The sequence below is a fragment of the Paludisphaera soli genome, from assembly GCF_011064595.1.
In the GTDB taxonomy this organism is placed as follows: Bacteria; Planctomycetota; Planctomycetia; order Isosphaerales; family Isosphaeraceae; genus Paludisphaera; species Paludisphaera soli.
Map to the genome: position 1 here is coordinate 344661 of NZ_JAALJI010000002.1, position 115343 is coordinate 460003.

The window sequence follows — 115343 nt, forward strand, 5'->3', positions numbered from 1 at the left end:
TCGCTCCTGTCCAAGCTCCGCCCCGAAGGTGACGGCAAGGTCGCGGTCGCCGGCACGATCCAGGTCCCCGAGATCTCGACCCGTCGGATCGAAGGCGATTGGATGATCCCGTCTCAAGGCGGCCTGCTCGTCAGCATGGGCCCGCAGGCCCTCGGTGCCAAGGCCGGCGGCCGGAAGCACTACGAGGAACGCCTGATCGTCGTCACCGCGCACCTCGAAGCCGCCGGGACGACCGCACCCGCCGAACCGACGCCTCAGCAGAAGCCTTGACCTGCGGCCTCGCGGACGGCCGAATGAATCCAGGTTGAGCTCCCGCATCCCTGGTCGGCGAGAAGCCTCCGCCATGCGCCCCTACCTGGACCTGCTGAAGGACGTCCGCGAGAACGGCCTGCGCAAGCCGACGCGGGCCGTCCTGCGCTCGACGGGCGCGAAGATCGACGCCCTCAGCGTGTTCGGCCGGCAGATCCGGTTCGACCTGGAGGCGGGCTTCCCGCTGGTCACGACCAAGAAGACCGCGTTCAACGCCATCGCCCACGAGCTGATCTGGTTCCTGCGCGGGTCGACGAACATCGCCTACCTTCGCGAGCACGACGTCTCCATCTGGGACGAATGGGCCGACGAAGCGGGCGAACTCGGGCCCGTGTACGGCAAGCAGTGGCGATCGTGGCAGGCCCCCGACGGCCGATCGATCGACCAGATCGCCGACCTCGTCGCCGGGATCAGGGCCGTGATCGCCGACCCGACCGCCTCGGTCGGCCGCCGCCTGATCGTCTCGGCCTGGAACCCGGCCGACGTCGCCGAGATGGCCCTCCCCCCCTGCCACACGCTCTTCCAGTTCAGCGTCGCCGACGGCCGGCTCTCGTGCCAGCTCTACCAGCGGTCGGCCGACCTGTTCCTGGGGGTGCCGTTCAACATCGCCAGCTACGCGCTGCTGACCCACCTGACGGCCCACGTCACCGGGCTGCGGCCGGGGGAGTTCATCCACACATTCGGCGACGCTCATATCTATACAAACCACCTCGATCAGGTCGATGAGCAACTGACGCGCGATCCCCTAACCTTGCCAAGGCTGGAGATCGACCCGGCCGTCCACGACCTGGCGACGGTCGAACGCTCCCAGATCCGGCTGGTCGGCTACCAGTCCTGGCCGGCCCTGCGCGGCGAGGTCGCGGTTTGAACGCGGAGGATCGGGACTCCATGGTCGTCTCCTTCGTCGTCGCGATGGCGAACGACCGCGTGATCGGCCGCGACGGCGGCCTCCCCTGGCGGCTGCCGCGCGACCTGAAGCATTTCCGCGCGCTGACCTGGGGGAAGCCGATCGTCATGGGCCGCAAGACCCACGAATCGCTCGGCCGCGCCCTGCCCGGACGGCTCAACATCGTCCTCTCGCGCGGCGAGTTCGCCCACCAGCCGGAAATCCAGGTCGCCCGCTCGGTCGAGGAGGCCCTGGAACAGGCGAGGGCCACGGGGGCCGACGAGGTCATGGTCATCGGCGGCGGCCAGGTCTACGAGGCGTTCCGGCCCCTCTGCGACCGCATCCACCTGACGCTCGTGGAGGGAGAATTCGCGGGGGACACCTTCTTCCCGTTCGATCTCCTCGACTCGCCGGACTGGCGGACGATCCACCAGGAGAGGTGGGAGGCCGACGCGTCGAATCCCTTCGACGCGTCGTACCGGATCCTCGAGCGCGAGCCGGGGAGGCTCGCCATGGACGCTTAGAAGTCGACGTCCTGACGGGCGATGGAGATGACGTCGCCGGCGTTGACGACGTAGACGACCCGCTTCTTGGCCGTCTTACCCTTCGCGTTGGTGAGGGTCAGCGAGACGGGCCACTGCACGCCCGCGCCGAGGGGCTGGCCCTCGCCCTCGATCTGGTAGTCGGAGACCTTGGCCCCCCCCTGCCAGTCGCGGTCGAGGACCTGGACCGGCGGGGTCAGCTTGGCGAGGTCCGCCTGCGCCCCGCCGGACTTCCAGGCGTCGAGCGCGGCGGCGAGGTGCTGCTTCGAGGCGGCCGGGTCGGTGGGCGACGGGGCCGCGTCGCCGCACCCCGCCGCCGACCATGCGGCGAGGACGGCGAGGACGCGGGAGCACCGGACGATTCTTCGGACGAACATATCCCAGCTTCTCCGTGCGTCTCAGAGGGCGTCGCTGCTGATGACCTCGCCCATGTTGCGGGAGCCCATCGCGCGCCAGGTCTGGAGGTTGATCGAGTTCTTGACGAACTTGACCGATCCGTCGCCGAGCAGGACGTTCACGCCGCCGGGGTGCTTGCTGTTGGCGGTGGTGGCGATCCGCAGCGGCGGGAACATGCAGGAGCGGCTCGAAGGCGGGCCGACGTGATAGTACGAGGTCGTCGAGTGGTAGCCGTAGAGCCAGGGGGCGCCCACGTCCGAATAGCCCTGCTTCGAGAGGTCGCGCCAGTTCACCGCGAGGCAGGCCTGGACGGCCTCGTCCTGCGTGGCGGGATAGACGCCGGGGTTGAAGGTGTCGCCGTGCTCGCTGGCGAGGGCCTGGTTGAAGTCGCCGATGATGTGCTCGCTGAACATCGCGGTGTTCGACGTACCGTCGCTCAGCTCGGCCATCCCCTTCGCCTCGTTGGCGAAGAACACGCCGTCGGGGGCGCGCTGGGCGGTGTTCACGCCGGACGGGTCGGACCTGCCGTGGCCGAACAGGAAGTTGGAGCCCTCGCTGGCGCGGTAGTTGTTCCCGGCATAGCCCTGGGGGACGGTCGTCGCGGCGTCCGACGGGCAGAGGAACGCCGAGACGACCGTGGCCCGCGCGGTCCTGTTGCCGTCGTATCCGCCGTTGTTCGGGTCCGGGTTCCAGGTGAGGTTGAAGTTGATCGCCTGGTACAGCGGCGACTGCTCGACGAACGGCAGGATCTGGCTGTGGGGCGAGTAGGCCTTCGAGATGTTCACGGCCGAGCCGACGATCTCGATCGTCCGGCCGAGCGGGAACTTCTGGTGGGTGTCGTGGTAGTTGTGCACCGCCAGGCCGATCTGCTTCAGGTTGTTGACGCACTGGGCGCGGCGGGCGGCCTCGCGGGCGGCCTGGACGGCCGGCAGCAGGAGCGCGATCAGAACGGCGATAATGGCGATCACGACGAGCAGCTCGATCAGGGTGAAGCCGGGGCGGCGAGACGAGGCGAGGGTCGACTTCATGCTTGGGTCTCCGGAAAAAGGATTCGATGATGAGATGGGGATAGATCGATCAGTTCGCCATCAGAACTCAAGCGGCAGGCCGGCGGCCTCGGTGACGCGGTCGAAGAACGAGGCGACGGTGACGAAGTAGACGACCTCCGCGGTCTCGCGGTCGCTGTAGTGCTTGCGGACGGCCTCGACGTCGGCGTCGGTGACCAGGGCCGGGTCGACGGTCAGCTTCCTCGCCAGGTGGAAGGCGGCCTTCTGGCCGGCGCTGAAGCGGTCGTCGGGCGCGTCCAGGGCGAAGATCGCGTCGTCCGACTGGCCGAGGTCCAGAAGCCGCTTCCGGGCGTGGCCGAGAGCGTACCAGGCGCGATCCTGGCGGGCGGCGATCCAGGCGATCTGGGCCCGGAGCGTGGGATCCAGGACCCCCTTGTCGGCCGACGCGCCCGCCGTGACGCTCAGGATGCGGGCCTTGCCGGCCTCGGGAAAGTTGGCGAGGAGGCGGACCCAGTTCGCGACCGGCGCGGCGGACCAATGGTCGGGGAGGATCTTGCGCGTCGCCTCCTCGTCGACCAGCTTCAGCCGGGGATGGCGGTCGCGAGCGGCGGCCAGGCGGGCCTCCACGTCCTGCCGGGATTCGAGGGCCGGCCGATTCGAGGCCGACGGCCGGCAGACGGCCTGGGCCGCGTCGCGCGCCGGGTCGAGAGGGGCGACCAGGCTGGGGAGCTGGCGATAGGCGGCGGCGGTCGGCGTGAGGTAGTCGCGATGGTCTTCCTGGGGGATCGCCAGGCCGCCGGTCCATCGGGTCATCGCGCAGTAGTTGCCGGTCGAGAAGATCATGTCGAGGATCGCCGCGTCGTCGTGATGACCACGCAGGGCGTCGAAATCGGCATCGCCGACCTCCTGGGGCGTCCGCGCCAGCTTCTTCACGAAGGCGAAGGCCGCGGCGTCGGCCGGCGGGAAGGCGGACCAGTCGGTGTCGAGGGCGGCGAGCTGGTCGTCGGTGACGCCGGCGGCCTTGAGCTTCACCTCCTGGTGGCCGAGGCAGTAGTAGCAGTTGTTCGCCCGGGCGACGAGCCAGAAGAACATGATCCGGGTCGTCGGGTCGAGCGGCATCGCCGGGTCGCCGGCGCCCATGCGGAGGATCGACTTCGGGTCGGTCTTGCCGACGTCCGAGGGCCGCACGTAGAACTCGTTGCGGAACTCCGGCGCGAGGTAGTAGTTGCGCATCCGGCCGTTGTTGACGATCCCGGCGAAGATCCCCCCCTTCGGATTGGCCGCGGCCTTCTCGGCGCGGGCGCGGTCCTCCTCGGTCAAAGGCGGAAGCGGCAGCCTCGGCTTGCTCTGCTTGGAACCTTCGAGCACCTGCTTGAGCCCGGGCCGCGTGACCGCCACCGGCGAGGGCGAAGCGGAGTCGTCGCCGGCCTTCGCCGTCGAGCCCAGGAGCGCGGCCAGGACCGACGACGCGGCCATGAGTCGTCTCGTGATCATGAGATAACCTTTCGATCAATAAGACTGGTATGTCGGATCGGATCCGCGCGATCGCGAGAGCGACCTCGGGCGCGAGGGGGTCGTCGTGGGGGGACGGCGTTCGCCAGGCTCACGCCGGGGCCGTGCCCGCGCCGAGGGGCGAGGACGGGGAGTGGCGGCGGAACCGAGGAACGCCGGCCGATCGCGGGGCGCGAACGAGGTGCGCGACGCACGATCCGGGCGCGAGGGGGCCGAGGGGTCGGCGGCGGATCAGCGCGGCGGGTGGAAGATGAAGTCGCGACGGAGGACCGGGCGGAGGTCCTCCGAGACGAAGAGCGGGCGGTCCTGGCCGGCGCCGAGGAGGTGGTCCAGGTCGATCACGCAGGCCCAGAGCTCGACGCGGAGGTCGACGCCGCCGCTGAAATCCGCGCCGGGCGTGCTGAAGGGCTTCGAGCAGAAGGCCCCCGTGCAGCCCGCCGGCTTGAGGGGGGAGCCTTCAGGGGAGCCCGGCCTGGCCGCGTCGAGCATTTCGCCGGAGAGCCCCAGGGGGCCCGTGACGTGTTCGTCGCCCCGATGAGCCGCCCCCGCGCAACCGGCCCGCGCGTTCGTCGGCGAGGCGAGGGCCAGGGCCCACGCCGCCAGGAACGCTCCGAGGCGGAGCGCGAACAGGGATGCTTCGGCGCGTCGGTGCGTCATAAGCTCGGGATGGTCGCTCGCTGGTTGGGGGCCCCGTCAAGGATGGGAGACGGGCGGGGCCAGACCGGATCGGACCGCACGGAACGCCTAATGTATAGCCGAAGAACGCACCGCTTCAAGGGGGGAGGACGGGATTTCGAAGCGTTTTCAAACCGAAAGAATTCAGGATCGTCCGGCGGCCTCGGGACGTCCCCCGGGCTTCGCCGACGGGGCCGGGCCGATCGTGACGATCGGCTCGCCCGCGGCCGACGAGCACTTGCCGCATGCCGAGCCGCAGCCGGCCGATTTCTCGCCGGCCACGCCCCGCCACACCAGGCCGAGCAGGTACAGGGCGGCCCCGATCACCACGCCGATCGCCACCGCGTCTTGCCAGCCCATCTCGAGCCCCCTTCGTCGGCCCGCTCAGGAGCCGATCCACGTCCCCACTTGATACGTCAGGAAGGCCCCGACGTAGGCCAGGATCGTCATGTAGGCGAACGAGAGGGCCGGCCAGGTCCAGCTCCCGGTCTCGCGCCAGATGACGGCCAGCGTCGAGACGCATTGCGCGCAGAGCGCGAAGAAGACCATGATCGAGAGCGCGACCGGGATCGTGAACAGGGGCTTGCCGGTGTCCGGCCAGGTCGCCCCTTGCAGGGCCTGGGTGAGCCGCTGCTCACCCTCGCCTTCCGTCACCTCCTCGCCGACGTCGAAGATCACGCCGAGGGTGGCGACGACCACCTCGCGGGCGGGGAACGAGGCGATCGCGGCGCTGCCGATCCGCCAGTCCCAGCCCAGCGGGCGGACGGCCGGCTCGATGAATCGACCCATCCGGCCGAGAAGGCTCTGCCGCTGCTGGGCCCCGTCGATCCGAGCCTCGGCCGCCGCGACGGCCGCCTCGGCCTCGGCGACCCGGGCCTCGTCGGCCGACTCCCTGGCGGCCTCCAGCGCGCCCTCGGCCTGTTCCTGACGGCCCAGAAGGGGCGCGAGGTCGTCGGCCGAGAGCCGGGGGTAGTACAGGAGCCCCCACATCACGATGGAGACGGCGAAGATGATGGTCCCGGCGTTGTAGAGGAAGTCCCAGCCGCGATCGATCATCCGCCTCGCCACCGTGATCGGCGAAGGCCACTGGTAAGCCGGCATCTCCATCAGGAAGATCGGCGTCGCGCTGCGGAGGAACGTCCGCTTGAGCACCAGGGCCACGGCCGCGGCCACGACCACCCCCACCAGGTACATCCCCACCATGGTCAGGCCCTGGAGTTGGACCCAGCCGCCCAGGTAGGACCGCTTGGGGATGAAGGCCCCGATCATCAGGACGTAGACCGGCAGCCGCGCGCTGCAGCTCATCAGCGGGGCGATGAGGATGGTTGTCAGCCGATCGCGACGGTCCTCGATCACCCGCGTCGCCATCACGCCGGGGATGGCGCAGGCGAACGAGGAGAGGAGCGGGATGAACGACTTGCCGCTCAACCCCACGTGGACCATGATCCGGTCCATCAGGTACGCGGCGCGGGCCAGGTAGCCGCACTCCTCCAGCACCGCCAGGATGCCGATGAGGATCAGGATCTGGGGCAGGAAGATGACCACCGCGCCGATGCCGCCGACGATCCCGTCGACCAGCAGGCTGCGGATCGGACCCTCGGCCATCGCCCCTTCGATCGCCCCGCCGACGGCCCCGATCCCGGCGTCGATCCAATCCATCGGGACGGTCGCCCACGAGAAGACCGCGTTGAAGGTCAGCAGCAGGACCAGGGCCAGGATCAAAGAGCCCCAGGTCGGATGCGTCAGAACCGCGTCGAGCCGGTCGGCGAACCGGGCCTCGGCCTTGCCGTGGGCGACGACGCCGTCGAGCGTGTCGGCCACCCAGGCGTACCGCGAGGTCGTCTCGATCTCCGGCACGCGGCAGCCGGCCTCGGCGAGACGTCCCCGCGCGGCCTGGACGCTCTCGCGAAGCTCCCGCCGCTCGTCTTCTGGGAGACCGAGGGCCTCCTCGACGTACGACCCGGCGTCCAGCACGAGACGCTCCGCCAGGTAGCGCGGCGAATGCGCGCCGGTCAGGTTGACGCCGAGCCGGCCGTCCAGCTCCTCGGCCAGCCGGTCGACCTCGGCGCGGAAGGGATCGGGGAACAGGCCCTCGATCGCCGGAGGCTCGCCCGCTCCCGCCCGCTCGACGGCGTCCTTCAGGGCTTCGAGCCCCTCCCGACGCTGGGCCTGGACGGGGACGACCGGCACGCCGAGGCGTCGCGAGAGGGCCGCCACGTCGACGTGCGTCCCCTCGGCCTCCGCCAGGTCGTTCATCGTCAGGGCCACGACCACCGGCCGGCCCAGCTCCATGACCTGGCTGGCCAGGTAGAGGTTCCGGTCCAGGTTGCCGGCCGCCGCGACGCAGAGGATCACGTCGGGCGGGGGGACGTCGGCCCGGCGGCCGAGCAGCACGTCGACCGTGACCATCTCGTCGGGCGATCGCGGGGCCAGGCTGTAGGTGCCCGGCAGGTCCACCAGCGACCAGCGCCGGCCGTGATGGACGACCTCGCCCGTCTTCTTCTCGACCGTCACGCCCGGGTAGTTCCCGACCTGCTGGGCCAACCCCGAGAGCGCCCCGAAGAGCGTCGACTTGCCGGTGTTGGGATTCCCCACCAGCGCGATGGTCCAGGTTGTCTTGTCCGAGGCGACCGCCATGGCAGGTCCGAGATCCAAGAGGTGGGAGGGCGACCGGACGGTCGTCCCGCCGCCCGAGGGGCGGGCGCGGCTCGGCCTTTCAGGAAGCCATCGCCGGGACGCGGACGAGAATCCGCGCGAGGTCGTCGCCTCGGAACCCCAGCCGCTGGCCGGCCAGCCCGATGATGCAAGGGCTGCCGCGCCGGATCATCTTGACCCGCGCGCCCTGATAGAACCCCATCTCGCGGAGCCGATGAACCAACTCCAGGTTCCCCAGGACCTCGCCGACGCTCGCCGTCTGGCCGACCCGGAGCCCCGACAGCGGGACCATCTCCCCCGTCTCCTCGCCTTGCACCGCCAGCGCCTGCGCCTTCATGCTCAGCCCTCGATCCTCTGGATGCGGAAGACCTGCCCGATGCTCGACCGACTGCGGCCGGGAAGCGACCTGTTCTTGGTCGCCCTCGACGTTGAGACTTAATCTCAACCATGAGTATACCTCCGCCGTCCGAGGTTGACAATCGGTATCAGCCCTCAAGACGGGGAGAAGGCGGCGATTCGAGGACGTGGCGGAGCCGGCGAGCCCTGGCGGAGGACTCGCCACGGAGCCAAACTGAGCGGACGGAGCGTCCCGAGCCGGTCGAGCTCAGGCTTCCCGTCGCCCCGGAGGAACGGCGATCATGTCGAGACCATGCTGGAACCGTCGCGACTTCTCGCGCCTGGCGCTGGGATTCGTCGCATTGGCCGCGGCCGAGGGAAGGTCGCCGGGCTTCGCGATCCGACGCGACCTGGCGTTCGAGCGAACGATCCCCCGCGAGGTCCTGGAGGGCTATCTGTCGCGGGCGATCACGGTTCAGGACCTGTTCCTCGGCCAGGGAGACTTCGCCGACAACCTGCGGATGCTCACGGCTCTCGGCGCGAAGTTCCTGGGGAGGAGCCTTTGCTTCTGGGGGGACGAGTCCCACCTGCTGGAGAAGTTGGGACGCGCCAGGCCCCTGATCGCAAGGGCCCACGAGGCCGACCCCGAGCTGATCGCGCAGGCGTGCCTGTTCGAGATCGTCACGCACGAGGTCGACCGGGTGCCGATCCCGGCCTGGGCCTTCGAGGCGCTCGGGCTCGCCCCCGAATCCCGCAACTTCCGCCTCGCCGACATGGCGTTCCCGGACGGGGCGTTCCGCGACCATTGGGGGAAGGGGACGATCGTCCCGGACGTGAGCCGGGTCGAGACTCAGCTCTGGTTCCACTTCCTGGCCGCCTCGTACATCGACCTCGGCGTCGAGGCCCTCCACTACGGCCAGGTGGAGCTGATGAATCGCAACGACCGCGACCTGGCCCACTACGCGAAGGTCTTCGAGCGGGCCCGGGCCCATGCCGCGAGGAAGGCGCGGCGAGGGATGGTCCTCTGCGACGCCCACGTCCCCGGCGGCGGCTTCGTGCGGGACGGCAGGCTGCTGCTGGACTTCCACTCGTTTCCGCTCCGGGTCAAGGAGGTCCCCGAGACGCCGATGGAGGGGGTTCTGGAGGTCGGCTTCCAGGACAGCTTCTACGGCCGGAGCCGGGGCGGGACGACCTTCAGCGGCTGGGCCTGCGACCACCTCCCCTACCTCGTGGAGCTGGACAACTGGGGCCCGTGCGACAGGCCCGGCGAGCCCGGCCAGGGGGGCGTCTGGTGCTGGGGCTACGACGAGATCGGCTGGTTCGCCCACCTGCCGGCCGAGCGTCGCGCGGCCTGGCTCCGATACGCCTGGGACTGGGTCCGCGTGCACGACCCGAACGGCTTCCTCCAGATGCCCGGCGGCCGCGTCCTGCACACGCCGGTCGGCCGCAAACCCTGGTACTACGCCAACACGCCGAGCCCCGCCGTCCCCGACGGCTTCGGCGACGAGTCCGCCATCCGGGCCATCTGGGAGGCGGACTCGACGGCCTGACCGGAAAGCACGCCGATCATCCCAGGGCGTCCTGCACCTTCTCGTCCGCCCACGCCTCGCGACGAAGCGGGACGCCCGCCTTCACGAGGCTGGTCAGCACGGCCGCGACGAAGAAGGCCAGGCCGACCGCGATGTAGTCGAGCCCCGGGACGAGGGCACGCAGCGAGTCGTACCCGCGCCAGCCCGCCGAGGCCAGCCACGCGCCCCCGATCGCGACGGCGGCCCATCGCGGCAGAGGATCGCGGAGGATCAGGCCGTATGCGAACAGGGCGAGCCCGACGACCGGAGCATAGGCCGCGAGCGTCCACGTCGGGAAGCCGTCGGGCGGTTGGACCATCCCGGACGTCGCCCCCATCGAGGCCAGCACGGCCATCCCCGCGCCGGCCGCCCGGGCCGTCCGACCGGCCGCGTCGTCGAAAGCGGCTCCGACGGCCAAGGCGGCCGCGATCATCAGGTGAAAGCCGACCGGCCCGCGCCACCCTTCCGAGGGAAGTCCCAGCCCGGACGGCGCGACGACCGCGGCGGTCAGGAACGCGGCCCCGACCAGGCATCTCCACGCGCTCCGATCGCGAAGCCCGATCGCCGTCTGGAGGGCGGCGAGGGCCAGGAGCGGCAGCGGTCGGCCCGCGACCAGCCCGTCCAGGTCGCGCGTCTCCGGCCCGACGACCGCCAGCCCGGCCAAGGCGAAGCCCAGCGCCCCGATCGCCAGGGGAACCCGCCGCAGGGCCGCGACGCCGTAGAAAAGGCCCGTCATCGCCAGCGTCAGGTGGAGCGGGCTCGCCCCCAGCCGCCCCTCGAAGCGGCCGAGGAACTCCTGATAGGCGTACTCCGGACGATGCCCGTACGCGGCCAGGACAGTCGCGACGGCGGGGAGCACGAGCGCCGCGAACCTCACGCCCGGCAGCCGCTCGACGATCCCGATCTCCATCAGGACGATCGCGACGGCCAGCAGGAACGGGGCCAGGAAGTAGCCGCCGAAGAGATAGGGCTCGGCCCCATAAACCTTCCCGGCGTGGTGCATCGACCAGCAGAGCATCGCCGACCGCGCGACGACCGCGAAAGCGAGCAGGCCGAAGAGGGTCCAGGGGTACCACCCCCACCGCCAGGGACTTCCGTTGTCGCGGACGTAAGCCCGGCCTCGCCGGACGGCCGGCAGCAAGGCGAGCGCCACCAGCCCCGCCGCCGGCGAGAAGCCGAAGAGCGCCCAGCCCAGGATCTCGCTCTCCGGCTGATGCAGGAGCGGAGCCAGGGCGACCGGATACAGGAAGAACAGGGCCAGCGCGAGATGGTAAGGCCCCCGGAACAGCGCGGGGAGGGCCAGCCGCGAACCCCTCAAGAGCCCCTCGCTGACCGCCACGGCGAAGACCCATCCCGCCAGGTAGCAGGCCGTCCCCCGGGCGGCGTCGCGGGTGAAGACGTCGTCGAACGTCGCCGAGATCGCCAGCAGCAAGAGGACGACCAGGAGCATGATCGTCCGCACGTCGTCCCAGACGCCCACGCGGCGCACGAGCAGGCACGCCGTGACCGCCAGCAGCACCGTGTAGCCGGCCATCCCGCCGAACAAGGCCCACGTCTGCGAGGCGTTCACCTGATCCCCGAACGAGACCCGCAACCCCATGCAGACCAGCCAGGCGCTGAGGATGTAGAACGGGTTGCTGGTGCAGATCCGACGGGCCAACCAGCGAGGGACGGCGACCGTCGCGGGCGCGCGACCGGGCCGGGCATCATGCGTGTTCATCGTGACGACCCTCGACGTGACGGGGAGATCGGTTCGAAGGGGCGCGGAAGACGTGAAGGCCCCCCCCTCAATCCTAACGACCTCGGGGGCCGACTGTGACATCTGTCGTTGGGAAAATCCGGGCCTTCGACCCGTGACCCTTCGCCCGTCGGCCCCGGCTCGCATGGCCCCTTTTCGCTTGACTCTCCCCCGGGCGGCTCTCAGGATGAGCCCGCACGACGAGCCGGTTTCCGCACATTCTGATGAATCGAAACCGGGAATCGTCGTCCAAACACCTGCCGCACGACGCCGAGACGGGGACGGCCTCCTTCGGACCTCCCTCGACGCGAAAGGAATACGGCCCATGAGCGACCGGGAAGCGATCATCGCGCGCGTCTCGGACGACCTGCACTGGTGGACCTCGATCCGGATCGAGACCAGCGAAACGATCGAGCATTCCAAGGAAGCTGCGGAGCGGTTTTCGAAGGACGGTTCGAAGCCGGGCAGCCGGCGCGACTCCCGGTACTTCGAGACGGCCGCCGGCGAGAGACGGCTTTCGACATCCAGCTTTCTCGCGAACGGCAAGGTTCAACGTGGCGAGGACGTCTTCAAGGACGGCAAGGCCACACGCTCTTATTTCGAGCCCGACAAGCCTTCCCGGCCGACATCCGTCAAAGTGAGGCCCGCCTTCGGCGGGGAGACGGCGATGGGGGGCGTGGATCGGCCGGTTCCGTTGAAGTACGCGTACGTCGGGAGGGTCCCGCTGGATCAGGCGCTCGCGAAGGCCCGCGACCTCGGCCCCGGCGAAGCGCTCTCCGCCCCTTGCGACAAGTTCATGTTCGACGACGTCCCAGGCGTGGTCGGCATGCCGCCGCAGCACCACCTGTATTACCTACGCCAGGAAGATTCCCTGCCGGTCCGCGTCGAGTCGTACAACGGCCCGGACCCGGCGACGGCCCGCAAGATCTGGGTCTGGGAAGCCGAGAAGGTCGACGTCGTGCAAGGACGCCCGGTCGTCGTGAAGTCGGTCTCCACAGCCTACGAACCCGACGGCGCGACCGTCCGGTCCACGCGGCGCCACGAGGTCAAGTACATCGCCTTCAACGAGGAAGTGGGCGCGGAATGCTTCCGGCCGGCCGTCGCCCCGGGGACCGAGGCCGCGACGGTTTCCCTGTCCGCCGCACCGACTCCCGTCATGGAGAACGCCTCGCCGGGCCTGGGGGCGATCCTGGTGCTCGTGGGCGTCGCCTCCCGGCTCGGGCGTTGATCCCGGGCCTCGCGACGGTTCGATACGCCGGGAGGTGAACGAGCGTGATCCTCGGCGAGGAGTTCTGGTAGAATCGACCGATCCACCGATCCCTCACCGAGGCGTCGAGACCTCCTCGGCACCGCCCCCGCGGCCAGGACGCCATGCGCAAGATCACGCTGAAGCACACGCCTCCCGCCGGGCTCGCGAAGCAGTTGACGGAGGACCTGAATCCGTCGCAGCGCGAGGCGGCCACGGCGCCGGACGGGTTCAACCTGATCCTGGCGGGGCCGGGGTCGGGCAAGACGCGGGTGATCACCTATCGCGTGGCCTGGCTGATCGGCCGGGGGGTGCCGGCGGAGTCGATCCTGCTCGCCACGTTCACCCGACGCGCGTCGCGCGAGATGGTCGGGCGGCTCGGCGGTCTCGTCGGCAACGACGCCGGGCGGGTCTGGGCCGGGACTTTCCACCACGTCGGCAACCGCCTGCTCCGCCGCTCGGCCCGCGAGTTGGGCTTCGAGCCCAACTTCACGATCCTCGACGGCGAGGACCAGACGGATTTGATCCGCCTGGCGATGGACGACGGCGGGCTGGCGTCGAAGGACAAGATGGCCCCCAAGCCCTCGCAGGTCCAGCACCTCATCAGCTACGCCGTCAACACCCGCAAGCCGCTGGACGAGGTCGTCGCCGAGACCGCCGGCGACCTGATCGAGTGGACCGAGCGGATCCAGGCCGTGGCCCAGGCGTATGCGGCTCGCAAGGTCGTCAGCAACTGCATGGACTACGACGATTTGCTGGTCCTGTGGCTCAAGCTCCTGGACGAGCACCCCGCGCGGCTCGCCGAGCAAGGCAAGATGTTCCGCCACATCCTCGTCGACGAGATGCAGGACACCAACGCCCTCCAGATCGAGGTCGTCGAGAAGATCGCCAGGGCCGGCGCGGGGAACCTGACGGCGGTCGGCGACGACGCCCAGTCGATCTACCGCTTCCGGGGGGCCGACTACGACAACATCCTGAAGTTCCCCGAACGTCACCCCGGCGCGAAGATCTTCCGCCTGGACGTCAATTACCGCTCGACGCCCCAGATCGTCGCGCTCACTCAAGCCTCGATCGCCCGCAACCAGACGGGCTTTCCCAAGGAGCTGGTCTCCGCCCGGCCCGACGGCCTCAAGCCGGTGGTGGTGGCGGTGGCCGACGTCTACGAGGAGGCGGCCCTCGTCTGCCAGCAGATCCTGGAGACGCGCGACCAGGGCATCCCCCTGGCCGAGATGGCGGTGCTCTACCGCAACCACTACGACAGCGTGGTCCTCCAGGGCGAGCTGCTGGCGCGGAACATCCCGTACAACGTGCGGAGCGGCATCCGGTTCTTCGAGCAGGCGCACGTCAAGGACGTGCTGGCGTTCCTGCGAGTCGTGCTCAACCCTCGCGACGAGGCGTCGTGGCGGCGGCTCTTGCTCCTCCTCCCCGGGATCGGCCCGGCGAAGGCGGGGGCCGTGTACCAGAAGCTCGCGGGCTCGGGCGACCCGTTCTCGGCCGTGGCCGCCGCCGGGACGATGGCGACCGTCCCTCCCAAGAGCCGGGGGCTGTTCGCGGCGTTCGTCAACGACCTGAACCTGATCCGCGCGACCGACCCCGAGAACCGCCCGGCCGCCGCGATCCAGGCCGTGCTCGCCGGCGGCTACCCGGCCACGATCCGCCAGCGCTACGACAAGCCCGAGAACCGCCTCAAGGACGTCGAGCAGTTCGCCGTGCTCGCCGCCAAGTACGAGAGCCTGGAACGCCTCGTCGCCGACCTGATGCTCGCAGGCGACCTCTACGGCGTCGAGGCGAGCGGCGGGGAGGACCCGCAGGACCTGCTCGTCCTCAGCTCGGTCCACCAGGCCAAGGGCCTGGAGTGGTCCCACGTCTTCGTCATCCGCCTCGTCGACGACGGCTTCCCAAACCGCCGCGCCGTCGATGAACCGGGCGGCGAGGAGGAAGAACGGCGCATCTACTACGTCGCCGTCAGCCGGGCCAAGAACGAGCTGATGCTCTCCTACCCCTCGACCATCAGCCGCGGCGGCTACGGCCCGACCACCTTCTCCACGCCCAGTCGCTTCATCACCGAGGTCGACCCGGAACTCTACGAACGCGCCGAACTGGAGCACGAGTTCGAGATCCTCGAACTCGACGGCAAGGCCGGCGACGGGGCCGAAGACGCACGCGATTGAGAAAGGACGAAGCGATGACATGCTCCCGAACTCTCCTCGGGGCGGCCTGCTGGGCGATCCTCGGCGGCCTGGCGACGGCGCCGGCCGAGGAGCCGTCGCCGGCCGAACGCCCGTTCCGCATCACGGTCGTCGACGACCAGACCGGCCGCGGCGTGCCGCTGGTGGAGCTGCGGACGGTCAACCAGGTCCTCCACGTCACCGACTCCAACGGCGTCGTCGCGTTCGACGAGCCGGGGCTGATGGGGCGTCGGGTCTTCTTCGCGATCAGGAGCCACGGATATGAATATCCGAAGGACGGCTTCGGGATCGTCGGGGCGGCGGTCGAGGTCACGCCGGGCGGCGAGGCGACGCTCAAGATCAAGCGGGTGAACGTCGCGGAGCGGCTCTATCGCGTGACGGGGGGCGGGATCTATCGGGACAGCCTGCTGACGGGAGTGACGGCCCCGATCCGCGAGCCGGTCCTGAACGGCCAGGTGCTCGGCCAGGACAGCGTCCTGAGCGCCGTCTACGGCGGCAAGATCCACTGGTTCTGGGGCGACACCAACCAGCCCGCCTATCCGCTGGGGAACTTCCACACGCCGGGGGCGGTCTCGGACCTGCCGGCGCGCGGCGGGCTCGATCCTTCGAAGGGGGTCAACCTGACGTACTTCCTCGACGAGAAGGGGTTCGCGAAGCCGACCTGCAAGATGCCCGGCGAAGGGCCGACCTGGATCACCGGCCTCGCCGTCCTGACCGACGCCCAGGGCCGCGAGCGGATGTTCGCCAACTACGCCAAGATCAAGCCGCCGATGACGACCTACGAGCTGGGCGCCGTCGAGTGGGACCCGGCCCGGAACGAGTTCGTCAAGCGCGCGGTGTACTCGGGCCCGCCCGAGACCGGCGCCGGCGAGACTCTCAGCGGCCACACCTTCCAACATCGCGACGACGGCGTCGATTATGTTTATTACTGCAACCCCTTCCCCCTGACCCGCGTCCCGGCCGACCCCGAGAAGCTCGTCGACGAGGACGCCGTCGAGGTCTTCACCTGCCTGGAGCCGGGGACCGGCGTCCAGGACGGCAAGCTCGACCGCGACGGCGGCGGCCGGCTCCGCTACACCTGGAAACACCGGGGGAAGCGGGTCGACCAGCGCGGCCAGGACGCGCTCGTCAAGGGAGGGGAGATCAAGCCCGAAGAGGGCCTGCTGCAACTCCGCGAGGCGGCCACCGGGAAGCGGGTCACGGCCCACGGCGGGTCGGTCACCTGGAACGACTTCCGCAAGCGCTGGGTCATGCTGTTCGTGGAGATCGGCGGCACGTCGCTCCTAGGCGAGATGTGGTTCGCCGAGGCCGACACGCCCCAGGGCCCCTGGACGTTCGCCCGCAAGATCGCCTCCCACGACGACTACTCGTTCTACAACCCCAAGCAACACCCGATGTTCGACCAGGACGGCGGCCGCGTCGTCTACTTCGAGGGGACTTACACGGCGACCTTCTCCGGCGCCAAGGAGCACACCCCGCGCTACGACTACAACCAGGTGATGTACCGCCTCGACCTGTCCGACCCGCGGCTCAGCCTCCCCGTCCCGATCTACGAGGACGCGGACGGCGGCCTGGCGACGGGCCCCTCGATGGCCGACGGCGCGAAGGGGAATCCGGTGGCCTTCTTCGCCCCCGACCGGCCCGGCGGTGACGGGATCGCCGTGTTCGAAGCCCCCGACGGCCAGGGCGGCAGATCGCTTGTTTTGGCCGGCTCCGAGCCTGATCCGGCAACCAAAGGTTCGTCGCCGAAGTTCTTCATCCTGCCGCCGGATTCCCGGCTTGCGGAAACGACCCCGATCTATGAATACTCCGGGAGAGGTTCGCAGCGGACGCTCTCCACCGACCCGGATCGTCGCGAGGGGGGGTGGGAACGATCGCCGCAGCCCGTCGGCCGCGTCTGGAAGAACCCGGGTCCGCAGCTCTGGTGACGAATGGATTCCCCCGCTCGAAGGATCGAGACCGTCGCGGCCGCGCCGCCCCCCGCCCTCGACGCCTCGGGCGGGGGGCCCTCTCCGATCGTCGAGCTGCTGGAAGGGCTCGAACGCGACCCCGAAGACTCCTGGGACGCCTTCCAGGGGCTGGAGTCGCTCGACCCGGAAATCCGCTCGCAGATCGTCGACGAGCTGCTCCGGGCCCCGGCCAGCGAGGGCCTGACCCGGCTCCTCCACCTCCTGGGGGCGAGCCGAGACGACTCCGTCCGCGCGACGGTCCGCGAGGCGCTGGGGACGGGCCGGCGGGTCGACCGGGGCGAGGCCGCCCGGCCCTCGGGGCCGCGGCCGAGCACGCTCCCGGCCGTCCATGGCGAGCCGCCTCGGCTGGTGCGGTCGCTGGCGACGGCCGTCGACGGCGAGGGGGTGGGGGCGGTGGTCGTCTCCAGCGTGCGCGGGGGCCGGGCCGCGACGGCCGCCTTCCTGTGCGACGTCCGCCGGGGGCTCCGCGACGTGCTGGGCGAGGCCGAGGAGGATTTCGACGCGGCGGTCGACCTGTTCGAGCGGTTCCCGGAGATCGCCCGGGGGCCGCTCGTCGAGGACGTGCCCGAACTGGCGATGGGCCTGCTCGCGGGGAGCTTGATGCTCTCGGGACGAGAGACGCCGCCGGCGGTCCGCGAATGGCTGGACGCGATCCTGGGCAGGGGCTTCCACGCCGGGGCGTTCCTGGCCACCAGGCCCGAGTGGTCGTCGGCGGCGACCGATCCGGGCGCGCTGGCCGAACGCTCCTGGCGGATCCTGGAGGCGTGCCCGACCTGGGTCGACCGCTCGCCGCTGACCTTCGACCTCGCCGAGGAGATCAGCGTTCGCGAGCGCCGGGCCGCTGCCGACCCCCTGCGCGACGCCGGAGCCTACCGCTTCTTGTTCGAGCGGCGGATCCTCCACCGATTGGAGCTTTATCGGCGGATGCTCCTCTGGATGGCCTTCTTCTGGGACGCCGGCGACGAGGCCGAGCTGTCGCTCGCGGCGGGCGTGCTAGCCGATCAGTTGGGCGACCCGCAGTACGCCGTCCCCGCCCACCCCTTCACCGTGGCCCTGACGACGCGGAGCCTGCACGAGGCCCAGCGGCTCGTGGGGACCGCCTCCGACCCGCGTCGCGGCTGAGGCCCGCCCACGGGCCGAGCCCGTCGACGATCAAGGGCCGGCGCCGGGCCCGATCGAGGGATCGGCGCGCGGCGGCCGGCCTTTCGTGGAGACGTCGTCGTCGAGGCCGCGAGCGGGCGGCCTTACTTCTTGGGGGCCTTGACGTCGGCCTTGGCGGGCGCGGCGCCCTTGCCCGACTTGGTCTTCTTCTCGTCGGCCTTCTTCTTCTTGGCGATGTCGCGAGCGTCGCCCATGGGTGCGTCACTCCTGCGGAAAGGGGCCGAACGGCCCGGCGGAAAGGATCGGCGTCGCCGTCGAAGGGGCGGCGACGTCCTTGAGGATGCCGTTGCGACCGATGGATTTCAAGGAACTTCGCGGCGAAATCGACGAAAACCGCCGCGAATCGGGATCGTCCCGTCGCCCGGAAGTCGGTCTTCTCGACTTTCGACGATCCTGGTATGCTCCCCCGCCGCACGGAACGGACGCCCTGTTCTCACACGACGCGACCCCATTCGTCACCCAACCAAGGAAGGCGGGCACGACCATGATCAACCCCCGGAACTCCCACTCCCCGCTCCCGGACGATCGCCGACGCCGCTGCCCCGTCTGCCGCCAGTCGGTCTACTCGAAGGCCGGGATCCATCCCCAGTGCGCCATCAAGCAGTCCGACCCGATCCAGGCCGAGGACGACCCGGACGGCGAGGGGATCGACGCCGTTGCGGCCGCCCCGGTCGCGGCCGCCAAGCCCAAGATCAAGGCCGCCCCCAAGTTCAAGCATCTCGTGGAGAAGTGACCGGCCCGGGCCTCACGGCTCGATCGGCAGGTCCAGGCGCTCGCCCCACTCGTTCCACGAGCCGTCGTAGTTGGCGAGGTCCGCGTAGCCGAGCCGGGCGAGGTTGAACAGGACGACCGTCGCCGCCACGCCGCCGTTGCAATAAGCGACGAGCGGCCGGGCGGGGTCGAACCCTTCGCGATCGGCCAGCGCCCGCAGCTCGTCCAGGATCAGGAACCCGCCCCCCTCGGCGAAGAACCGCTCGCGGGGGACGTTGACAGCCCCCGGGATGTGGCCGCCTCGCGGCCCTCGACGACGCGCCGCGGTGTACTGGCCCGAGTCGCGGGCGTCGACGAGCTGGAGGCCGGGCTCGCCCAGCCTGGCGGCGAGTTGCTCGGCCGTGAGCCGCAGCGCCGGGCGTTCGCGCGGGGTGAAGACGGCGCGGGGCGGCGTCGAAACCTCGGCGGTCGTCGGCCGTCCCTCCTCGACCCAGCGGTTCCATCCCCCTTGCAGGACGCTCGCCCGGTCATGGCCATAGTAGGCGAGCGCCCACCAGAGCCGGGTGGCGTACTGGCCCCCCATGTGGTCGACCGCGACGACGTGGGTCTCGTCGCCGATCCCGCGCGAGGCCATCGCCTCGGCGAAGGCCTCGGGGCGGGCGATCTGGGCCTTCACCGGGTCGTCCAGGTCGACGATGTCGCGGGTCCAGTCGACGTAGACGGAGCCCGGGACGTGGCCGGCCTGGTACTCCGCCGGGGCCCCTTTGTAGTCGGCCTCCTCGACCCCCGGCGCGACGGGGCGGGCGACGACGTAGCCCCGCACGTCGACGACGCGGACCCCCGGGTCGTCCAGGTGGGCTTCGAGCCATTCGGGCGTCACGAGCAGGCGGTCTTCGGACATCGGGGCGTCCCCTCGGGGTTTTCTCGGGCTTCGTCCCCTAAGATAATCAGGACTCGACGTTCTCCCAAGGGCCCCGCGCCGGGCCGACCGCCCCGCCCCCAGCCGAAAAAGAAGCGAATCGACATGAAAGCCGCCGTCTTCTCGTCGTTCGGGGACCCCGCCGACGTGCTCCAGGTCCGGGAGGTCCCCACGCCCGAGCCGGGCCCGGGCGAGGTCCGCGTCCGGATGATCGCCAGCCCGATCAACCCGTCGGACACGATGGTCGTGGAGGGCCGCTACGGCGTCCTCCCCCCCCTGCCCGCCACGCCCGGCTTCGAGGGCGTGGGCGTGGTCGACAAGGCCGGGCCGGGCCTGATGGGGCGGTTCGCGGTGGGGAAGCGGGTCGCGGTCATCAACCACAAGGGGGGGAACTGGGCCGAGTACGCCGTGATCCCCTGGAAGCAGGCCCGGCCGATCCCCGACGACATCCCCGACGACCAGGCCGCGACGTTCTTCGTCAACCCGGCCACCGCGCTGGCGATGGTCCGACACGTCCTGGCGGTTCCCAAGGGCGAGTGGCTCCTGGTCTCGGCGGCCGGCTCGACGCTCGGCAAGATGATCGTTCGGCTGGGCCGGCACGACGGCTTCAAGACCCTCTGCGTGGTGCGGCGGTCCGAGGCCAAGCGCGAGCTGATCGACCTGGGGGCCGACGCGGTCGTCAGCTCGTCCGAGGGGCCCGTGCCGGAGCAGGTCCGGCGGATCACCGGCGACGACGGCCCCCGCTACGCGCTCGACCCGATCGGCGGCGAGGCCGGCACGGCGATCTTCCGGGCCATGGGCAAGGGGGGCCGGCTGGTCGTCTACGGATCGCTGACCGACGCGCCGATCGAGGTCGACCCCCGGGCCCTGATCTCGACCCGGAAGACCGTGGAGGGCTTCTGGCTGGGCTACTGGATGGCCGAACGCTCGATCCCCGGCGCCCTGCTGCTGTTCCGCGAGATCGCCGCGCTGATCCGCAAGGGGGTCCTCGCGGCCGACGTCGGGACCTCCTACCCACTCGACCGGATCGGGGACGCCGTCCGCGAGGCCGCGGAGACGGGGCGCGGCGGCAAGGTGCTGCTGAAGGTGCCCGGGGCCGATCGCGCCGCCGGCGCTTGACCGGCGGTCGGCGCAAACCCTGCCCGGATCGTCGGATTCCGACGATCCGGGGTGACGTCGCGGCGGTGAGTTTTTGAGATTTCATTCGCCGGTCGTGGGGGGAGACGCTACAATTTCGGTTGTAGAGTCCATCAGCGAGGGCGGACTCGGGAACGAATCGCGCCGATCTTCACGAACGGCTCGCCGTCCCATTTCGCCGCGTCTCGTTGAACACCCGCCACCTCCGGCCTCGCCCTCGTCATCCATCGTGCCGGCTTCATGGGGATTCGGTCGCAAGCCGCGTCCTCGTGCTTTCCGCTTGGCGCTGGGGGACGGGTGCCGGCCCGACGCGGGCCGACGGCTCTACGGTCCGACGACTTGCAAGCCGCCGCACGACCAAGCTTTCCAACGGGTCGTACAGAACAAGTCCCGACGCGACGTGAAACGTCGACAAACCCGGACGCAGGATGCGGAACGGTTGCGTCGGGCGGGGAATAATCGACGATGAGTAGCGGAACCAGTGGTGCTCAGGACTGGCGAGCGATCGCGTGCCTCGCCCCCAACGGCGAACGTCTCCTCTGCGTGGGCGAGAGCTCCTCGCAGGTCCGCGCCGCCTATGCCGGGGCCTGGGGCGAAGTGATCCGGGACGAGGACCGTCCCACCGTTCGCGCCATCTCCCTGCAGCGCTGGACCGGCCAGTTCTGGTCGGGGCAGTGGGAACACCAGACGTATCTCGCGGTGCCGGCCACCCGCACGGGCAAGGCCCCCGGCGGCGACGCCGACGGCGACATCGACGGCGAGGTCGAAGCCGAGCTCGACGGCGGCGTGGCCGTGGCGGTCGAGGAAGACGAGGACGAACTCCTCGAAGCCGGCGACGGCCAGGCCGAGCAAAACTGAACTGAGCGGAAGGTCCCCCGACCTTTCCCTTCTCCCCCGGGTCTCCCCGGGGGTCTTTCTTTTCGAACCGGACGCGCCCTCCGTCCCGGTCGGCTCAGGGGCGGTTCGGCTCGACCAGCACGGCCAGCGGGTCGGCCTCGTCGCGGCTCGGCCAGACGATCAGTTCGGGGAAGGCCCGCGCGATCCGCTCGGCCAGGTCTTCCACGCCGGGCCGCTCCGTGGCGTAATGCCCGGCCACGATCAGCCCGACGCCCATCGCCCGCGCCTCGATCGCCCGATGGAACCGCGCCTCGCCCGTCAGCAGGACCTGGGCGCCGAGCCTCGCCGCGTCGCCCAGGAAGTCGTCCCCCGCCCCGCAGGAGACGGCCACCCGCTCGACCACGGCCGCCGGGTCGCCGGCCACCTGGAGCGTCGCTCCCCCCAGGGCTCGCGAGGCCGAGCGGGCGAACTCGCCGAACGTCCGGGGGGCTTCCAGCCGGCCGATCCGCCCCGCCCCGAGCGCGGACGGGGGCGGCTCGACGGGGTGCACGTCGATCGCCGGCTCCTCGTAGGAATGCCGCGCCCGGATCGCCGCCAGGACCCCCGGCAGGCGGACGCCGGGGCAGACCATCTCGATCCGAAGCTCCGCGACCGTCTCGCGACGCCCCCTCGCGCCGACCGCCGGGTCGGTCGACTCGCCGCCGAGGAACGTCCCGTGGCCGGGGATCGCGAACGAGCACTCGGAATAGTCGCCGATCCGCCCCGCGCCGGCTTCGAATGCCCCGGCGAGCACGGCGTCGCGATCCGCCTCGGGGGTGAAGACCACCACCTTGAACGACGCCGGCCCGGGGTGCGGCCGGATCGGCGCGGCGTCGACCAGGCCCAACCGTCGGCAGAGCCCCGCGTTGATCCCGTCCTCCGCGCCGTCGAACGCCGTGTGCGGGCTGGCGACGGCCACGCCGGCGCGGGCGAGTTTCCAGAGCGGGGCGGTCGCCGGCAGGTCGGCGCGGATCCGCTTGGTCTCGCGGAAGAGGATCGGGTGGTGGCTCACGATCAGCCCCGCCCCCTCGCGCACCGCCTCCGTCGCCGACTCGTCGGTCACGGTCAGGCAGGTCATCACACGCTCGACGGCCGCGTCGGGGTCGCCCCAAAGGAGCCCCACGTTGTCCCACTTCTCGGCCAGCCGCGACGGGGCGAACCCCTCCAGCCAGCCGGCCACCTCGGCGACGGTCTTCACGACAATCCTCCGGCTTCCAGCCAATTTGAAACGCCTTCCTGGATCCGACGGGTCGTCGGCCCCGGCGCGGGGAATCGGGCCCGCCCCCACCGGCCGACGGGGACGATCCCCCGGACGCCGTTGGTGAGGAAGACCTCCTCGGGGTGGAGCCGCCGGTCGAGCAGCGAGAGAGCCGCCTCCTCGACCCGCGTCCCCAGCGCACGGGCCCGCTCGACGACCAGGCCCCGCATGATCCCCGGCACGATCCGGCCGTCGGCCGGCGGCGTGACGAGGTCGCCCCGGACGACGAAGAAGACGTTGGTCCGGCTCCCCTCGCACACCGCGCCCGTCTTGTCCACGAGCAGCGCCTCGTCGCACCCCTCCGCCCGCGCCTGGTCGTGCAGCAGGCGATACGGCCAGTAGTTCAGCGACTTGTATCCCGCCAGCGGGTCCAGCCGCGCCGGCCCGACCGTCCCCAACACGGCCCCCTCGGGCGGCGGCGGCGCGGGGAGCGGCCCCGACCGCATCCAGAGCGTCGAGCCGGAAGTCGCCGAGAGCCCCCCCGTCAGCGTGATCCGCAGCAGGGCGTCCCCCTCGCGGCCGTCGGCCTCCAGCAGGGCCTGCACGTCCTCGGCGGTCGGCAGGACGACCCCGTCGAGCGGCAGGCCGAGTTCGCCGGCCGATCGACTCAGGCGATCGAGGTGCCGGGGGAGGAGCGTCGGCCGGCCGTCCCAGGTCCGGAGCGTCTCGAACAGGCCCAGGCCGTGTTCGAACGTCCGGTCCAGGACGCTCACCGTCAGCGCCTCGTCGGCGACGACCGCGCCTCGGGTCCAGATCATCGGGCGTCCTCCCCGGTCAGGACGCGACGCAGGCCCTTCCCCTTGTGGAGCGTCTCCTCGTACTCGGCCTCGGGGTCGGAGTCGGCGACGAGGCCGCCGCCGACCTGGTAGCCGACCCGGTCCCCCTCGACGATCGCCGTGCGGATCGCGATGTTGAAGCCGCTGGTCCCGCCGCGACTGAGATAGCCGATCGCCCCCGTGTAGAGGCTCCGCCGCGTCGGCTCCAGCTCGTCGATGATCTCCATCGCCCGGATCTTGGGCGCGCCGGTGATCGAGCCCCCCGGGAAGGTCGCACGGACGACGTCGATCGGCCCGACCCCCTCGCGGAGCGTCCCCTCGACGGTCGCCACCAGGTGATGCACCTGCGCGTAGCTCTCCAGGGCGAGCGGGTCGACCACCTCGACGGAGCCGTAGCGGCAGACGCGCCCCAGGTCGTTGCGCTCCAGGTCGACGATCATGATCAGCTCGGCGCGGTCCTTCTCCGAGGCGGTCAGCTCGGCGGCGAGCGCCGCGTCGGCCTCGGGCGTCTCCCCGCGCGGGCGGGTGCCCTTGATGGGGCGGGTGACGATCCGGCTCCCCCGCGTCTGGTAGAACCACTCGGGGCTCGCCGACACCACCGCCAGGTCGCGCCACCGCAGGAAGGCGGCGAACGGCGCGGGGCTCTCTTCCTGCAGCCGCAGGAAGAGAGCCAGCGGGTCGACGCGGCCGCGCGCCGTGAACCGCTGGGAGAGGTTGATCTGGAAGACGTCCCCGGCGCGGATGTATTCGAGCGATCGGCCGACGGCGGCCAGGTACTCGTCGCGCGTGAAGCCGCCGGTCAGGGGGCCGAGGTTGGTCGCGCCGGGAAGCCGGGGCGAGGCGGCGGCGTCGCGGAGGGCCCGTCGCCAGAACCTCGCCCGGCGTTCGACGGCCTCGCGGCCCTCGCCCAGCAGGTCCCAGGCGTGGATCGCGGCCGTGCCGCGTTCGCGGTCGAGGACGACGGCCGTGTCGTGCAGGGCCATGCGGACGTCGGGCAGTCGGGAGTCGCGCGGAGCCTTGCGGGGGAGTCGCTCCAGCTCCGGGGCGAGGTCGTAGCCGAGGAAGCCGATCAGGCCCCCCTGGAAGGGGCAGGCGTCGGGATTCGGGTCGGGCTCGTCGCCGGGGTCGGCCAGGCGGTGTTCCCGCGTCAGGACTTCCAGCCGGGACAGCGGGCCTTCGCCCGCCTCGACCGAGCCGGCGTCGGTGCGGATTGACCAGCGGCGGTCGATGGCCTCGAAGACCAGCCGGGGATAGGCGGCCAGGATGCTCCAGCGTCCGGCGTCGCCGAAGCCGGGCCCGCTGGCGAGGATCGCCGGCTCGGGCCAGGTGCCGACCGCGGCGACCAGGCGGTCGGCCGGGAGGTCCAGGGGGATCCGCACGGTCGTCGGCGTCTGCGGCACTCCCACGGGGGATTGACCTCTCCAAACCTGTCGGCGTCGCGTAGTCTAAGGGGAAAGTATACGGGAGTCGAGTCTCCTCGACAGCCCCGGCGGCTCCAACTCCAGGCCCGATCGATCGCCACGATGATACGAAACCCCCTCGGCCTCAGGCTCGACCCGACCCGACCGATCCGCGAGCAGATCCTCCAGGCCGCCCGCCTCGGCGCGAAGGGCGTGGTGTTGGAAGCCTCGGGCGATATCGCCCCCCACCGCCTGGGCGAGACCGGCCGTCGCGACCTGAAGCATCAGCTGCGATCGGTCGAGGTCTCGCTGACCGCGATGGTCCTCCCCACCCGCCGGCCGTTCGACTCGCTCGACCAGCTCGATGAGCGCCTCCGACGCGCCGACGCCGTCTTCGCCCTGGCCTTCGACCTCGGCACCCGTCTCGTCCTGGCGCAGGCCGGGCCGATCCCGGCCGCCGACGACGCCCCCAAGCGCGAGACGTTCACCAACGTCGTCGCCACCCTCGGCGCCCGCGCGGAGCATCGCGGCGTCCGCCTGACGCTGGAAACCGGCCCCGACCCGATCGACCACCTGCGGACGTTCCTGGACGCGCTGGCCCACCCGGCGATCGCCGTCAGCATCGACCCGCCCAACCTCCTCCGCGCCGGGATCGACCCGGTGGCCGCGACGCGCGACCTGCACGACTGGGTCGCCCACGCCTACGCCGGCGACCCGACCGGCGGGACGATCACCGCCCGCAACCCCCGAGGGATCGGCTACCCCGCCGGCGCCCTCGACTGGGAGGAGTACGTCGGCGCCCTGGAAGAGATCGCCTACCACGGCCCCTTGACCGTCTGGCCCGAGCCGCCCGTCGACCCCGCTCGCCACTTCAAGGCGGTCGTCGACCGGGTGGCCGAGATCTCCTGAGGGTTGTTCAGCCCTCGCCGGCCCGGCTACGATGGGCCCTTCGGGGGGCCTCTCCCTCCTCGCCTCGACACGACGGGGATCGAACCGATCATGACCGAGAACGAAGCGACGGCCGCCCCGGCGGTCTCCTGGGTGCCGCTCAACGCCCGCGAGCGTCGGGTGCTGGGGGTGCTGGTCGAGAAGGCCAAGACCACGCCCGAGTACTATCCGCTGACGGTCGCCGCCATCGTCACCGGCTGCAACCAGAAGAGCAACCGCGACCCCGTCGTCACCTACGACGCCGACGACGTGGAGGACACGCTCCACGCCCTCCGCAAGAAGGGGGCGACGATCCTCGTCGAAGGCGGCGGGCGCGTCCAGCGCTGGAAGCACACGATGTACGACTGGCTCAAGGTGAGCAAGGTCGAGCTGGCCGTCGTCGCCGAGCTGTTGCTGCGCGGCCCCCAGACCGAGGGCGACCTGCGGGCGCGGGCCAGCCGGATGGAGCCGCTCGCCGACCTCCCGGCCTTGCAGGCCCAGCTCGAAGCGCTGGCCAGCCGCAACCTGGTGGTCTACCTGTCGCCCCCCGGCCAGAAGCGCGGAGTGATCGTGACCCACGGGCTGTACCCGCCCGAGGAGCTGGCGAAGGTCCGGCAGGCCGCCGCCAACGCCGCCGTCCCCGCGGACGACGAGCCCGCCCCACGGTCGTCCACGACCCGGGGCGAATCGGCCCCCGGCTGGCGCGAGGAGATCGCCGCCCTCCGCGCCGAGGTCGAGGAGCTCCGCGGCCGGGTCGACGCCCTGACCGCCGAGCTTCGCGAACTCCGGACCGAACTCGGAGCCTGATTGCATGAGCACGCCCGACGCCGAGCCCCAAGAGCCGAACCCCACACCCGCGACCGAACCGCCGTCCGGCGTCTTCGAACCCTACACCGAGCCCCCCGTCCCCGAGCCCGCCCCGGAAGCGCCCCCCGCGCCCCCTCGGACCGGCCGGACGCTCACGGCGCTGATCCCGGACGCCGGCAAGGAGCCCTCGGCCGGGCTCACCGACGCCGAGGCCCAGGCTGCCTGGTGCGCCGTGACGGCCTTGTGGCACCCCTCGCTGCTGGCGAAGGCCGCCGTCGCGCCCCGGGTCGAGTCGCTCACCGCCCCCACGCCCCCCGGGCCGGGCGAGGTCCGGCTGGTCGTCGACGGCCTGCTCGACCGCCTCCCCTCCGGCTACCGCACCCAGGCCGAGGACGCCGGCGCGATGCTGATGGAGTCCAGCCCCGACCGCGACCGGACGATCCGCGAACTGCAGGATCGGCTCGGCGTGGACGCCCCGGCCGGAGACGCCGCGCTCGACGGCCTCGCCGCCGACTTCCTGGCGCTGGGGATGGTTCGCTGGATGGTCCGCGACCTGGCCTCGGCGATGGGACGGCCGGACGCGATCAACGAGGAAGCCCTGGCCCGCGAGGTCTTCGCCGCGGCCGACGCCTGGTCCGCCGGCGACGCCGAGGCTGTCCCCGGCCGGCTCAAGGCGGCCTTCGAGATCCTGACCCAGGCCCGCGAGCACGTCTACTCGGTCGACGCCTACCTCGTGGACCTCTGCCTGCTCGACCCGGCCCTCCCCGCCGGGTCGATCGCCCGGGCGCTGGAGTCGAACGTCGCGATCACCTTCCTGGCCCAGGCCCAGGCGATCGAGGCTCAGGCGAAGCTCGACCCCGAGGTCGTCCCGGCGCTCGGCCAGGCGATCACGGACGGCTGGGTCGACGTCATCGGCGGGACCTACGCCGAGGCCGAGGATCCCCTCCTGCCGATCGAGTCCACCCTCTGGCAGTTCCGTCGCGGCGGCGAGGTGTACCGCGAGTTCCTGGACGACCGCAACGTGGAGACCTACGCCCGCCGCCGGTTCGGGCTCTGGCCCCAGGTCGCCCAGCTGGGCCGGCGGCACGGCTACCGCTTCGCCGTCCACTTCGCGCTCGACGGCGGCCGGTTCCCGGTGACTCGCGAGCCGAAGAAGCTCTGGGAAAGCCCCGAGGGCTCCAGCCTGGAATCCCTCTTCCGACTGCCGATCGCGGCCGACCGTCCCTCGCAGGGGCTGATGTTCCCCTGGAAGCTGGCCGCGACGATGCGCACCGACACCATCGCCACGCTGCCGCTCGTCCACTGGCCGTCGCCGACGGCCTCGTGGTATCAGGACCTCCGACGGGCGGCCAGGCTCTCGCCGGTCTTCGGCCGCTGGGCCACGGTGAACGACTACTTCCAGCTCACCGACCGCCCCTACGAGTCGTTCCGCCCCGAGCCCGACGCCTACGCCTCCCCCTATCTGGCCCAGGCCGTCGCCGCCCGCGACCCCGAGGCGATCACCCGGTTCCCCCGCCACCACCGCCTCCGCGCCCGGCTGGAGTCCGTCCACTGGCTGCGCTCCCTGGCGAGGGCCGTCGACGCCTCGCACCCCGACGCGGCCGTCATCGACCCGGACGCCGTCCAGGCCGAACTCTCGGCGATCGAGCAGGCCGAGGCCGCCATCGAGACGCGGCGATACGACGAGGCCGCGACGGCCCTTGACGGCCTCGAAGCGGAGTGGTCGGCCGCCCTGGGCAGGAGCATCGGCTTCGGGGCCGAGCCGAAGGCCGAGGCCCGTCGCGGCTACCTCGTCTTCAACCCGCTGGACGTGGCGCGCAAGGTCGCCGTGGTGTTGCCGGGGGCCTCGCCCGACCTGCGGCCCGAGGGCCCGCTGATCGCCGCGCAGCTCATCGACGAGGGGGTGGCGGCGGTCGTCGACCTGCCGGCCTTCGGCTTCGCCTGGATCCCCCGCGACACCGACCCGGAGCGGCCGGCGGCCGAACTGGGGAAGGTGTCGGCGAGCGGGAACGTGCTCAAGAACGAGACGCTGGAGGTCGAATTCGACCCGGAGTCCGGCGGCCTGCGGGGGATCCTGGCGATCGGCGAGCCGACGGCCCGCGTCGCCCAGCAGGTGGTGCTGACCGGCCTCGTCGGCAACGACGGCCAGCCGGCCGCCTCGCGGATGAAGCGGCTGTCGTTCGAGGTCGAGTTCGCCGGGCCGGCCGTCGTGCAGGCGGTGGCCTCCTCGCACCTGCTCGACCCGAAGTCCGGCCAGCCCCTGGCCCGCGTGACCCAGCGCTGCCGACTCTGGACCGGCCGGCCGGTCGTCGAACTGGACGTGACCGTGAGCGACGTCGACCCCTCGTGGGCCGCGACCACCGCCGGGTCCGACCCCTGGACGCGCCACCTCGCCTGCCGCTGGGCCTGGCCCGACGCCACGTCGACGCTCCGCCGCCTGGCCTTCCTCTCCCCCGAGACGACCGACGCCGAGCGGCCCGAGACGCCCGACGCGATCGACGTCTCCATGCGCCGGCAACGCACCGCGATGGTCTTCGGCGGCCTCCCCTACCACAAGCGGAACGGCGGCCGGATGCTCGACACCCTGCTCGTCGCCGGTTCGGAGACCGGCCGCGAGTTCAGCCTGGCCGTGGTGCTGGATTCCGAGCACCCCCACCGGGCCGCCCAGGATTTCGTCACCCCCGCGATCGTCGTCGAGACCGACGCCGGCCCGCCGCCGCTGGGCGATCGCGGCTGGCTGATGCGCACCGACAGCCAGGCCGTCGCCGTCACCCACGTCGGCTTCCTGCACGAGACGTACGACGAGCGCGGATGGGGCCTCGACGTCCACCTCGTCGAGACCGCCGGCTACCACGCCCGCTGCCGACTCCGGTTCTTCCGCAACCCCACCTGGGCCCGCCAGTACGACCTCCAGGGCGAGGCGATCGGCGACCTCTCCGTCGAGGGCGACGGCGTCTGGGTCGACCTCATGGCCGGCGAACTGTTCCGCCTGGTGATCGCCTTCGGCTGACATCGCCGCCCTCCGGCAATTGGCTTCGATTGGGTTCGTTCGCGCGCCGATTTTTCTACCCAAGTCGTTACATCACAATATTTTAACCGCGTAGAAGAATTGGCTTCGTTCGGCGCGTTTTCGATGTCTCCGTCGGCCCGATCCGCCCGCACCGCCAGGCGTTGCGCCAGGCTCCGCGCGCAGTAACCCCTGGGTAGACGATGGTCGACGTTCGCGGATTGGGAAACGGCGTCGCCGGATTTCCGGTCTAATCGCCGTCAGGCTCGCGAGTCCGGCCAGGCTTGGCCCGGCGGCCCGGTCGATCGATGGTCTTCCGCGCCTAGTTCCAGCCAGGGGCCGAAGAACCGCCGCCCGTATCGCGACCCGCATCCCGGGCATCGGTGGACGGCCGAAGGTAGAGGGAAGGAAAGCACCACCTGCGAGCAGGTCAGCCGCCACTTCCCACAGGCCGGGCAGAGGGGCCCTCGGATCGTGAGGTGAGAGTAGGGCACGACCAAGACGAGGACCCAGACGGCCGCCAGCAGGAAGGCGAAGGCGGGGATAAGCAGGGAAGCGAGGGCGATGTTGTCAAACGGCGAAACGACGGCCGCCACCGTCGCGGCGACAATGTAGATGACGACCATCAGGCATCCGATCCGGAATCGTCCCCGTCGCATATCATCGCCCCGCTTGATTTCGCCACTTCAGTCCAGGGGCCGATGGGTCTTCGCCGGCCGCCCGAAAGGATCGGCCAGAGACCGTCGAATCAATCGGCGTCCTCCCGATTCGACCCTAAGAAACGCCGGGCTGGATCGTCTATGATAGAGGTGACCTGTCCGGCAAGGAACGCCGGCCCCGAATCCCGTCCGTCTCGCGCGAGGCCGTCATGAAAATGTTCACCTTCGCTCTGCTCGCCGCCGCGGCGTCCCTGGTCGTGCTCGGAGGCGCGGTCGTCGGTCTCTCCGGCGCGGAGCCGCCGAAGGCCCGGACCAAGGCCGAGGCGGACGCCCTGATGCAGCAGGGCAACTTCAAGGACGCCTACGACGTCTACCGGGCGTTGACGCAGGCCCCCGGGACCGACCCCGCCGAGGTCGAGGAGTCCCTCAAGCGGGGCCTCCTCTGCCTGGCCCGGCTCGGGCGGCCGGACGAGTCGGACGAGTTCCTGGAGTCGGCACTCGCCGCGCGGAAGGACGACGCCCGGACGGCGGTCGCCGTGGCGACGTGCTACCTGGACTCGGTCACCCACCAGGGGTTCGTCGTCGCGGGCGAGTTCTCGCGCGGTCGCCAGCGTGGGCAGGACGGCCGCTACGTCGACGCCACCGAGCGCGATCGCGTGCGGGCCCTCCAGCTCCTGACCGGGTCGATCGAGGCGATGAAGGCCGAACCGGACCGCCCCCGCGCCGGTCGCTTCTTCCAGACCCTGGCCCGCGCCCTGGCCTTCGGCCGATACCCCGGCGCGGCCTGGCGGTTCCAGAGCCTGACGGCGATCGACGACCTGCCCGACTTCGACGAAAGCTTCGGAATGATGATGGGAGGCTGGGGCGGATCGCCGACCGGCGCCCCCGTGGACGCCGAGGGCTCGCCCGTCTATTACCGCGTCCCAGAGAGTTTCGACAAGGCGGCCAACGACGGCGAGCGCTGGCGATGGGCCCTCGCCCAGTCGGTCGAGGCCGATGCGGATCTGCTGAACACGGCCCGCATGACCCTCGGCGATTTCGCGCTGAGCCAGTTCGGCCCCCAGACACTGGGCGGCGGCGTCCAGCCGTTCGTCGACGAGGACGGCGACGGCCAGCCCGACGGCCCGACCACCAGCATCTACGCGCTGGAGACCCTCAAGGACGACGAGACCGTCGCCCGGCTGGCCTCGGGCGTCAAGCGGTTCACGCTCCCCGACGAGTTCAATCCGATCAAGATCTATCAATCGATCCTCGACGACCCGAAGACCGGCAAGGCCCAGGACGCCACCATCGCCCTCGCCGGGCTGTTCCAGAACCGCCGGCAGTTCGTCCGCGCGGCCGAGTACTGGAAGCTCGCCAAGACCAAGTACGGCGACCCCGACGGCGTCTACCAGCGGAACATCGACCAGATCGAGGCCCCCTGGGGCCGGTTCGAGCCCGCCTCGACGCACGTCGCCGGCCGGGGCGCGACGGTCGACTTCTCGTTCCGCAACGGCCGCAAGGTCCGGTTCGAGGCCCACCGCCTCCTCGTCGACAAGCTGCTGAACGACGTGAAGGCGTACATCAAGGGCCGTCCGGAGCAGGTCGACTGGCAGCGGATCGACGTGAACGAAATCGGCGCCCGGATCGTTTCGCTGAACCAGCGGCAGTATCAGGGCGAGTCCGTCGCCCGCTGGGAACTGGACCTCGACCCGCCGGCCGACCACTTCGACCGCCGGATCGCCGTCACCACCCCGCTCCAGAAGGCCGGGGCCTACCTGGTCACCGCGCAGATGGAGGGGGGCAACGTCGGCCGGATCGTGGCCTGGATCGACGACACGGTGCTCGTCCGCAAGCCGATGGGGAACAGCTCGTTCTACTACGCGGCCGACGCCCTCACCGGCGCGCCGGTCGCCGGCGCGAACCTGGAGCTGTTCGGCTGGCGGATGCGGCAGATCGACGGCGGCCGGCGGTTTCAGGTCGACGTGAAGCAGGAAGCCCACCGGGCCGACGCCAAGGGGCAGGTCGTCGCCCCCCTCGCCCCGCCCGACCAGGACGGCGGGATGTACCAGTGGCTCTCCACCGCCCGCACCGCCGAGGGCCGGCTCGCCTACCTGGGCTTCAATCCCATCTGGCCCCTCGATCGAACCGAGGAGGTCTACGACCAGGTCCGCGTCTTCACCGTCACCGACCGCCCGGTCTACCGGCCGGGGGGCCCGGTGAAGTTCAAGTTCTGGGTCGCGCGGTCGCGATACGACCGGCCGGGCCCCTCCGAGTTCGCCGACCGCGACTTCAACGTCGAGATCAACAACCCCAAGGGCGAGAAGGTCTTCACGAAAACCCTCCGCGCCGACGCCTTCGGCGGCCTGGCCGGCGAGTACGAGCTGCCTTCCGACGCCGCCCTGGGGATGTACTACCTGAACGTCGTCAACCAGGGCGGCGGGTCGTTCCGGGTCGAGGAGTACAAGAAGCCCGAGTTCGAGGTGAAGGTCGAGGCCCCCGACAAGCCCGTCGCGCTGGGGGAGAAGGTCAAGGCCACGATCCAGGCCGACTACTACTTCGGCGGCCCCGTCACGCAGGGGACGGTCAAGTACAAGATCACGCGAAAGTACGCCGACGACCGCTGGTTCCCGGTCATGCGATGGGACTGGCTGTACGGATCGGGCTACTGGTGGTTCGCCGGCGATTACGCGTGGTATCCCGGCTGGAACGCCTGGGGGACGCGGGCGCCGGAGCCCTGGTGGTGGCACCGCCCCGAAGGCCCGCCCGAGGTCGTCGCCGACGCCGAGGTCCCCATCGGGCCCGACGGCAAAGTGGAAATCGAGATCGACACCGCGTTCGCCAAGGCCGCCCACCCCGACCGCGACCACAAGTACGAGGTCGAGGCCCAGGTGACCGACGCGTCGCGGCGGACGATCGTCGGCAACGGCGACGTGCTCGTCGCCCGCAAGCCGTTCACCGTCTACACCTGGCTCGACCGCGGCCACTACCGCGCCGGCGACACCATCCAGGCCGAGGTCCGCGCCCAGACGCTCGATCGCAAGCCGGTCGTCGGCGAGGGGACGCTCAAGCTCCTGAAGGTGACCTACGAGGCCGACGGCAAGCCGGTGGAGACTCCCCTGGAAAGCTGGCCCTTGAAGCTCGACGCCGACGGCCGAGGCTCGCAGTCCATCAAGGCGGCCGAGCCGGGCCAGTATCGGATCTCGGCCACGGTGGACGACGGCCAGGGCCACACGATCGAGGGGGGTTACCTGCTGACGGTCGCCGGACAGGGCTTCAACGGGGCGAGCTTCCGGTTCGACGACCTGGAGATCATCCCGGACAGGAAGGACTACAAGCCCGGCGAGAAGGTCCGCCTGCTCATCAACACCAATCGCGCGAACTCCACCGTCCTGCTGTTCGTCCGGCCGACGAACGGGGTGTATCCCGCCCCGTCGACGTTCCAGATGCGCGGGAAGACCGAGACCGTCGAGATCGACGTCGCGGCGGCCGACATGCCCAACCTGTTCCTCGAAGCGATGACGATCTCCAACGGCCAGGTCCACGACCAGGCCCGCGAGATCGCCGTGCCGCCGGAATCGCGGGTGGTGGACGTGGAGGTGAAGCCTTCGCAGGAGACGTACAAGCCGGGCGAGAAGGCGAAGCTCGCGCTCAAGCTCACCGGCCCGGACGGCAAGCCGTTCGTCGGCTCGACCGTGCTGACCGTCTACGACAAGGCCGTCGAGTACATCTCGGGCGGCTCGAACGTCGAACCCATCAAGGACGTCTTCTGGAAGTGGAAGCGGTCGCACGACCCCCAGGCCGATTCGAGCCTCTCCCGGCGGTTCTTCAACCTGTTGAAGGAGAAGGAGACGCCGATGGCCGACCTCGGCGTCTTCGGCGGCGGTATGGCCCCCGGCGGCATGCGGTTCCGAGGGATGGCCGGCGGCATGGGGGGCATGGGCGGGGCGATGCTCGGCATGGCCCCCGCCGCGCCGATGGCGATGGCCGCCCCCGCCCCCGAAGCCGGCCCCATGATGATGCGGGGCGAGATGGCCATGGATGGGGCCGAGTTCAAAAGCATGGAGAAGGGCAAGGTCGGCGATCGGACGGTGATGGACTTCGACGCCGGCGACGGCCCCCAGGCCGGGCCGGCGCCCGCCGTACGCACCAACTTCGCCGACACCGCCTTCTGGTCCGCCGCGGTCGAGACGAAGGCCGACGGCACGGCCGACCTGGAATTCCCGCTCCCCGACAGCCTGACGACCTGGAAGACCCGCGCCTGGACGATGGGCCTGGGGACCCGCGTGGGCCAGGCCGAGGCCGAGTTCACGACCTCCAAGGACCTGCTCGTCCGGCTCCAGGCCCCGCGCTTCTTCGTCCAGAAGGACGAGGTCGTGCTGTCGGCCGTCGTCCACAGCAAGCTCAAGGAGGCGAAGTCGGTCCAGGTCGTCCTGGAGCTGGACGGGAGCGTCCTGGAGCCGATGACGGAGAGCTCGAAGACCATCGAGCTGGCCGCCGGCGGCGAGGCCCGCGTCGACTGGACGGTGAAGGTCGCGCACGAGGGCCAGGCCGTCGTCCGCATGAAGGCCCTGGCGGATAGCGATTCGGACGCCGCCCAGATGACCTTCCCGGCCTACGTCCACGGCATGCTCAAGATGGAGGCCGTCGCCGGAGCCATGCGGCCCGACGACACCGAGGCCAAGGTGACCATCAACGTCCCCGCCGAGCGCCGGCCGGAGCAGACCCGGCTCGAAGTCCGGTATTCGCCGACCCTCGCCGGGGCGCTGGTGGACGCCCTCCCCTACCTCGCCGACTACCCCTACGGTTGCACCGAGCAGACCCTCAACCGGTTCCTCCCCACGGTCATCACCCAGCGGACGCTGATCGACATGGGAGTCGACCTGAAGGCGATCCAGGCCGCGCACACGAACCTCAACGCCCAGGAACTCGGTCCCAACCGGCCGCGATTCCAGGGGCCGGCGCAGCCGAAGAAGAACCCGGTCTTCGACATGGACGAGGTCGTCAAGATGTCCCGCGCGGGGCTCGACCGCCTGGCCGAGATGCAGCTCTCCGACGGCGGCTGGGGCTGGTTCTCGGGCTATGGCGAGCGGTCGTACGCCCACACCACGGCGCAGGTCGTCCACGGCCTCCAGATCGCCCGGAGGAACGACCTGGCCTTGCCCGAAGGCATGCTCGAACGGGGCGTCGCCTGGCTCACCAATCATCAGGCCGAGCAGGTGAGCCTGCTCAAGAACGGGCTCACGGAGACCAAGCCCTACAAGAAGGCGGCCGACGACCTCGACGCCCTGGTCTTCCTGGTCCTGGCCGACGCCGACGTCCGCACGCCCGGCATGATCGACTTCCTGGAGCGCGACCGCCCCGGCCTCTCGGTCTACGGCAAGTGCCTCTACGGCCTGGCCCTGCACAAGTTCGGCGAGGCCGACAAGCTGGCCAAGGTGCTCCAGAACGTCGCCCAGTTCGTCGTCGAGGACGAGGAGAACCAGACCGCCTGGCTGAAGCTCCCCAACGAGGGCTCCTGGTGGTACTGGTACGGCAGCGAGACCGAGACCGACGCCTTCTATCTCAAGCTCCTCGCCCGGACCGATCCCAAGGGCCGGCTGGCCTCGCGGCTGGTCAAGTACATCCTCAACAACCGCGAACACGGCGCGTACTGGAAGTCCACCCGCGACACCGCGTACAACGTCGAGGCCCTGTCCGAGTACCTCAAGGCCAGCGGCGAGGACAAGCCGAACCTGTCGGTCGCCATCGCCGTCGACGGCCAGGTCCGCAAGGAGGTGACCATCACGCCGGCGAACCTGTTCGGCTTCGACGCGTCCCTCGTCCTCGAAGGGGCGGAGCTGGACTCGGGCGAGCACGCGATCACCTTCACCAAGAAGGGATCGGGGCCGCTTTACTTCAACACCTACCTGACCAACTTCACGCTCGAAGACCCCATCGCCCGCGCCGGGCTGGAGGTGAAGGTGAACCGCCAGGCCTACCGCCTGATCCGCGACGACAAGCAGGTCGACGTGGCCGGCGGCCGGGGCCAGGCGGTCTCGCAGCGCGTCGAGAAGTACCGCCGCGAGCCCCTCGCCGACGGCGCGACCCTCAAGAGCGGCGAGCTGGTCGAGGTGGAGCTGGAGATCGACAGCAAGAACGACTACGAGTACCTCGTCTTCGAGGACTTCAAGGCCGCCGGCTTCGAGCCCGTCGAGGTCCGCAGCGGCTACAACGGCAACGACATGGGGGCCTACGTCGAGTACCGCGACGAGCGCGTCGCGTTCCTCGTCCCCCGCCTCTCGCGCGGCAGGCACAGCGTCGCCTACCGCCTCCGCGCCGAGATCCCCGGCAAGTTCCACGCCCTCCCCGCCCGCGGCGAGGCCATGTACGCACCCGAGCTGAAGGGGAACTCGGACGAGATCCGGCTGGAGGTGGTGGATTGATGATTCGTCTGAGGACGACGAAGTACGACCCCGGCCTGAGGGACGGCCGGGGTTGCTTCACCGGCGACGAGCCGACTTCGTCCTGGGACATCGGCAGGACTTTCGGGACCCGCGTCTTCACCGTTTCGGACTATCTTGCGGTCGAGGACGCCTACGTCGAGACGGTCCGCCGATTCATGATTGCGGCGAGCATCGATTCGCTCGAAGTTCACCGCCTGGAGGAGCAGCCAGGATTTCGGGACGAACCTGCTCGCTCCCGCATCCAAGAGTTGCGTCCCGCGATCGTCCCGCGCCTCGCGGAGGGCCTCATCCTGTCGGGACCGGACATCGAGGCGGTGATCCGGACGTGCCTACGCGAGGAAGCCTGGTGCAAGCTCAGGGGAAGGAGGAGCTTCTACGTTCACTTCGGACGTGATTTCTACATGTACATCGGCGGAATTCTCGACCGCTCCCTCCTCGGCCCGCCGCAACCGGGCATCTATCACGAGGATTTCAGCTCGCCCTACGAACAGGAATAGCGGCTTTCGCACTGGGCGATCGGGTCGCGGAGCTGCAGCACAGGCGTCCCCTCATCGTCTGAACGGTCGAGATGCGTCCCTGACGACGGGACATGGCTTCGAGTCAGATCGACACCTCGCCGGCCTCCGGCGAGGCGCCGTCGCAATCGTCGCGGAGCCCGCGACGCCTGTTTGAGCGCGAATCGCTCGACCCGCTCAGGTCAGCGGGTCGCCGTAGGCCGTCTTCCACTCGGGGGAGGCGGCCAGTTGCAGGCCCAGCCGGGCGACCTCCTGCTCCTCCTCGGGCGAGAAGGGCTTGTACGAGGCGACGGCGGCGGCGGCCTTCTCCAGCTCGGCGATCCCGTCGACGCCGATGACGGCGACGGCGAGGCCGGGGATGGAGAGCGCGTAGCGCACGGCGCGGTCGTAGTGGGCGTCGTCCATCTTGAAGCCGGCGTCGGAGCCCTTCGCGCCGCCGAGGACCTTCATGGCGACGAGGCCCAGGTTCATGTGCCGGGCGCGGGCCCAGACCTTGTGCTCGAAGTCGTAGTTGTGGCGGACGATGAAGTTGACGGCGTTCATCAAGACGTCGATCTCGCCCGAGTCCATCGCGACGTGGAAGCGGGTGGGGTGCAGGTGGCCGCTCGCGCCGATGAAGCGGACGAGCCCCTCCTTCTTGGCCTCGCGCAGGGCGCCCATCGCCCCCTTGTCGCCGAAGACCATCTTGTCGTCGCCCCAGACGTTGGCGTCGCCGAAGTTGTGCAGGTGGACCAGGTCCACGCGGTCGGTCTGGAGCGTCTTGAGGCTCGCCCGCAGCGACTTCCAGGTCCCCTCGTAGGTGGCGTCGGGCGTCTTGGTGACGAGGAAGACCTTGTCGCGGACTTCCTTGTCCGAGAGCGCGGGGCCCATCTTCTCCTGGGCCGTGCCGTAGGCGGGCGCGGTGTCGAGATAATTGATCCCCAGATCCAGGGCGCGGCGGATCGTGGCCTCCACGTCGTCGGCCTTGACCTTGCCTCGGTTGAAGTAGGCGCAGCCGATCCCCATCTTCGACACCTTCGCCCCGGTCCGCCCCAGGACGACCTGAGGCATGGGGCCGGTCGCCGCGTCGTCGTCGGCCCGAGCGGGCGTCGACAGGGCCGCCGCGCCGCCGAGGGCGGCCCCGGCCCGAACGAAGTTCCGCCTCGAGATCGTCGATTCCCTGGATTCCATGAATGCCTCCGGTTTGGCGATCGTCTGGGCTCGGCCCGCTCCGCGCCCCCCACGCGGGGGGGCCTCACTCCCGCCCATCCTATCAGGAAATCCCGCGGGTCTCGTCAGCCTTCCGGCCAGTCTTCCGGATCGCGGAGCTTCTCCGGGAGACGCTGCGGTTCGAGGCCGAACCACTGGACCAGCCCGCACCGTTCGCACATCAGGGTCGTCGCCCGCCTGTCGGCCCAGTCGAGATTCGCGAACGACATGCCGGGCGTATTCATCAGCGTCCGCCCCTCCGAGAACCGGTCGCCCCCGCAGTGGGGGCAGGCGAGCTTGCGACCGCCCGCCAGGTAGGATCCCGCGCCTCGCCCCTCGACGATCGACCGCGCGGCTCGCTTCAGGCCTTTCCAGATGCCCATGTGACCATCCTTCGGATTCGACCCGGCGCCGGCGTCTCGGGGACGGAAAGTCTCCCGACCAGGACGCGGCGGTCGAGGCGGCGTCGCGAAGGGGGGACGCGGTGAAGTCCCACGTCGCCCGCCCCCGTCGCGACGGACGCGCCCGTTCCGCGATTATTCGCGAGGGGCCGACCTTTTATTGGCCGCCACCCAGTCGATCCCCTGGAGGACGAGCTTGCCGAATCCGGGGTTCCGCAGCGGGTCGTCCTTGTCGGGGCCGAAGTCGCGGTGGCCGAAGACGGTGTGGAAGACCCGGCCCTCGCCGTAGGTGCGGGTCCAGGCGACGGGCCAGTCGGCCCCTTCGTACTCGACCACGGCCAGGGGCTTGAGGTCGGGCTCGGCCTGGAGGTGGTAGTACAGCTCGTCCTTGAGCGTGAAGTCCTGCAAGCCCTTCGCGACCGGGTTCGCCGAGTCGACGATCCGGACGGTGTACTCCCCCTTGCGGACCTTGCCGTCGGGGAGGCCGAAGTGGGAGAAGACCGCGCCGAGCATCGGCTTCCACTCGGGCTCCCAGTCGGCCGGGGCGTTGTCGGCGCCGTGGATGGAGACGTAGCCGCCGCCCCCGCGGACGTAGGCGAAGAGGGCCTGCTGCTGGGCCTTCGTCATCTTGAACTCGGGGTCGCGGCGGTCCGAGAGGCCGATGACCAGGTCGTACTTGGCGAGCGCGGGGGTCTCCAGGACGGCGGCCTCCTCGGTCTGAGTGACTTCGTAGCGGCCGGTGTCTTCCAGCGCCGCGCTGAGGTAGAATGCCTGATCGCGGTAACCGTGATGCTGCCGCTGGCCGCCGGAGAGCAACAGCACCTTGGCTCCGTCCGGGGCCTTCTTCTGGGCCGTCGCCGCGGGGCAGAAGCCCGCGGCGAGGATCAGGAACGTGCAGGTCCGGGCGATCGCGATCCGAGTCATGACGGCGCTCCTTGGCGATTCGGGGGTCGATGAAAGTCGAGGACCGGGGGCCAGGCCAGCGTATTCGCATTCCCGGGGCGTCGCAACCTGCGGAGCCCCCGACAGGCGTGAACCGAACAGCGAGGCCGAGACATGAATCACGTACGTTCCGCGGCGTTTCGACGGTGGTCCACCCTGACGGCCGGCCTGGCCGCGGTCGCGCTCCTGCTCGGGGCCGACGACCCCAAGCAGACCATCGACGCCCGCGGCCTGACGTTCCAGGCCCCGGCGAGCTGGAAGAAGATGCCCACCTCCTCCCAGATGCGCGCCGCGCAGCTCCGGGTGGACCCGGTCGAAGGCGACGACTTCCCGGCCGACCTGGTCGTCTACGTCTTCCCCGGCGGCGCCGGCTCGGTCGACGCCAACGTCGAGCGCTGGCAGAAGCAGTTCAAGGGCGCCGACGGCAAGCCCCCCAAGGTCGAGACGAAGAAGGTCCAGGCCAAGGGCATGGAGGCCTCCCGCGTGGAGATCTCCGGCCACTACCACCCCACGGCCTTCCCCGGCATGCCCGCCGAGCCCGACCGCCCGGACGCCCGCCTGCTGGGGGCGATCGTCGTCACCGACAAGTTCGGCTACTTCCTCAAGATGGTCGGGCCGGACAAGACCATGAAGTCGATCGCCCCCAAGTTCGACGAGCTGATCGGCACGCTCGACGCGGGCGCGAAGTAACCCCGAGGGGCCCCGACCGATGCCGTCCTCCGTCACGATCGTCTGCGCACGCTGCACGTCGGCGAACTTCGGGACGGACCGCTTCTGCGTGGGCTGCGGGCTGCCGATCGGCGGCGCGCAGCCCGACGCCGACGCGGGGGCCGACGCCCTGGGCCCGTACGAGGCCCCCGAGCCGGCCGACCCCGACGTCGCCCGCGCCATTCATGTGTTCCTGCACCGCTCCGGGTCCCCCCTGGCCCCCTCGGGCCGGGGCTGGCGGACCACCGTGATCCTCGGCGGCGACCGCCGCCAGGCCGTCTACGTCGGGCCGGCGGGGATCGACGCCGAGCGCCGCGCGCTCGTCGCCTTCGTCTCCGTCTGCGGCCCGGTCGTCGAGCGCGACTGCCGGATCCTCCTGAAGCTCAACGCCCGGATGATCGACGGCTGCTTCGCCATCCGCGTCCTCCGCGGCGAGGAGTACTTCGTCTTCGTCGAGAACCTCCCCGTCGAACTCCTCCCCCACCTCGACGCCGCCGACGTCCTCCGCCGCATCGCCGCCGCCGCCGACGGCCTCGAAGACCGCCTCTCCCGCGGGCGCGACATCTATTGATCTGAGGGCGTCAGGCCTTCCCGGGCGGCCCCCCGTCGCGTCGCACCGCGAGGCACTCGAAGCCGACCGGCAGGCCGACCCGTCGGCGCGTCGCCGCCAACCGGAGGACGTCGCAGCGGAGCCGGCGCAGCTGCCGCCTCAGCCGGCCGGCCGTCGAGAAGGACCGCCCGCAATGCGACCGGCCCCCGGGCGCGGGCTGGCGACCTGTGAGGCCGAGAAGGCTCCCATAAGCCGCGTCGACGAGACGGCCGGCCAGCTCCCGAGGCCCCCGGGACCGCGCGATCAGGCCGAGGTCGAAGCCCGGCCCCTCGGTCGTCAGGCAGAGGACGCCCCCCGGCTCCAGCACCCGCACCATCTCGGCCAGCGCGGTCGCCTGGTGCATGTAGTTCAGGCCGACGCGGCAGATCACGTGACTGAAGCGCGCGTCCCGGAAAGGCAGCTCGTGGGCCGTCGCGGCGACGAAGCGCACGTCCTCTCCCTCGTCGGAGGCCCAGCGTCGGCCGAAGGCCAGGGTGGTCAGGTCGAGGTCCAGGCAGACCCGCTCGCCCCCGGGGACGGGCCCCATCCGCCGGAGCGTCTGCCCCGCGCCCCCGCCGACGTCGAGGATGCGCGAGCCCGGGCCGAGGCCGTTCTCGCGGAGCAGTTCGAGGAGTCGCGCCGGGGCTCCTCCCTCCGCCTGCCGTCGGAATTCGGCGACGTGATACGAGACCGCGCGGCCCATCGCGGTGAGGGCCCCGGACGCATCGACGATCCTGAACTCCTGTAGCTTGGCGAGGTCTTCGGGAAGCGGCGATTCGCCCGCCCGCAGGGCCTGCACCGCCCGCACGGCCCGGCCGATCGCGCCGTCCGGCAGCGCGAGGATCGCCGCCGCCGACGCGTCCTCGGCGTCCGTGAAATTCGGCAGGGTGCCCCCGAGGGCCGGGACGAATCGCTCGCATCGCGAGCATCGCCCCCGATCGTCCCGCCAGGCCAGGACGAGCCTGCACCGGGGGCATGCCAGGCCGTCGGCCAAGCCCGCGAGCGTCTCCCGCATCGAGTCCGCATCCTTCTCGACCATGCGAGCCCCCGAATCGGATCGCTTGCCGGCCATTCCCCGCCGCTCGACGCTATGCCGGCGGCGCGGCGCGTTCAAGACTTTTCGGTCCGAATTCGCGATTTTCGCACGCCGAGGGCCTATGTCAGCCCGGAGGCGCGGCCCGTCGCGCCTCTGCCGCCCGATAGACGACGATGGTCGTGTCCTCGGTCCAGGCGGCGGCCTCCGCGCCATCGAGCGACCGGAAGAAATCGTCCGGCCCCCAGGGGCCGTGCTGGAGCGAGGCCGAGACGGCGACGTACCGCGTGGTCGCGTCCTCGACGCGAGGCAAGGGGGGCCGGTCCTCGTCGGCGTTGATCACGTGCAGGTCGCCGACGACGCCGTAGAACGCCGGGTCGACGTCGCCGAAGTAGTAGAGCGTGAGGTCGCGGAACTCGGGCCGCTCGCGCTGGAGGCGGGCCAGCGAGCGCAGGCCCTGGCCCCAGTCGAGGTTCGAGTCCGCCAGGATGCGCCGGCCGCCGACGCGACCGCCGGCGATCGCGTTGAAGTAGGTCAGCTCGTCGGGATGGACGCTCGCCACGGCGACCGCCTGGCCGAGCAGGCCGACGACCAGGATCGCCCGCCGGGTTCGGCCGAGTCGGGGAAGCCCGGCCCCCTCGACGCCCTCCGCACGCGCCAGCCGCGAGACCCAGACGATCGCCAGCGGGGCCATCGGCAGCAGGTAGCGGACGCCGTAGTTCCGCGACGAGCCGGCGGAGGCCACGGCCAGGAACAGCAGCATCGCCTGGAGGAGCATCCGATCCGGGGCGTTCGCCAGGCAGCCCTTCACGCCGTCGAGCCGCAGCCGGCACGCGACCAGGAGCCAGAAGACGAGCGGAACCTTCACGGCCGCCGCGATCAGGTAGTACGACCGCCAGCCGCCGAGCTTTCGCTCGCCCAGCAGGTAGCCAGGCCCGCCCGAAGCCTGGTGCCTCACCTGTCCGGCGAAGCCCACCCAGTCCTGGGGAATCGGCGTCTCGTAAAGCCGGGCGACGAGCGGGCTCAGCGCCCCGAACCTCGCCACGCTGGGATGCTCGCCGGTCGCGGGACTCAACGGCAGCACGGCGAAGCCCGTCAGGGCGAAGTCACTCGCCAGCAGCACCGCGACGTAACCCGCCATCCCGATCGCGACCCGGCCCGTCCGTCGCAGTCGAGCGGCGAGGTCCTCGTCGCGCGACATCCCGTCGAGCCACCAGACCAGGCCGAGGATCGGCGGATAGAGGACCACCGTGAACTTGCACGCGAAGGCCAGCCCGGCGAGCGTCGCCGAGGTCCAGAACCAGCGACGCCGGCCGGTCGTCAGGAAGGCGTGGAAGGCCAGGAACAACGCGACGGTCGCGACCGTGACCGGCATCTCCATCGTGACGAGCGCCCCGTGCGCGATCAGGTTAGGGCTCAGGGCGTAGAGCCAGACGGCGAAGGCTATGGCCCACGGGCCGTTCAACCGTCGCGCCCACCAGGCGACGAGGCCGAACCCCGCCAGCCAGATCCACGATGCGCCGATGCGTGCCAGCGGGAGCAGCTCGGCCTGGCGGCGGGGCTGGTCGGCGATCAGGTCCCCCTTGCCGAGGAGGTCGAGCGTCGCGAAGGCGGGCGCGAGCTGGATCTTCCAGAAGAGGTTCGGGGAGCCCATGCGGGTGACGCCGACGCGGTCCCCCTCGCGCCACCATCGCGAGCCGGCGTTCAGGTAGGTGGTCTCGTCATACGTCGCCGACGACGCCAGGGCCGCCTGCCAGACCAGCAGCAGGCCGACGACGGCCGCCGCCGCCGTGGCGAGCCTCGGCCGACGATCGCGGGGGGTGTCGATCTCCTTGGGCACGTCGGGCGTCCTAGCTCGAAGGGGCGTGCGGGGCCTGGGGCCGGCCGCCGCGCTCGACGACGATGCCCGCGGCCTGGCTGCGGTCCAGGTCGTGCACGAGGCGGGCGATCTCCAGGGCGTCGCGGATCGTCGGGGCCAGCGAGCGGCCCGTGTGCACCAGACGGTGGAACTGCTCGTTGAGCACGTCGCCCACGGAGGGCTCGGCGGCGAGGCGTTCCTCGTGCGCCCCCTCGGCGTCCCACCACTGGATCCGGTCGGGGGGCTCCAGCCAGGCCGCCCCGCGCTCGGCGAAGACCTGCAGGCCCGCCGGGGGCAGGAACTTGACGGCCTCTCCCCACTCCTCGCGATGATATCGGCCGTAGGAGATTTGGGCCGTCGCGCCGCCCGGAAAGGCCGCGTGGAAGCTCTCGAAGTCCGGGGCGTCGCCGCGCGCCGGCAGGACGAGCGCCCGGGACGAGGCGATCGAGGTCGGCAGCCCCCGCAGGATGAACGCGCACCAGTCCAGGAGATAGCTCCCCGGGTCGATCGACAGCGGGACGGGGACGACCTGCGTCGTCGGGCCCGGCTGGGCGTAGCGGTCGAAGCCGGCGAGGCGGGAATGGCCGACCACCAGCCGGGGCTGCCCCAACTTCGTCGCCAGCAGTTCCTGGAGCCGGAGCGTGGCCGGATAGCAGCGGCGGGCGAACTCGGGCATGAACACGCCGCCGGTCGCCTCCACCCTCGCCGCGAGACGCTCCAACTCCGCCAGGTCGCCCGAGAGCGGCACGGCGCAGTAGACGGGCTTGCCGGCCTCGCAGGCCAGGTGCGCCGGGTGCAGGCCGAACCACTGGGGGGAGAGGAGGTAGACGACGTCGACGTCGGGCCGCTCGATCAGGCTCGTGAGCCCTTCGGAGGCGGCGCAGCCGAGTTGGGCCGCCTCGATCTCGGCCCGGCGGGCGACCTGGTCGTAGAGGGCCGTGATCCGGAAGCGGTCGCGGAGGCGCAGCAGCGAGGGCTTGTGGCGACTCTCCCAGAGGCGGCCCAGGCCGACGACCCCGACCCGGAGCCGTTGCGGTTTCGACGCGTCTACCAAATCCCGCCTCCTCGACCCTGCCGCAAGATGCCGCCCATCGACGGCCATCCTCCCGCCCGCCGCTCCGGAGTGCCGACGCTACTCCAACGGGCTGCGGCGCTGCCAGTTTACCGCCACGCCGATCTTCGAGGCGATATCGCCCCCCCAATCGGGCTCGAATCCCTCGAACCGCAGGACTTCGCAAACCTCCTGGGCGATGCCGATCGCATTCCGTTGATAGTCCGGCGGGTCGGCCGCGACGCCGTCGGGCGAGATCCAGCCGTATCCCAGGAACAGGTCGAGGCGGGTGCCTTCGGCCAGGCTCTCGGGGAGGTTCTGGTCGATGAAGAAGGCGAAGCCTCGGACCCCATCGGCGGGTTCGGGGCGTCGGCGGCCCACCTCGGCGATCCGGTCGAGGATCTCGCTGGAAGTGCAGGAATCGCAGCAGGGGGAGGCCTGCCACAGGAGAACCCCCCGCTCCCAGAGCTTCGCCTCCACGCGGTCCAGGCGGTCGCAATCCGTCTCGACCGGCCAACCGGCGGCCTCGGCGCTCAACGAGTCCGCGAGCCGATCGAATTCTTCTTCCGCGAAATCGAGGAACGAATCCCGCTCGTCTTCGGGGCATTCGTCCGGAAGATAGACCTCGCGACACGTCTGGATGATGTCCGATCGTCCGTTCTTCGCCAGGCGAAGCTCGCCGAGGACGACCGACCGGATCCTCTCGCGAAGCTCATCGCGCGCCTCGTCGTCCCAGATCGGCTCGTCCATCCGTCCGCCTCTCGCATCCCGGGCCCGCCTCGGCCCCGCATCGCGTCGAGGATCCTGCGGCCGGAGCGGCTCGCGGCGACGCCCGCCGCCCTGCCGACGCCCCAAAGGTTATCACCTCGACGCCCGCCCGGCCACCCGGAACGAGCGGCTCCGGACCGTCGTCCCGGACGATTCCATCCCCCCCGGCCGCACTCCCTACCGCGCGGCCCTGGCGACGGCTAAGATGTCCGACGTTTGGAAAACGTGCGAAGGAGCCGACGTCGGATGCGAGCCGTCCTGCAACGCGTGTCGCGAGCCTCGGTCGAGGTCGAAGGGGAAGTCGTCAGCGCGATCGGCCGGGGGTGGCTGGTGCTGCTGGGGGTCGGCAAGGACGACGGCGCCGAGGACGTCGCCCGACTGGCCGACAAGGTCGCGAACCTCCGGGCCTTCGAAGACGACGCCGGCAAAATGAACCTCAGCGTCCGGGACGTCGGCGGCGGCGTGCTGGTCGTCAGCCAGTTCACCGTCATGGCCGACTGCCGCGCCGGAAGGCGCCCCGGCTTCTCCGACGCCGCCGACCCCACGACCGCCGAGGCGCTCTACCTGGACTTCGCGAGGCGCGTCGCCGAGGCCGGCCTGCAGGTCGCCACCGGCGTCTTCCGGGCCGACATGCAGGTCGCCCTGATCAACGACGGCCCCGTGACGTTCCTGCTCGACAGCCGTCGTCAGTTCTGATCCCGAATCCCGATCGCCCGTCCCCCCTCCCTCGAGGACGAGACCCCTCCCATGAGCAGCAAGCCACCCATCGTCCTGGGCCTCGACGTCGGCACCCAGAGCCTGCGGGCCGCCCTGGTGGACCTGAACGGCAAGACCGTCGCCTACGGCGTCGAGCCGATCGAGACGACCTACCCGAAGCCGAGCTGGGCCGAGCAGCAGCCCCGCGACTGGTGGGCCGCCGCGAGGTCCGCGACCCGCGCCGCGATCGCCAAGGGGGGCGTCGATCCCGACCAGGTCGTCGCGATCGGCCTGGACTGCACGGCCTGCACGGTCGTCGCCTGCGACCTGGACGGCGAGCCCCTGCGCCCCGCCTTGCTCTGGATGGACCAGCGGTCCTACCGCGAGGCCGACGAGATCAGCGCGACGGGCGACCCGGTGCTCCGCTACGTCTCCGGCCGGGTCTCGCCCGAATGGATGCTCCCCAAGGCCCTCTGGCTGAAGCGGAACGAGCCCGAGACCTTCGACCGCGCCGGGCGGATCGTCGAGTGCACCGACTGGATGATGCACCGCCTGACCGGCGGCTGGACGCTCTCGCTGAACCACCTGGCGGTGAAGTGGAACTACGCCCGGCCCGACGGCGGCTGGCCGCTCGCCATGATCGCGGCCGTCGGCCTGCACGACCTCCCCGCCAAGTGGCCCGAGGCGATCGTCCCGCTGGGCAAGGGGGACGCCGTCCTCTCCGCGAAGGCGGCCGAGGAGCTGGGCCTCAAGGCCGGCACGCCCGTCGCGCAGGGGGGGATCGACGCCTACCTGGGCATGCTCGGCCTGGGGGCGACGGGCGACGGCGACGTGGCGCTGATCGTCGGCTCCAGCACCTGCCACCTGGCGCAGACCCGCGAGGGGGTCTTCGGCTCGGGGGCCGGCGGCTGCTACCCCGACGCCACGGTCGAGGGCCTCTACACGATCGAGGCCGGCCAGACCGCCACCGGCTCGATCCTGGACTGGTATCGTCGCCACTTCGCCGGCCGCGAGCAGGCCGAGGCCGACGCGAAGGGCGTCAACGTCTACACGATCCTCGATGAGAAGGCCGCCGCCGTCCCCCCCGGCGCCGAAGGGCTCGTGGTCCGCGAGGACTGGCAGGGGAACCGCTCGCCGTACAAGAATCCGCAGGCCCGCGGCGCGATCGTCGGCCTGTCGCTGGCCCACGGCCCCGGCCACGTGTTCCGCGCCCTCTATGAAGCGACCGCGATGGGGACGCGACACATCCTCGACGACGCCTCGGCCCACGGCCTGAACGTCGAGCGCGTCTTCATCGGCGGCGGCGGCGCCAAGTCCCCGCTCTGGCTCCAGATCCACGCCGACGTCCTCCAGAAGCCCATCCACCTCACCCGCGAGGGGGAATCCTGCGCCCTCGGCTCCGCCATGACCGCCGCCGTCGCCGCCGGCGTCTACCAGGACTTCGACGAGGCCGCGAAGGCGATGGTCGCCATCGAGAAGGTCGTCGAGCCCAATCCCGAGAACGCCTCGGCCTATGACGAGCTGTTCGCGCGTTACGTCGACCTCTACGGCCGGCTCAACGACCCAGCGTGACGGCGCCCGCTCGCTACGCCCGGCACGACCTTTGCAACCGCTCAAGCCGGCCGAATCGTCGCCCGCGGCCGTCGGGCCGTCGGCCGGGAGCGGCCCCATGCCCACGAAGACCCCCGCCGTCTCGGACGACGTCCGAGCCCTCGCGATGCTCGTCCACGACCGCCTCTGCGCGGAGTACGGGTGCCCGATCCCGTACTTCCACGACTTCGACCCGCTGAGTGAGATGGTCTCGTCGCTGCTCTCCCACCGGACGCGCAACGCGGACTCGGGCCGGGCGTTCAAGCAGCTGCGGGCCCGGTTCCCGACGTGGGAGCAGGTGCGCGACGCGCCGACGGCCGAGGTCGAGGCGTGCGTCGCCCCCTGCACCTGGCCGGAGCAGAAGGCGCCGAGGATCCAGCAGGTCCTGCGGGCCATCGCCGTCCGTCGCGAGGGGGAGCTGTCGCTCGATTTCCTCGCCGACTGGCCGGTGATCGAGGCCCGCGAATGGCTCGAAGACCTCCCCGGCGTCGGCCCCAAGACGAGCGCCGCGACCTTGCTGTTCAGCCGGTTGCGGATGCCCGCCCTGCCGGTCGACAGCCACCACCATCGCGTCGCCGCGCGGCTCGGCCTGATCCCCGCGAACGTCGCCGTCGGCCCCGCCCACGCCCTGCTCGAAGCCCAGCTCCCGCCCGACTGGTCGGCCCAGCAGGTCTACGACAACCACGAGGCCCTGATGCTCCACGGCCAGAAGGTCTGCCTGCACGCAAAGCCGAAGTGCGAGAAGTGCGTGGTCCTCGACCTCTGCCCGTTCGGGCAGGCGAGATTGGTCAAGCCGGCAGAGGGATGAGCCGCAGGCGGCCTTCCTCGGCGACGGCGAAGTGCCCCTGCCAGGTATGTCCCTGGGCGAGCACGGCCCGAGTGAAGCGAACGAGGTAGTCGGGCGAACGCAGCCGGGGGCGGAGCAGGATCACGCCGGGGGTCGCCCGCTGGCCTAGACGGAAGGCAAGCTCGCCGAAGTCCTTGTCGAAGGTCAGAACGATCCGGCCTTCGACGAAGGCTGCGACAACACCTCTCATCAAGGTGACGTCATGTCCGTCCTCATTCAAGGCCGCCACGACAGCTCCTGGCACGTTCTCCTTGGCGAGCATCCTGGCCATATCAGACCGCAAGCGGGTAGACCCGCTCCCGTTTCAGCGAGTCGGCGGCGTAGTGCAGGGCCGCCCGGAGGTCGTCGGCGGTCAGCTGCGGGTAGTTGTCGAGGATCTGCTCGACCGGCCACCCTTCGGCCATCAGGTCGAGCAGGAATTCGACCGCCAGCCTGGTGCCCTTGATGACCGGCTTGCCGACCAGGACGGCCGGGTCGACCGCGATACGCTCTTGCCACATGGCGACGCCCCCCGGCGGTTGAACGACCGCTCTCACGATCCTCGTCCAGCATAGGAGAAATTCACACGGTCGGACCAGTGACGATCCCGGCCTGTGACGGACCGGGTTGCTGACAACCGGCTCCGCAACCAGACGGACGGCCTCCATCACGGGCCGAAGTGCGACAGGTGCGTGGTCCTCGACCTCTGCCCGTTCGGGCGGCAGCGTACGGCGAGCAGCTGACGGGAGCCGGGTCGCTCAGGATTCCAGCCGGCGGGCCGGGACGCCGACGACGGTCGCGCCGGGGGGGACGTCCTGGTTCTTGGTGACGACGGCCCCGGCGCCGACGACGGCTCCCCGGCCGACCTCGACGGGGGCGATCAGGACCGCGCCCGAGCCGATGCGGGCGTCGTCGCCGATCGTGGTGGGGTGCTTGACCTCGCCGTCGAAGTTCGCGGTGACGGCGCCGCAGCCGAAGTTGACGTTCTCGCCGACGCGGGCGTCGCCCAGGTAGGCCAGGTGGCGGGCGACGGTGCCGGCGCCGAGGGTCGAGCGGTTGACCTCGACGAACGCGCCGACTTCCACGCCGTCGGCCAGCTCGGTGCCGGGGCGGAGGTGGGCGAACGGGCCGAGCTTGCAGCCGACGCCCACCATCACCGCGCCGTCGATGACGGTGAACGGCCGGACGACGGTGTCGCGGCCGAGGACGGCGCGGCCGTCGATGTAGGTGTTGCGGGGGTCGACGATCGAGACCCCCTCGGTCATCCAGTGGTCCTGGATCCGGGACTGCATGATCTCGGCGGCCTGGGCCAGGTGCTGGCGGGTGTTGACGCCGAGGATGTCGTGGGCCGAGAGGACGTTGAGGGCGACGACCTTGCGGCCCATGTGGTTGAGCTGCTCGGGGGCGTCGGTCAGGTAGTATTCGCCCTGGGCGTTGCTGGTGCCGATCTGCTCCAGGGCGTCCCAGAGGACGGGCAGCTCGAAGACGTAGCAGCTCGGGTTGACCTCGCGGATGGCCTTCTCCTCGGCGGCGCAGTCGCGCTCCTCGACGATGCGGAGGAACCGCCCGGCGGAGTCGCGGAGTATGCGGCCGAAACCGGTGGGGTCGTCGACCTCGGCGGTCCCCAGCAGGCAGGCGGCCCTCTCGTGGGCCTGGCGGTCGAGGAGGTCGGCCAGCGGCTCGGGGCGGAGCAACGGCTCGTCGCCGACCAGGACCAGGATCGGCCCCTCGTAGCCTTCCAACAGGGGCCGGCAGACCTTCACCGCGTGGCCCGTGCCGAGCTGTTCGGCCTGGACGGCGAAGCGGATGTCGGGCTCGCCGTCGAGCGCCTCGTAGAGCTGATCGGCCGCGTAGCCGACGACCACGATGATGGTCTTCGCGCCGGCGCCGCGGGCCGCGTCGACGACGTAGCTGATCATCGGCCGGCCGCAGACCTCGTGCAGCACCTTCGCCCGCTCGGACTTCATCCGCTTGCCCTGGCCGGCCGCCAAGATGATCGCCACCGGTCCTTCGATCGCCATGTATCCGCCCCACCCTCGAAGAGAAGAATCCCGGCCGTCGCTCTGCCGCCTGCGGGCCCGGGCCATCTTAGAAACTCGCGGGGGCGGGCGTCAAATCGGCGCGGGCGGGCCGCCGGGGAGGATGCCCGGGCCCTTCGGAATCCACCGCAAATGATTGCTTTCCCACGCCGACCGCCTTAAAATGTCGCGGGCCCGCCCTGCGATCGACGCCCGTCCGGGACGTTTCCGGCGGAGGCTTCGCGAGGGGGGCCGGCCGGATCTCGGGGGCCCATCGATGAAGCGCATCGTCCTCTGCTTCGACGGAACCTGGAACGTCCCGGCCGACGACGGGGTCGACCCGGCCAGGCGGGTGGAGACGAACGTCCGCCGGTTCCACGACTCGGTCGCGCCGGCAGGTCCGGACGGCGTTTCGCAGGAGAAGGCGTACTTCCCCGGCGTGGGGACGGGGCGGTGGGACAAGATCACCGGCGGCGTGCTGGGCGCCGGGCTCGACGACAACATCCGGGAAGGCTACCGGCGGCTCGTCGACCTGTACGACGACGGCGACGAGGTCTACATCGTCGGGTTCAGCCGGGGGGCGTACACCGCACGCAGTCTCGTGGGGATGATCCGCAACAGCGGCCTGGTCGGGCGGCGCTTCGCCGGGGCGGCGGCGGCCGCCGCCTACCTGCTCTATCGGACCCGGGGGGACGGGCCCGATTCGTCGCGAGCCCGACGCTTTCGCGAACGGTTCGCGCGGGAGATCACGATCCGGTTCCTGGGCGTGTGGGACACCGTCGGCGCGCTGGGGATCCCCCTGGAGCTGGCGAACCGGCTGAACGCGGAGTTCTACCAGTTCCACGACACCGAGCTGAGCGCCATCGTCCAGCGGGCCTACCACGCCCTGGCGCTCGACGAGCATCGGCGGGACTACGACGCGGCCCTCTGGGACCCGAAGGAGAAGCCGGGCCAGGAGGTCGAGCAGCGCTGGTTCGCCGGGGCCCATTCCGACGTGGGGGGCGGCTACGAGGACCGCAGGCTCTCCGACATCGCCCTGCGCTGGATGCAGGACCGCGCGGCCGACGCCGGGCTGGGGCTCTCCCGGGTGGCCGTCGGCGCCGAGAACTTCAAGGGGACGGCCACGGACTCCTACGCGAGGTTCCTCCTGGGCGTCTACGCCCGCCACCACGCCCGGCACTTCCGACGGGTGCTTTCGACCCACGGCAACGAGGCGATCGACAGCTCCGTGGACCTCCGCCGCGGCGACCCGACTCTGGCCTACACCCCGCGGAATCAGGGGCTGCCGGAGCGATCGGCGACGGCGATCGCCTGACCGTCGTCACTCGCCCAGCGGGTTCTCGCGACGGGCCGAGGTCATCTCGGGGGCGCCCTCGACGGGACCGGCGGCCGGCGTCGGGTCGGGGCTCGCGGCCTCGCCCGCCGCGGGCGGCCGGGACTCGTCGCCGGGGTCGGTCATGGCGGAGAACTCGGCGTGGACGCGGGCTCGCTCGCGGTCGACCTGGTCGGGCGTGGCGCCGAGGCGGTGGAGGAGCGACTCGGTCATCGCCAGGGCCACTTCGCCCTCGCCCGAGAAGACGCTGTCGGCCCCCGCCTCCCGCATCTCGGCGACCTCGCGGAGGTAGGTGGTGCGGGCGAGGATGAAGACGTCGGGGTTGATGTCGCGGGCGAGCCGGATCGTCTCCTTGCCGCCGTGCATGGTCGAGCTGCTGAGGATCAGGCCCACGGCCTTGTCGACCCCGGCGTGCTCGAGAACCTCGCGATGCATGGCGTCGCCGTAGAGCGCCCGCACGCCGTCGTCCTCCAGGCGGCGGACGGTGTCCATGTTCAGCTCGACGACCACGGGGTCGATCCGGTTGTCGCGCAGCAGCCGCGAGAGGGTCTTGCCCACCGGCCCGTAGCCGATCACGACGACCCGATGGCGACCCGACGCTTCCGGGTCCTCCTCGTCGTGATGCACGCGGTTCTCGATCGGTTCCGGGTCCTTCATGAAGCGCTTGAGGAGCCCCTCCACCGGGCCGATCAGGCGATAGAGGATGGGATTGAGCGTGATCGTGATGATCGCGGCGGCGATCAGCACGTTCGTCGCCTGATCGTCGATGATCCCCAGGGCCTTGCCGCCCGAGGCCAGGATGAACGAGAATTCGCCAATCTGCGCCAGCACGGTGCCGACCGAGACCGCCGCCCGCAGCGGATAGCCCATGAAATGGACGATCATCCAGGCCGCGAGCGGCTTGCCCACCAGGATCACCCCCAACGTCGCGAGGATCAGGCCGGGGGTCTCCAGCAGTGAGTGGGGGTTGAACAGCATGCCGACCGACACGAAGAAGAGGACCGCGAAGGCGTCCCGCATGGGCAGGGCCTCGGTCGCCGCGCGGAGCGAGAACTGCGAACGCCCCACCACCATGCCGGCGAGGAACGCGCCGAGGGCCATGGAGACGTCGAACAGCTTGGCCGCCGCCACCGCGATGCCCAGCGCCGTCACCAGCACGGTGAGCGTGAAAAGCTCGCGGGAGCGGGTCGCCGCCGCCTTGTCGAGCACCCAGGGGATCACACGCTCCCCGACGATGAACGTCAGCGCGATCATCACCCCGACCTTGACCGTCGCGATCCCCACGGCGGCCGCGATCGCCCCCGCGCCGGTCGCCCCGGGGCCGAAGAGGACCGGGAGCATGACCAGGACGAACACCGTGAACAGGTCTTCCACCACCAGCCAGCCCACGGCGATGTGCCCCGTCTGGGTGTGGAGGTCGCCGTTGTCGGCCAGGACCCGCACCAGGACGACGGTGCTCGCGACCGAGATCGCCATGCCGAAGACCAGGCCCGCCGACCACCCCCATCCGTAGAAATGGCCCAGCAGCGTCCCCAGCAGGGTCGCGACCAGGCTCTGGCCGATCGCCCCGGGAATCGCCACGCGCTTGACGGCCAGCAGCTCCTTGAGGTGGAACTGGAGCCCGACGCCGAACATCAGCAGAATTACGCCGATCTCGGCGAGCTGGTCCGCCATCCCCTGGTCGGCGTGGAAACCCGGCGTCGACGGCCCTAGGACGATCCCCGCCAGGAGGTAACCGACGATCGGCGAGAGCCGGAGCCTGAAGGTGATGTAGCCGAGCACCAGCGCGACGGCCAGGCCCGCGGTCAGGGTCAGGATCAGGTCGATGTCGTGCATGGCGCGCGTGCTTTCCCGCTGATGGCGGTCCCGGTCTTCCTCCTGGCCCTCACCCTCGCGAGAAACGAACGGTTCGGCGCCCCCTTTCGACGGCCCATTATGGGGGATCGGAGCGGCCGGCACCACCCCGGTCGGGGCGACGCAGGCCGCCGGACGCCGAATGCCTCGGCCGCGGGCCCGCCGGGATTCCGGGCGGACCGCCCCGGCCGCGCGGCGGCGTCCCCGCGCCTTGAAGGCCGGAGCCGGATCTGTCAGACTGGCCCGGTGCGCCGGCCCCCTGGCGGGCCCGGCCGCGTACGAACGTCGGAACGAGGAGTGATCCGGACGATGTCGCTGTCCACCGAAGAAGTGGCGAAGGTCGCCGTGCTGGCGCGGCTGCGCCTGAGCCCCGAGGAGCTGCAGACGTTCACCGGCCAGCTCAACGCGATCGTCGACTACGTCGCCCAGCTCCAGGAGCCCGACACCACGGGCGTCGAGCCGCTGGCCCACGGCGTCGAGGTCCGCAACGTCTTCCGCGACGACGTCCGCGGCGAAGCCCTCCCCCGCGAGGCCGCGCTCGCCAACGCCCCCAAGCGGAACGCCGAGAGCTTCCTCGTCCCCGCCGTCCTCGACTGACCTGACCGACCCGAACGCCCGAGCCGATCCGAGATCCCGCCCCCATGAACGCCGACCTGCTGAAAGACGCCACCGCCGCGACCCTGCTCGCCCAGCTGAACGCCGGGGAGGTCCGCAGCGAGGAACTCGTCCGGGGGTACCTCGACCGGGCCGACGCCCTCAAGCGGCTCAACGTGTTCGTCCACCTCGACCCCGACCACGTCCTCGACCAGGCCCGCGCCGTGGACGCCCGGCGCGCCGCCGGCGAGCCGGTGGGCCCGCTCGCCGGCGTCCCCGTGGCGATCAAGGACGTGCTCTGCGTCGAGAAGGAGCCGACCACCTGCGGCAGCCGGATGCTCAAGGACTTCCGGCCCCCGTACGACGCCACCGCGATCGTCAAGCTCCGCGAGGCCGGCGCGATCCTCTTCGGCAAGACGAACATGGACGAGTTCGCCATGGGCTCGTCCACCGAGAACAGCGCGTATGGGCCGACCCTGAACCCGTGGGACGAGGAGCGGATCCCCGGCGGGTCCTCGGGCGGCTCGGCCGCGGCCGTCGCCGCCGACCTCGCCCCGCTGTCGCTCGGCACCGACACCGGCGGCTCGATCCGCCAACCGGCCGCCGTCTGCGGGCTGGTCGGGCTCAAGCCCACCTACGGCCGCGTCAGCCGCTACGGCCTCATCGCCTTCGCCAGCTCGCTCGACCAGATCGGCCCGTTCGCCCACGACCTGGCCGACGCCGCGCTTCTGCTCCGGGTCATCTCGGGCCGCGACGAGCGCGACGCCACCAGCGTCGACCGCCCGGTCCCCGACTACGTCGCGACGCTGGACCGGAAGCCCGAGTCGCTGCGGATCGGCGTCGCCCGCGAGTTCTTCGGCGAGGGGCTCGACCCCGAGGTCGAGGCCGCCGTCCGCGAGGCGATCCGGGTCTACGAGAAGGCCGGCGCGACGATCAAGGATGTGTCGCTGCCGAACTCCAAGTACGGCGTGCCGGCGTACTACATCGTCGCCCCCGCCGAGTGCTCCAGCAACCTCTCTCGCTACGACGGCACCATCTTCGGCCACCGCGCCGAGGACTGGTCCCCCAAATACCCCGGCGAGGACGCCCTGCACCCGCTCGTCCGCATGATGATGGCCAGCCGCGCCGAGGGGTTCGGCGCCGAGGTCAAGCGGCGGATCATGCTGGGGACGTTCTGCCTCTCGGCCGGCTACGCCGACCAGTATTACAACCAGGCGCTCAAGGTCCGCCGCCTCATCCGCAACGACTTCGACGCGGCGTTCCAGGACGTCGACGTGATCCTCGGCCCCACGTCCCCCTCGCCGGCCTTCAAGCTGGGCGAGCGCACGGCCGACCCGCTGGCGATGTACCTGTCGGACATCTACACGATCACGGCGAACCTCGCCGGCATCCCCGGCCTGAGCCTTCCCTGCGGCCTCACGAAGTCGAACCTGCCGATCGGCCTGCAGCTTTTGGCGCCCGCGTTCGCCGAGGAGAACCTCCTCCGCACCGCCCGCGTCTTCGAGCGCGCGACCGACTGGCACACGAAGCGGCCGGCGATCGGGGCATGAGCGGTCCCAGGGGACGGGCCCCGCACGGCCTGATCGAGACGACCCTCGTCCATCTGCAAACGGCGTGGGTCGAACGGGAGCAGGAGGCGAAGGCGATGCGGGACCTGGGCTTCCACTCGACGGCAGCCGCGCTCCGGCTCTATTCGCTGGAGATCCTGGTCAAGGTCGTGATCTGCAAGCGCCTCAATCTCCCGAGCCTGCCGGCCGCCTGCAAGTCGCACAACCTCGCCGAACTCCTGGTCTTCACGGGAGCGTGGCTTGAGATGCAAGACCCTTCAAGCTCGCTCGTCAGGCTGAATTGGGATACCCTCGTGGAGGCCAGCCGCGAAGGATTGAACGACCTGCGGTACCAGCCCAGGGAGGAACTCTCCCTGGAAGCCGCGGCGGAGATCGATGAGGCGCTCGACGAACCCGAGAACGGAGTGCTGGCGTGGCTGTTAAAACATATATGAGACCGACGCTCCGGAGGATCGCCCGAGAGATCGCGGCGTACCTCGCATCCCAGGGTCTGGAACGGACGGATTTCGCCCTGGTCGGCGCCTGGAACGAGCGCACCGGCCGGATCAGCCTGATCCTCGGAACGACCAGGAAGTTCGACGACTCTCGCTGGTACTCGGACATCCTGGACCGGCTTCGCGCGAGCTTCACCGAGGCCGGCGACCCTTACGCGACCTGGCACGTCGGCCTGGTCATCCGGAGCATCGAGGACGAGGATCAGCTCTACTCCAACTTCCGCGTCAACGACGACGAGGAAGACGTCACCGAGACGCTGGAGACGACGATCGACGCCGCATGGGCCGAGCGGAAGCCTCCCGCGGCCGCGGCGAGCGACCCCGATTGATCGTCCAGCACAAATCATTCGCCTCGCACGAACGCCTTATCCGCATCGAGAAAGCCCGGCGGGTCCCCCTTCCATGAGCCATCCCTACGACGTCGTCATCGGCCTCGAAATCCACGTCCAGCTGCAGACCGAGAGCAAGATGTTCTCGTGGTGCGGCACCGAGTTCGGCCTGCCGCCGAACACGCAGACGGACCCGGTCTCGCTCGGCATGCCCGGGACCCTGCCGGTCATGAACCGGAAGGCGTTCGAGCTGGCCCTCAAGACGGCCGTGGCGCTCGGCGCCGAGATCACGCCGTTCACGAAGTGGGACCGCAAGAACTACTACTACCCCGACCTCCCCAAGAACTACCAGATCAGCCAGTACGACCTGCCGTTCTCCACCGGCGGCTGGCTCGACATCCCCGCGCGCAAGGACGGCGGCGGCGGCTCCCGATGCGCGCTGACCCGCGTCCACCTGGAAGAGGACACGGGGAAGCTCACGCACGGCGTCGGCGACTACTCCGAGGTCGACCTCAACCGCGCCGGCATCCCGCTGATGGAGATCGTCGGCGAGCCCGAGATCCGCTCGGCGGCCGACGCCCGCGGCTGCCTGGAGGAGTTGAAGCTGACCCTCCGCTCCCTCGGCGTCTCCGACTGCGAGATGCAGGAAGGCTCGCTCCGCTGCGACGCCAACGTCAACCTGCACATCCACAAGGACGGAAAGACGATCGCCACGCCGATCGTCGAGATCAAGAACCTCAACAGCTTCCGCGCCGTCGAGAAGGCCCTCAACTACGAGACCGAGCGCCAGTACAAGAAGTGGCTGGAGGACGGCCTCACCATCAAGGACTCGCCCAAGACCACGCGGGGCTGGAACGACGCCGAGGAGGTCACCAAGCCCCAGCGCGAGAAGGAGACGGCGGCCGACTACCGCTACTTCCCCGAGCCCGACCTCGTCCCCGTCGTCGTCGACGAGGAGTGGCTGGCCCGCGTCCGCGCGTCCATCGGCGAACTCCCCGGGGCGCGTCGCGAGCGATTCCAGACCGCCTACGGCCTCTCGCCGTACGACGCCAACGTGCTCGTCGAACAGGGCGACGACGTGGCCGACTACTTCGACGCCGTCGCCAGGGACACCAGCGAGTACAAGCTGGCCAGCAACTGGATCCAGCAGGACGTGCTGCGGTCGATCAAGGACAAGAAGCAGGCGATCGCCGACTTCCCCGTCCGCCCCGACGCCCTGGCCGACCTGATCAACCGCGTCAAGCGCGGCGAGCTGAACACCAACCAGGGCCGCGAGGTCCTGGGCCGGATGATCGAGACCGGCGACCCGGCCGAGACGGTCATCGAGCTGGGGGGCTACAAGATGGTCTCCGACAGCGGGGCCATCGCCGCCGCCGTCGACGCGGCCCTCGCCGCCAACCCCCAGGCGATCGAGGACATCAAGAAGGGCAAGAAGAAGCCCGAGGCCGTCAAGGGCTTCCTCCGCGGCCAGGTGATGAAGCAGACCGGCGGCAAGGCCAACCCGGCGCTCGTGGGCGAGTTGCTGGAGGCGAAGCTCGCCGAACTCCTCGCGTGACGAAAGGCTCATCGATGCGGATGCGGAAGATCGACCGGAGGGGATTCCTGGCGGCGGCCGGCGGCCTCGCCGCGGCCTCGGCCCTGGCGGCCGACGCCCCCAAATGGAAGCGAGCCTTCATGCTCGGCGGGCTCACTAAGGGCCCCGCGCTGCCGACGTTCAAGATGCTCAAGGAGGCCGGGTTCGAGGGGGTCGAGCTGATCAGCCCCAACGAGATGGACATGAAGGAGGTCCTCGCCGCGCGCGACGAGACCGGCCTGATCATCCACGGCGTCTCCGGCGCGGCGCACTGGCAGAAGCCCCTCTCCGACCCCGACCCGGCCGTCGTGGCGGAAGGCATGGCCGCCATCAAGCAGGAGTTCCTCGACTGCAAGGCCTACGGCGGCGACACCGTCCTGGTGGTCCCGGCCGTCGTCAACAAGAAGGTCTCGTACCGCGAGGCCTGGGAGCGCTCACAGGCCCGCATCCGCGAGCTGATCCCTTTCGCCGAGGAGGCCGGGGTGAAGATCGCGGTCGAGGAGGTCTGGAACAAGTTCCTCCTCAGCCCGATCGAGTTCGCCCGCTACATCGACGAGTTCGAGAGCCCGACCGTCGGCGCCTACTTCGACGTCGGCAACATCGTCGAGTACGCCTACCCCCAGGAGTGGATCCGCGAGCTGGGCAAGCGCATCCTCAAGATCCACATCAAGGAGTACGCCAAGCCCAAGCGATTCGGCTACCCGCTCGGCGAGGGCGAGATCGACTGGGCCGAGGTCAAGCAGGCCCTGATCGACGTCGGCTACGAAGGCTGGATCACCGCCGAGGTCGGCCTGGGCGACCTCGACGCCATGAAGGACGTCGTCGCCCGCATGAACAAGCTCCTGTTCAGCTGACGAGGGGACGACCGCGAAATCGCGACGACGCCGGCCGCCTCGCCCCTCGGGACCGGGCGGTCGGCGTCTTGCTTCGCGCGAATCGGGGACTTTCGGCGAGAAATCCGCATTCGTCCGGGGCCGGATCCGCATAATACACAGGAGCACCTGATCCCGACGGGACGAGGGCCGGAGTCGCGATGATCGAGCGGGCCACGGACGCGATCTTGCTGAAGCGATTCGCGGAGGAGCGGGAGGAATCCGCCTTCGCGGAGATCGTGGAACGCCACGGCCCGCGCGTCCGGCGCGTCTGTCGGCGACTCCTCCGGTGCGAGCACGACGTCGAGGACGTCTTCCAGGCCACCTTCCTGACCCTGGCCATGCGAGCTTCCGACGTCGCCTGGCGACCCTCCGTCGGCGGCTGGGTGCATGAGGTCGCCCGACGCCTCGCCCTGAGCGCCCGCGGCGAGATCGCCCGCCGCCGACGCCGCGAGACGCCCGTCTCGAACCTCCTGCCGGGCTTGCACTTCGGCGAATCGGGGATGCTCCCCGACCCGACCTGCCCGCTCTCGCGGTTCACCGACGAGGTCGAAAGCCGCGAGGTCCGCCTGGCGATCGACGGAGCGGTCGAGGATCTGCCGCCGAAATATCGCGACCCGGTCGTGCTCTGCTACCTGGAAGGCCACACCAGCCAGCAGGCCGCGGCCCGGCTCGGCTACCCCGCCGGCTCGATGTCGCGACGGCTGGAGAAGGCCCGGGGCCTGCTCCGCAAGCGGCTGGTCGGACGGGGCGTGACGCTCGGCCTGCTGCTGGCGACGGCCGCCTGGCTCGCATCCGCGTCGCGGGGGCCGAACGAGGGCCCGCTTCCTCGAACGATCGTCGCCCCGCCCCGCCCCGCTTCTCCCCAAACTGTTTCGTCCGACCGAACCGAACTCGGCGAACTTCTCGCGGCCCTCGAACGTAACGAAGGAGCGGGCGTGGATCGGCTTCGCCTCCGCCTGGCGGTCGAGCACGCTGACGAGGCCGCCGACCGGGCCCCGGCGGACCGGCGGGCGGCGCTCCTGGGCCTCGCGGGTGAGACGAGGTTGGCGGCGCTCGACTGGCCGGGCGACGCCTCCGGCGCCGTCTCGACCGAAGTCTCGCGGCTGCACGGGACCTGCGTCCGCTGCCACGTCGTGCTCCACTGACGGGGCGCGGCGGCCCCCGCCCCCGACGAGGCTGTTCGCCCGCGGGGGCCCTGGTTTAGAATCGACGTGATCTCGGGGCGGCCGGCGACGGCGCGTCTCGGCCCGCCCGGCTCCCCCCCGACCTCGACCCCGATCCTCCCTCCTCGGCAGGTGCGACACCATGGCGACGGCCACCAAGAAGCCCCCCGGCCCCTCCCCCTCGGCGCCCGGCCCCGGGCGATCGAGCGGCGGGCGGATCCTGGGCGTGATCGACGAGATCTACAAGTTCCTCGCGTCGCTCAAGCTGGCCGTGCTCTCGCTGTCCAGCCTGGCCGCCGCGCTCGCGTTCGCCACCTGGTTCGAATCCAGCTACGGCACCCGCGCCGCCCAATCGCTGGTCTACAAGAGCGCCGGGTTCGCGGTCCTGCTCGCGTTCCTGGGGATCAACATCCTCTGCGCGGCGACGATCCGGTTCCCCTGGAAGAAGCGGCAGACGGGGTTCGTGGTGACGCACGCCGGGTTGCTCGTGCTGATCGTCGGCTCGTACATCCACTTCAAGTCGGGCGACGAGGGGATGGTGGGGATGCTGGAAGGCGAGTCGCGGAGCGAGATGCTCCGGACCGACGCGCCGATGTTCCGGGTCCGCGAGATCGACCCGCACACCCAGCAGCCCTCGGCCAACTACGAGCTGGCTTTCGACGAGTCGGGCCCGTTCCCCTGGGGGGACGGCCAGCCCCGGATCCGCAACCTGTTCGACCTGGCCGTGAACCGGCTCAGCGGGGGCCGGCTGCCGGCCGCCCGCGACGAGTCCGAGGTCCTCAGCAAGTCGGGCGACCCGTTCCGGTTCGTCGTCAAGCAATACCTGCCGGCCGCCGCACCGGCGACCGTCCGGCTCGAAGACCCCGCCGGGCAGCCGATGGCCCGGATGCTCCTCCAGTTCAAGGCCCCGGGCATGCCCGAGGCGCGGCTGGCGAACGCCGAGGACGCCGCCCAGTGGTTCCAGCTCGACCGCCGTTTCTACCGCACGGGGCGGTCGGACGGCATGCCGGCGTTGGTCTCGTTCGCCTCGGTCGACCGCCCCGAATACGTCGAGGACTTCCTCAAGCCCCCGCTCGACGCCAGCGCGGTGGGGGTCGCGCGGTTCCGCTACACGGATAAGGCCGGGAAGGAGCGGAGCCACGACTTCCCGCTCCAGACGCCGGCCGACCAGCCGATCCCGCTCCCCGACAGCGACCTGACCGTCTCCCTCCAGAAGCTCGCCAGCTTCCCGACCGCCGAGGCCGGCCTGGCCCGCGTGGTGGGCGAGGACGCCATCCCGATCGCCGTGTTCGACGTCCACAAGGGGGACGGCCCCGTGGTGGAGCACGTCGCGATGGGCTCGATGCCGATGTTCCCCAACATCATCCCCCGCCCGGCCGCCGACGGCGGCAAGCCCCCCGAGGCCCTCGTCCGCATCAACCTGATGCTCACGCCCGACCTCGCCCCCCAGTCCAACGGCCGGTTCGGGCAGGTCGACGTTCTGGCCGGGCCCGACAAGGCGCTCTACTACCGCGTCTTCGGCCGCGGCAAGGACGGCAAGCCCGAGCTGAGGACCGCCGGCCCCATCGAGGCCGGCAAGTGGGTCGACGCCTTCGGCGGCGGGGACGCCGCCATGTCGATCAAATTCCAGGTCGCCGAGTACCTGCCGGCGGCCGTCGAGAAGCGGATCTTCCGCCCCGTCTTCCTCCCCGGCAACCAGATGGACCAGGCCATCCCCGCCTGCCTGGTCGAGCTGAAGGTGGGCGACAAGGCCGAGGAGGTCTGGATCCAGCGCAGCGAGGCCCTCGACGCGCCGGTCTTCCGCCCCGTGCCGATCGCCGGCCGCCGCTTCGAGATCGCCTACGACGCCGACCGCCGCCCCCTGGGGTTCGACCTCAAGCTCGAGGATTTCGAGGTCGGCTTCGAGCCGGGGACCGAGCAGGCCACCAAGTTCGTCAGCCAGGTGAAGGTCGACGACCCGGCGAAGGGGGTCCGCGACCAGCAGCACACGATCTCGATGAACGAGCCGATGACGCACCGCGGCTATACCTTCTACCAGATGCGCTACTCGCCGATCGTCGACCCCCGCACCAACCAGCGCACCGGGCAGTTCCAGTCGGTCTTCCAGGTGGGGAGCAACCCCGGCCGGCCGATCATCTACGCCGGCAGCCTCCTGATCGTGCTGGGGACGCTCCTGCAATTCACCATGCGGGCCGGCCTCTTCTCGGACGGCGGCAAGCGGGAGCGCGAGCGGGCCGCCAAGAAGGCCGGCCTGCCCACGCCCGTCGAGCCGACGCGGCCGGCGCAGGCCGATGAGGACATCCTGTGATGAAGACGCCCCCCGACCGGTCCGCCCCGAACCGACCGACAGCCTTCCCCGGGAGATCCGCGATGAGACGACACGGACGACTGCTCTTTGGACTGGGCGTCTTCGCGCTCGTGGGGGCCGCGACCGCCGCCGTCACCCCCTCGGCGGGGGACGGTTCGAACGGCGGCAAGCTGGGCGTGGGCCCGGCTTATGACCGCGTCGGCCGCGTGGCCGTCATGCACGAGGGGCGCGTCAAGCCGCTCGACACCGTCGCCCGCGAGGAGGTCAAGCAGGTCTTCGGCCGCGAGTCGATCAAGCTCCTCGACGACCGCAACGAGGTCGTCGAGACCTGGGGACCCGTCGGCGCGTTCGTCGACTGGATCGCCCGGCCGGAGTTCTGGGACTCGCAGCCGTTCATCCTCGTCGACTACCTGCCGCTCAAGCGACAGATCCTCCTCGGCTCCGCCCGGGCCAAGTTCGCGGCCATCGCCGCCCGGCCCGAGACGCCGGCCCAGGATAAGGAACGGCTCGCGATCCTGGCCGACGACGACAAGCTCGACGCCGCCGTGCTGCTGAAGTACCTGGAGGCCTCGAAGATCGAGGAGGTCGACCGCAAGGCCCTTCAGGAGGTCGCCGCCAAGCTCCACGAGGACCACAAGTGGCTCTCGCCCGACGAGCTGGACGAGGCCAAGATCCGCCACGGCGACCACGACGAGGCGTTCATGGAGTGGGTCTCCCAGCTCGACGAACAGCGGCGCAAGTTCGACGAGAACCCGATGTCGGCCGCCCGGCTCACCGAGGTCGAGCGCCGGGCGATCGACGTCGGCAAGCGGCTGGCGAGCTACAAGGCCTATTCCGGCGACGAGATGCGGTCCGCCGGCCTGATCCGCATCATGCCCCGTCCGTTCAGCCGCCAGGCGCTCGATTTCTACAAGGAGGTCATCCCCAAGGCGCGCACCGCCGCCAACCTCCGCGACCTCGCGCCGGTCGAGTTCGACACCCTCAAGGCGCTCGACACCTACTGGAACGACGTCCCCAGCGACGACCGCCACGACCCGGGCGAGGACGCCGCGTTCGACAAGAAGTTCGCCGCCTGGCTCGCCGAGAACTCGGTCTGGGTCCCGCTCAAGGTGCTCCTGAAGGCCGAGCCCGAATCGCTCGTGAAGGCCGGCTACCCGGAGGCGCAGGCCCGCGCCTTCCTGGACGCCTACAAGGCGTTCGAGAAGGCCGAGAACGAGAAGCCGGGGGCGGTGCCCATCGAGGCGGCCGAGGCCCTGCTGGCCGCGTCGCGCGCCCTGGGCGAGGCCGTGAACCCCGAGTACTACCCCAGCGCCGCGGCCGTCGATCGCGAATCGCACTTCAACGCCGTCAACCCGTTCTACCAGGCCCCGTTCGCCTACGGCGCGTCCCTGATCCTGCTGGCGATCGCCCTGGGCTTCTCCGGCGGCCGCGTCCGTGAGATGGGGACCGCCGGGAAGACGCTCTACTCCCTCGGCATGCTCGGCCTCGTCGCCGGCATCGCCCTGGAATGCTACGGCTTCTACCTGCGGATCCTGATCACGGGCTGGGCGCCGGTCACGAACATGTACGAGACCGTCATCTGGGTCGCCCTGGTGGCCGCGGTGCTGGCCCTCGCCTTCGAGCTGATCTACCGGCGCACCTTCACCGCGCTGGCCGGGGCGGGCGTCGCGCTCCTGGGGACGATCACCGCGGCCAACGTGCCGCTCCTGGACCCCAGCATCAAGAGCCTCCAGCCGGTGCTGCGGAGCAACCTCTGGCTGACGATCCACGTCCTGACGGAGGTCTCCAGCTACGCCGCGTTCGGCCTGGCCTGGGCGCTCGGCCTGATCGCGACGATCTACTACCTGACCGCCACCTACCGCCGCTCGCCGTCCTACGGCGAGCTGGCCTCGCCACTCGTCCCGGCGATGCCGCTGCTCTCCATCGGCGTCGGCGGGGTGGCCGCGTCGTACGGGGCGTTCGGGCCGGAATGGACCATGAGCGACGCCCTCTTCTACGTCTTCGACGTCATGGCGGTCGTCGGCGGCGTCGTCGCCGCGTCCGCCCTGCTGGCCCTCACCGGCGAGGCGGTCAACCGCCTGACCCACCGCGACATCGACGGCCCGAAGGTCGACCCGTTCGCCGACCCCGCGCCGGCTTCCGCAGCCGCATCCTCACGGCCGAGGCCGACGGTCGAGGAGATCCGCGCGATGGCCGCGCCGGCGACCCTCGACGCCCGCGGCCAGGCCATGCAGGAGACGGCGGCGATGATCAAGCCGCTGTCGAACTTCATCTACCGCGCCATGCAAGTCGGCGTCCTCCTGATCGCCGCCGGGACGATCCTCGGCGGCGTCTGGGCCGATTATTCGTGGGGCCGGTTCTGGGGCTGGGACCCGAAGGAGGTCTGGGCGCTCATCACGCTCCTGATCTACCTCGTGCCGCTCCACGGCCGATTCGCCGGCTGGGTCAGCACCTTCGGCCTGGTCTTCGCCTCGGTCGTGTGCTTCCTCTCGGTCGTCATGGCCTGGTACGGCGTGAACTTCGTCCTCGGCGTGGGCCTGCACAGCTACGGCTTCGTCGAGGGGGGCTCGCAAGGCGCGATGAGCCTCATCCTGTCGGGGATGATGGCCCTGCCGATCGGCGCCGCCTGGCGTCGCCACCTGGGCCGGGCCCGCCCGGTCGAAGTTCAGGCGTGAAGACGCGAACGGCCGAGCCCTCGGGTACGACGGGCTCGGCCGGCGGATCGTCGGCCACCGACCGGGCGAAGGCGATCCAGGCGTCGAGGTCGAGCCCCAAAAGCGACGGGCCGACCTCGGCGCGGGCCTCCGCGAAGTGGTCGGCCGCCCGCCTCGCGTGGGATCGCACGCCTCCCGGCCGCCCCTGCCGGACCTTCACGCCGGCCGCCGCGAGCTTGATCAGGCCCTTCAACACCAGGGCCGTCGGGCCGCGACGACCGTGCGCCAGCCAGAGCGCCTCCCAGGCCTCGTGCGCCTCCCAGTAGCATCCCGCGTTGAACAGGTCGACCCCGCGCAGGTAGGCCGGCGACTCGGCCCAGGCGTCGGCCTCGACGGGCGCCACGGCCGGGGCGGGCTCGTCGCGGCGGGGCCGGGCCACGCCTCGCCCGGGGACGTACGTCTGCGACGGCGGCTCCGCGTCGTGATAGAATCGGGGCGTCTCGCCCATCGTCACCCGCCTATCCTGGATGGAGCCGGCCCCCGCGATGTCCGCCACGCCCGTCGTCGTCGTCAACGCCGTGGGGCTCACCCGGCGTCTCCTCGCCCACGCCCCGCGCCTGAAGGCCCTGGCCGACGCCGGCTGGGTCCGGTCGCTGGACGAGGCGTCCCCCGCCGTGACCTGCACGGCCCAGGCCAGCCTGCTCACCGGCGAGGCCCCGCAAGGGCACGGCATCGTCGCCAACGGCTGGCTCTTCCGCGACACCCGCGAGGTCCGATTCTGGCAGCAGTCCAGCGCCCTGGTCCAGGCCGAAACGGTCGAGACCACGCTCCGCCGCCGGGCCCGCGAGCAGGGCCGCGAGTTCCGCATCGCCAAGCTCTTCTGGTGGTTCAACCAGGGCGCCGACGTCGACCTGAGCGTCACGCCCAAGCCCTGGTACGGGGCCGACGGCAACAAGGTCTTCGGCATCTCCGGCACGCCCGACGGCCTCTGCGAGAGGCTCGAATCCGGCCTGGGCAAGTTCCCGTTCCACACCTTCTGGGGCCCGAACGCCGGACTCCCCTGCACCGACTGGATCGCCCGGGCCGCCGCCGACGTCCTCGCGAAAGACCGCCCCGACCTGACCTTCGTGTACCTGCCGCACCTGGACTACGAGCCCCAGCGCCACGGACCTTCCGGCTGCGACATGCCGAAGCTCGTCCGCGAGCTGGACGACGCGGCTGCCCCCCTGCTCGACCGCGCGAAGGCCGAGGACGCCCGCGTCTGGGTCGTCAGCGAGTACGGCCACTGCGACGTCTCCCGCCCCGTCCTCCTGAATCGCGCCCTGCGTCGCGCGGGCCTGCTGACCGTCCGCGACGGGCCGTTCGGAGAGACGATCGATACCTTCGGCAGCCGCGCGATGGCCGTCTGCGACCACCAGCTCGCCCACGTCTACGTATCCCGAAGTGAAGACATCTCGATGGTTCGCGAACTGCTCGCGTCCCAGCCGGGCGTCGCGCGGACGCTCGCGGGCGAGGAGCGGGCCGAGATCGGCCTGGACCACGAGCGCTCGGGCGAGGTCGTCGCCCTGTCCGAGCCCGACGCCTGGTTCGCCTACCCCTACTGGCTCGACGACGCCAGGGCCCCGGACTTCGCCCGGACGATCGACATCCACCGCAAGCCGGGCTTCGACCCCTGCGAGATGTTCTTCGACCCCGCGCTCATCTGGCCGATGGGCCGCGCGGTCCGCCGGCTGGTCCAGAAGAAGCTCGGCTTCCGCACCCTGTTCGACGTCGTCCCGCTCGACCCGAACCTCGTCCGGGGCAGCCACGGACTCCCCGCCGCCGACCCGCTGGACAAGCCCCTGCTCCTCGCCGACGGCCCCGCGCCGGGCGGGGATCGGCTCAAGACCATGGACTTCCGCAACCTGCTCCTCGACGCTTTCTCGCAGGGATGATCATGAAATCACCTTCGATCCTGATGATCTCGGCGATCCTCGGCCTGGCCGCGAACGCGAACGGGGAGGAGCCCCGGAAGGCCGACCGGCCCAACGTCGTCCTGATCTTCTGCGACGACATGGGGTACGGCGACCTCGGCTGCTTCGGGCAGGCGAAGTACGCGACGCCGAACCTCGACCGCATGGCCGCCGAGGGCGCGCGGTTCACCGACTTCTACGTCGCCAGCGCGGTCTGCTCGGCCTCGCGCGCGGCGCTGCTGACGGGGGCGTACCACGAGCGCGTCGGCATCCGGGGGGCGCTCGGGCCGATGACGGACCTGGGGCTGTCGCACGACGAGACGACGATGGCCGAGATGTTCCGGTCGGCCGGATACGCCACGGGGATGGCCGGCAAGTGGCACCTGGGCCGCCGGCCGTCGCAGGCGCCCGTCCACCACGGCTTCGACGAGTTCCTGGGCCTGCCCTACTCCGGCGACATGTGGCCGCACCACCCCGAGCGGCCCGAGGGATATCCGGCGCTGCCGCTGATCGAGGGGGACCGGCCCTCGATCGCCGACGTCACGGCCGAGGTCCAGAAGACGCTGACCACCCGGTTCGCCGATCGCGCCGTGGACTTCATCAAGCGGAACAAGGATCGCCCGTTCTTCTTCTACCTCGCCCCCAACATGCCCCACGTCCCGCTGTTCGTCCGCGACGAGCACGCCGGCCGGAGCGGCGCCGGCCTCTACGGCGACGTGATCCGCGAGATCGACGACGCCGTGGGAGCCATCCTCGACACGCTCAAAGCCGAGGGGATCGACGAGCGGACGCTGGTCGTCTTCACGTCCGACAACGGCCCCTGGCTCAGCTACGGCGACCACGGCGGCTCGGCCGGCCCGCTCCGCGAGGGCAAGGGGACGAGCTACGAAGGGGGCGTCCGGGTGCCGTTCGTCGCGCGAAGGCCGGGCCACGTCCCCGCCGGCCTCGTCCAGCGCCAGCCGGCGGCGACCATCGACCTGCTCCCCACGTTCGCCGCCCTGAGCGGGGCCGCCCCGCCCCCCCTGCCGATCGACGGCCTCGACGTCCGCCCGCTCCTCCTCGGCGAGCCCGACGCGAAAAGCCCCCACGAGGCCCTCTTCTTCTACTACGCCGACGGCCAGCTCCAGGCGATGCGCTCCGGCCCGTGGAAGCTCCTCTTCCCCCACGTCACCCGCACCATGAACGGCCAGGCACCCGGCGGGGGCGGCGTCCCCGGCAAGTACCGCAACCAGGCCGTCGGCCTGGAGCTGTACGACCTCGGCGCCGACGTCGGCGAGACCCGCAACCTCGCATCCGACAGGCCCGAGGTCGTCGAGCGGCTCCAGGCGATGGCCGACGCGATGCGGGGACGACTCGGCGACAAGCTCATGAATCGAGAAGGCCCGGAGATCCGGCCCGCCGCGACGGCCGTCGATTGACCGCGAACGTCGATCACGCCTCGGCTCGGGACTCGCTAAGACTGCGTGCGTAAGCGATGACCGCGGCCGCGAAGGACGCGAGCACGGCCTCGAAATCGGCACCCGATCGCATCCCGTGGAGCGGTGCCTCCGCGATGGTCCGCAGTTCGTCGCCTCCGGCCGAGACGTGCACCGCGACGAGGCGGACCCAGTCCCAACCTCGCTCATAGGAGATCGAAACGAGTTCGCCGGCTCGGCCCCACTCGAGGAACTGCGGCACCCTGGCCCGACGAGGACTCCTGCCGACGAGGTGGAAGTCGACGTTTCGGAGGGCGGGGTCGACGGCCTTCCGAACGTCGGCCAGCAGCAAGCCCACGCCGATCCCCTTGTATCGATTCGGGTCTCCTCGGCGGCCGCGATCGCTCCCCGTGGACGTCTCTCGGTCCATCGCGCCCTCCCAACTCGAAGCCACAGAGCAAAACTCGAAGGCATCCCGCCGCGATCGTTGCGTCGGCGCCCCCTCCCGTTAGACCGACGAGGTCCTCTTGAGTTCGCGAGGGAGTGCCGCTACTCTGGGGCTGCTCGACAGGTGCCCCCGGCCGAGAATGCTCGGGGGGGAGAATAGGGAAGCCGGTGAGAATCCGGCGCGGGGCCGCCGCTGTAATCGGTGAGGCTTCGGACCACAGGGCCACTGCCCCCCACGGGGCGGGAAGGCCGTCCGAGGCCGCTATCAGCCGAGAGCCAGAAGACCTGCCCGTCGAGTGCTGTTGGGATGCCGTCGCCGCATCCCCGGCGGACGTCCGCGCGGATCGGCCGCGAGGAGTGCGCCCGGGACGGTTGCACGCGTCCCCCCCTGCCCGACCCGGCGGAAAGGCCTTCCTGATCTCCGACGCGTGGCGCCCCCGCTCACCTCTCGCGAGCTGATCGGTCGCCGCATCTCGTCTTGATCCGCGGATTGACGCGATCGACCGGACGGCCTGGCCGTCCCGGCTCGCATCCTCACGCCCCGATCGACCGTACCACCCGCCCGACGACCGAGCGACGCCCCGGCCCGGCCCCGCCGCGCGTCGCCGCAGAATTCGCGGCCCACCCCGAAACGTCCACTCACCACACGGTAATGATCATGAACCGCAAGACGTACATTTCATTGGCCTGCCTGATCCTTTCGGCGCCCGCCCACCTCGGCGCGACGGCCCGGGCGGGCGACGTCCAGGTTTCGTTCGACGACCTGTCCCTGGCGCCGAATTCCTCCTGGTACGGTCCCGACCCGAACGGCACGATCGTCGACGGGGCGTACGGCGACGTGAACCGGGGGTCGTTCACCTCCGAGGGCGTCGCCTTCGGCAACAGCTACGACCTGACCTACGGGAGCTGGGGCGGTTTCGCCTACTCCAACACCACCGACTCGACGACGGCGGGATGGACGAATCAGTTCTCGGCCTACACCGGGGCGGCCCGCACCGGCGAGAACTACGGCGTCGCCTCCGGATACCGCGACCCCTCCCGGTTCGACCCGACGAACGCCGACCACCTGCGGAGCCTCCCCTCGTTGACCCTGCCGGCCGGCGCGGGCGTCGCGGGGATGTTCGTGACCAACACGACCTACACGGCCCTCTCGATGCTCGACGGCGACGGCTGGGCCAAGAAGTTCGGCGGCGACACGGGGAACGACGCCGACTGGTTCAAGCTGACGGCCTATGGCACGGGCGCGACCGGCCAGGTCGTCGCCGCCTCCGCCGAAATCTACCTCGCCGATTACCGCTTCGCCGACAACTCGCTGGACTACATCCTCGACTCCTGGGCCTACCTGGACCTCTCGGCGCTGGCGGCGGCCGGGGCCCAGAGCCTCCACTTCAACGTCTCCTCGTCCGACGTCGGCGTGTACGGGATGAACACCCCGGCCTACTTCGCGATGGACGACCTGACCTACACGCTCGCCGCCCCCGCCGTGCCCGAGCCGGCGTCCCTGGCGATGGCGGGTGCGGCCCTCGCCCTCGTCGGGCTGGCCCTCCGGTCGCGGCGGACCTCCTGATCCCAGGGTCCCGAACCTTCCGGCCGGCCGCGCGACGCGCGGCCGGCCTTCAGTACCACAGGATGGTGGCTTCCAGGAAGAGGCGATCGGGAGGCGACGGCAGCGGCGCGAGCAGCGACTCCGAGGCGGCCATGTCGCGGAGGAAGAGATTCTCGTCGATCTCGCGGACGATCTCCGGACCGCGGACGGTCAGCGCGACCTCGCGGTTGTTCCGCATGCTCAGGTCGTCGAAGTTGCCGCTGCCGATGTACGCCAGGGCCCCGTCGACCGACATCGCCTTGACGTGGGTCATCCCCGGATAGAGGTACACCCGCGCCCCGGCCTTCAGCAGCCGGTTGGCGGTCATGGCGCTGTACTTGTTCATCACGCGCACGTCGCCTCGCACGGTGAGGACCGCACGGACGTCCACGCCCCGCCCCCGCGCCGCGACCAGCTTCTTGACCAGGATCGGGTCGCTGAAATACGGGTTCTCCAGATAAATATGATGTTTCGCCGCATCGACGGCCCCGTACACGGCCTCCTTGAGCGACCGTTCGCCGAGGTCGGTGCGGACCATGCGGACCTCGGCGTTGGGGGCCCCCGCGCCGCCGGCCGCGAAGGCCTCCGGACGGCTCGGGGCGGCGCAGCCCCCCTGCGACCGCCAGCTGCTGGCGAAGAGTTCGGCGTACTGGGGGACGATCGGCCCCTCGGCCAGGAACGCGAAGTTGTGCCAGTCGCGCAGCGAGGCCCGGGTCAGGATCATCCCGCCGGACCAGACGACGCGGTCGTCGATCACGGCGACCTTGCGATGGTCGTACCGGAAGAACGGATCGGGCGTCTCGATGACGTGGACGTTCGGCTCGGCCCGGAGCCGATCGAGATACGTGGGGATCCCGCGCGTCACCCTGAGGTTGCCCACCCCGATGACGTAGCCGCCCCGGTCGACAATCAGGCGGACGAGGACGCCGGCGCGCGCCCTCGCGATCAGCGCGTCGGCGACGCTCCGCCCCGCCTCGTCGTCGTCCCAGCCGAAGATCATGAGGTCGATCCGACCTTGGGCCGAGGCGATCAGGGAGATGAGGGCTTCGTACGCCGAGGCGCTGTCGTACAGCGGCGTGATCCGGGCCGGGGTGCAAGGCCCGCCGGCCTCCGGCGACTGGTGGAAGAGCGGCCCCATCCCCGGCGGGAACGCCCGAGCGGCCGTGACGGCCATCCGCTCCCCGAGGCGGACCAGGGCCATCGAGCTCGCCAGGACGGGCCGATGGAGCATCAAGGAGGCCGTCGCCCGAAGCCCGTCTTGGACGAGCAAGGCCTTCTGACCCCGACCGACCGTGGGGTGGCCCCCGTGGTGCCGCGACGGGTCCGCGACGGCCGGGCGGCCCCCCTCGGCGAGTTCCCCGCCCAAGGCCGTCGCGGCGAGCGCGGACGCCGTCAGGACGGCCGCGACCGCGGCCCACCTCGTCTCTCGCACCATCGGCGTCCCGCCCCCGGCTCCACGAATCCGTTCGTCCTCACCGACCTTTCATCGTCCAGGAGCGGGGACTGGTCTGAGCGCGTCCGGCCGGACGCCGGCCCCCGCGTCGTCAGGACCGGCGCGGTCCTCCCGTCGCGAACTCGCCTTCGAGGGCCGGCGTCGTCCGCATTTCGCCGGAATGTGGCATGGTGAGTCCGGGGTGCGCGCCGAATCCGGCCGGGATCGTTCGACCCACCGTCGTCGTCCGAGCGGAAGACGAAAAGCGCGCCGAACGAACCCAATCCACGAACCCGCGATCCGATGCCAATCTGTTTTATGAGAAAGCTTTACGTCGACTGGGTTCGTTCCCGCGCCGGCGGGAACGAACCCAATCGCGGGATCGCGCCGGGGTCAGTCGGTGGGGACGACCGGGGGGGCCCAGGGGGGGAGGTCGCAGAGGCCGCCGCCGCAGAAGGTGTGGTGCCAGAGCTGGGTGGTGACGACGCAGGTCAGGCCCACGTCGTAGACGAATCGGGGGATGGTCATGCGGGGCATGCGGACCTGGATCGCCCGCTGGCGGCGGACCGCCTCGGGGTCGAAGTAGCCGGTCCTCGCCAGCGATTCGGGGCTCAAGAGCTGGTCGACCCAGGGGGGCCGGTGGGGGCCCAGGAACGTGCCGGACATGCTGGTGCGGAACATCGTCTTGGGCCGGTCGGCGATCGGCTTGGGGAGGATCCGCCGGGCGACCTGGCGGAGGAGCCACTTCTCGGTCCGGCCGCGAAGCTTGTACTCGGGGGCGATCCCGGAGGCGAACGCCACCACGTCGTCGTCGAGGAACGGGTAGCGGGCCTCGACGGAGGAGTTCATGGCGATGCGATCCCCCTTCGAGATCATCAGGAGGCCCGCGAGCATCACCTTGTAGCCGACGTAGAGCGACTGGTTCAGCGGGTCCCAGCGAGACATCCGCTCGTTGGGCACGTCGAGGTCCGCATACGGGTCGTGCCCGCCGAGCCTCGCCTGCATCGACCCCGAGTAGAGGATCGGCTTGCACTGCGAGATCATTTCGTACATGTCCTGCTGGGCCGTGCGGACGCCGTGGATGGCCCCCTCGGGGGGGACGGCGAAGCGCCGGCCGCTGATGGACCGGCCGGCCAGGTTCCGGGCCATGCGGGGGATGGTCCGGCCGACGACCCGGTAGGCGGCGTCGCGGACCTTCTGCGTCTTGTACCAGACGTAGCCGGCGAGCGCCTCGTCGGCCCCCTCGCCCGTGAGCGTGACCTTGTAGCCCTGGGCGTGGACGGCCTGGGCCAGCCGCAGCAGGGCCGCGCACGACGTGTCGACGATCGGCCCCTCGGCCGCGCGGACCAGCTCGGGGAAGGCCTCGGCCACCCGCGAGCGGTCCATCACGACCGTGGTCAGGGGCGAGCCCAGGGTCTGAGCGGCCTCGGTCGCGTGGGCCCGCTCGTCGGGGCCGGCGCGGTCCAGGCCGATGGTGAACGCGGGGATCGGATCTTTCCGCAGGCGGCTGCAAAGCCCGAGGACCACGGTCGAGTCCAGCCCGCCGCTGATGTAGGTGACGACCGGCACGTCGCTGCGGAGCCGCCGCTCGACGGCCGTTTCCAGACGCCCTTGCAGCTCGTCGACCAGCGGCGTCGGGTCGGCCAGGCGGGTCTCGTCGCCGGCGTCGGGGAAGTCCAGGTCCCAGTAGACCTTCTTCTCGACGCGGTCGCCCCGGACCCTCAGGAAGTTGCCGGGGGCGATCGAGGTCACGCCGTGGAAGAAGGTCCTCGTGGTGCCGGAGCAGAAGAACGTGAACAGGTGATCGATCCCGCGCACGTCGGCCTCGGCGCGGACCATGCCGGAGGCGAGGATCGCCTTGATCTCGGAGCCCCAGAGGAGCCAGCCGTCGGCCTCGGCGTAGTAGAGCGGGCAGATGCCGATCCGGTCGCGGCCGAGGATCAAGGTCCGGGTCTTGCGATCCCACAAGGAGACGGCGAACTGGCCGCGGGCCTCCTCGAACATCCGCTCGCCGAGGTCCTCGTACAGGTGGACCCAGGCCTCGGTGTCGCAGCGGGTGGCCAGGGTGTGGTCGCGTTCGAGGAGCTTCTTGCGGATCTCCGGATACTCGAACAGCTCGCCGTTGAAGGCGACCCAGACCGAGCCGTCCTCATTGGAGAGCGGCTGCCGGCCGCCGGCGAGGTCGATGATCGCCAGCCGGCGGGCCCCCAGCGCGACCCCCGGCTCGATGTGGACCTGCTCGTCGTCCGGCCCGCGATGCTCGATCGCGGCGGTCATGGCCAGCAGCCGCCGCGCGGGGAATTCCCTCTGGCCGGTCAGGTCGAACGCTCCGGCGATGCCGCACATTCCAGGTCTCCGAATCGTGGCCTCGCCTCCGCGAGGCCGGCGGCGGGCCGTCATGGCCCGATCCTGTCCAACGGACGCCGAGCCGATCGCATCTCGCGGCGCGACCGGCGGGCGTGCTCCCGGCGTCATTCCGAGGGGCCCGCCGCCGAGCCATCCGACGCCGGCTCGCCCTCGATCCGATGGATCGCGGTCAGCACGGTCGGCCGCTCCCACCTGCCCTGTTCGGCCGGCCCCGCGAGGTCGCGCAGGCGGGGCAGCGCGGATTTCGCGCGGGGGCCGAACGCCCCCAGCGCCTCGGCCGCGGCGAGCCGCGTATCGTCGTCCTTCGAATCGAGCGAGGAGGTCAGCGCCGCGAGGACGTCGTCCGCCAGCGGGGAACGCGGCGCGAGTCGTCCCAGCGCGAGGCAGACCGCGGGGGCCGGCGGGCCCGACTTGGCCCGGCCCGCGGCCTCGCGGAGGATCTCCAGCAGGATCGGCACCGCCGGCCCGCCGAGCTCGGGGCCGAATTCGGCCAGCCCCTGGGCGAACGCCGCCCTCCGGAGATCGGACTTCTCCTCGCGGAGCGCGGCGAGCAAGGCGGCGGCGGCCTCCTCCTCGCTCGACGTCCCCGGCGCGATCCGGCCCAACGCTCGGGCGGCGTTGCTCACGGGCTCCCAGCGGATCCAGCCGCCTGGCCCGTAGCTCATCGTCCCCCGCTCCGGCTCCGGCTCATTCAGCATCGCGACAAGGGCGGGGAGGCCGGGTTCGGCCGCCGCGCCGATCTCGCCGAGCACCGCGGCGGCCTGGCAGCGGACCTCGGGCTCGGCGTCGGACAGGGCCTCGACCAGTTGCGGGACGATCGCCTCCGACCGACGGCGACTGGGATCCTCGAGGATCAGGGAGAGCGACCCGGCGCACGCGTCGCGGACCTCGCCGTGGTTCGTCCGAAGGGCTCGAATCAGGACCAACGTCACGCGATCGAAGTCCGTCCGGCACGAGCCCAGGGCCCGGGCCGACTCGACGCGGACTCGCTCGGAAGCGTCCGAGCCCAGGGTCGCCTCCAGCGCCGCGAGCCCGATTCCCCCGCACTGGACCTGCCCGAGGGCCTTGGCGGCCGAGAGCCGCACGGTCTCATCGGGATCGCCGAGCGCGGCGATCAGGGGATCGGTCCAGGCCGAGGCCCCCTCGGCCCCGAGTTGGCCCGCGCCCGAACCGGCGATCCCCAGGGCCGCCCAGGTCCGGATCTCGGGCCTGGGGTCCCCCAGCGCGACGGCCAGGGCCTCGACCGCTCGTCGGCTCGAGGCCGGGTCTCCCGACCGGAGCGCCGCCAACGAGGCCTGGGTCAGGGCCTGGGACGCCATGGCCGCCACGCGGTCGTTGCCGTCGCGGACCGCCGCGGAGAGGGCCGGGAGCGCGGTCGGGACGTGGGGACCGTCGATCGTGGCGAGCCCCGCAACGGCCTCAAGCCGCTGATCGACGTCGCCGTCCCGGAGCATCCTCGACCAGCCGTGGACCGGCGCGAGGCTGTCGCGCACGACCCGGACGGCCCAGAATGTCAGGCCGCAGGTGGCGACCACCCCCATCAGCACCAGCACGCTGAAGCCCGGCTTGCGGGCGCCTCCCGCATCCTCCGCCGGGGGCGGCCGAAGTCGCCGTGTGAACCGCACTCGGGGGAATCTCATGGCGAATCTCCTGACGGCCGGCCCTGGCCCCCGGACGCCCGATAAACGCGGACATTCCCCAGCTTACCGCGACGTATGGACGCCTGCCATGAAGAGCCCGTGCCGAGGTGGAGACCGGGCGGGCGATCTGCGAACGGAAGCCGAGTCGGCCGAGTCTCGTCGTGGAGAGCGATCCTCAGCCCTACGGACCGACCGAGGACGCGGCGTCGATCCGGCGGACGGCCGACCCGGCGGCCTCGACGACCCGGTGATCCTCGCCCCCCGAGCCCGCGAGGGCTCGAAGCCGGGGCAGTGAGGGGCTCGCTCGGGGCCCGAACGCCCCCAGCGCCTCGGCGGCCTTGAGCCGCGTGTCGGAGTCTGCCGAATCGAGCGCGGCGGTGAGCGCCTTGATCGCGTCGACGGCGAGCGGCGAGCCGGGGGCGATCCGGCCGAGGGCGAAGCAGATCGAAGGGGCCGGGGGCATCGGCGGGGGATTGCCCACGGTCGCTTTCAAGACGTCCAGCAGGAGAGGCACGGCCGGCGTGGTGAGGTCGGCGCCGAAATCGGCGAGCGCCTCGGCGGCCGACGCCCGCGCGTCCTCGTCCTTTCCCTCGCGTAGTAGGGCGATGAGGGCCGACGTCGCCTCCTTCGCCCTGGGGGTCTCGGGTGCGATCCGTCCGAGCGCCAGGGCGGCCTGAGAGGCGGCCTGCCATCGGATCGGAACATTCACGGAAGGTCTCCACGTCTCGGGGCTGGACGGCTCGTGCAGCATGGCGACGAGCGGGGCCACGCTCGACTCGGCGGCGGGGCCGATCTCGCCCAGGGTGGCGACGGCGTGGCAACGGACCCGAGGATCGGGGTCCGCCAGCGCCTCGGTCAGCCTCGGCACGATGGCCGCGGACCTCCGCCGCGTGGGGTCGACGTGCATGCTGAAGAGGGCCGAATCGCAGGCTTCGCGGACCGGGGCCTCGTCCTTCCCGAGTGCGTGGAGCAGGGCGATCGTGACGCGATCGAAGTCCGTCCGGGACGAGCCCAGGGCGAGGGCCGCCTCGCTCCGGACTCGGGTTGAGGCGTCCGAGGCCAGGATCGCCTCCAGCGCCGCGAGGCCGGCTTCCCCGCAAGGGACCCGGGCGAGAGCCCTGGTGGCGGCGACCCGCACGTTCTCGTCGGGATCGCCCAGCGCGGCGAGCAGCGGGTCGGTCCAGGCCGAGGCCCCCTCGGGCCCGAGTTGAGCCGCGGCCGAATTGGCGAGGACCAGGGCTGTCCAGGCCCGGATCTGGGGCCTGGCGTCCCCCAGCCCGACGGCCAAGGCCTCGACCGCCCGTCGGCCGAGGTCGGGATCGCCCGCAACCCGCGAGGCCTGACCCAGGGCCTGGATGGCCTGGGTCGCCACGCGAGCGTCCGGATCGAGGACCGCCGCGGAAAGGGCCGGGAGCGCGATCGGGACCTGGGGCGCCTCGATCGCCGCGAGCGCCGCGGCCGCTTCCTGACGCTGATCGACCTCGCCGTCCCGGAGCATCCTCGACCAGGTGTGGACCGGCGCGAGGTCGTCGCGCACGACCCGGGCGGCCCAGAAGGTCAGGCCGCAGGTGGCGACGATCGCCATCAGCGCCATGACGCTGATGGAGGGCTTGCGGGCGCCACCCGGATCCTCCGACGGGGCTATCGAGCCTTGCCTGGTGAACCACGCGCGGGGACGTCTCATGGCGAATCGCTCCATCGGCCGAACCTGGTCCCCGGATTCTCTATGAGGCCGGACGCCCCACAGCTTACCGCGACCTCCCGGCCCCCGGCATGAGCCGTGCGTCCGGCCGACGAGGCCGGTCGGAGGCGGCGGGCCACGTGGGCGCGAACGCCTGGGACGACTCTCAAGGGTCGGGCTCCGCTTCCGACGGGCCCTCCGGCGTGATTCCCTCGATCCAACGAATCGCAGAAAGTGCGGCGGATCGACCGCTCGATTTCAGCGAGGAGGCCGCGAGTTCCCGCAGGCGGGGCAGCGCGGATTTCGCCGACGGGCCGAAGCTTGCGAGGGCCCTGGAGGCGTTGGCGACCTTGGCCGGTCGGTCGCCGTCGAGCGCGTCGATCAGCCCGGCGATCGCCTCGTCGGCCTGCGGGGTGCCGGGGGCGATCCGCCCCAGAGCCTCGCAGACCGCCCCGACCAAGAGGTCGCCCTGCGGCGCTTCTCGACGAAGGGCACCGAGAAGCATCGGCACGGCGCGTTCCGCATCCTCGGGGCCGAATCGCGCGAGGGCCTCGGTGGTCTTCAAGGGCCTGGCCCCGTACATGCCCCTTTCGAGGATGGAGATCAGCACCGGGATGGCCTCCACGGTCCGGGGGGACACGTCGACGAGATCGCCCAGGGCCTGGGCGCCCTGGACGATCGGATCCCAGAGCGAGAGGTCGCCGGTCGGCCTGGCCGGGTCGTAGGAGTCGACCTCTCGCCGCAACATGTCGATCAGGGCCGGGACGCTCGACTCGGCCTCGGGGCCGCTCTCGCGGAGGATCGCGGCGGCGTGGCTGCGGGCCCGAGGCTCAGGGCTGGCCAGCGTCTTGATCATCTCGGGGACGAGCGCCGCAGTCCGCGGCGGGAAGTCTCGAATCGCGGCCTCGATCGCGGCCCGCGACGAGAACAGCGGATCGCGCAGGCCGGCTTGCCGGACGAGCGACTTGTGGCAGGCGTCGCGGACCTCCGGTTCGTCCGTCCCCAGGGCGCGGACGAGTCGCACGGCGATCGCGTCGCGTCCCGCCCGAAAGCTCCCCAGCGAAAGGGCCGCCGCGGCCCGAACGGGAGCGGAGGGGTCCCGCTCCAGGGCCGCCGTCAGGCCTTCGGGCGCGAGTGTGGGAGCCAGTCCGGCGAGGACGCCGAGGGACCTGGCGGCCGCGGCCCTGACCCCATCCGACTCGTCCCCCAGCGTCGCCAGGAGCGCCCCCGCGTTGCGATCCAGGTCCGCGACGCCGAGGATCGGCGTCAGGGCGTGGCCGAGCCCGTCCGCCGCGGCTTCGCGGACGGCGGGCCTGGGATCTCTCATGGCTTCGATCAACGTCGCCAGCGTCTCGCGCGCGGCGTCGGCCGCCTGGGGATCCTGGGAGGGTTTGGCCCCGTGCTGTAGCTTGACGAGCGCCCAGGCCGCCGCCACCGCGACGCGCTCGTCCGGGTCGCCGAGGGCCGCGGCCAGCGACGGGAAGGCCGCTTTCGCGTCTCCCCCCAGCATCGCGAGGTCCCAGGCCGCCGCGAGCCGCTCGTCGGCGGCGCCGTTTCGGAGCCGTCTCGCCCAGAGATGGACCGGGGCCATCGCCTCGCGCACCGTCATGCCGGCCCAGATGACCGCGCCCGAGGCGGCCACGAGGATCATCATGGTGCGGACGCCGAACGACCTCCCCCCGCCCGGCGCTTCGCCGGGGAGGAGGTTCGCCTCGGACGACGTGCGCCGCCGGAGGACTCGGATCGGGAACTTCATGCCGCCGCCCCCGCCCGGACCCTGGATCGGCCGCACCCGCGCGACCTCGATTCCCCGAAGCTCAAGCTAACCGGGGTGCGTCGAGACCGCCAAGGAATTCGGGGCCGGGCGAGCCTTCCGGTCGCTTCACTCGACGTGGAGCGAGTCGAGCGAGGAGCAGGTCGGCAGCGTGGGGTTGAGGAAGGTCTCCTCGCGGCGGCGGTAGGCCTTGCGATAGATGACCACGCCCATGATGCCGATCAGGACGGTGCCGAGGCGGAAGAGGCCGCCGCGGGGGCCGAGTGGGACGTAAAATGCCACGACTTCATTCCTCGCTTCATGTGGACGGTGACGGGCTTCAACAAGAGGTCGGGGCCGACGCCGGCGCGGAGCGGCTCGCCGTGGCGGCCGTCGCAGATGCTGCTGAGCCCGGCGAAGCGATCGCGGATCGTGGTGTGCAAGAGCGGGATCCGGGTCTGGGTCTCGCCGCACTGGTTGGCGAAGACGACCGGGATGCCCAGGTCCTCGGCGACCCGCCCGGGGATGTCGCTGCAGAGGGGGCCGACCCGGCCCAAAAGCCAGTGCCGGCGGCCGGTGCCGCGGTCGGCGAACTCGGGCCAGGCGGCCGAGACCACCGCCAGGTCGATCCGGTCGCGATACTCCTGCCAGACCCGGTCGTAGATCATGTCGGCGCAGACGGCGAAGCCCACGCGGCCCCAGGGGGTCGGCACGATCAGGGGGCTGCGGCCGGGGTGGAACCGGAACCGTTCCCAGAAGACGAGGTTCCGCTTGCGGTAGACGTGCAGGTCGCCGCCGGGGGTGCAGAAGGCGAGCGAGTCGTACAGGTGCCGCCCCTCGCGCTCGACGTAGCCGGCGGCGATGTGGAGGTTCCACTGCCGGGCGCGTCGGAGGAGGTAGGTCATCGTCGGCCCTTCCGGCGTCTCGCCGTAGGGCCCGAAGTCGGGGCAGAGGCTGTAGCCCGTGTTGAACAGCTCGGGCAGGACGACGAGTTCGGCCCCGGCGTCGCGGGCCTGCCGGAGCAGGCCGTCGGCGCGCTGGAGGTTGGCCGAGAGGTCGAGCAGGTCGCTCGGCATTTGTACGGCGGCGGCCATCAACTTCACTTCAGTCCACCTCCACATCCCTGAGGACGGCGAACGCGATGTCGGGTCTCGGTTCGCGGGGGAGCGATTCCCCCGGTTGGGACCGGCCCCGCCGATTTTCCTCGATCATCGGAATCGGCGGGCCGGCGTCTTGAGCCGGACGATCCTGTCCGGCCCGGTTCGAGGCTCATCGATCAGGCTGCGTGCATCAATCGAAGCCCAGCCAGGCGAGGAACCCGCGCCGCCGGGGCGTCGGGGGAGCCTGGGACTCGGCCCGGAGGTTGTTGGCCCGGTCGTACAGGTCGTTGGCCGCGGGGGACTGCGCCGGCTGGAGGTCGTAGGTGAACTCGCGCTCGTCCCGCAGGGTGAACGGCACCACGTTCTCGGCGAAGAACTCGGTGAGCAGGTTGTCCCACCAGGGGGCGGGGACCGGCTGGATGACGGTCTTGGTCTCGAAGCCGTCCTTGATGAGGGTGACCTCGCGGTCGCCGTAGAAGGTGAACTGCTTCGAGACCGGCGTCGGCCCGATCTCCTCGTCGTTGACGATCACCTGCGCGCCGGGGGGCTCGCTCCGGATCGTGTAGCGACGGATCACGCAGCCGGTGTTCAGGCACAGGCAGGCGACCGCCAGCGCGAGGCTCGCCGCCGCGCGACGGCCCACCTTCGGGGAACTCACCATCCTTGGCTCTCCCATCTCGCCGGCCGGACCCGGCCAATCCCGAGGACGTCCCCGTCGGGGCGCGTCGGCGCTCCGCGGGGCGAGGGCGGCCGGGATTCTAACCTTGACGCCCTAACCCGGCAAGGCGGCTTGAGCCGCGAAATCGGCGTCCCCGTCAGGCCCCGGAATCCTCCCCCTCGCCCCGCGTCATGTGCAGGAGCGGGAACGGGTTCCCCTGCCCGTCGCGCGGCGATCGGCCCGCCACGCGGAACCCCATCCGCCGGTAAAAGCCGACGGCCTGGGGGTTTTGCTCGTTGACGTCTACCTCATCGCACCCCAGCCGATCGACGGCGTGGTCGACCAGCATCCGGCCCACGCCCTCGCCTCGGCGTTCCGGGGCCACGAACAGCATCTCGATCTTCCGGCCGGAGGTCCCCAGGAATCCGACCAGCGCCCCGGAATCGTCGCGGACGGCGGCCAGCTCGACGGCGTCCAGGTACTGGTCGAGGATCAGCGGCTTCATGACCTGGATGTCGACCTCGGTCAGGAAGTCGTGCGTGGCGCGCACGGAAGCCTCCCAGATCCGAACCAGGTGGGGATAGTCGGGCTTCGAGACGGGGACGATCGTCATGGCCGCTCCTTCGCCACATCTTGCCGCACCCGCCCCGCCGCCGCAAAGGGAAACGCCTTGGCGCGTCCGGGACGCCCTGCGATCATCGGTTTCCGGGCTCGGGCCGAGCCCCTCGCCATCCTCCCTTCGCCAGGACAGAGCCCGCCATCATGACGATCCGGATCATCCGCCAGCCGCTGACGACCGTGGACGCGCCCTGGATCGCCGTGGGGATCTTCGAGAAGAACGGCGGGCCCGCGTCCGACCTGACCGGGACCTCGATCGAGGCCCTCGCCGCCAGGCTGTTGGAGGAGAAGGAGATCAAGGGGTCGGTCGGGGAGACGACGGCCCTGCACGAGCCGGTCGGCTTCCTGACCAGGGGGGTGCTGCTGGCGGGCCTCGGTCCGAGGGCCAAGTTCGACGCCCGCAACGCCTACGCGGCCGGCGTGGCGCTGGCGAAGCGGCTGGCCGGCAAGCCCCGCGAGAAGGTCGCGGTGAGCCTGGCCGCCGTCCTCGAAGCGGGCGACGCCGCGCCCGTCTCGGCGCTCGTCGAGGGCCTGATCGTCGGCATGCAGGGGCCCGGCCTGCACAAGACCGAGCCCAACCGGCACCCGTTCGAGGTCGTCTTCGTCGCCCCCGACGGCACTTCGGACGAGCGGCTCGTGGGGTTGGAGCGGCTCGCGGCCCGGGGCGAGGTCGTCGGCCAGGCGGTGAACCTGGCGCGGACGCTGGCCAACACGCCCCCCTCGGAGAAGCCGCCCAAGGTGCTGGCCGAGGTGATCCGCAAGGCGGCCGAGGAGCACGGCGTCGCGGTCGAGGTCTGGGACCCGGCGCGGATCCGGGCCGAGCGATTCGGCGGGCTTTTGGCCGTGGCCGCCGGCTCCGACGAGCCGCCGGCCTTCGTGACCCTCGACTACCTCAACGGGGGCGACGCCCCGACCCTGGCCCTGGTCGGCAAGGGGGTGACGTTCGACTCCGGCGGCCTCAGCCTCAAGCCGAGCGCCTCGATGGAGGACATGAAGGCCGACATGACCGGCGCGGCGGTGGTCGTCGCGGCGATCCTGGCGGCGGCCCGGCTGGAGCTTCCGATCAACGTCAAGGGATACGTCGCCCTGACCGAGAACATGACCGGCGGCCGGGCCATGAAGCTGGGCGACGTCCTCACGATGCGCAACGGCAAGACCGTCGAGGTGATGAACACCGACGCCGAAGGACGGCTGATCCTGGCCGACGCCCTCAGCTACGCGGCCGAGGCGCAGCCCGCGCGGATGATCGACCTGGCCACGCTGACGGGGGCCTGCCTGGTCGCCCTGGGGACGAAGATCGCCGGCCTGTTCGGCAACGAGGAGGCGTTCGCGAAGGAGCTGGCCGAGGCGAGCCAGGCGGCCGGCGAGCGGGTCTGGGCCCTGCCCCTCGACGACGACTTCAAGGACTCGCTCAAGAGCAGCGTCGCCGACATGAAGAACGTCGGGGCCCGCTGGGGGGGCGCGGTCACCGCCGCCAAGTTCCTCCAGGAGTTCGTCGCCGACGTCCCCTGGATCCACCTGGACATCGCCGGCCCGAGCTGGGCGGACTCCGAGTCCGCGAGCCGCGACGCCGGTGGGACCGGCTGCTTCGTCCGGACGCTGACGGTCCTCATGGAGGCTGCGGCCCGGTCATGACCCCCGGGATCGGGGCTCGGAGGAGGGAGAGGCCCGATTCAGCCCGCCGCGTGGCGAAAGCGTGGGCGGGCGGGGTCGAACCGGCAGGGGATCCGCGAGCTGTTGACGTCGAGGGCGGTCAGGATCGCGCGGATCTCATCCATCGGCTGGTCGGCGTCCATCGCCCACTGGATGATGTGGAGGTTCTCCTCGCCCCACTTGAAATGCTCGAGGATCGTGTCGACGAGCGGGGAGTCGGCCAGGCCGGGGCGTTTCACCACGCCGTAGGCCTTGGCGTCGAACTCGACCCAGTAGGTCTCGCCGTGGAGGTGTTCCAGCCACCGCTGGCGGACGAAGCGGTTCCAGAAGCGACAGATCCAGGCCCGGATCGCCATCTCCCCGAGGTCGTGGCCCGCCTTCTCGCTCTCGATCCACTTGAACCGAAGGGCCTCCAGCTCGGCGCGCTCCTGAAGACTCGATCGGACCTTCGGCTCGATCTCGGCTTCGGCCATGGACAGAGGCACCATCGACCCCTCCAAACAAGGACACGATCCGATCCCCGGCCTTTCTCACTCGGCCGGGAAGGCGGGCGAATGCAGACGGATCGGTCGGCCTTACCTGTATCTACTGGTAAAGCCCCGGAAACGTGGGCGAGCCCGGATCGATTTTTCGCCGAGATTGGACTGGAGTCGAAGTTACGCCCTTTTTCGCGCCCCGGCAAGTCTCTTCTCGAAAGGCCCCCGTCGCGCCGGGGCGGATCCTCGGGAGCCTCCTCGACGAGGTCGGGCCGGTGTCGTTTTGCAGCAACATGGCCGACCCAGGGGAGATTTCGGGATCATCGAGCCGACGAGCTGGAGAACCAAGCAAGCTTCGTGCCGAACATGACGGCGACCCCCGCTCGGCCCGCCGCGCAGGGCCCCACGGGCTGCGGCGCCACGGCCCGCCAGCGGACGCGGCCGTCGAGCCCGGCGCAGAGGACGTGGACGTCCTTGCGGGCGATGCGGAGCGGCCGGCCTTCGGGGTCGAGCGCGTAGACGTCGTTGGCACCGCCGCCGGGGGCCCCTTCGTACCGGACGTCGCCGGCGCCGTCGAACGCCAGGGCGCGGCCGTCGGCCGAAGCGATCACGGCGAACGGCCCGAGCCGGGCGAGCGACCAGGCCTCGAAGGGGAGCCGGCGGCTCCAGGCCACGCCCCCCCGGAGGTCGTGCCCCTTCAGCTCCTGGGCCCGCCGGGCCAGCGTGATCCAGGCGAGCCCCGGCGGCGAGCCCTCGGGGGCCTCGATGAGGAACGGCGGGTCGGCCGCGTCGAAGCCGCCGCTCGGCGTGATCTCGCCCGCCGGGTCGAAGACCAGGAGCCGGCCGTCGTTGGTGGTCGCCGCGGCGAAGCCCTCGACGCCGATCGCCACGTCCTCGATCGCCGAGGGCAGCTCGTGCTTCCAGACCCAGCGCCCCGCCGGGGTCGCGCGGCCGATCCGGTCGCGCTCCTGGACGATCGCCAGTCCGAAGGAGTCGGGCTTGATCGCCAGGTGGGTCAGCTCGACCAGCCGGAGGTCCACCCGCCGACTCTCCCCGCGCCTCAGGTCGCAGAGGGCCACCTGGCGGTCGGTGGCCGCCGCCAGCCACCCCGGCGCGGTGCGGAGGATCCGGCCGACCCCCGTCGTCTCCGGCCCCGCCCCGAGCTTGCGGCCGTCCGTGCCGTAGAGTTCCAGCCGGTTCGGGCTGGAGAAGACGGCGATGCACGGCGGGTCGTCGCAGACGATCGACACCACGGTCTCGGCCTGGTCCTCGGTCTGCACCGCCTGCACCGCCCAGTCGGGGTTGCGGACCGATCCGGTCCCCCCACGCCCCCGGGCGGCCCCGCCGGCCGGGGCGGGCGCCGTCGCCGAGGCGCGGGCCGGCTTCGCCGCCTCGCGGCCGGCCGGGGGCCCGAAGAAGTCCAGCCGGGTGATCTCGCCGGTGGCCCGGCCGTGGATGGCGAACCGGCCGAGGGGGTCGATCTCCAGCGCGATGACGGGGCGGTCCAGGCGGGTCCGCCAGCGGACGTTCCCCGCCGAGTTCATGATCGCCAGCTCCCCCTCGATCGTCGCCGCGGCGATCGTCCGGCCGGGGAAGTCGGGGACGGCGTGCGAGACGGTCCCCCCTAGGTGGTACGAGCCGGCGTTGCGGCCATCGAGCCCGAAGCGCTGGACGCCGTGCGTGAAGCAGCTCGCCAGGATCATCGAGCCGTCGCCGCTGCAGGTCAGCCGGCCCACGTTCGACATCAGGCGGTCCTGCCAGGCGACCTCGGGCTCCAGCCGGCCCGGCGTGCGCGAAGCCTCCAGGTCCACCCCCGCGAGCATCCCGAACGCCGCGGCCCCGACCACGAACGGCCGGTCGGGGACGAAGCAGAGGTGCGCGATCGGCTGGATCGTCTCGATCCGCCCCGCCGCCCGGCCGTGGCGGTTCACGAGCTGAACCGCCCCCAGCCGGCTCCCCACGGCGACGTAGCGGCCGAACGGGTCGGTCGCCACGAACGACGCCTCGCCCGGCGCGGCGCGCTCGGCCTGGATCTCCAGGTCGCCGCTGAGGATCAAGAGGCCGGCGTCGTCGTTGTCGCAGAGGATCGCGACCAGCGAGCCGTCGTCGCTGATCGTCCCGGCCAGGACCCGGTTCGGCGACCGCGTGGACGAGGTCATCTCGCCGTGGACGTTCAGCAGGTAGAGCTGGTTCCCCTCGTCCCAGGCGAGGATCCGGCCCGCCTCGCGCGCGAACGCCAGCCCCTTCAACGGCGACTCGGTGACGACCGTCCAGGACTCCTCGGGCTCCAGCCGCGTGTTGCTGCGGGCGCTCATCTCGGACATGGGGAGCGTCTTCACCCTCGTCGAAGTTCCCTGGGCGGCCGGTCCCGACGAGCGTCGGAGCCTCGCCGTCGATCGTCGCCTGCGGGGCGGGGAAAGGCAACCCCTGCCCGCGATCGTCGGGTTGACAGGATCGGGCTTCGGGGTATGAACAGGCTCGTCCCCCACGCGGGAAGTCCGAATGGAGTCGAGGCTTGAACGATCCGACCTCCCCGATCCCTCGGCGCCGAAGACTCGCCCGGCTGCTCATCGCGGCCGGCTGGTGGGGGCTCGTCGGCTGGTTCGTGCGCGAGACGCTGCGGACCCGCGACGCGGGCGCGGAGCACCTGATCGCGGCCGCGGCCCTGGCGTATCTCGCCGCCTGGTGCCCGATCCTGGCCCTCGCGCGATGGAGCCCGCCGGGGAAGCTCGCGCGGTTCGGGGCGTGCACGGCGTCGATCGCGGCGGCCTTCCTGGCGGTCGAGATCCCGGCGGCCCTCGGCGTCGTGGACTACCGCGAGGTCTTCCACACGCCGACGCCCCCCTGGAGGCGTTCCGGCAACCTCCCCGACCCGGACCTGCTCTACGCCCGGAAGCCCGACCAGCGGCTGCGGCTGCGGTTCGAGGGTTCGGACCGCCACGGCCTCCGCGACGCCCCCCCGGCGACCCCCTACACCTGCGACGTGACGCTCGACGGCCTGGGCTTCCGCAATCCGCCCGGCCTGGAGGCGGCGGACGTCGTCCTGGTCGGCGACTCGTTCGTCGAGGGGCTGCAGGTGGGCGACGACGAGCTGATCTCCACGAAGCTCGCCGAGCGGATGGGCGCCCCGGTGGCCAACCTGGGAAGGACCGGCTACGGACCCCGGCAGGAGCTGGCCGTGCTGGACCGCCACGCGGCGGGGTTCAGGCCCCGGGCGTGCGTCTGGTTCTTCTACGAGGGGAACGACCTGCAAGACCTGGCGGCCTACGAGTCCGACCGCGAGCGGGTGAAGGCCCTGCGGCCCGAGTCCCCTCGCCGGGCCTGGTACGGCCGGTCGTTCGTCCGCAACGCCGCGGGCTGGCTGACCCGATCGTCGGCCCGCGACGCCACGGTCCCTGCCCGCGAGCGGGCCGGCGCGTTCCGAGACGACCAGGGCGCTTCGACCCCGATCTACTTCTCCTGCGGCGTCCACGAGGGAGACGCCGAAGCCGTCCCCGGCCGCGCCAAGCCCGAGACGATGGCGCGATTGAAAGAGGTCTTCGCCGAGGCCGAGGCCCTCTGTCGGGCGCGCGGGATCGAGCTGGTCGTGGCCTTCGTGCCGTCGAAGTTCCGAGTCTACCGAGACCTCTGCGCGTTCGAGGCCGGCTCCCCCTGCCCCGGCTGGCCGGTCGACGACCTGCCGAACGCGGTCGCGAAGGCGGCGCGGGAAGCCTCGCCGGCGATCGAGTTCGTCGACCTGACCCCCCGGCTCCACGCCGAGGCGGAGGCCGGGAAGTTGGTCTACCTGCCGGACGACACCCACTGGTCGGCCGACGGCCACCAGGTCGCGGCCCTCGCGATCGCCGAGCGTCTCGACGACCGCGAGCGGGCCTCGACGGATTCAGCTCACTTGGGGGCCGTCGCCGCGCCCTGAGCCGGGGCTGGACTGGCGGACTGGATCGACCGGATGAAGGCGATCAAATCCTTCAGGTCGGCCGGCTTCAGGTCGGCTTCGAGCCCTTCGGGCATGAGCGAGATGCCCGTGGAGGCGATCTGCTCGATCTGGTCGCGGGGGACGACCTCGGACACCCCCTCGGCCCGCTTCAGGACCAGCGCGGCGGTCGATTCCGAGGCGATGATGCCCGAGATCACCCGGCCGTCGGCGGTCGCCACGTTGTAGTTCAGGTAGTTGGCCGCGACCTCGCGGTTGGGGTCCAGGACGTGGGTGAGGATGTCCTCCGGCGACCGCCCGGCGACGGTCGCCAGGTCGGGGCCGACCTCGACCCCCTGGCCCTCGGCGCGGTGGCAGGTGGCGCAGGCCTTGAGGTAGACGGCCCGGCCCTTCTCGCGATCCCCCTCGCCGTCGAGCGCCGGCTTGAACGCCGCGATGACGGCCGAGCGCTCGCGGGGGGCGTCGGCCGAGCCGAACGACTTGAGGGCGCGGGCTCGGATCGACGAGTCGGGATGCTCGCGGAGCTGCTTGAGCCGGAGCGGGTCGATCTCCGCCGTGGCGAGCTTCTTGGACTCGATCGCCTCCAGTAGGGCGCTGATCCCCTCGACACGGCTGAACAGGACCTCGGCGGCCTCGCGACGAGCCGCGGGGCTCATCGCCTTCCACTGGCCGAGGACCCCTTCGGCGACCGCCGGCCCGGCCTGCTCGCCCAGCGCCCGCAGCGCGGCGAGCTGGACCTCGGCGGGCTGACGGGCGTCGAGCAACGGAGGCAGGACCTCCAGCGCTCGCTCGGGGCCGCTCAGGCCGACCAGGGCGATCGCGACGGCGCGGCGGCCGGCGGGCTGGTCCGAGTCGGCGGCCTCGGCGGCCGAGTCGAACAGGGCGTCGAGCCGCTTCCAGGTGGCGTCGGAGAGCGTCTCCTGGAGCGAGCCCCGGGCCCGCTTGAGCCCCGCGCCGACGGCCAGGACCACGCGGCCCCGCAGGTCGTCGGGCAGCTCCTTGGCGTACAGGTCGGCGACGACCTTCTCGATGGCCCCGGCGTCCTTCGCCTGGCCGATCATCGTCGCCAGGTCGTCGAGCCAGGGGCGGCCCTGGGCTTCGACCAGGAAATCGTCGTCGGCGAGCCGGGCGAGCAGGTCGGGGGCGTGGCCGGCGATCGAGGTCAGGACCGCGGCTCGGGTCCAGCGGTCCCCGGCGTCGCGGCGGGCGAGGGCGGCCAGCGCGTCGAGCGCGCGGGGGTCGTCGTTCACGTCGCCCAGGGTGAGGGCGGCCTGGAAGCGGACCATGGGGTCGGCGTCGTCGGCCAGGGGGAGGACGTTGGAGATCAAGGCGCGGTCGGCCTTCACGCGGCCCTCGGCGAGCTTCGCGGCCCGCTCGCGGACGCGGGGCTCGGGGTCGGCCAGGGCCATGGCGACGTCGGCGTCGTCGAGGACGCCGAGGGCGTCCATCGTCCAGAGGGCGTGGAGCCGGCCGAGGGGCGTGGGCCGGTCGGCCGCCAGCTTGCGGAGCGCGGGGGCGGCGGCGACCTCCTTGCGCTCGATCAGGAGCCGCTGGGCGGTCTCGCGCCACCAGGCGTCGGGGTCGGCCAGGAGGGCGACCAGCTCGGCGGCGGGGGCCTTGCTCAGGCGGGGGGCGCGGAGCGGCCGGGGGCCGTCGGCGAGCAGCTCGTAGAGCCGCCCTCGGTCCTTGCCGCTGGTCAGGTCCAGGTGCTTCTTGATCGGCTCGGGGATGGAGATTGGGTGCTCGATCGTCTCGCGGTACATGTCGACGATCAGGAGCGTGCCGTTGGGGGTGTTGGCGAAGTTCACCGGGCGGAACCAGTTGTCCTTCGAGGCCAGGAACTCGACACCCTCGTCGGCCCGCTCGGCCACGCAGACGGCCCCGGCGATCCCCATCGTCTTGCGATGCACGAGGTTCCCCCCCACGTCGCCGACGAAGGCGTTGCCGCGGTAGGCCTCGGGATAGGCCGACCCCCGATAGATCGTGACTCCGGTGGCCGACGTGAAGTAGCCGAAGGCGAACTGCTCGGAGTGCGAGAGCTTCTTGAGCATCGCCGGGTCGGCGACGCGCTGGCGGGTGCGGACGACCCGCCAGGGCTCGGGCTCGCTGATGCGGAAGACCGGGGCCGAGGCGCCGTCGGTGGGGATGTCCAGGATCACGGCCGGCGGGACGTAGGCCGGGTTGCGCTCCACGTCGCGCGAGGGGAGGACGATCTGGCGGATGTGGTTGCTGTTGCCGCAGGTGAACTCGTGGCCCCAGTCGTCGGTCGAGAAGCCGAACTGGCCGCCGCCCGAGACGGCCTCGAACGCCAGGGTGTCGGGCTTGAACCGGAAGTCGCGGCCCCGGACGGAGACGGCCGGGCGGTCGGCGTGCTCGACGGTCCGGATCAGGCCGCCGTTGCTGCTGGTGACGCCGTGGATCCAGCCGTCGTCGCCCCAGTGCAGGCTGTTGAGCAGCCCCTGGACGTTGCCGGTCTCGAAGCCGGTGAAGACGACCTTGCGGACGTCGGCCTTGCCGTCGCCGTCCGTGTCCTTGGCGTAGAGGATCTCGGGCGCGACGGCGATGAAGACGCCGCCGTCGTAGGGGACGACGCCGGTGGGCCACGTGAGGCCGTCGGCGAAGACGGTGCGGGCGTCGAACCGGCCGTCGCCGTCGCGGTCCTCCAGGCGGGCGACCGTGCCCGAGGGCCTGTCCTCGACGAACGGATAGCCGCGCATCTCGACGACGTAGAGCGCGCCGTCGGCGTCGTAGGCGACGGCCACCGGGCTCTTGACCAGGGGCTCGGCGGCCACCTGGTCGAGCCGGAACCCCGGGTGCAGGGCGAACGAGGCCAGCGCCTCGGCGGGCTCCCTGGCGGGGATCCTCGGCAATTCGCGGGCCAGGTCGTCCTGGGCCGTCGCGGTCGTCGCCACGCCCAACAGGATCGTCAGGGCGAGGCCCTGGTAACGCTGCAACATCCTTCCGCGACTCCTCGAAGATCGTTTGAGTGCCAGGCCGGGGGCGGCCCCGACCGGCGAGACGATGAACCTTCCGCGACGGCCGGAAGAGGAGGCCGAGGCTTCGCCCGGATACGTCGGTGCGGGTTGCGATCGGGGACCCGGGCCTCAGCCCTGGATGGCGTTGGTGCGCCCCAGGGCGATGTCGAAGTCGCCGACGGCGGGGACGAGCATCGCCATCAGGGCGAAGCCGTAGACCCCGGCGCTGACGAGCAGGGCGGCCAGGAAGTCCCCGTTCAAGAGGCTGATGATGCAGTAGAACGAGCAGAACGGCGTCAGCAGGGCCACCAGGGCGATCGCCCGCGACGGGTTCTTCGCCCCCAGCGAGCCGAACAGGGCCACGCTCCCCGCCCCGATGAAGATCATGAAGCTCAGGAGCTGGCGGCCGAACTCGCGGTCGCTGAAGATGATCAGGTAGGCGCAGAGCAGGATGCCCACCATCAGGAAGAAGATCGTCCCCAGGCTGTGGGCCACGGCGGTCCGGCTGCTGGTGTAGGTGATCGCGTCGTGCAGGCCGAGCATCGCCGCGAAGTGGCAGAAGAGCAGGTAGTCGACCAGGAAGAAGACCAGGTTCTCGCCCGACATCCGGCCCGTCCACCAGAGGAACGCCGCGAACAGCATCGGCAGGACGACCATCTCCTTGGCGTTGTAGAGGACCCCGAAGAGCTTGCCGTAGATGAAGTCGCCTGGGGACAGCTCGGTCACCAGCAGCAGGTCGAGCGCGCCGGTGTCGCGCTCGCTGGTCAGCGAGGTCACCCCCTGGGCGTTGATCAGGACCAGGCTGAGGATCGCCAGGCCGACCGGGATCATGCCCAGGCCGCTCCCCAGCGGCTCCTCCAGCCCGGCCGACAGGTTCAGGAAGAAGCCGACGCCCAGGGCGAAGAGCAGGAAGTAGCAGGCCTTGATGATGAGCGGCTTGGAGCCGTAGGCCCGGGTCATCAGCTCGCGCCAGAGGATCGGGTTGGTCCAGGGCTTGCGGTACGGCCGGGCGGCCCCCGCCAGCCGGCGGTGGGTCCGCCGGGGGACGTGCAGCCCGGTGGTGGCGCCGACCTCGGCGTCGCGCCCGGCCTCGGGCTCGCCCCCCATCGTCGTCGCCGCCGCGGCCCGATCGCCGCCGACGGGCGCCCCGCCCTCGCGGCCGACGACCGCGGCCGCGGCCGTCGTCGTCGAGGCCGCGGCCGTCGTCGTCGAGGCCGCGGCCGCGGGGACGGCCTCCTCGCGGACCTCCACGAGCGTCTCGACCACCTCGGCGTCCCCCTCGCCCTTCTCCCTCGGCTCGTTGTTGCCCGGGTTCCAGACCCGGAGCATGGCCGTGCCGATCGCCACGATCGCCGCCGCGAACGTCAGCCGGACGGCGATGTAGACCACGCTCGTCGTCCGCACCAGGCCCGTCGCCTGGTCGGCCGCCGGGTAGAGCACGGCGAGCATCGCCCGATACGGGTTCAGGACCTCCTTGACCGGGACGCCCAGCAATTCCAGGTCGGGGAAGAAGACGCTGAACAGCTCCACCCCCGTCACCGAGAAGACCACCATCAGGATCGTCAGCGAGATCGACTGGAACGTCCGGTCCCGCCAGAGGGCCACCAGCAGCCCCATCGCCCCGCCGGCCACGCCCGACGCCGCCGTCACCGCGAACAGGTTCAGCACCTGGCCGAACGAGATCCCGCCGAACAGGGCGCAGAGCGACAGCAGGCCGATCCCCGCCCCCAGCATCACCACGATGTGCAAGAGCCCCGCCACCAGCTTGCCCAGCACGATCTCGTGGTCGGAAAGCGCGGTCATGAGCAAGAGCGTGAAGGTGCGGCGGTCCTTCTCGTAGGCGACGGCCGCCGCCGTCGACAGGGGCGCGAAGAAGAGCATCAGCGTGAGCTGGAGCATGGCGAACATGCCGTACAGCACGCCGCCGAAGCGGGCCATCAGGCCCAGCTCGCGGACGTCCTGCCACCCCACGATCGATTGCCAGGCGGTCCAGAGCAGGATGAACAGGAAGCAGGCGAACGAGGCCCGCCACAGGTAATATCGCAGGCTCCGCGGCGCGGTGAGCACTTCCCGGGCGATGATCGGTCCGGCGAACAAGGGCGGATCCCCCAACGATCGGAGAGAAGACAAAGGGCGGGAGGGGCGCGGGTGGACGAAGGAAAGGAGGATGGCTCCCGAAGGCGTCCCCGGTAGGAAAGTGTAGCAAACCCGGCCGCGCCCGACCAAGGGGTCTCGCGAGGCGGAGACGTTGACATCGGTCCGGCCGGTCCCGTAGAGTGCAATGAGCCCGTCGCATCCCCATTTGTCCAAACCGTGCGGAGCCCCCCGGCCGTGGATGACTCCGGTCGCCCGAAGATGGGACGATCCTGGTCCCGCGTCGCGATCGCGACCGCGGCCCTGATCCTCGCCGTCTCCGCCGGGTCCGAATCCCGCGCCGCCGGCTGCCACGTCCCCGAGCGCCCCGTCCTCTCGCGGACGACCTCGTGGGACGCCTGGGCGAACGCCGACCCGGCCGGCCTCGCCGCGCCCGCCGCGCTCCGCCCGCTCCCCTGCGAGGGGGAGACTCCCTACCGGGCCGGCCTCGACGCGCCCGCCGTCCCGGCCGCCGCGACGACGCCCGCCGCCCCGGAATCACCCCCGGCCTCCTCATCCCTCCGGCCCGCCGACGCACCCGTCGCGCCCCGGCTCGCCTCGACCCCGCTCGACCGCCCCCCCCGCGCCGCCTGACGCCCCCTTCGCATCGGGTCGTCGCGTTTCCTCAAGGCATCGGGAAAGGGTTCAGGCGTGGCTCACGCATCGATCGTCCTCGCGCGTCGCGTCGTCGCGGCGACGCTGCTCCTCGTCGCATCCGGGTGCGACCGGCCGTCGTCGCTGGAGGCGCGGGCCATCCCCAGGCTGACGCTCTCGGAGGGCTGGAAGCCGGTCGACCGCTCGACCTGGCTCGCGCCGGGGGTCCGGCTGGCCGCCTGGTCCGGCCCCGAAGGCTCGTCGCTGACCATCTACCGCAAGCTGCCGATCCCCGGCGGGACCGCCGAGCAGGTCGTCGAGTCCATGGCCAACCGGCTGACCCACCTCCCCGGCTTCCAGGTCCTAGAACGTCGGGTCGAGACGATCGCCGGGGTCCCGGCGGCGCGGGTCGAGGTCGTCGCGCCGGGGACCGGCTCGGAGATCGCCCCCAGCAGCGTGAACAAGGCCACGGCGCCCGAGGGGACGACCCTGACGCCGACCCGCGAGATCACCATCGGCTTCCCCCGCCGCGACGGGACGCTCTTCCTCGCCTGGCGGATGCCCGAATCGGCCCGGCTCGCCGTCACCCCGCAAGTCGAGGCGGCGCTGGCCGGGATGGCCCTGCCGCCCGACGCGGCGCCGACCACTTCGTCCTACTGATCGTTCGCCGGCCCGGTTCTTCCAGACGTCATCATCCATCCCTGGTCCCCGACGAGGTCGCCCCGCCGGACGCGAATCGCGCGGCGGGGGACGGGAGCAAGTCCATGTCGACGCCCGCAGCCACCCCCCGCGACCGCCGCGGCCGGGTGTACCAGCCCGCCATCGGCCCGAAGCTCCGGCCGCTGCTCTGGGTGATCCTGATCGCCTTCGCCGTCCTGGCGGCCAACGGGTTCTACCTGTCCAGCGTCACGGCGCTGACGTGGTACACCGGCAGCACCCAGCAGACGTATTTCTACTTCCTGATGGCCCTGCTGCACGTCCTGCTGGGCCTCTTGCTCGTCGTCCCGTTCGTGGCGTTCGGGTTCGCGCACCTGGTCACCTCGTGGAAGCGGCCGAACAAGTCGGCGGTGCGTTACGGGCTGGCGCTGCTGGCGATCGGGGTCGTGGTCCTGGTCTCCGGGTTCATGCTGGTGCGGATCGGCGGGTTCGAGGTCCGCGACGTCCGCGTCCGCGACGCCGGCTACTGGGCGCACGTCGTCGCGCCCTTGCTCGCGGTCGGGCTCTACGTCAAGCACCGCCTGGCCGGCCCCCGGATCCGCTGGGAGTGGGCGCGACGGTTCGCGATCCCGGTGGTCGGGTTCGCGGCGGTCATGGGCGTGCTGCACTTCCAGGACCCGAGGACGTTCGGCGAGCGGGGGCCGAAGTCGGGCAAGCAGTACTTCTACCCGTCCGAGGCGGTCACGGCCAACGGCAAGTTCATCCCGGCCGAGACGCTGATGATGGACCAGTACTGCCTGAACTGCCACAAGGACGCCTACGACGGCTGGTTCCACTCGTCGCACCGGCTCAGCTCGTTCAACAACAAGGCGTACCTGTCGAGCGTCCGCGAGACCCGGCAGGTCTCGATGGAGCGCGACGGCACCACCCAGGCCGCCCGCTGGTGCGCCGGCTGCCACGACCCCGTGCCGTTCTTCTCCGGCCAGTTCGACGACCCGAACTACGACGACGTGAACGACCCGACCGCGCACGCCGGGATCACCTGCACCACCTGCCACGCCATCAGCAACGTCAACAACACCCGGGGCAACGGCGCCTACACCATCGAGGAGCCCCAGCACTACCCCTTCGCCTTCAGCGACGACCCGGTCCTGCAGTGGATCAACCACACGCTGGTGAAGGCCAAGCCCGAGATGCACAAGAAGACGTTCCTGAAGCCGATCATCCGCTCGAGCGAGTTCTGCTCGACCTGCCACAAGGTCGGCCTGCCGTTCGCGCTCAACGAGTACAAGGACTTCGTCCGGGGCCAGGACCACTACACGCCGCACCTGCTCTCGGGCGTCTCGGGCCACGGGGCGCGGAGCTTCTACTATCCGCCCGTCGCCAAGTCCAACTGCGCCGACTGCCACATGGAACTGAAGGACTCGAACGATTTCGGCGCCCAGGATTTCGCGGCCAAGGGGAGCCGCCAGATCCACGACCACACGTTCGTCGGAGCCAACACGGCCCTCGCCCACTTCCAGGGGGACGAGAAGACGGTCGAGGCCCACCGGAAGTACCTGAGCGACAAGAAGGTCCGCGTCGACCTGTTCGCCCTCCGCGAGGGGGGCGAGATCGACGGCGAATTCCTCGGCCCGCTACGCCCCGAGGTCCCCACGCTCAAGCCCGGCGGGAAGTACCTGGTGCAGACGGTCGTGCGGACGCTGGGCCTCGGCCACCCGCTGACCCAGGGGACCGTCGACTCGAACGAGATCTGGGTCGAGCTGATCGCCCGCGACGGCGACCGGATCGTCGGCCGCTCGGGGGGGATCGGCGAGGACGGCGCGGTCGACCCGTACTCGCACTTCATCAACGTCTACATGCTCGACCGCGAGGGGAACCGGATCGACCGCCGCAACCCCCAGGACATCTTCGTCCCGCTCTACAACAAGCAGATCCCCCCCGGGGCCGGCCAGGTCGTCCACTTCGGCCTCGACGTGCCGCCGGGGGCGACCGGCCCGATCACGCTGGAGGCCCGCGTCAACTACCGCAAATTCGACCGGACCTACATGGACTACCTCTTCGGCAAGGGCGAGGGGCCCGAGATCCCCATCACCCTGATGGCGACGGACTCCGTCAAGCTCCCGGTCGAGGGGGGGCCCGCCGTCGAGAACGAGCCCTCCCCCATCAAGGAGACCTGGCAGCGCTGGAACGACTACGGGATCGGCCTGCTGCTGGAAGGGGGCGAGAAGGGGGGCCAGAAGGGCGAGCTGAAGCAGGCCGAGCCGGTCTTCCGGAAGGTCGCCGAGCTGGGCAAGGCCGACGGCTGGGTCAACCTGGCGCGGGTCTACGAGCGCGAGGGGCGGATCCCCGAGGCCCTGGAGGCCCTGGAGAAGGCCGCCTCCCACGAGGAGCCCGCCGCCCCCTGGACGATCAACTGGCTCACCGGCCGGATCAACGTCCGCAACGGCCTGCTGGACGAAGCCGTCGCCAACTTCGAGACGGTCCTGAATACCAGGATCCCCGAGCGCAAGTTCGACTTCAGCCTCGACTACGTCGTGATCAACGAGCTGGCCCAGGCCTGCTACGGCCGCGCCCGGATCGAGCCGGTCGAGGGTGAGGAGCGGAAGGCCTGGCTGACGAAGGCGATCACCAACTACCACCGCTCGGTGAAGATCGAGGCCGAGGACGTGGCCTCGCACTACGGCCTGGGGCTGGCCTTCGGCGACCCGGCCTGGGGCCCCAAGCCGCCCGAGCCGGACGCCCCGGCCGAGCCGATCGACCCCGAGAGCCTCGGCGCCCAGGTCCCCGGCGTCGCCGACGTGGACGCCCCGGCCCAAACCCGCAAGGAGCGGGCGCTCAAGCTGGCCGCCGACGTCGCGCGCTACGTCAAGGGCCCGCGTCCCAAGTATCAGTCGCGGCTGGAGCCGCTCTACGAGGTGACCGACGGCCTGGCGAAGGCCTGGGAGCAGGCCGCCGACCCCGAGGTCCGCTCGGCGATCGGCCGGGTCCTGGAGGTCGGCCACAAGGCGCTCCACGAGCGGCTCAAGCCCGACGAGACGGCCGAGGGACGCGCCTTCGCCGCCGCCCGCCGCAACAGCCCGGCCGCCAACATGAACGCCCAGTCCATCGTCATCCATCCCCTGCACCGCCCCGGCGCGCCGGGGATCGACGCATCGCCCAGCCCGTCGCCGACCGCCGCCGCACCCGCGACGGCCCGCCCCGAGGAGAGTGGACTATGACCGACCGGAAGACCCTGAATCCATCTCCGTCCATTCGCCTCCTGACCGCGGCGATCCTGGCCGCGGCGGCCCTCCCCCTGGCCTCGGGCGGCTGCGCCAAGGCCCCGGAGCCGACGGTCCTCGCCGCACCGGTCGCGCCGACGCGGCCCAAGCTCGTCGAGACCGCCTCGCTGCCGACCGTCAAGTTCGTCGACGTGACGAAGGAGGCCGGGATCGACTTCGTCCACTTCAACGGCGCGAAGGGGGAGAAGCTCCTGCCCGAGACGATGGGCTCGGGCGTCGCCTTCCTCGACTACGACGGCGACGGCGACCAGGACCTCCTGCTCGTCAACTCGTCCCCCTGGCCGGGCGACCAGGACGCCCCCGACCCCGCCCCCACCCAGCGCCTCTACCGCAACGACGGCAAGGGGAAGTTCGAGGACGCGACCAAGGAAGCCGGCCTCGACAAGACCTTCTACGGCCAGGGCGTCGCGGTCGGCGACTACGACAACGACGGCGACCCCGACGTCTACGTCACGGCCGTCGGCCGCGGCTACCTCTTCCGCAACGACGGCGGCAAGTTCGCCGACGTCAGCGAGGCCGCCAACGCCAGGGGCCCCAACGGCTGGCTCTCGGGCGCGGCGTTCTTCGACATGGAGAACGACGGCGACCTCGACCTCTTCCTCTGCAACTACATCACCTGGACCCCCGAGATCGACAAGGTCCAGGGCTTCCAGCTCACCGGACTGGGCCGAGCCTACGGGCCGCCGACCTCGTTCAACGGCTCGCTCTGCGTGCTCCTGCGCAACGACGAGGGCCGGTTCACCGACGTCAGCGAGGAGTCCGGCGTCCAGGTCCGCACCCCCGACCTCAAGGCCCCGCTGGGCAAGTCCCTGGGCGTGGCCCCGTTCGACGTGGACGGCGACGGCCTGGTCGACGTGGCGATCGCCAACGACACCGTGCAGAACTTCCTCTTCCACAACAAGGGGGGCGGGAAGTTCGAGGAGATCGCGCTTTTGTCCGGCGTGGCCTTCGACCAGTCGGGCTCGCCCCGGGGCGGCATGGGCTGCGACTGGGCCTATTTCCTGGACGACGAACGCCTGGGCCTGGCGATCGGCAACTTCGCCAACGAGATGACCGCGCTCTACGTCACCGACCAGCCGTCGGGCCTGCAGTTCTCCGACCTGGCCAACCTCTACGGCCTGGGGGCGCCGACCCAGCCCCCCTTGAAGTTCGGTATCTTCTTCTTCGACTACGACCTGGACGGCCGCCTCGACCTGCTCTCGGCCAACGGCCACCTGGAGCCGGACATCTCCAAGGTCCAGGCCAGCGAGCACTACGAGCAGTCGGCGCAGCTGCTCTGGAACTCGGGCCGGCCCGGGCGCGAGCTGTACGTGAACATCGGCCCCGAGGCCGCCGGCCCCGACCTCTTCAACCCGATGGTCGGCCGCGGCAGCGCCTACGCCGACATCGACGGCGACGGCGACCTCGACGTGGTCCTGACCGCCAACAACGCCCCGGCGCGACTGCTCCGCAACGACGGCGGCGACGCCAATCGTTGGATCCGCGTCGAGCTGACAAGCGACGGCAAGGCCTCGAACCGCGACGCGATCGGCGCCAAGGTGTCCGTCCGGGTCGGCGACCGGACCAGCCGCCGCCAGCTCTTCCCCGCGAAGAGCTACCTGTCGTCGATGGAACATCCCCTGACCTTCGGCCTCGGCCGCGCCGAGAAGGTCGACGAGCTGACCGTCACCTGGCCCTCGGGGAAGACCTCGAAGTTCGAGAACCTCGACGCGGGTCGGATGTACCGGGTCGACGAGCTGTCCGGCCTGCGCTGATTCCTCGCCTCGTCGGGGGGGCGGCGCCGAATCGCGCCGGATTCCCGGCCTAGGGGGGTTTCCTCGTGTGATAGAATTGTCCACGACGGGGGGAGCCGGTGGAGTCCGGCCCCCTTCGCCGAACCGACCGTTCTCGACCCGGACCCGATTCCGGGCTCGGCGTACGTCGTAGCCGCCTCATTGAACGACATCCATCGAATTGCAACGTACGGAGCGGTGCTCGCGAACGCAAATTCCGTCAGGCGCGTGGGTGGACACAGGATGAACGCCGGAGCCGGCCCCGAAAGCTCTCGACCGTCGTCTTCCTCGATCGACAAGTCCCCTAGCGGCGCCTGATGCGGGTTGGCCTCCTCCCCAGCACCGCCTCCTCCCGGGAGGACGGTCGACCATGCGCCGGATCGGAACCCCTCGTTTGGCCTGGTTGCTCGCGGTGCTGCTGGTCTGGATCCCCGGCTCGACGAGTCGGTCCGCGCCGCTCGAAGGCCCGGCCGCCCCGGACGCGTCGATCGACCGTCTGGACGCCGAGGGTCCCGACGCCGCGCTCGAGCGCGGGCTCGACGCCGAGCGCCGTCGCAACTGGTCGGCGGCGATGGAGACCTACCGCAAGTCGCTGGAGCAGTGGCCCAGCCGGACCGACTTCCGACGCCGCCTCCGCCTCTGCGAGCTGCACTTCAAGCTCGGCAAGCGCTACCACGACGCCAGCTTCCGCACGGTCCTCCTCCGCCTCCCCCGCGACCAGTCGGCCGAGCTTTACGCCGAGGTTCTGGAGCGGATCCAGAACTTCTACGTGGACGCGGTCCCGCTGGAGCCCCTGCTCCGCCACGGCCTGGACAACCTGGAGGTCGCCCTCCGCGACCCGATCTTCCTCAAGTTGAACGCCACCGCCGCCGATCCCGAGCGGATCGCCTGGCTCCGCGAGCAGTACAAGGCGATGCGGGGCCGGCTGGCCGTAACCGATCGCAACGGGGCCCTCTCCGTCGCCCAGTCGGCCGCCGACCTCGCCCGCCACGGCCTGGGGATGGAGGCCACTCCCGTCTTCCTGGAGTTCACCTACGGCGCGTGCGACGCCCTGGACGACTTCACCAGCTACCTGACCCCGGACAAGCTCGAAGACCTCTATGCCATGATCGACGGCAACTTCGTCGGCCTCGGGGTCGAGCTGAAAGGCGCCCCCGAGGGGCTCAAGCTGGTCGGCGTGATCCGGGGCGGCCCGGCGTGGGAGGCCGGCCTGGCCGCCGGCGACCAGATCGTCAAGATCGCCGGCCAGACGGTGAAGGGCCTGGCCCTCGACGACGCCGCCAACCGCCTGCAAGGGACCGAGGGGACCAGCGTGGAGCTGGAGGTCCTCAAGCGCGACGCCACCGTCCAGACCGTCCGCCTGGTCCGCCGCCACGTCGACGTCGAGAGCGTCACCCGCTCCAAGATCGTGGACGAGGCCCGGGGCATCGGCTACGTCCAGCTCGCCGGCTTCCAGAAAAGCTCGACCGAGGAGCTGGACCAGGCGATCTCGGGGCTGGTCGGCCTCGGGATGCGGACCCTGGTGCTGGACCTCCGCGGCAACCCCGGCGGGCTGCTGAACGTGGCCGTGGACATCGCCGACCGGTTCCTGGACTCGGGAGTCATCGTCTCCACCCGGGGCCGGGCCTCGGGTCAGAGCCAGGTCTTCCAGGCCGGCGGCCGCCCTCGCTGGAAGATGCCCATGTACGTCCTGGTCGACCGCGACAGCGCCAGCGCCAGCGAGATCCTCGCCGGCGCCCTCCAGGACCACAAGCGGGCGACCATCGTCGGGGACCGGACCTACGGCAAGGGATCGGTCCAGAGCATCTTCTCGCTCCGCTCGGCCCCGGCCGGGCTCAAGCTGACGACCGCCAAGTTCTACTCGCCCCAGGACCGGGCCTACAGCGAGCGCGGCGTCTCGCCCGACCTGCCGATCCAGACCCGCGTGGCCGCCAAGCCGGCCCCCCTCGACGGGGGCGCCATCGCCGAGGCCGACGCCGGGCCCGAGGCGGTCGACGAGTCGATCGTCGGCGACCCCCGCTTCGACCCGGTCCTCGCCGCCGCCATCCGCGCCTCCAAGGGGGAGTCGCAGGCCCAGGCCGCCGCCCGCTGAACCCGCCGCGATCGCCGCCGCCCTCGGGACCTCTCCCGGGGGCGTCCGCTTTTCGAAGGATGAACCGAACGTGAAAATCGTCGTGCTCGATGGTCGGACGCTCAATGACGATCCCCAGGCCTGGGCCGGGCTGGCCGCGTACGGGGAGGTCGCCTATCACGACGTGACCGCCCCCGAAGAGGTCCGGGAGCGGGCCGCCGGGGCCGAGGTCCTCATCATCAACAAATGCCCGATCCGAGCCGACCTGATGGCCGAGCTTCCCGAGCTGAAGTTCATCGCCGTCACCGCCACGGGCTTCGACTGCGTCGACGTCGACGCCGCGACGGAGCGCGGGATCGTCGTCTCCAACGTCCGGGGCTACAGCACCGACTCGGTGGCCCAGGTGACGTTCGCCCTGCTCCTGGAGCTGACCCTGCACGTCGGCCTCCACTCCGACGCCGTCTTCGCCGGCGAGTGGGCCGGCCAGCCCGACTTCTCGATCCGCAAGACGCCCCTGATCGAGCTGGCCGGCAAGACGATGGGGATCGTCGGCCTGGGCCAGATCGGCCGCCGCGTGGCGGTCATCGCCCGGGCGTTCGGCATGGACGTGATCGCCCACCGTCCCAGCGGCACGCCGGCCGCCCCGAGCGACCCGATCCCCGCGCTGACGCTCCAGCAGCTGTTCGCGCAGGCCGACGTCGTGACCCTCCACTGCCCGCTGACGCCGCGGACCAAGGGGCTGGTCGACCGAGAGCTGCTCAAAACCGCGAAGCCCTCGATGTTCCTCATCAACACCGGCCGGGGCCCCTTGATCGTCGAGAAGGACCTGGCCGAGGCCCTGAACGCCGGCGAGATCGCCGGCGCGGCCGTGGACGTCGTCTCGCGCGAGCCCATCGCCGCGGACAATCCGCTGCTCAAGGCCAGGAACCTCGTCATCACGCCGCACATCGCCTGGGCCACGGCCGAGGCCCGCGAACGCCTGATGGCGGCCACCGTCGAGAACGTCGCCGCCTACGCCTCGGGCTCGCCGATCAACGTCGTCGGCTGAGGGCCGCGAAGGCGGCTCGCTCGATGTGGTAGAATCCCCGCTCGTGATGGGTCGGACGCCAGCCGCCGCTCGTGAGGGGACCAGCGCCGTGACGCCGAACGGCTCGATCTCGACGTGGGACGCGAGGCTCCGGGGCCTCCTGCGACGGCTGCGGCCGTGGTTCGACCCGCGATCCTACCGGCCCCTCATCCTGCTGGTCGTCGTCGCCTTCGGCGCGTTCCTCGGCCCGCTGGCCCTGGACGTGCTGGTGGCGCTCGTGTACGGCCTGCCCGCCTGGACGCGCAAGGCGTTCGGGCAGGGCGTGATGCTGGCGATCCTCGCCGCCGGCGCGGTCCGGCTGTGGACGGTCCGACCGGGCGACGCCTGGCCGGACGTCCTGGACGCGGAGGCTCGGGGGCCCGCGACCGCCGCCGAGCGATGGCTCCCCTGGGCGATCCGGCTGGCCGTGCTGACCCTCGCCTATCCGATGCTGAGCAACCCCGACGGCCTCGGCTTCTCCGACTGGGACTTCGTGCTCGACAAGTTCGAGGCCGCGAGGCGGACGATCCTCGTCTGGGGACAGTTCCCCTGGTGGAACCCCTGGTCGCGCGGCGGGTTCCCGCTGGCGGCCGAGCCCCAGATCGGCGCGATCTCGATGGCGACCCCGCTGATCCTGGCGCTGGGGACGACGACGGGGCTCGGGCTCTCGGCGATCCTCTGCATCCTCCTCGCGGTGGAGGGGGCCTATCGGCTGGCCCGCCTCTGGTTCCGCGACCCCTGGGCGTCGGCCGCCGCGGCGCTCGTCTACGGGCTGAACGGGGGCGTCGCCGTCGACACGGCGGTCGGCTACATCCTGGCGATGAGCTATTGCAGCGTCCCCTGGCTGGCCTACTTCGCCTTCCGGATCGGCCGACGGTTCTCGGACGGGCTGGCGATGGGGTTCTGGATGGCCTTCGTGATGCTCAACGGCATCCAGTACATGAGCCTGTACGCCATCCCGCTGACGGCCGCGATCGGCCTGCGATCCCTGCGGCTCCAGCCGCCGGGGCGTCGGGTCGCCCTGCTGCGCCACGCGGCCGCCGCCGTCGGGACCTGCCTGATGCTGTGCGGCTGGCGTCTCGTCCCGGTCCTGCTGATCCTGCTCGACGACAAGCGCGAGCGCGTAACCTCGTGGGACGAGACGCCGGCCTCGCTGTTCCACTACCTGACCCACCGCCCGTCTCCTCGGTGGACGGCCCAGTTCAGCGACGTGCTGGGGAGCGTCTTCGCGGAGCTGACCTGCTACGTCGGGCCGGTGGTCCTCGTCCTGGCCCTGGCGAGCCTGCTCCTCGGCTGGCGATGGTGGCACGCGCTGGCGCTCGCCGGCTTCTGGCTGGCGATCGGCTCGGTGCGGTGGTACCACCCGAGCGCCTGGCTGATGAGCTGGCCGCTCTTCGGCTCGGCCCACGTCGTCACCCGCTGGCGGTTCCTGGCGATGCTGGGCCTGGGCCTGGCGGTCGCCGCCGCGCTCTCTCGCCTGCGAGGCTCGCCGCGACGGGCGCTCCGGGGCCTGGCCGCGGCGCTCGCAGTCGTGATCGCGGCGGATTTCCTGGTGCTCGCCCACCAGCAGCTCCCGCTGGCGTTCAGCGTCCGGCCCGACCCCGCGTTGTTCCCCGGCCCGCCCGTGCCGGAGATCGAGAACGTCCTGGCGAGCCTGGGTTACCCCTGCACGCTGAGAGGCTACGGCGTGATCCAGGGGTATGAGCCGATGCTCAGCTACTACCGCAACGCGCCGACGCTCCGCCTGGCGCGCGACGACCCGGCCTATCGCGGGGAGGCCTGGACCGACGCCGGGCCGGTGCGGCCCGTCTCCTGGAGCCCGAACCGCCTGGTCTTCCAGGTCGAGCCGGGACAGGCGGTCCACGTCAACCAGAACCCGGGCTCCTGGTGGTGGGCCAACGGCCGGCCCGCCTTCCCGGGACTGCGCTGCGCCGAGCTGCTGACCCCGTTCGTCGCCGAGGCCGACTCCCGGGGGAGGCTCGTCTTGGAGATCCGGCCTCGGGGCCTCGCCTGGGGGATCGCCCTCCAGGTCGCGGGGTGTTTCATGCTGGCCGGGGCCTGGATCCTCCATCGCCGCGCCGCGAGGTCCGCCCGCCCCGAAGTCAGCTGACGTGACGGGCCGCCTCAACTTCGAAACGCCGAAGGGCCGGGCTTCGCCTCGCGGCGAGCCCGGCCCTTCGATTGTGCGCCTTCAAACGGGAGGAAACCCGTCGAGGATGCGGCTCACTCGTTGACGGCGGCGGCCCGGACGGGGGCGGCGGCGAGGACCTTGGAGCCGAGGGTCAGGTAGTCGCCCACGATGCGGAGGACTTCGTCGTTGTAGAAGTCGCTGAGCCACACCTCGCGCTCGATGTACTTCTTCTTGGCCTTCTTGTCCGTCTTTTCCTTCTCGTCGTCGGCCTTCTCCTCGTCATCGGGGATGAACTCGGCCTTGAACTTCGCCTCGTCCAGCGGGATCGAGTGCTTCGCCTTGCGGTCGACGTACTGCTTGATCCGCTGCTCCAGCTTCTGGAACTTGGGATCGGCCTTGCGACGTTCGGCGGAGCGGGCGTCGAGCGTGGTGACGAGGTCGTCGGGGGTCCGGTTGTAGTTGTCGTGGGCCAGCGGCTCGACCTTCTCGAACTTCAGGGCGTTGTCCATCTTGCCCTCGCCGACGTCCATGTAGTCGCGGATCGAGGGGAGGTGGATGTGGGGGGCGACGCCGTTGATCTGGGTGCTGTCGCCGTTCGCCCGGAAGAACTGCTGGATGGTCAGCTTCAGGGCACCCTTGTTCTTGCCCCGGTCGCGACGCCGGGCGTGCTCGCCGATGTTGACGATGCTCTGGACTGTCCCCTTGCCGAAGGTGCTGGAGTCGCCGATGATCAGCCCGCGGCCGTAGTCGCGGATCACGCCGGCGAAGATCTCCGAGGCGCTGGCGCTGGACTTGTTGATCAGGACGGCGAGGGGCCCGTCCCAGGCGGTCCCCTCGTCGTCGTCATCCAGGTGCTTGACGCCGACGACCTCCTTGATCTGGACGACCGGGCCGGTGTCGATGAACAGGCCGGAGAGGGTCTTGGCCTCCTCGAGCAGCCCGCCGCCGTTGTCGCGGAGGTCGAAGATCACGGCGTCGACGCCGGCCTGCTTGAACTCGCCGAGGATCTTGCGGCAATCGGCCGTGGCGCTGACGGCGTTCGGGTCGCCGCGGAGGATGGCCATGGTGTCGCCGTAGAAGGCGGGCAGGTTGATGACGCCCAGCTTGACGTTCTTGCCGTCGGCCTGGGACTCCAGGATCTTCCCCTTGGCGTGCTGCTCGGTCAGCTCGACCTTCTCGCGGACGATGGAGTATTCCTTCCGCTCCTTGGTGCCGGCCGGCTGGACGATCAGGTGGACGGTGGTGCCGCGGGGCCCTCGGATGTAGCGGACGACGTCGCTGAGCTTCTTCTCGACCAGGTCGATCTCGCCCCCCTCTTCCTTGCGGATCGCCACGATCTTGTCGTCGGGCTGGAGGCGGCCGTCCTTGTCGGCGGCCATGCCGGGCACGACCTCGGCGACCACCGCGTAGCCGTCCTCGGAGCGGAGCGAAGCCCCGATGCCCTCCAGCGACAGGTGGAGCTGCTGGTTGAGCATGTCCTCCAGGTTCTTGGCGCTCAGGTAGGACGAGTGGGGGTCGAAGGTCCGGGTCAGGCTCGACAGGTAGACCTCCAGCAGCTCGTTCGAGTCGAACTGGTGGAAGAGGCGGTTGCGGTCGCGGTAGCGGACCGTCAGCTTCTGGACCACGTCCTCGGGCGTGTTCGAGTCGTCGATCTTGAGCTGGAGCTGCTCGTACTTGAGCTTCTTCCGCCATCGCTCGTCGGCCTCGGCCTTATCGACGGCGTAGTCGATCTTCTCCGGGTCGTCGGTCAGGAATTCGTCGACCGTGAAGTCGACCGGCTTCGAGAGCAGGTCGAGCACCGTCTTGTATCGCTCGTCCTGGCGCTGCAGATAGCGCGCGAAGACATTCTCGGCGAACTTGATGTCCCCCTCCCGGATCTTGTCGTCCAGGGTGGTCGCGTCTTTCTTGAACTCCTCGACGTCGGCCTTCAGGAAGTAGTACTTCTGAGGGTCGAGGTCCTTGAGGAAGTTGTCGCACCACTTGACGGCGATCTCGTCGTCGATCACGGGGCGGGCCATGTGGCCGCGCTCCAGGAGGTCGACCACGGTTCGGGCGATTTCCTGGTCCTCCGTGGTGGGCACGGGGGCCTGAGCGCCCACGATCGCCGCCATCAGGAACAGGATCGCAACCAGCGACAGCGGACGTAAGGCAAGTCGGGGCATAGGGATGTGTTCCTGAAAACCTGACATGGAGGGGGAACGGGGGGCGCCCTGTCCGTCGCGCTAATCTTAGCCCTGGGGCCCGGTTCGGACAAGATCGTCCCTGCAATCCGCGAAATCGCCAGGATCCTCTTCGAACGAGGCGACGTCGGCGTCATCGGCGGGCGAGGATTCCCTCAATTCGCCAGCCGCACCGCCGCGGTTCGGGAGAATCGAGTCCGATCCCGCCGGTTTCGCAAGTCTCTCCAGGTCCAGTCGTGACGCGGCCGCCGCTCGCGCCGCCTTCGCATGGAAAGAAAACGGATTCAAGCCCGGAGGCCGATCGGCCGATGAGCAGAGATAAGGCGGCTCCCCGCCGCCGCCTCCCCGCCATCCTTCGAGTCGCGCACCATGAACCGCCAGATCCTGCCCAGCATGCTGCTGAGTGTGTTCATCGTCTGCTTCTTCGCCGTCGTCCTCCGCCCCGTCGAGCCGCCGGGAGGCCGGAGCGTCGCGACCGAGCCCCCCCCCGGCCCCGCCGAGCCCCCGCCGGAGCCCGACGCCGCAGCCCCCGCCCCGACGGTCCCGACCTCGACCCTCGACGCCTCCGCTCCCGCCCCCGAAATCGACGCCGCGCCCGCGCCGGTCGCGAGCGACGGCCCGCCCGCGGACCCCGCGATCGGCCCGACGATGCACGAAGGGGCGGCGGCCCCGACCGCGCCGGTCGCCGACCCGGCTCCGCCCGCCGCGTCCTCGCCGTCTCCGTCACCCTCGCCCGCCCCGCTCGCCTTCGCGGGACCGGCCGAGCCGAGCCCCAGTCCCGAGCCCCCGCCCGAGGCCAGGCCCGACCCGGTGTCCGCGACCGCGCACGCGGCAAGGCCCCCCGCGCCGACGCCGGCCGCTCCCATCGAGGTCCCCCGGCCGGCTAGCCCGGTCGCGACCTCGACCCGGATCGCGACGACGCCCGCGCCCCGCCGCTCGCCCGCCTCGGTCCCCGTCTCGGCCCCCGTCGCGCCGGCGCGCGAGACGGCCACGGTCGCCGAGGCGGCCGAGGCGTCGGAGTCGATCGTGATCCCCCGGGGGGACCCGGAAACGACCGTGGCGGCCGAGGGGGAGACCCTGGAAGACGTGGCCGAGCGCGTCTACGGCAGCCGACGCGCGGTCGAGACGCTGATCCAGGCGAACCGGGGGCTGGCCTCGCGTCGCGGCCCGCTCCGGGCGGGGGCCCTCCTGTGGACCCCGGCGCGGTGAGCGGACGTCAGCGGGCGGCGGCCGGCTCGCCCAGCCGGGCTTCCAGCAGGTCGAGGCTGCGCTCCAGCTCGTCGAGCGTCTCCGGCGACAGGTCGCGGTCGCCGAACCGGACCTGATAGAACGCCTCCACCACCCGCTCGGGGAGCGCGGCGACCTCCTGGCCGCCGTCGCCCCGGCCGTTCAGGAACCGGAAGGCCCGGTGGGCGAACTCCCCCTGGGTCTCCGCCGGCGCGCGTTTCAGGTCGTACTCGGCGAGCAGGTGGGCCAGGCGGCGGTAGAAGAGCACGCCCGCCGTAGCCCCCAGGCCGTCCCCGGAAGGCCCGCGCCACCAGGCGAGGAGCCGCTTGACCAGCCAGATCGCCGCCTGGACGAGCGCCGCCACGATGCTGAGGATCAGGAACGAGACGACGAAGCCCTTGAAGCTGATCAGCGACTGCAGGTTGCGGAACTGGAAGAGGGTGTAGAACGTCTCGGAGGCCCACTTCCAGATGATCGCGTAGCCCACGTTGATCTGCTGGGCCAGCAGCTTCACCGGGCTGTAGACGAGCTTGGTCTGTCGGGTCGAGTCGTAGCCCAGGATGTAGAAGACCCAGATGTAGCGGAAGAGGTCCGTGAACCCCCGGAAGCTCGACGCCAGCCCCCCCACCTGGGCGACCGAGCGGTCGCGCTCGTTGCCGGGGGTGGGGTCGAAGGTCAGCCAGATCGGCTGGCCCTGCTCGTTGCGGCCGATGTAGGCCTCCACCCAGGTATGCGCGTGCTTCTGGCGCACGGTCATCGACTGGGTGAAGTCGTTCCAGTCCCCCCCCTTGAAGCCGTTGACCATCCGCGAGGGGATGCCGACCGAGCGGAGCATCAGCGCCATGGCGCTGCCGAAGTACTCGCAGTGCCCCTCGCGGCGGTTGAGCACGAAGTCGACGACGGGGTCGATCGCGTCGTCGACGGAGCCCATCTCCAGGGTGTAGGCGAAGGTCCCGGAGTCGCGGAAGTACGACTCGATCGCCCGCGCCCGCGCCGGGACGTCGGCGACGGGGAGGCCGCCCACGATCGGGTCGACGACCTTCTTGAGCGCGACAGCCACGTCGTCCGGGATCGCCAGCAGGACGTCGCGGATGCGTTCCTCGGAGGGGGACTCCTCGCCGAGCTGGACGGCGGCGGGATCGACGTCGGAGATGACCTCGTAGTCATACGGGCCGCGGGGCTCGGCGCGGAAGACGGTGCCGTCGATCGCGTTGAGGTTGGGCTGGAGCCGGTTGCCGGCGGTGACCTCCACGAACGGGCGGAGGCCGAACAGCGTGGGGGAGTCGTTGGCCTCCAGCTTGACGACCTGGCGGATGACGGTGCGACGGCCCGTCCGGTAGGTCGGGAAGGTCCGCATCGAGCGGTAGTTCTGGCGGCGCCAGCGGCCCTTCTCATAATTGGTGAGGGTCACGCCGCGCCAGAGCGGCTCGGCGGGGGGCCGGGTCGGGGCCCGGTCGTTGTCCAGGAACTCGACGGTCATCACCGCCGTGTCGTTCTCGAGGATCTCGCCGAGCTGCCCGAGGGCGACCTCCTCGTCGAAGCCGGTCAGGTGCTTCGTCGTGGTGTTGCCGAACCGGGAGCGGGTCACCCCCTGCTGGCGCGGCAGGACCAGGAAGAAGAAGAAGCCCAGGCCCAGCGTCAGGGCCAGGACCCGGGCCGTGGCCGAGAAGTACGCCCAGTCGAAGAGGCTGCGGTACGGGTCTTCCGGCAGGGCCGCCAGCGGGGAGCGGCCGGGCGACGGCGCCAGGAACCGCCGGGCCTCGCGCTGGAGGAAGAACTGGCCCAGGACCCAGACGGCCAGGACGGCCCAGACGAACAGCCAGATCCCGACCTGGTCCCCCACGTTGATGACCGCCCCGATCAGGGCCTGCATCAGGCCCACGAGGAACAGGACCCAGTCGTCCTCGCTCGACTTGGGGAGGAAATACTTGATCAGCTGCAGCGAGACCAGCCAGTGCCCCAAGCAGCGCACCGCCTGGCTGTCGTCCATGTTGTATTCGAGGTAGAGGAGCCCCAGCGAGCCGATCCCCAGCAGCGTGGCGAGGCCGTTGGGGAGAGCCCAGGCGGGGTTGCGGTCGACGGTCAGGAACGCGACCACGCCGGCCGCGGCCACCAGCGGCGGGAGCATCCAGCCAAGGCGGTCGTCGGACGACTCGGCGCCCAAGGCGGTGGTGGCCACCGTCATCATGAGGTAGAAGCTGGCCCGATAGACGAGATAGCTGTTCACGGCCGGCCCCCTTTCCACGCCCGCCAGGCCGGGGGCTCGTCGGGCGAGATGGTCTCCTCGATGATCGCCCCGTCGTCCTCGGCGTCGCCGGGGAACATGCCGCGGCGGCGCTCCTCCTGGCTGGTGTAGCGGTCGCTCTCGGCGTTGGAGACCCGCTGCTCCAGAAGGCCCTTCGAGTCGGCTTCGGCGAGCTGGATCAGTCCGTCGAGCTCCCCCTGGGCGGCGTTGAACGCCAGCACGCGGCCGGCGAAGTTGCGGGCCGACGCGGGGTTCAGGCGGGCGGAACGCTCGGCCTCCTCCAGCAGGTTGACCGGCCGGGTGCTGGCGACGATCAGGAGCGCGTCGCGGAGGGTCGGCGCCGGCAGGGCGTCGAACAGCTCGGCCAGGCCCCCCTCGTTGACCGGGCGGAGCACGGCCAGCTGCTCCAGCAGCTCGTGCAGCAGCTTGACCGAGGCCGGCCCCTGGATCACGCCGGGGGTGGCCCCGGTCCAGCCCAGGACCAGCCGGCGGCCCTGGCGGCGGCAGGTCTCCAGGCACACCGTCGCCGCGAACGAGATCGCCTGCTCCATCGCCTCGCGCTGCTGGGGCGGGACCTTGGTGCGGGGCAGCCAGGGGTCGATCAGGATGGCCAGGTCCTGCTCGTTCTGCTGCTCGAACTCCTTGACCATCAGCTCGCCCCGGCGGGCCGAGGTCCGCCAGTGGATCCAGCGCACGCTGTCGCCGGAGCGGTAGTCGCGCAGGCCGTGGTACTCCTCCTGCTGGGCCGAGCGGTCGTGGCGGCGGCCCAGGCGGTTCTCGCTGGTCTGGCGCTGGAGCTGGAACCAGCGGCGGGTGAGCCGGCCGATCCGGGGGTAGACGTAGATCGGCTCGGGGAGCGGCAGGGTCACCCGCCGCTCGACGATCCCGAACGGGGAGCGGGTCCCCAGGTCCAGGTTCTGGAACTGGTACTTGCCCCGACGGGGCGCCTCCCCCTCCCAGCGGACCCGGGCGCGGCCCCGGGCGGCCACGCGGGGGAAGAAGACCCGGGGCGTCGACGCCGCGGAGGTCGCCCCGCGCTCGCCGGAGACGAGCTGGTCCTCCAGGAAGAGGGCCAGGGCGGCCATCCGCCGCCGGCCGTTCTCCAGGGTGTAGTCGACCACCAGGGGGTCGCCGGCGAAGATGTAGCCGGGCGACCGCCGCAGCACGGCCAGCTTCCGGAGCATCGCCCGGCTGCCGAACCACGAGGCGACGAACGGGCCGACAGCCGTGGTCGCCACCAGGAGGATCAGGTTGATCTGCTGGAGCATCCCCGCCGCCAGCAGCACGAGCATCACGGCGAAGTAGCAGAACCCCTCGCGGGTGACCAGCGTGCGCTCGGTCGGGACCAGGGCCTGGATCAGGCCCCGGGCGATCCGCCCCGCCCGCCGCTTCCCCCGGGCGCCCCGGGGCTTCTCGTCCACGCTCATCGCTCGATCCCTCCCGGTCGCGTCGGATGTCCTCGGGGCCCGCGCCCCGCCGTCCCGCCGGATCGATCGGGCGGGCTCAGGTGGGGACCTTGACGCGATCGACGATGTCCCGGATGATGGCCTCCGCCGCGCCGAACTCGCCGGCCTGGAGGAACGACTTGCCCAGGACGCGGTGGGCCAGGACCGGGACCGCCAGCGACTTGACGTCGTCCGGCACCACGAAATCCCGCCCCGAGACCATCGCCAGGCTCTGGGCCGCGCGGTAGAGCGTCAACGCCCCCCGGGTGCTGACGCCGACGTGCAGGTCCTCGCTCCGGCGGGTCAGGTGGACGATGTCCAGCAGGTAGTCGGCGATCGCCTCGTCCACGCGGACCCGGCGGACGCCGTCCTGGAGGTGGACCACGTCGGCCGCCGTCAGCACCGGCTTCAGGGTGGTGACCGGCTCCCCGGCGCGGTGGTCGTGCAACAGCCGACGCTCCTCGGATCGGATGGGATAGCCCATCCGGATCCGGATCATGAAGCGGTCGAGCTGGCTCTCGGGGAGGACGTAGGTCCCCTCGAACTCGTAGGGGTTCTGGGTCGCCAGGACGATGAACGGCGGCGGCAGCGGGTACGTGACCCCCTCCACCGACACCTGGCGGTCGCTCATCGCCTCCAGAAGCGCGCTCTGGGTCCGCGGGGTGGTGCGGTTGATCTCGTCGGCCAGGACGACGTGGCTGAAGACCGGGCCGGGCTTGAAGACGAACTCGCTCGACGGGGCGTGGAAGACGCTCGACCCCAGCACGTCGGAGGGGAGCAGATCCGGGGTGAACTGGATTCGCCGGAACGAACAGTCGATACTGGCCGCGAGGGCCCGCGCCAGCAGCGTCTTGCCGACGCCGGGCACGTCCTCGACCAGGACGTGGCCCTGGGCCAGCAGCGCGACCACGGCGAGCTTGATGGACTCGGCCTTGCCGAGCACCACCTGGCCGACGTTCTCCTGCAGCCGGCTCGTCAGCGCGTAGAGGTCTTCCTGGGTGGGGGCGGCGGCGGTCGATTGCTGTGGGGTCATTCCGTGGGCTCGACGGGTTCGCGGGCGCAAGGATGCGGAGTCGGACCGAATCACTATAAACCAGCCGGACCGCGATTCCAACGCCCGCGCGGGGCCGCTGCGACGAACGTCCCGGAGATTCCGGGGAGAGGGGGACGGTGGCGGACGGCGGCGGCGAAACTCCCCTGGACGTGGTGATCCTGGCCGGCAGGCTGGGCCTGGACGACGACGGCTGGCCCCTGGGACCGCTCCTCGACCGCCTGGAGGAGCGTGGGATCGCCCCTCGCGCGGTCTGCACCGGTCGGGCCGACGCGCGGGAGGATCCCCGCGTCCTGGAGATCCCCGCCCTCGGCCGCCGCTGGCTCAAGAGCCTGGCCGTCCGCCGCGTCTTCCAGGGGCGGGCCGTGCCCCGCCCCGCCGTGCTCCACGCCATCCACGAGGAGACGGCCGAGACGGCCCTGGCGATGGCCGAGACCTGGCGGATCCCCTACATCCAGACGGTCGACGACTTCCTCGTCGCCGAGGACGGCCTGCGCATCAGCCGCCGCTGGCTCCACGCCCTGGTCGCCTCCAGCGAGGAGCTGCGCGACGTCCTGGTCGACGAGCTGGGCGTCCCGGCCGACCGCGTGGTCGCGATCCCGCCCGGGGTCGTCGTCGAGCCGGGCCCGCCCCGGGCCCCCGGGTCCACGGTGCCGGTCGTGGGGGTCGCCGGGCCGCCGCTGGCCGAGACCGGGTTCGCCGTCTTCCTGGAGGCCGCCCGGATCGTCCTGGCCAAGGGCCGCGACCTGGAGTTCCTGATCGCCGTCCAGGGAGGCGACTCGATCGAGGTCCGCCGCCGCGCCCTGGCCCTGCGCATCCAGGAGCGCGTCACCGTCGCCGACTTCGACGTCGTCGGCCCCCGCCTCTGGTCGGCCGTCGACGTCTACTGCCAGCCGGCGCTGGAGCCCAGCATGGGGAGGACGCTCACCCTGGCCCTGGTCCAGGGGGTCCCCAGCATCGCCGCCAACGTCCGGGGGCTCCACGGCCTGATCCAGCCCGGCCGGTCGGGGCTCCTCGTCCCCCCCGACGACCCGGCGAGCCTGGCCGACGCCCTGCTCCACCTCCTCGACCACCCCGCCTACGCCCTGGAGCTGGGCGCCGCCGCCCGGACCGCCCTCCGCGCCCGGTTCGACATCGACGCCGAGGCCGACAAGCTGGCCGCCCTCTACAAGCGGGCCGCCGAGCCCCCCGCCGTCATCCCGATCGCCGGCGCGGGCTCGGGCTCCCCGTCCACATCCTGACGCAGGATCAGGAAAGCCCGCACCGCCGCGCACCAGAAGAAGGCGAAGGTCCAGGCCTGCAAGGCCAGCCCGAAGGCCCCCGCCCAGGACTCCAGGGCGCCGCCGATCGAGCCCGGCCGCGCCGGGAAGGCCGCCAGGCCCATCCCCCAGACCGCCAGGTGCGCCGAAGCCCCGAGGAAGACCTCGAACGCCGCCAGGCCGAGCGTCCCCAGGACCCAGGCCGAGGCCGCGCACGCGGCCAGGGGCATCGGCCGATGTCGGACGTATCCGTAGGCCCGCGCGATCGCCGTCACGGCCTCTTCCGACTCGGCCGCCATCGCCGCGTGGACGAGCGGCCACGACGCCACCGCGAAGGCCAGCAAGGCCGCCGAGGCCAGCCCCAGGACCATCGGCGCGATCGACGCCGCCAGCGTCAGCGACGGCGCGAGCCGCGCGATCAGCCCGAAGCCGGCCGAGACGGCCGCCAGCATCAGCACGATGGCCGTCGGGTAGAGCGGCGCCGCCGCGAGACCCCCCGCGTGCCGGAACCCGAATCCGACCGCC

The 115343-nt window shown here is 71.1% G+C and carries 88 protein-coding genes and 1 riboswitch (2 of these 89 cut by a window edge); of the genes, 45 read left to right on the plus strand and 43 right to left on the minus strand.

The window, feature by feature from the left end; all coding sequences use genetic code 11:
- The 3 genes from G6O68_RS04295 to G6O68_RS04305 all read left to right on the plus strand — a co-directional run.
- Positions 1-270, plus strand: partial view of a hypothetical protein gene (locus G6O68_RS04295; protein ID WP_165245172.1) — the 3' end only. It extends 615 nt beyond the left edge of the window; 270 of the gene's 885 nt are visible here — the last part of the coding sequence; its start codon lies beyond the left edge, outside the window; it ends in the stop codon at positions 268-270.
- A gap of 73 nt (positions 271-343) precedes the next feature.
- Positions 344-1177, plus strand: a complete 834-nt coding sequence (locus G6O68_RS04300; protein WP_165245174.1) for a thymidylate synthase — start codon at positions 344-346, stop codon at positions 1175-1177.
- Between the two features lie 20 nt (positions 1178-1197).
- On the plus strand, positions 1198-1719 hold the full coding sequence (locus G6O68_RS04305) for a dihydrofolate reductase (RefSeq protein ID WP_165245176.1): 522 nt from the start codon (positions 1198-1200) through the stop codon (positions 1717-1719).
- On the opposite strand, the gene G6O68_RS04310 is transcribed toward G6O68_RS04305, so the two are convergent.
- From G6O68_RS04310 to G6O68_RS04340, 7 genes are all read right to left on the minus strand, one after another.
- Positions 1716-2114 carry a hypothetical protein gene (locus tag G6O68_RS04310; RefSeq protein WP_165245178.1) on the minus strand — a complete coding sequence of 133 codons (399 nt, stop codon included), beginning with the start codon at positions 2112-2114 and terminating at the stop codon, positions 1716-1718. The genes G6O68_RS04305 and G6O68_RS04310 overlap by 4 nt on opposite strands.
- A 21-nt stretch (positions 2115-2135) precedes the next feature.
- A complete protein-coding gene (locus G6O68_RS04315; protein ID WP_165245180.1) occupies positions 2136-3161 on the minus strand; it encodes a DUF1559 domain-containing protein in 1026 nt (341 codons plus the stop codon).
- Positions 3162-3221: 60 nt separating this feature from the next.
- Positions 3222-4634 (minus strand): carboxymuconolactone decarboxylase family protein, encoded by a 1413-nt coding sequence (locus tag G6O68_RS04320; protein WP_165245182.1) that lies wholly within the window; start codon positions 4632-4634, stop codon positions 3222-3224.
- 249 nt (positions 4635-4883) lie between these two features.
- A complete protein-coding gene (locus G6O68_RS04325; protein ID WP_165245184.1) occupies positions 4884-5309 on the minus strand; it encodes a hypothetical protein in 426 nt (141 codons plus the stop codon).
- 162 nt (positions 5310-5471) lie between these two features.
- On the minus strand, positions 5472-5687 hold the full coding sequence (locus G6O68_RS04330) for a hypothetical protein (protein ID WP_165245186.1): 216 nt from the start codon (positions 5685-5687) through the stop codon (positions 5472-5474).
- Between the two features lie 24 nt (positions 5688-5711).
- Positions 5712-7964, minus strand: coding sequence for a ferrous iron transport protein B (gene feoB / locus G6O68_RS04335; RefSeq protein ID WP_165245188.1), 2253 nt, complete (start codon positions 7962-7964; stop codon positions 5712-5714).
- 79 nt (positions 7965-8043) lie between these two features.
- Positions 8044-8319 carry a FeoA family protein gene (locus tag G6O68_RS04340; RefSeq protein WP_165245190.1) on the minus strand — a complete coding sequence of 92 codons (276 nt, stop codon included), beginning with the start codon at positions 8317-8319 and terminating at the stop codon, positions 8044-8046.
- Positions 8320-8620: 301 nt separating this feature from the next.
- Between G6O68_RS04340 and G6O68_RS04345 the strand changes: the two genes are divergently transcribed.
- The gene (locus G6O68_RS04345; protein ID WP_165245192.1) at positions 8621-9868 is read left to right on the plus strand and encodes a hypothetical protein; all 1248 of its coding nucleotides are present in this window, start codon (positions 8621-8623) and stop codon (positions 9866-9868) included.
- 16 nt (positions 9869-9884) lie between these two features.
- On the opposite strand, the gene G6O68_RS04350 is transcribed toward G6O68_RS04345, so the two are convergent.
- Positions 9885-11606 (minus strand): hypothetical protein, encoded by a 1722-nt coding sequence (locus G6O68_RS04350; RefSeq protein WP_165245194.1) that lies wholly within the window; start codon positions 11604-11606, stop codon positions 9885-9887.
- A 343-nt stretch (positions 11607-11949) separates the two neighbouring features.
- Between G6O68_RS04350 and G6O68_RS04355 the strand changes: the two genes are divergently transcribed.
- The 5 genes from G6O68_RS04355 to G6O68_RS04375 all read left to right on the plus strand — a co-directional run bounded on the left by G6O68_RS04355 (position 11950) and on the right by G6O68_RS04375 (position 18923).
- Entirely contained in the window at positions 11950-12852 is a 903-nt protein-coding gene (locus G6O68_RS04355; RefSeq protein ID WP_165245196.1) for a hypothetical protein, read from the plus strand.
- Positions 12853-12995: 143 nt separating this feature from the next.
- Positions 12996-15041 (plus strand): ATP-dependent helicase, encoded by a 2046-nt coding sequence (locus G6O68_RS04360; protein WP_165245198.1) that lies wholly within the window; start codon positions 12996-12998, stop codon positions 15039-15041.
- 14 nt (positions 15042-15055) lie between these two features.
- Positions 15056-16987 carry a DUF4185 domain-containing protein gene (locus tag G6O68_RS04365; RefSeq protein ID WP_165245200.1) on the plus strand — a complete coding sequence of 644 codons (1932 nt, stop codon included), beginning with the start codon at positions 15056-15058 and terminating at the stop codon, positions 16985-16987.
- A gap of 3 nt (positions 16988-16990) precedes the next feature.
- Entirely contained in the window at positions 16991-18151 is a 1161-nt protein-coding gene (locus tag G6O68_RS04370) for a hypothetical protein (protein WP_165245202.1), read from the plus strand.
- 523 nt (positions 18152-18674) lie between these two features.
- Positions 18675-18923: a hypothetical protein gene (locus tag G6O68_RS04375; protein ID WP_165245204.1), complete on the plus strand. Its 249-nt coding sequence runs from the start codon at positions 18675-18677 to the stop codon at positions 18921-18923.
- Between the two features lie 12 nt (positions 18924-18935).
- On the opposite strand, the gene G6O68_RS04380 is transcribed toward G6O68_RS04375, so the two are convergent.
- Positions 18936-19802 carry a sulfurtransferase gene (locus G6O68_RS04380; protein ID WP_165245206.1) on the minus strand — a complete coding sequence of 289 codons (867 nt, stop codon included), beginning with the start codon at positions 19800-19802 and terminating at the stop codon, positions 18936-18938.
- A gap of 123 nt (positions 19803-19925) precedes the next feature.
- Between G6O68_RS04380 and G6O68_RS04385 the strand changes: the two genes are divergently transcribed.
- Positions 19926-20939, plus strand: coding sequence for a zinc-dependent alcohol dehydrogenase family protein (locus G6O68_RS04385; protein WP_165245208.1), 1014 nt, complete (start codon positions 19926-19928; stop codon positions 20937-20939).
- A 483-nt stretch (positions 20940-21422) separates the two neighbouring features.
- Positions 21423-21815 (plus strand): hypothetical protein, encoded by a 393-nt coding sequence (locus tag G6O68_RS04390; RefSeq protein WP_240911032.1) that lies wholly within the window; start codon positions 21423-21425, stop codon positions 21813-21815.
- A gap of 94 nt (positions 21816-21909) precedes the next feature.
- Here G6O68_RS04390 and G6O68_RS04395 read toward each other — a convergent pair whose 3' ends face one another.
- The 3 genes from G6O68_RS04395 to pabB are packed head-to-tail and all read right to left on the minus strand — an operon-like array spanning position 21910 to position 25273.
- Positions 21910-23031 (minus strand): Nif3-like dinuclear metal center hexameric protein, encoded by a 1122-nt coding sequence (locus G6O68_RS04395; RefSeq protein ID WP_165245210.1) that lies wholly within the window; start codon positions 23029-23031, stop codon positions 21910-21912.
- A complete protein-coding gene (locus G6O68_RS04400; RefSeq protein ID WP_165245212.1) occupies positions 23028-23849 on the minus strand; it encodes an aminotransferase class IV in 822 nt (273 codons plus the stop codon). The genes G6O68_RS04395 and G6O68_RS04400 overlap by 4 nt, the downstream gene beginning before the upstream one ends.
- A complete protein-coding gene (gene pabB, locus G6O68_RS04405) occupies positions 23846-25273 on the minus strand; it encodes an aminodeoxychorismate synthase component I (protein ID WP_165245214.1) in 1428 nt (475 codons plus the stop codon). The genes G6O68_RS04400 and pabB overlap by 4 nt, the downstream gene beginning before the upstream one ends.
- 117 nt (positions 25274-25390) lie before the next feature.
- Here pabB and G6O68_RS04410 point away from each other — a divergent pair, with 117 nt between their 5' ends.
- From G6O68_RS04410 to G6O68_RS04420, 3 genes are all read left to right on the plus strand, one after another.
- Positions 25391-26176: a sugar phosphate isomerase/epimerase family protein gene (locus G6O68_RS04410; RefSeq protein WP_165245216.1), complete on the plus strand. Its 786-nt coding sequence runs from the start codon at positions 25391-25393 to the stop codon at positions 26174-26176.
- A 90-nt stretch (positions 26177-26266) separates the two neighbouring features.
- On the plus strand, positions 26267-27001 hold the full coding sequence (locus tag G6O68_RS04415; RefSeq protein ID WP_165245218.1) for a YceH family protein: 735 nt from the start codon (positions 26267-26269) through the stop codon (positions 26999-27001).
- Between the two features lie 4 nt (positions 27002-27005).
- Positions 27006-30011, plus strand: coding sequence for a glycosyl hydrolase family 38 (locus G6O68_RS04420; protein ID WP_165245220.1), 3006 nt, complete (start codon positions 27006-27008; stop codon positions 30009-30011).
- Between the two features lie 257 nt (positions 30012-30268).
- On the opposite strand, the gene G6O68_RS04425 is transcribed toward G6O68_RS04420, so the two are convergent.
- Positions 30269-30667: a hypothetical protein gene (locus tag G6O68_RS04425; protein WP_165245222.1), complete on the minus strand. Its 399-nt coding sequence runs from the start codon at positions 30665-30667 to the stop codon at positions 30269-30271.
- A 209-nt stretch (positions 30668-30876) separates the two neighbouring features.
- Here G6O68_RS04425 and G6O68_RS04430 point away from each other — a divergent pair, with 209 nt between their 5' ends.
- Together G6O68_RS04430 and G6O68_RS04435 are read left to right on the plus strand one after the other, a co-directional pair.
- The gene (locus tag G6O68_RS04430) at positions 30877-37071 is read left to right on the plus strand and encodes an alpha-2-macroglobulin family protein (protein ID WP_165245224.1); all 6195 of its coding nucleotides are present in this window, start codon (positions 30877-30879) and stop codon (positions 37069-37071) included.
- Entirely contained in the window at positions 37071-37589 is a 519-nt protein-coding gene (locus G6O68_RS04435) for a hypothetical protein (RefSeq protein ID WP_165245226.1), read from the plus strand. The genes G6O68_RS04430 and G6O68_RS04435 overlap by 1 nt, the downstream gene beginning before the upstream one ends.
- Before the next feature lie 195 nt (positions 37590-37784).
- Here the strand turns inward: G6O68_RS04435 and G6O68_RS04440 are convergent, their stop codons facing one another.
- The 3 genes from G6O68_RS04440 to G6O68_RS04450 all read right to left on the minus strand — a co-directional run bounded on the left by G6O68_RS04440 (position 37785) and on the right by G6O68_RS04450 (position 40120).
- Positions 37785-38777 carry an aldo/keto reductase gene (locus tag G6O68_RS04440; RefSeq protein WP_165245228.1) on the minus strand — a complete coding sequence of 331 codons (993 nt, stop codon included), beginning with the start codon at positions 38775-38777 and terminating at the stop codon, positions 37785-37787.
- 104 nt (positions 38778-38881) lie between these two features.
- Positions 38882-39178, minus strand: a complete 297-nt coding sequence (locus G6O68_RS04445) for a hypothetical protein (protein WP_165245230.1) — start codon at positions 39176-39178, stop codon at positions 38882-38884.
- Between the two features lie 153 nt (positions 39179-39331).
- The gene (locus G6O68_RS04450; protein WP_165245232.1) at positions 39332-40120 is read right to left on the minus strand and encodes a ThuA domain-containing protein; all 789 of its coding nucleotides are present in this window, start codon (positions 40118-40120) and stop codon (positions 39332-39334) included.
- Positions 40121-40252: 132 nt separating this feature from the next.
- On the opposite strand from G6O68_RS04450, the gene G6O68_RS04455 reads away from it, so the two are divergent.
- Both G6O68_RS04455 and G6O68_RS04460 read left to right on the plus strand, forming a co-directional pair.
- Positions 40253-40828, plus strand: coding sequence for a hypothetical protein (locus G6O68_RS04455; RefSeq protein WP_165245234.1), 576 nt, complete (start codon positions 40253-40255; stop codon positions 40826-40828).
- 19 nt (positions 40829-40847) lie between these two features.
- A complete protein-coding gene (locus G6O68_RS04460; protein WP_165245236.1) occupies positions 40848-41417 on the plus strand; it encodes a YbjN domain-containing protein in 570 nt (189 codons plus the stop codon).
- Positions 41418-41427: 10 nt separating this feature from the next.
- Here G6O68_RS04460 and G6O68_RS04465 read toward each other — a convergent pair whose 3' ends face one another.
- The 4 genes from G6O68_RS04465 to G6O68_RS04480 form a co-directional block, all read right to left on the minus strand.
- Positions 41428-42450: a class I SAM-dependent methyltransferase gene (locus tag G6O68_RS04465; protein ID WP_165245238.1), complete on the minus strand. Its 1023-nt coding sequence runs from the start codon at positions 42448-42450 to the stop codon at positions 41428-41430.
- Between the two features lie 145 nt (positions 42451-42595).
- The gene (locus tag G6O68_RS04470) at positions 42596-44308 is read right to left on the minus strand and encodes an ArnT family glycosyltransferase (RefSeq protein WP_165245240.1); all 1713 of its coding nucleotides are present in this window, start codon (positions 44306-44308) and stop codon (positions 42596-42598) included.
- Between the two features lie 10 nt (positions 44309-44318).
- The gene (locus tag G6O68_RS04475; RefSeq protein ID WP_240911033.1) at positions 44319-45380 is read right to left on the minus strand and encodes a Gfo/Idh/MocA family protein; all 1062 of its coding nucleotides are present in this window, start codon (positions 45378-45380) and stop codon (positions 44319-44321) included.
- Between the two features lie 78 nt (positions 45381-45458).
- Positions 45459-46127, minus strand: coding sequence for a DUF6891 domain-containing protein (locus G6O68_RS04480; protein ID WP_165245244.1), 669 nt, complete (start codon positions 46125-46127; stop codon positions 45459-45461).
- A 264-nt stretch (positions 46128-46391) separates the two neighbouring features.
- On the opposite strand from G6O68_RS04480, the gene dtd reads away from it, so the two are divergent.
- The 3 genes from dtd to G6O68_RS04495 all read left to right on the plus strand — a co-directional run bounded on the left by dtd (position 46392) and on the right by G6O68_RS04495 (position 49239).
- Positions 46392-46841: a D-aminoacyl-tRNA deacylase gene (gene dtd, locus G6O68_RS04485; protein ID WP_165245246.1), complete on the plus strand. Its 450-nt coding sequence runs from the start codon at positions 46392-46394 to the stop codon at positions 46839-46841.
- 51 nt (positions 46842-46892) lie between these two features.
- Complete coding sequence (locus G6O68_RS04490) at positions 46893-48413, plus strand: FGGY-family carbohydrate kinase (RefSeq protein WP_165245248.1); 1521 nt, start codon at positions 46893-46895, stop codon at positions 48411-48413.
- A 97-nt stretch (positions 48414-48510) separates the two neighbouring features.
- Complete coding sequence (locus G6O68_RS04495; protein ID WP_206108012.1) at positions 48511-49239, plus strand: endonuclease III domain-containing protein; 729 nt, start codon at positions 48511-48513, stop codon at positions 49237-49239.
- Here the strand turns inward: G6O68_RS04495 and G6O68_RS04500 are convergent.
- The 3 genes from G6O68_RS04500 to G6O68_RS33175 form a co-directional block, all read right to left on the minus strand.
- Positions 49220-49549 carry a DUF5615 family PIN-like protein gene (locus G6O68_RS04500; RefSeq protein WP_315852127.1) on the minus strand — a complete coding sequence of 110 codons (330 nt, stop codon included), beginning with the start codon at positions 49547-49549 and terminating at the stop codon, positions 49220-49222. The two genes, G6O68_RS04495 and G6O68_RS04500, sit on opposite strands and share 20 nt — an antisense overlap.
- 1 nt (position 49550) lies before the next feature.
- A complete protein-coding gene (locus tag G6O68_RS04505) occupies positions 49551-49778 on the minus strand; it encodes a DUF433 domain-containing protein (RefSeq protein ID WP_165245252.1) in 228 nt (75 codons plus the stop codon).
- A gap of 237 nt (positions 49779-50015) precedes the next feature.
- Positions 50016-51278 carry a bifunctional UDP-N-acetylglucosamine diphosphorylase/glucosamine-1-phosphate N-acetyltransferase GlmU gene (locus G6O68_RS33175; RefSeq protein ID WP_165245254.1) on the minus strand — a complete coding sequence of 421 codons (1263 nt, stop codon included), beginning with the start codon at positions 51276-51278 and terminating at the stop codon, positions 50016-50018.
- Between the two features lie 274 nt (positions 51279-51552).
- Here G6O68_RS33175 and G6O68_RS04515 point away from each other — a divergent pair, with 274 nt between their 5' ends.
- A complete protein-coding gene (locus tag G6O68_RS04515) occupies positions 51553-52590 on the plus strand; it encodes a DUF2235 domain-containing protein (RefSeq protein WP_165245256.1) in 1038 nt (345 codons plus the stop codon).
- A 6-nt stretch (positions 52591-52596) separates the two neighbouring features.
- Here G6O68_RS04515 and G6O68_RS04520 read toward each other — a convergent pair whose 3' ends face one another.
- On the minus strand, positions 52597-54444 hold the full coding sequence (locus G6O68_RS04520) for a cation:proton antiporter (protein ID WP_165245258.1): 1848 nt from the start codon (positions 54442-54444) through the stop codon (positions 52597-52599).
- 327 nt (positions 54445-54771) lie between these two features.
- Between G6O68_RS04520 and gatC the strand changes: the two genes are divergently transcribed.
- The 9 genes from gatC to G6O68_RS33480 all read left to right on the plus strand — a co-directional run bounded on the left by gatC (position 54772) and on the right by G6O68_RS33480 (position 66041).
- The gene (gatC, locus tag G6O68_RS04525; protein WP_165245260.1) at positions 54772-55059 is read left to right on the plus strand and encodes an Asp-tRNA(Asn)/Glu-tRNA(Gln) amidotransferase subunit GatC; all 288 of its coding nucleotides are present in this window, start codon (positions 54772-54774) and stop codon (positions 55057-55059) included.
- A 44-nt stretch (positions 55060-55103) separates the two neighbouring features.
- Entirely contained in the window at positions 55104-56606 is a 1503-nt protein-coding gene (gene gatA, locus G6O68_RS04530) for an Asp-tRNA(Asn)/Glu-tRNA(Gln) amidotransferase subunit GatA (protein WP_165245262.1), read from the plus strand.
- Entirely contained in the window at positions 56603-57058 is a 456-nt protein-coding gene (locus tag G6O68_RS04535; protein ID WP_165245264.1) for a hypothetical protein, read from the plus strand. The genes gatA and G6O68_RS04535 overlap by 4 nt, the downstream gene beginning before the upstream one ends.
- Positions 57055-57447 (plus strand): hypothetical protein, encoded by a 393-nt coding sequence (locus tag G6O68_RS04540; protein WP_165245267.1) that lies wholly within the window; start codon positions 57055-57057, stop codon positions 57445-57447. The genes G6O68_RS04535 and G6O68_RS04540 overlap by 4 nt, the downstream gene beginning before the upstream one ends.
- A 73-nt stretch (positions 57448-57520) precedes the next feature.
- Entirely contained in the window at positions 57521-59002 is a 1482-nt protein-coding gene (gatB, locus tag G6O68_RS04545) for an Asp-tRNA(Asn)/Glu-tRNA(Gln) amidotransferase subunit GatB (protein WP_165245269.1), read from the plus strand.
- Positions 59003-59016: 14 nt separating this feature from the next.
- Complete coding sequence (locus G6O68_RS04550) at positions 59017-59874, plus strand: sugar phosphate isomerase/epimerase family protein (RefSeq protein ID WP_165245271.1); 858 nt, start codon at positions 59017-59019, stop codon at positions 59872-59874.
- A gap of 179 nt (positions 59875-60053) precedes the next feature.
- Complete coding sequence (locus G6O68_RS04555) at positions 60054-61040, plus strand: RNA polymerase sigma factor (RefSeq protein WP_165245273.1); 987 nt, start codon at positions 60054-60056, stop codon at positions 61038-61040.
- A gap of 160 nt (positions 61041-61200) precedes the next feature.
- Entirely contained in the window at positions 61201-63366 is a 2166-nt protein-coding gene (locus G6O68_RS04560) for a cytochrome c biogenesis protein ResB (protein WP_165245275.1), read from the plus strand.
- 1562 nt (positions 63367-64928) lie between these two features.
- The gene (locus G6O68_RS33480; protein ID WP_390625353.1) at positions 64929-66041 is read left to right on the plus strand and encodes a cytochrome c biogenesis protein; all 1113 of its coding nucleotides are present in this window, start codon (positions 64929-64931) and stop codon (positions 66039-66041) included.
- Here the strand turns inward: G6O68_RS33480 and G6O68_RS04570 are convergent.
- A complete protein-coding gene (locus G6O68_RS04570) occupies positions 65953-66609 on the minus strand; it encodes a DUF309 domain-containing protein (RefSeq protein WP_240911034.1) in 657 nt (218 codons plus the stop codon). The genes G6O68_RS33480 and G6O68_RS04570 overlap by 89 nt on opposite strands.
- Between G6O68_RS04570 and G6O68_RS04575 the strand changes: the two genes are divergently transcribed.
- Positions 66566-67954, plus strand: coding sequence for an alkaline phosphatase family protein (locus G6O68_RS04575; protein ID WP_240911035.1), 1389 nt, complete (start codon positions 66566-66568; stop codon positions 67952-67954). The genes G6O68_RS04570 and G6O68_RS04575 overlap by 44 nt on opposite strands.
- A 2-nt stretch (positions 67955-67956) precedes the next feature.
- Positions 67957-69390, plus strand: a complete 1434-nt coding sequence (locus G6O68_RS04580) for a sulfatase family protein (protein WP_165245281.1) — start codon at positions 67957-67959, stop codon at positions 69388-69390.
- Positions 69391-69403: 13 nt separating this feature from the next.
- On the opposite strand, the gene G6O68_RS04585 is transcribed toward G6O68_RS04580, so the two are convergent.
- A complete protein-coding gene (locus tag G6O68_RS04585; protein ID WP_165245283.1) occupies positions 69404-69817 on the minus strand; it encodes a hypothetical protein in 414 nt (137 codons plus the stop codon).
- A 122-nt stretch (positions 69818-69939) separates the two neighbouring features.
- Positions 69940-70141, plus strand: a riboswitch (cobalamin riboswitch).
- 351 nt (positions 70142-70492) lie between these two features.
- Between G6O68_RS04585 and G6O68_RS04590 the strand changes: the two genes are divergently transcribed.
- Positions 70493-71401 (plus strand): DUF4465 domain-containing protein, encoded by a 909-nt coding sequence (locus G6O68_RS04590; RefSeq protein WP_165245285.1) that lies wholly within the window; start codon positions 70493-70495, stop codon positions 71399-71401.
- 49 nt (positions 71402-71450) lie between these two features.
- Here the strand turns inward: G6O68_RS04590 and G6O68_RS04595 are convergent, their stop codons facing one another.
- The 8 genes from G6O68_RS04595 to G6O68_RS04630 form a co-directional block, all read right to left on the minus strand.
- The gene (locus tag G6O68_RS04595) at positions 71451-72854 is read right to left on the minus strand and encodes a phospholipase D-like domain-containing protein (protein ID WP_165245287.1); all 1404 of its coding nucleotides are present in this window, start codon (positions 72852-72854) and stop codon (positions 71451-71453) included.
- A gap of 390 nt (positions 72855-73244) precedes the next feature.
- On the minus strand, positions 73245-75197 hold the full coding sequence (gene asnB, locus G6O68_RS04600; RefSeq protein ID WP_165245289.1) for an asparagine synthase (glutamine-hydrolyzing): 1953 nt from the start codon (positions 75195-75197) through the stop codon (positions 73245-73247).
- A 125-nt stretch (positions 75198-75322) separates the two neighbouring features.
- On the minus strand, positions 75323-76858 hold the full coding sequence (locus G6O68_RS04605) for a HEAT repeat domain-containing protein (protein WP_165245291.1): 1536 nt from the start codon (positions 76856-76858) through the stop codon (positions 75323-75325).
- Positions 76859-77039: 181 nt separating this feature from the next.
- Positions 77040-78542 carry a HEAT repeat domain-containing protein gene (locus G6O68_RS04610; protein WP_165245293.1) on the minus strand — a complete coding sequence of 501 codons (1503 nt, stop codon included), beginning with the start codon at positions 78540-78542 and terminating at the stop codon, positions 77040-77042.
- A 163-nt stretch (positions 78543-78705) separates the two neighbouring features.
- Positions 78706-80295 carry a hypothetical protein gene (locus tag G6O68_RS04615; protein WP_165245295.1) on the minus strand — a complete coding sequence of 530 codons (1590 nt, stop codon included), beginning with the start codon at positions 80293-80295 and terminating at the stop codon, positions 78706-78708.
- A 239-nt stretch (positions 80296-80534) separates the two neighbouring features.
- Positions 80535-81386, minus strand: coding sequence for a carbon-nitrogen hydrolase family protein (locus G6O68_RS04620; RefSeq protein ID WP_240911050.1), 852 nt, complete (start codon positions 81384-81386; stop codon positions 80535-80537).
- A 196-nt stretch (positions 81387-81582) separates the two neighbouring features.
- The gene (locus G6O68_RS04625) at positions 81583-82053 is read right to left on the minus strand and encodes a PEGA domain-containing protein (protein ID WP_165245299.1); all 471 of its coding nucleotides are present in this window, start codon (positions 82051-82053) and stop codon (positions 81583-81585) included.
- A gap of 154 nt (positions 82054-82207) precedes the next feature.
- Entirely contained in the window at positions 82208-82663 is a 456-nt protein-coding gene (locus G6O68_RS04630; RefSeq protein WP_165245301.1) for a GNAT family N-acetyltransferase, read from the minus strand.
- Positions 82664-82812: 149 nt separating this feature from the next.
- Between G6O68_RS04630 and G6O68_RS04635 the strand changes: the two genes are divergently transcribed.
- The gene (locus tag G6O68_RS04635; protein WP_165245303.1) at positions 82813-84303 is read left to right on the plus strand and encodes a leucyl aminopeptidase; all 1491 of its coding nucleotides are present in this window, start codon (positions 82813-82815) and stop codon (positions 84301-84303) included.
- 38 nt (positions 84304-84341) lie between these two features.
- Here G6O68_RS04635 and G6O68_RS04640 read toward each other — a convergent pair whose 3' ends face one another.
- Together G6O68_RS04640 and G6O68_RS04645 are read right to left on the minus strand one after the other, a co-directional pair.
- Positions 84342-84809 carry a hypothetical protein gene (locus G6O68_RS04640; RefSeq protein WP_240911036.1) on the minus strand — a complete coding sequence of 156 codons (468 nt, stop codon included), beginning with the start codon at positions 84807-84809 and terminating at the stop codon, positions 84342-84344.
- A 308-nt stretch (positions 84810-85117) separates the two neighbouring features.
- Positions 85118-87121 (minus strand): hypothetical protein, encoded by a 2004-nt coding sequence (locus G6O68_RS04645; RefSeq protein ID WP_165245305.1) that lies wholly within the window; start codon positions 87119-87121, stop codon positions 85118-85120.
- 191 nt (positions 87122-87312) lie between these two features.
- Between G6O68_RS04645 and G6O68_RS04650 the strand changes: the two genes are divergently transcribed.
- On the plus strand, positions 87313-88710 hold the full coding sequence (locus G6O68_RS04650; RefSeq protein WP_165245308.1) for an alginate O-acetyltransferase AlgX-related protein: 1398 nt from the start codon (positions 87313-87315) through the stop codon (positions 88708-88710).
- Here G6O68_RS04650 and G6O68_RS04655 read toward each other — a convergent pair.
- Both G6O68_RS04655 and G6O68_RS04660 read right to left on the minus strand, forming a co-directional pair.
- Positions 88683-91685 (minus strand): PVC-type heme-binding CxxCH protein, encoded by a 3003-nt coding sequence (locus G6O68_RS04655; RefSeq protein ID WP_165245310.1) that lies wholly within the window; start codon positions 91683-91685, stop codon positions 88683-88685. The two genes, G6O68_RS04650 and G6O68_RS04655, sit on opposite strands and share 28 nt — an antisense overlap.
- 147 nt (positions 91686-91832) lie before the next feature.
- Entirely contained in the window at positions 91833-93800 is a 1968-nt protein-coding gene (locus tag G6O68_RS04660; RefSeq protein ID WP_165245312.1) for an ABC transporter permease subunit, read from the minus strand.
- Between the two features lie 234 nt (positions 93801-94034).
- On the opposite strand from G6O68_RS04660, the gene G6O68_RS04665 reads away from it, so the two are divergent.
- The 7 genes from G6O68_RS04665 (at position 94035) to G6O68_RS04695 (ending at position 105390) form a co-directional block, all read left to right on the plus strand.
- The gene (locus G6O68_RS04665; RefSeq protein WP_165245314.1) at positions 94035-94430 is read left to right on the plus strand and encodes a hypothetical protein; all 396 of its coding nucleotides are present in this window, start codon (positions 94035-94037) and stop codon (positions 94428-94430) included.
- Between the two features lie 57 nt (positions 94431-94487).
- Positions 94488-95090 (plus strand): DUF1795 domain-containing protein, encoded by a 603-nt coding sequence (locus tag G6O68_RS04670; RefSeq protein ID WP_165245316.1) that lies wholly within the window; start codon positions 94488-94490, stop codon positions 95088-95090.
- Between the two features lie 104 nt (positions 95091-95194).
- Positions 95195-98308 (plus strand): multiheme c-type cytochrome, encoded by a 3114-nt coding sequence (locus tag G6O68_RS04675; RefSeq protein ID WP_165245318.1) that lies wholly within the window; start codon positions 95195-95197, stop codon positions 98306-98308.
- Complete coding sequence (locus G6O68_RS04680) at positions 98305-100125, plus strand: CRTAC1 family protein (RefSeq protein WP_165245320.1); 1821 nt, start codon at positions 98305-98307, stop codon at positions 100123-100125. Before G6O68_RS04675 ends, G6O68_RS04680 begins: the two co-directional genes overlap by 4 nt.
- Positions 100126-100513: 388 nt before the next feature.
- Entirely contained in the window at positions 100514-102235 is a 1722-nt protein-coding gene (locus G6O68_RS04685) for a S41 family peptidase (RefSeq protein ID WP_165245322.1), read from the plus strand.
- A 70-nt stretch (positions 102236-102305) separates the two neighbouring features.
- Positions 102306-103262 (plus strand): D-2-hydroxyacid dehydrogenase, encoded by a 957-nt coding sequence (locus G6O68_RS04690; RefSeq protein WP_165245324.1) that lies wholly within the window; start codon positions 102306-102308, stop codon positions 103260-103262.
- Between the two features lie 88 nt (positions 103263-103350).
- Complete coding sequence (locus G6O68_RS04695) at positions 103351-105390, plus strand: hypothetical protein (RefSeq protein WP_165245326.1); 2040 nt, start codon at positions 103351-103353, stop codon at positions 105388-105390.
- A gap of 113 nt (positions 105391-105503) precedes the next feature.
- Here G6O68_RS04695 and G6O68_RS04700 read toward each other — a convergent pair whose 3' ends face one another.
- Positions 105504-107573, minus strand: coding sequence for a carboxy terminal-processing peptidase (locus G6O68_RS04700; protein WP_165245328.1), 2070 nt, complete (start codon positions 107571-107573; stop codon positions 105504-105506).
- 387 nt (positions 107574-107960) lie between these two features.
- Between G6O68_RS04700 and G6O68_RS04705 the strand changes: the two genes are divergently transcribed.
- Entirely contained in the window at positions 107961-108800 is an 840-nt protein-coding gene (locus tag G6O68_RS04705; RefSeq protein ID WP_165245330.1) for a tail protein X, read from the plus strand.
- Positions 108801-108807: 7 nt separating this feature from the next.
- Here G6O68_RS04705 and G6O68_RS04710 read toward each other — a convergent pair whose 3' ends face one another.
- From G6O68_RS04710 to G6O68_RS04720, 3 genes are all read right to left on the minus strand, one after another.
- Complete coding sequence (locus tag G6O68_RS04710; protein ID WP_165245332.1) at positions 108808-111045, minus strand: transglutaminase TgpA family protein; 2238 nt, start codon at positions 111043-111045, stop codon at positions 108808-108810.
- Entirely contained in the window at positions 111042-112490 is a 1449-nt protein-coding gene (locus tag G6O68_RS04715) for a DUF58 domain-containing protein (RefSeq protein WP_165245334.1), read from the minus strand. Before G6O68_RS04715 ends, G6O68_RS04710 begins: the two co-directional genes overlap by 4 nt.
- A 76-nt stretch (positions 112491-112566) precedes the next feature.
- The gene (locus tag G6O68_RS04720) at positions 112567-113541 is read right to left on the minus strand and encodes an AAA family ATPase (protein WP_165245336.1); all 975 of its coding nucleotides are present in this window, start codon (positions 113539-113541) and stop codon (positions 112567-112569) included.
- Between the two features lie 137 nt (positions 113542-113678).
- Between G6O68_RS04720 and G6O68_RS04725 the strand changes: the two genes are divergently transcribed.
- The gene (locus G6O68_RS04725) at positions 113679-114800 is read left to right on the plus strand and encodes a glycosyltransferase family 4 protein (RefSeq protein WP_165245338.1); all 1122 of its coding nucleotides are present in this window, start codon (positions 113679-113681) and stop codon (positions 114798-114800) included.
- On the opposite strand, the gene G6O68_RS04730 is transcribed toward G6O68_RS04725, so the two are convergent.
- On the minus strand, positions 114725-115343 hold the 3' portion of the coding sequence (locus G6O68_RS04730; RefSeq protein ID WP_165245340.1) for a hypothetical protein. Its footprint extends 470 nt past the window's final position; the window shows 619 of its 1089 coding nt (coding positions 471-1089); the start codon falls outside the window, past its right edge; its stop codon occupies positions 114725-114727. The genes G6O68_RS04725 and G6O68_RS04730 overlap by 76 nt on opposite strands.

Bases quoted from the DNA above. Each gene is read 5' to 3' on its own strand.
- G6O68_RS04420 (WP_165245220.1), top strand. From the start codon at position 27,006: ATGAGCACGCCCGACGCCGAGCCCCAAGAGCCGAACCCCACACCCGCG.
- G6O68_RS04560 (WP_165245275.1), top strand. From the start codon at position 61,201: ATGGCGACGGCCACCAAGAAGCCCCCCGGCCCCTCCCCCTCGGCGCCC.
- G6O68_RS04450 (WP_165245232.1), bottom strand. From the start codon at position 40,120: ATGACTCGGATCGCGATCGCCCGGACCTGCACGTTCCTGATCCTCGCC.
- asnB (WP_165245289.1), bottom strand. From the start codon at position 75,197: ATGTGCGGCATCGCCGGAGCGTTCGACCTGACCGGCCAGAGGGAATTC.
- G6O68_RS04360 (WP_165245198.1), top strand. From the start codon at position 12,996: ATGCGCAAGATCACGCTGAAGCACACGCCTCCCGCCGGGCTCGCGAAG.
- G6O68_RS04550 (WP_165245271.1), top strand. From the start codon at position 59,017: ATGCGGATGCGGAAGATCGACCGGAGGGGATTCCTGGCGGCGGCCGGC.
- G6O68_RS04380 (WP_165245206.1), bottom strand. From the start codon at position 19,802: ATGTCCGAAGACCGCCTGCTCGTGACGCCCGAATGGCTCGAAGCCCAC.
- G6O68_RS04540 (WP_165245267.1), top strand. From the start codon at position 57,055: ATGAGACCGACGCTCCGGAGGATCGCCCGAGAGATCGCGGCGTACCTC.
- G6O68_RS04430 (WP_165245224.1), top strand. From the start codon at position 30,877: ATGAAAATGTTCACCTTCGCTCTGCTCGCCGCCGCGGCGTCCCTGGTC.
- G6O68_RS04390 (WP_240911032.1), top strand. From the start codon at position 21,423: ATGAGTAGCGGAACCAGTGGTGCTCAGGACTGGCGAGCGATCGCGTGC.
- G6O68_RS04585 (WP_165245283.1), bottom strand. From the start codon at position 69,817: ATGGACCGAGAGACGTCCACGGGGAGCGATCGCGGCCGCCGAGGAGAC.
- G6O68_RS04365 (WP_165245200.1), top strand. From the start codon at position 15,056: ATGACATGCTCCCGAACTCTCCTCGGGGCGGCCTGCTGGGCGATCCTC.
- G6O68_RS04620 (WP_240911050.1), bottom strand. From the start codon at position 81,386: ATGGCCGCCGCCGTACAAATGCCGAGCGACCTGCTCGACCTCTCGGCC.
- G6O68_RS04490 (WP_165245248.1), top strand. From the start codon at position 46,893: ATGAGCAGCAAGCCACCCATCGTCCTGGGCCTCGACGTCGGCACCCAG.
- G6O68_RS04700 (WP_165245328.1), bottom strand. From the start codon at position 107,573: ATGCCCCGACTTGCCTTACGTCCGCTGTCGCTGGTTGCGATCCTGTTC.
- G6O68_RS04480 (WP_165245244.1), bottom strand. From the start codon at position 46,127: ATGGACGAGCCGATCTGGGACGACGAGGCGCGCGATGAGCTTCGCGAG.
- G6O68_RS04610 (WP_165245293.1), bottom strand. From the start codon at position 78,542: ATGAGACGTCCCCGCGCGTGGTTCACCAGGCAAGGCTCGATAGCCCCG.
- G6O68_RS04440 (WP_165245228.1), bottom strand. From the start codon at position 38,777: ATGGAATCCAGGGAATCGACGATCTCGAGGCGGAACTTCGTTCGGGCC.
- G6O68_RS04655 (WP_165245310.1), bottom strand. From the start codon at position 91,685: ATGTTGCAGCGTTACCAGGGCCTCGCCCTGACGATCCTGTTGGGCGTG.
- G6O68_RS04350 (WP_165245194.1), bottom strand. From the start codon at position 11,606: ATGAACACGCATGATGCCCGGCCCGGTCGCGCGCCCGCGACGGTCGCC.
- G6O68_RS04590 (WP_165245285.1), top strand. From the start codon at position 70,493: ATGAACCGCAAGACGTACATTTCATTGGCCTGCCTGATCCTTTCGGCG.
- G6O68_RS04595 (WP_165245287.1), bottom strand. From the start codon at position 72,854: ATGGTGCGAGAGACGAGGTGGGCCGCGGTCGCGGCCGTCCTGACGGCG.
- G6O68_RS04305 (WP_165245176.1), top strand. From the start codon at position 1,198: ATGGTCGTCTCCTTCGTCGTCGCGATGGCGAACGACCGCGTGATCGGC.
- feoB (WP_165245188.1), bottom strand. From the start codon at position 7,964: ATGGCGGTCGCCTCGGACAAGACAACCTGGACCATCGCGCTGGTGGGG.
- G6O68_RS04435 (WP_165245226.1), top strand. From the start codon at position 37,071: ATGATTCGTCTGAGGACGACGAAGTACGACCCCGGCCTGAGGGACGGC.
- G6O68_RS04675 (WP_165245318.1), top strand. From the start codon at position 95,195: ATGTCGACGCCCGCAGCCACCCCCCGCGACCGCCGCGGCCGGGTGTAC.
- G6O68_RS33480 (WP_390625353.1), top strand. From the start codon at position 64,929: ATGTACGAGACCGTCATCTGGGTCGCCCTGGTGGCCGCGGTGCTGGCC.
- G6O68_RS04325 (WP_165245184.1), bottom strand. From the start codon at position 5,309: ATGACGCACCGACGCGCCGAAGCATCCCTGTTCGCGCTCCGCCTCGGA.
- G6O68_RS04500 (WP_315852127.1), bottom strand. From the start codon at position 49,549: ATGGCCAGGATGCTCGCCAAGGAGAACGTGCCAGGAGCTGTCGTGGCG.
- G6O68_RS04615 (WP_165245295.1), bottom strand. From the start codon at position 80,295: ATGAAGTTCCCGATCCGAGTCCTCCGGCGGCGCACGTCGTCCGAGGCG.
- G6O68_RS04415 (WP_165245218.1), top strand. From the start codon at position 26,267: ATGACCGAGAACGAAGCGACGGCCGCCCCGGCGGTCTCCTGGGTGCCG.
- G6O68_RS04575 (WP_240911035.1), top strand. From the start codon at position 66,566: ATGTCCGCCACGCCCGTCGTCGTCGTCAACGCCGTGGGGCTCACCCGG.
- G6O68_RS04355 (WP_165245196.1), top strand. From the start codon at position 11,950: ATGAGCGACCGGGAAGCGATCATCGCGCGCGTCTCGGACGACCTGCAC.
- G6O68_RS04680 (WP_165245320.1), top strand. From the start codon at position 98,305: ATGACCGACCGGAAGACCCTGAATCCATCTCCGTCCATTCGCCTCCTG.
- G6O68_RS04720 (WP_165245336.1), bottom strand. From the start codon at position 113,541: ATGACCCCACAGCAATCGACCGCCGCCGCCCCCACCCAGGAAGACCTC.
- G6O68_RS04625 (WP_165245299.1), bottom strand. From the start codon at position 82,053: ATGGTGAGTTCCCCGAAGGTGGGCCGTCGCGCGGCGGCGAGCCTCGCG.
- G6O68_RS04605 (WP_165245291.1), bottom strand. From the start codon at position 76,858: ATGAGATTCCCCCGAGTGCGGTTCACACGGCGACTTCGGCCGCCCCCG.
- G6O68_RS04425 (WP_165245222.1), bottom strand. From the start codon at position 30,667: ATGCGACGGGGACGATTCCGGATCGGATGCCTGATGGTCGTCATCTAC.
- G6O68_RS04455 (WP_165245234.1), top strand. From the start codon at position 40,253: ATGAATCACGTACGTTCCGCGGCGTTTCGACGGTGGTCCACCCTGACG.
- G6O68_RS04705 (WP_165245330.1), top strand. From the start codon at position 107,961: ATGAACCGCCAGATCCTGCCCAGCATGCTGCTGAGTGTGTTCATCGTC.
- G6O68_RS04370 (WP_165245202.1), top strand. From the start codon at position 16,991: ATGGATTCCCCCGCTCGAAGGATCGAGACCGTCGCGGCCGCGCCGCCC.
- G6O68_RS04410 (WP_165245216.1), top strand. From the start codon at position 25,391: ATGATACGAAACCCCCTCGGCCTCAGGCTCGACCCGACCCGACCGATC.
- G6O68_RS04535 (WP_165245264.1), top strand. From the start codon at position 56,603: ATGAGCGGTCCCAGGGGACGGGCCCCGCACGGCCTGATCGAGACGACC.
- G6O68_RS04340 (WP_165245190.1), bottom strand. From the start codon at position 8,319: ATGAAGGCGCAGGCGCTGGCGGTGCAAGGCGAGGAGACGGGGGAGATG.
- G6O68_RS04460 (WP_165245236.1), top strand. From the start codon at position 40,848: ATGCCGTCCTCCGTCACGATCGTCTGCGCACGCTGCACGTCGGCGAAC.
- G6O68_RS33175 (WP_165245254.1), bottom strand. From the start codon at position 51,278: ATGGCGATCGAAGGACCGGTGGCGATCATCTTGGCGGCCGGCCAGGGC.
- G6O68_RS04635 (WP_165245303.1), top strand. From the start codon at position 82,813: ATGACGATCCGGATCATCCGCCAGCCGCTGACGACCGTGGACGCGCCC.
- G6O68_RS04520 (WP_165245258.1), bottom strand. From the start codon at position 54,444: ATGCACGACATCGACCTGATCCTGACCCTGACCGCGGGCCTGGCCGTC.
- G6O68_RS04685 (WP_165245322.1), top strand. From the start codon at position 100,514: ATGCGCCGGATCGGAACCCCTCGTTTGGCCTGGTTGCTCGCGGTGCTG.
- G6O68_RS04320 (WP_165245182.1), bottom strand. From the start codon at position 4,634: ATGATCACGAGACGACTCATGGCCGCGTCGTCGGTCCTGGCCGCGCTC.
- G6O68_RS04630 (WP_165245301.1), bottom strand. From the start codon at position 82,663: ATGACGATCGTCCCCGTCTCGAAGCCCGACTATCCCCACCTGGTTCGG.
- G6O68_RS04465 (WP_165245238.1), bottom strand. From the start codon at position 42,450: ATGCGGGAGACGCTCGCGGGCTTGGCCGACGGCCTGGCATGCCCCCGG.
- gatA (WP_165245262.1), top strand. From the start codon at position 55,104: ATGAACGCCGACCTGCTGAAAGACGCCACCGCCGCGACCCTGCTCGCC.
- dtd (WP_165245246.1), top strand. From the start codon at position 46,392: ATGCGAGCCGTCCTGCAACGCGTGTCGCGAGCCTCGGTCGAGGTCGAA.
- G6O68_RS04555 (WP_165245273.1), top strand. From the start codon at position 60,054: ATGATCGAGCGGGCCACGGACGCGATCTTGCTGAAGCGATTCGCGGAG.
- G6O68_RS04495 (WP_206108012.1), top strand. From the start codon at position 48,511: ATGCCCACGAAGACCCCCGCCGTCTCGGACGACGTCCGAGCCCTCGCG.
- G6O68_RS04640 (WP_240911036.1), bottom strand. From the start codon at position 84,809: ATGGTGCCTCTGTCCATGGCCGAAGCCGAGATCGAGCCGAAGGTCCGA.
- G6O68_RS04445 (WP_165245230.1), bottom strand. From the start codon at position 39,178: ATGGGCATCTGGAAAGGCCTGAAGCGAGCCGCGCGGTCGATCGTCGAG.
- G6O68_RS04580 (WP_165245281.1), top strand. From the start codon at position 67,957: ATGAAATCACCTTCGATCCTGATGATCTCGGCGATCCTCGGCCTGGCC.
- G6O68_RS04310 (WP_165245178.1), bottom strand. From the start codon at position 2,114: ATGTTCGTCCGAAGAATCGTCCGGTGCTCCCGCGTCCTCGCCGTCCTC.
- G6O68_RS04715 (WP_165245334.1), bottom strand. From the start codon at position 112,490: ATGAGCGTGGACGAGAAGCCCCGGGGCGCCCGGGGGAAGCGGCGGGCG.
- G6O68_RS04505 (WP_165245252.1), bottom strand. From the start codon at position 49,778: ATGTGGCAAGAGCGTATCGCGGTCGACCCGGCCGTCCTGGTCGGCAAG.
- G6O68_RS04300 (WP_165245174.1), top strand. From the start codon at position 344: ATGCGCCCCTACCTGGACCTGCTGAAGGACGTCCGCGAGAACGGCCTG.
- G6O68_RS04315 (WP_165245180.1), bottom strand. From the start codon at position 3,161: ATGAAGTCGACCCTCGCCTCGTCTCGCCGCCCCGGCTTCACCCTGATC.
- G6O68_RS04515 (WP_165245256.1), top strand. From the start codon at position 51,553: ATGAAGCGCATCGTCCTCTGCTTCGACGGAACCTGGAACGTCCCGGCC.
- G6O68_RS04385 (WP_165245208.1), top strand. From the start codon at position 19,926: ATGAAAGCCGCCGTCTTCTCGTCGTTCGGGGACCCCGCCGACGTGCTC.
- G6O68_RS04645 (WP_165245305.1), bottom strand. From the start codon at position 87,121: ATGTCCGAGATGAGCGCCCGCAGCAACACGCGGCTGGAGCCCGAGGAG.
- gatC (WP_165245260.1), top strand. From the start codon at position 54,772: ATGTCGCTGTCCACCGAAGAAGTGGCGAAGGTCGCCGTGCTGGCGCGG.
- G6O68_RS04345 (WP_165245192.1), top strand. From the start codon at position 8,621: ATGTCGAGACCATGCTGGAACCGTCGCGACTTCTCGCGCCTGGCGCTG.
- G6O68_RS04400 (WP_165245212.1), bottom strand. From the start codon at position 23,849: ATGATCTGGACCCGAGGCGCGGTCGTCGCCGACGAGGCGCTGACGGTG.
- G6O68_RS04375 (WP_165245204.1), top strand. From the start codon at position 18,675: ATGATCAACCCCCGGAACTCCCACTCCCCGCTCCCGGACGATCGCCGA.
- gatB (WP_165245269.1), top strand. From the start codon at position 57,521: ATGAGCCATCCCTACGACGTCGTCATCGGCCTCGAAATCCACGTCCAG.
- G6O68_RS04330 (WP_165245186.1), bottom strand. From the start codon at position 5,687: ATGGGCTGGCAAGACGCGGTGGCGATCGGCGTGGTGATCGGGGCCGCC.